At 68.5% G+C, this 114,493-nt stretch carries 103 protein-coding genes, 1 tRNA gene and 1 pseudogene (2 of these 105 cut by a window edge); 50 read left to right on the top strand and 55 right to left on the bottom strand.

What is annotated here, in order from left to right; translation table 11 throughout:
* The 3 genes from E2F49_RS04395 to E2F49_RS04385 form a co-directional block, all read right to left on the bottom strand.
* Positions 1–725, bottom strand: partial view of an efflux RND transporter permease subunit gene (locus tag E2F49_RS04395; protein ID WP_133392765.1) — the 5' portion only. The gene continues 2,455 nt to the left of window position 1, outside the view; the window shows 725 of its 3,180 coding nt (coding positions 1–725); it begins with the start codon at positions 723–725; its stop codon lies off the left edge, out of view.
* A 90-nt stretch (positions 726–815) separates the two neighbouring features.
* A complete protein-coding gene (locus E2F49_RS04390) occupies positions 816–2,009 on the bottom strand; it encodes an efflux RND transporter periplasmic adaptor subunit (protein WP_208004802.1) in 1,194 nt (397 codons plus the stop codon).
* A gap of 12 nt (positions 2,010–2,021) precedes the next feature.
* On the bottom strand, positions 2,022–2,786 hold the full coding sequence (locus tag E2F49_RS04385; RefSeq protein WP_055248374.1) for a TetR/AcrR family transcriptional regulator: 765 nt from the start codon (positions 2,784–2,786) through the stop codon (positions 2,022–2,024).
* A 218-nt stretch (positions 2,787–3,004) separates the two neighbouring features.
* Here E2F49_RS04385 and E2F49_RS04380 point away from each other — a divergent pair, with 218 nt between their 5' ends.
* The 3 genes from E2F49_RS04380 (at position 3,005) to E2F49_RS04370 (ending at position 8,826) form a co-directional block, all read left to right on the top strand.
* Positions 3,005–4,267 (top strand): efflux RND transporter periplasmic adaptor subunit, encoded by a 1,263-nt coding sequence (locus tag E2F49_RS04380; RefSeq protein ID WP_133392763.1) that lies wholly within the window; start codon positions 3,005–3,007, stop codon positions 4,265–4,267.
* A gap of 6 nt (positions 4,268–4,273) precedes the next feature.
* Positions 4,274–7,474: a multidrug efflux RND transporter permease subunit gene (locus E2F49_RS04375; protein ID WP_133392762.1), complete on the top strand. Its 3,201-nt coding sequence runs from the start codon at positions 4,274–4,276 to the stop codon at positions 7,472–7,474.
* Between the two features lie 119 nt (positions 7,475–7,593).
* Complete coding sequence (locus E2F49_RS04370; RefSeq protein WP_133392761.1) at positions 7,594–8,826, top strand: FAD-dependent oxidoreductase; 1,233 nt, start codon at positions 7,594–7,596, stop codon at positions 8,824–8,826.
* Between the two features lie 120 nt (positions 8,827–8,946).
* Here E2F49_RS04370 and E2F49_RS04365 read toward each other — a convergent pair whose 3' ends face one another.
* The 4 genes from E2F49_RS04365 to E2F49_RS04350 are packed head-to-tail and all read right to left on the bottom strand — an operon-like array spanning position 8,947 to position 12,906.
* Positions 8,947–10,725 (bottom strand): ABC transporter transmembrane domain-containing protein, encoded by a 1,779-nt coding sequence (locus E2F49_RS04365; protein WP_055248368.1) that lies wholly within the window; start codon positions 10,723–10,725, stop codon positions 8,947–8,949.
* On the bottom strand, positions 10,725–11,315 hold the full coding sequence (locus E2F49_RS04360; RefSeq protein WP_133392760.1) for an IMPACT family protein: 591 nt from the start codon (positions 11,313–11,315) through the stop codon (positions 10,725–10,727). The genes E2F49_RS04365 and E2F49_RS04360 overlap by 1 nt, the downstream gene beginning before the upstream one ends.
* Positions 11,315–12,343 (bottom strand): hypothetical protein, encoded by a 1,029-nt coding sequence (locus tag E2F49_RS04355; RefSeq protein WP_133392759.1) that lies wholly within the window; start codon positions 12,341–12,343, stop codon positions 11,315–11,317. The genes E2F49_RS04360 and E2F49_RS04355 overlap by 1 nt, the downstream gene beginning before the upstream one ends.
* The gene (locus tag E2F49_RS04350; protein ID WP_133393449.1) at positions 12,340–12,906 is read right to left on the bottom strand and encodes an RNA polymerase sigma factor; all 567 of its coding nucleotides are present in this window, start codon (positions 12,904–12,906) and stop codon (positions 12,340–12,342) included. Before E2F49_RS04350 ends, E2F49_RS04355 begins: the two co-directional genes overlap by 4 nt.
* 178 nt (positions 12,907–13,084) lie before the next feature.
* On the opposite strand from E2F49_RS04350, the gene E2F49_RS04345 reads away from it, so the two are divergent.
* Positions 13,085–15,940, top strand: a complete 2,856-nt coding sequence (locus E2F49_RS04345; RefSeq protein ID WP_243713425.1) for a GGDEF and EAL domain-containing protein — start codon at positions 13,085–13,087, stop codon at positions 15,938–15,940.
* Positions 15,941–15,994: 54 nt separating this feature from the next.
* Positions 15,995–16,915, top strand: coding sequence for a DUF2817 domain-containing protein (locus E2F49_RS04340; RefSeq protein WP_133392757.1), 921 nt, complete (start codon positions 15,995–15,997; stop codon positions 16,913–16,915).
* A 368-nt stretch (positions 16,916–17,283) separates the two neighbouring features.
* Here E2F49_RS04340 and E2F49_RS04335 read toward each other — a convergent pair whose 3' ends face one another.
* Positions 17,284–20,079, bottom strand: coding sequence for a TonB-dependent receptor (locus E2F49_RS04335; RefSeq protein WP_133392756.1), 2,796 nt, complete (start codon positions 20,077–20,079; stop codon positions 17,284–17,286).
* Positions 20,080–20,277: 198 nt separating this feature from the next.
* On the opposite strand from E2F49_RS04335, the gene E2F49_RS04330 reads away from it, so the two are divergent.
* Together E2F49_RS04330 and gloA2 are read left to right on the top strand one after the other, a co-directional pair.
* A complete protein-coding gene (locus E2F49_RS04330; protein ID WP_133392755.1) occupies positions 20,278–21,180 on the top strand; it encodes a dienelactone hydrolase family protein in 903 nt (300 codons plus the stop codon).
* A complete protein-coding gene (gloA2, locus tag E2F49_RS04325; protein WP_133393448.1) occupies positions 21,177–21,566 on the top strand; it encodes an SMU1112c/YaeR family gloxylase I-like metalloprotein in 390 nt (129 codons plus the stop codon). The genes E2F49_RS04330 and gloA2 overlap by 4 nt, the downstream gene beginning before the upstream one ends.
* Positions 21,567–21,575: 9 nt before the next feature.
* Here the strand turns inward: gloA2 and E2F49_RS04320 are convergent, their stop codons facing one another.
* Complete coding sequence (locus E2F49_RS04320; protein WP_133392754.1) at positions 21,576–22,538, bottom strand: glutathione S-transferase family protein; 963 nt, start codon at positions 22,536–22,538, stop codon at positions 21,576–21,578.
* Between the two features lie 254 nt (positions 22,539–22,792).
* Here E2F49_RS04320 and E2F49_RS04315 point away from each other — a divergent pair, with 254 nt between their 5' ends.
* Both E2F49_RS04315 and E2F49_RS04310 read left to right on the top strand, forming a co-directional pair.
* Entirely contained in the window at positions 22,793–25,912 is a 3,120-nt protein-coding gene (locus E2F49_RS04315; RefSeq protein ID WP_133392753.1) for a discoidin domain-containing protein, read from the top strand.
* 84 nt (positions 25,913–25,996) lie between these two features.
* A complete protein-coding gene (locus E2F49_RS04310) occupies positions 25,997–26,956 on the top strand; it encodes a glutaminase (RefSeq protein ID WP_133392752.1) in 960 nt (319 codons plus the stop codon).
* A gap of 35 nt (positions 26,957–26,991) precedes the next feature.
* On the opposite strand, the gene E2F49_RS04305 is transcribed toward E2F49_RS04310, so the two are convergent.
* Both E2F49_RS04305 and E2F49_RS04300 read right to left on the bottom strand, forming a co-directional pair.
* The gene (locus tag E2F49_RS04305) at positions 26,992–28,296 is read right to left on the bottom strand and encodes a glycoside hydrolase family 16 protein (protein WP_341777512.1); all 1,305 of its coding nucleotides are present in this window, start codon (positions 28,294–28,296) and stop codon (positions 26,992–26,994) included.
* Positions 28,297–28,600: 304 nt separating this feature from the next.
* Positions 28,601–29,302, bottom strand: a complete 702-nt coding sequence (locus tag E2F49_RS04300; RefSeq protein WP_133392750.1) for a pirin family protein — start codon at positions 29,300–29,302, stop codon at positions 28,601–28,603.
* 101 nt (positions 29,303–29,403) lie between these two features.
* On the opposite strand from E2F49_RS04300, the gene E2F49_RS04295 reads away from it, so the two are divergent.
* The 3 genes from E2F49_RS04295 (at position 29,404) to E2F49_RS04285 (ending at position 33,711) form a co-directional block, all read left to right on the top strand.
* Complete coding sequence (locus E2F49_RS04295) at positions 29,404–30,318, top strand: LysR family transcriptional regulator (protein ID WP_133392749.1); 915 nt, start codon at positions 29,404–29,406, stop codon at positions 30,316–30,318.
* A gap of 158 nt (positions 30,319–30,476) precedes the next feature.
* Positions 30,477–31,445, top strand: coding sequence for a D-hexose-6-phosphate mutarotase (locus E2F49_RS04290; protein WP_243713424.1), 969 nt, complete (start codon positions 30,477–30,479; stop codon positions 31,443–31,445).
* A 136-nt stretch (positions 31,446–31,581) separates the two neighbouring features.
* Positions 31,582–33,711, top strand: coding sequence for a M13 family metallopeptidase (locus E2F49_RS04285; RefSeq protein ID WP_243713423.1), 2,130 nt, complete (start codon positions 31,582–31,584; stop codon positions 33,709–33,711).
* A 79-nt stretch (positions 33,712–33,790) separates the two neighbouring features.
* Here E2F49_RS04285 and E2F49_RS04280 read toward each other — a convergent pair whose 3' ends face one another.
* The 4 genes from E2F49_RS04280 to E2F49_RS04265 all read right to left on the bottom strand — a co-directional run bounded on the left by E2F49_RS04280 (position 33,791) and on the right by E2F49_RS04265 (position 38,584).
* Entirely contained in the window at positions 33,791–35,392 is a 1,602-nt protein-coding gene (locus E2F49_RS04280) for an AbgT family transporter (RefSeq protein WP_133392748.1), read from the bottom strand.
* 58 nt (positions 35,393–35,450) lie between these two features.
* The gene (locus E2F49_RS04275; protein ID WP_133392747.1) at positions 35,451–37,274 is read right to left on the bottom strand and encodes a DUF885 domain-containing protein; all 1,824 of its coding nucleotides are present in this window, start codon (positions 37,272–37,274) and stop codon (positions 35,451–35,453) included.
* A 70-nt stretch (positions 37,275–37,344) separates the two neighbouring features.
* Complete coding sequence (locus E2F49_RS04270) at positions 37,345–37,944, bottom strand: nitroreductase family protein (protein WP_055248336.1); 600 nt, start codon at positions 37,942–37,944, stop codon at positions 37,345–37,347.
* 133 nt (positions 37,945–38,077) lie between these two features.
* A complete protein-coding gene (locus E2F49_RS04265) occupies positions 38,078–38,584 on the bottom strand; it encodes a YgjP-like metallopeptidase domain-containing protein (RefSeq protein WP_133392746.1) in 507 nt (168 codons plus the stop codon).
* Positions 38,585–38,659: 75 nt separating this feature from the next.
* Here E2F49_RS04265 and E2F49_RS04260 point away from each other — a divergent pair, with 75 nt between their 5' ends.
* Entirely contained in the window at positions 38,660–39,193 is a 534-nt protein-coding gene (locus E2F49_RS04260; RefSeq protein WP_133392745.1) for a DUF2058 domain-containing protein, read from the top strand.
* 100 nt (positions 39,194–39,293) lie between these two features.
* Here the strand turns inward: E2F49_RS04260 and E2F49_RS04255 are convergent, their stop codons facing one another.
* The 5 genes from E2F49_RS04255 to E2F49_RS04235 form a co-directional block, all read right to left on the bottom strand.
* Positions 39,294–39,659 (bottom strand): glycine zipper 2TM domain-containing protein, encoded by a 366-nt coding sequence (locus E2F49_RS04255; RefSeq protein WP_133392744.1) that lies wholly within the window; start codon positions 39,657–39,659, stop codon positions 39,294–39,296.
* A 125-nt stretch (positions 39,660–39,784) separates the two neighbouring features.
* The gene (locus E2F49_RS04250) at positions 39,785–40,585 is read right to left on the bottom strand and encodes an SDR family oxidoreductase (protein ID WP_133392743.1); all 801 of its coding nucleotides are present in this window, start codon (positions 40,583–40,585) and stop codon (positions 39,785–39,787) included.
* 81 nt (positions 40,586–40,666) lie between these two features.
* A complete protein-coding gene (locus tag E2F49_RS04245) occupies positions 40,667–40,912 on the bottom strand; it encodes a hypothetical protein (RefSeq protein WP_055248327.1) in 246 nt (81 codons plus the stop codon).
* 12 nt (positions 40,913–40,924) lie between these two features.
* The gene (locus E2F49_RS04240) at positions 40,925–41,230 is read right to left on the bottom strand and encodes a YkgJ family cysteine cluster protein (protein WP_133392742.1); all 306 of its coding nucleotides are present in this window, start codon (positions 41,228–41,230) and stop codon (positions 40,925–40,927) included.
* A gap of 240 nt (positions 41,231–41,470) precedes the next feature.
* A complete protein-coding gene (locus E2F49_RS04235) occupies positions 41,471–42,517 on the bottom strand; it encodes an ROK family protein (RefSeq protein ID WP_133392741.1) in 1,047 nt (348 codons plus the stop codon).
* A gap of 102 nt (positions 42,518–42,619) precedes the next feature.
* Between E2F49_RS04235 and E2F49_RS04230 the strand changes: the two genes are divergently transcribed.
* The 4 genes from E2F49_RS04230 (at position 42,620) to E2F49_RS04215 (ending at position 45,256) form a co-directional block, all read left to right on the top strand.
* Positions 42,620–43,240 (top strand): DUF998 domain-containing protein, encoded by a 621-nt coding sequence (locus tag E2F49_RS04230; RefSeq protein WP_165971116.1) that lies wholly within the window; start codon positions 42,620–42,622, stop codon positions 43,238–43,240.
* 90 nt (positions 43,241–43,330) lie between these two features.
* Positions 43,331–43,507, top strand: a complete 177-nt coding sequence (locus E2F49_RS04225) for a DUF1328 domain-containing protein (RefSeq protein ID WP_082387449.1) — start codon at positions 43,331–43,333, stop codon at positions 43,505–43,507.
* A 133-nt stretch (positions 43,508–43,640) separates the two neighbouring features.
* On the top strand, positions 43,641–43,886 hold the full coding sequence (locus tag E2F49_RS04220) for a DUF2789 domain-containing protein (protein ID WP_055248319.1): 246 nt from the start codon (positions 43,641–43,643) through the stop codon (positions 43,884–43,886).
* On the top strand, positions 43,883–45,256 hold the full coding sequence (locus E2F49_RS04215; RefSeq protein WP_133392739.1) for an amidohydrolase family protein: 1,374 nt from the start codon (positions 43,883–43,885) through the stop codon (positions 45,254–45,256). Before E2F49_RS04220 ends, E2F49_RS04215 begins: the two co-directional genes overlap by 4 nt.
* Positions 45,257–45,298: 42 nt before the next feature.
* Here the strand turns inward: E2F49_RS04215 and E2F49_RS04210 are convergent, their stop codons facing one another.
* The 5 genes from E2F49_RS04210 to E2F49_RS04190 form a co-directional block, all read right to left on the bottom strand.
* On the bottom strand, positions 45,299–46,603 hold the full coding sequence (locus E2F49_RS04210; protein ID WP_133392738.1) for a short-chain fatty acid transporter: 1,305 nt from the start codon (positions 46,601–46,603) through the stop codon (positions 45,299–45,301).
* 174 nt (positions 46,604–46,777) lie between these two features.
* Positions 46,778–47,185, bottom strand: a complete 408-nt coding sequence (locus E2F49_RS04205) for an MliC family protein (RefSeq protein WP_165971115.1) — start codon at positions 47,183–47,185, stop codon at positions 46,778–46,780.
* A 97-nt stretch (positions 47,186–47,282) separates the two neighbouring features.
* A complete protein-coding gene (locus E2F49_RS04200) occupies positions 47,283–47,699 on the bottom strand; it encodes an MliC family protein (protein ID WP_133392736.1) in 417 nt (138 codons plus the stop codon).
* 347 nt (positions 47,700–48,046) lie between these two features.
* Complete coding sequence (gene ggpS / locus E2F49_RS04195; protein WP_243713421.1) at positions 48,047–50,392, bottom strand: glucosylglycerol-phosphate synthase; 2,346 nt, start codon at positions 50,390–50,392, stop codon at positions 48,047–48,049.
* Positions 50,389–51,648: an MFS transporter gene (locus E2F49_RS04190; protein ID WP_133392735.1), complete on the bottom strand. Its 1,260-nt coding sequence runs from the start codon at positions 51,646–51,648 to the stop codon at positions 50,389–50,391. The genes ggpS and E2F49_RS04190 overlap by 4 nt, the downstream gene beginning before the upstream one ends.
* Before the next feature lie 375 nt (positions 51,649–52,023).
* On the opposite strand from E2F49_RS04190, the gene E2F49_RS04185 reads away from it, so the two are divergent.
* On the top strand, positions 52,024–52,644 hold the full coding sequence (locus E2F49_RS04185; RefSeq protein WP_133392734.1) for a hypothetical protein: 621 nt from the start codon (positions 52,024–52,026) through the stop codon (positions 52,642–52,644).
* Between the two features lie 33 nt (positions 52,645–52,677).
* On the opposite strand, the gene E2F49_RS04180 is transcribed toward E2F49_RS04185, so the two are convergent.
* Positions 52,678–52,965: a DUF3247 family protein gene (locus tag E2F49_RS04180; RefSeq protein WP_133392733.1), complete on the bottom strand. Its 288-nt coding sequence runs from the start codon at positions 52,963–52,965 to the stop codon at positions 52,678–52,680.
* Between the two features lie 68 nt (positions 52,966–53,033).
* Entirely contained in the window at positions 53,034–53,774 is a 741-nt protein-coding gene (locus tag E2F49_RS04175; protein WP_243713419.1) for a Crp/Fnr family transcriptional regulator, read from the bottom strand.
* A gap of 177 nt (positions 53,775–53,951) precedes the next feature.
* Here E2F49_RS04175 and E2F49_RS04170 point away from each other — a divergent pair, with 177 nt between their 5' ends.
* Complete coding sequence (locus E2F49_RS04170) at positions 53,952–54,158, top strand: hypothetical protein (protein ID WP_133392732.1); 207 nt, start codon at positions 53,952–53,954, stop codon at positions 54,156–54,158.
* A gap of 16 nt (positions 54,159–54,174) precedes the next feature.
* Here E2F49_RS04170 and E2F49_RS04165 read toward each other — a convergent pair whose 3' ends face one another.
* A complete protein-coding gene (locus E2F49_RS04165) occupies positions 54,175–54,369 on the bottom strand; it encodes a CPXCG motif-containing cysteine-rich protein (RefSeq protein ID WP_425481330.1) in 195 nt (64 codons plus the stop codon).
* A 103-nt stretch (positions 54,370–54,472) separates the two neighbouring features.
* Here E2F49_RS04165 and E2F49_RS04160 point away from each other — a divergent pair, with 103 nt between their 5' ends.
* Positions 54,473–55,702: an MFS transporter gene (locus E2F49_RS04160; RefSeq protein WP_133392731.1), complete on the top strand. Its 1,230-nt coding sequence runs from the start codon at positions 54,473–54,475 to the stop codon at positions 55,700–55,702.
* Positions 55,703–55,768: 66 nt separating this feature from the next.
* Here E2F49_RS04160 and E2F49_RS04155 read toward each other — a convergent pair whose 3' ends face one another.
* From E2F49_RS04155 to E2F49_RS04145, 3 genes are read right to left on the bottom strand one after another with little or no spacing between them, the layout of a single operon-like run.
* The gene (locus E2F49_RS04155) at positions 55,769–56,833 is read right to left on the bottom strand and encodes an ATP-grasp domain-containing protein (protein WP_208004800.1); all 1,065 of its coding nucleotides are present in this window, start codon (positions 56,831–56,833) and stop codon (positions 55,769–55,771) included.
* Positions 56,830–58,044 carry a peptidase MATCAP family protein gene (locus E2F49_RS04150; RefSeq protein ID WP_055248299.1) on the bottom strand — a complete coding sequence of 405 codons (1,215 nt, stop codon included), beginning with the start codon at positions 58,042–58,044 and terminating at the stop codon, positions 56,830–56,832. The genes E2F49_RS04155 and E2F49_RS04150 overlap by 4 nt, the downstream gene beginning before the upstream one ends.
* Positions 58,041–58,889, bottom strand: a complete 849-nt coding sequence (locus tag E2F49_RS04145; RefSeq protein ID WP_165971114.1) for an N-formylglutamate amidohydrolase — start codon at positions 58,887–58,889, stop codon at positions 58,041–58,043. Before E2F49_RS04145 ends, E2F49_RS04150 begins: the two co-directional genes overlap by 4 nt.
* A gap of 108 nt (positions 58,890–58,997) precedes the next feature.
* Between E2F49_RS04145 and E2F49_RS04140 the strand changes: the two genes are divergently transcribed.
* From E2F49_RS04140 to E2F49_RS04125, 4 genes are all read left to right on the top strand, one after another.
* On the top strand, positions 58,998–59,549 hold the full coding sequence (locus E2F49_RS04140; RefSeq protein WP_055248295.1) for a YaeQ family protein: 552 nt from the start codon (positions 58,998–59,000) through the stop codon (positions 59,547–59,549).
* Positions 59,550–59,861: 312 nt separating this feature from the next.
* Complete coding sequence (locus tag E2F49_RS04135) at positions 59,862–62,021, top strand: S46 family peptidase (RefSeq protein WP_243713417.1); 2,160 nt, start codon at positions 59,862–59,864, stop codon at positions 62,019–62,021.
* An 85-nt stretch (positions 62,022–62,106) separates the two neighbouring features.
* Positions 62,107–62,964, top strand: coding sequence for a PA4780 family RIO1-like protein kinase (locus E2F49_RS04130; protein ID WP_133392729.1), 858 nt, complete (start codon positions 62,107–62,109; stop codon positions 62,962–62,964).
* Positions 62,965–62,991: 27 nt separating this feature from the next.
* Positions 62,992–63,858 (top strand): pseudouridine synthase, encoded by an 867-nt coding sequence (locus E2F49_RS04125; protein WP_208004798.1) that lies wholly within the window; start codon positions 62,992–62,994, stop codon positions 63,856–63,858.
* Between the two features lie 42 nt (positions 63,859–63,900).
* Here the strand turns inward: E2F49_RS04125 and E2F49_RS04120 are convergent, their stop codons facing one another.
* Together E2F49_RS04120 and E2F49_RS04115 are read right to left on the bottom strand one after the other, a co-directional pair.
* Entirely contained in the window at positions 63,901–65,148 is a 1,248-nt protein-coding gene (locus E2F49_RS04120; protein ID WP_133392727.1) for a TIGR03862 family flavoprotein, read from the bottom strand.
* Positions 65,149–65,487 carry a VOC family protein gene (locus E2F49_RS04115; protein WP_133392726.1) on the bottom strand — a complete coding sequence of 113 codons (339 nt, stop codon included), beginning with the start codon at positions 65,485–65,487 and terminating at the stop codon, positions 65,149–65,151.
* 116 nt (positions 65,488–65,603) lie between these two features.
* Here E2F49_RS04115 and E2F49_RS04110 point away from each other — a divergent pair, with 116 nt between their 5' ends.
* From E2F49_RS04110 to E2F49_RS04100, 3 genes are all read left to right on the top strand, one after another.
* A complete protein-coding gene (locus E2F49_RS04110) occupies positions 65,604–65,867 on the top strand; it encodes a DksA/TraR family C4-type zinc finger protein (protein WP_133392725.1) in 264 nt (87 codons plus the stop codon).
* A gap of 78 nt (positions 65,868–65,945) precedes the next feature.
* A complete protein-coding gene (locus tag E2F49_RS04105; protein WP_133392724.1) occupies positions 65,946–66,986 on the top strand; it encodes an AI-2E family transporter in 1,041 nt (346 codons plus the stop codon).
* A 64-nt stretch (positions 66,987–67,050) separates the two neighbouring features.
* Positions 67,051–67,398, top strand: a complete 348-nt coding sequence (locus E2F49_RS04100) for a RidA family protein (RefSeq protein WP_055248279.1) — start codon at positions 67,051–67,053, stop codon at positions 67,396–67,398.
* A gap of 15 nt (positions 67,399–67,413) precedes the next feature.
* Here E2F49_RS04100 and E2F49_RS04095 read toward each other — a convergent pair whose 3' ends face one another.
* Positions 67,414–68,025, bottom strand: coding sequence for a mechanosensitive ion channel domain-containing protein (locus tag E2F49_RS04095; RefSeq protein ID WP_425481329.1), 612 nt, complete (start codon positions 68,023–68,025; stop codon positions 67,414–67,416).
* Positions 68,026–68,179: 154 nt separating this feature from the next.
* Here E2F49_RS04095 and E2F49_RS04090 point away from each other — a divergent pair, with 154 nt between their 5' ends.
* Together E2F49_RS04090 and E2F49_RS04085 are read left to right on the top strand one after the other, a co-directional pair.
* Positions 68,180–68,563 carry a DUF6165 family protein gene (locus E2F49_RS04090; protein ID WP_133392722.1) on the top strand — a complete coding sequence of 128 codons (384 nt, stop codon included), beginning with the start codon at positions 68,180–68,182 and terminating at the stop codon, positions 68,561–68,563.
* A gap of 154 nt (positions 68,564–68,717) precedes the next feature.
* The gene (locus E2F49_RS04085; RefSeq protein WP_133392721.1) at positions 68,718–69,194 is read left to right on the top strand and encodes a hypothetical protein; all 477 of its coding nucleotides are present in this window, start codon (positions 68,718–68,720) and stop codon (positions 69,192–69,194) included.
* Positions 69,195–69,325: 131 nt separating this feature from the next.
* Here the strand turns inward: E2F49_RS04085 and E2F49_RS04080 are convergent.
* Positions 69,326–69,401 (bottom strand) — tRNA-Ala (locus tag E2F49_RS04080).
* Between the two features lie 16 nt (positions 69,402–69,417).
* A complete protein-coding gene (gene rnd, locus E2F49_RS04075; RefSeq protein WP_133392720.1) occupies positions 69,418–70,545 on the bottom strand; it encodes a ribonuclease D in 1,128 nt (375 codons plus the stop codon).
* Positions 70,546–70,653: 108 nt separating this feature from the next.
* On the opposite strand from rnd, the gene E2F49_RS04070 reads away from it, so the two are divergent.
* Both E2F49_RS04070 and E2F49_RS04065 read left to right on the top strand, forming a co-directional pair.
* Positions 70,654–72,480, top strand: coding sequence for a formylglycine-generating enzyme family protein (locus E2F49_RS04070; protein ID WP_243713416.1), 1,827 nt, complete (start codon positions 70,654–70,656; stop codon positions 72,478–72,480).
* 30 nt (positions 72,481–72,510) lie between these two features.
* Entirely contained in the window at positions 72,511–73,446 is a 936-nt protein-coding gene (locus E2F49_RS04065; protein WP_133392719.1) for a M48 family metallopeptidase, read from the top strand.
* On the opposite strand, the gene phbB (E2F49_RS04060) is transcribed toward E2F49_RS04065, so the two are convergent.
* From phbB (E2F49_RS04060) to gluQRS, 4 genes are all read right to left on the bottom strand, one after another.
* The gene (phbB, locus tag E2F49_RS04060; RefSeq protein WP_133392718.1) at positions 73,433–74,179 is read right to left on the bottom strand and encodes an acetoacetyl-CoA reductase; all 747 of its coding nucleotides are present in this window, start codon (positions 74,177–74,179) and stop codon (positions 73,433–73,435) included. The genes E2F49_RS04065 and phbB (E2F49_RS04060) overlap by 14 nt on opposite strands.
* A gap of 299 nt (positions 74,180–74,478) precedes the next feature.
* On the bottom strand, positions 74,479–75,006 hold the full coding sequence (phaR, locus tag E2F49_RS04055; protein ID WP_208004797.1) for a polyhydroxyalkanoate synthesis repressor PhaR: 528 nt from the start codon (positions 75,004–75,006) through the stop codon (positions 74,479–74,481).
* A gap of 116 nt (positions 75,007–75,122) precedes the next feature.
* The gene (gene phbB, locus E2F49_RS04050) at positions 75,123–75,863 is read right to left on the bottom strand and encodes an acetoacetyl-CoA reductase (RefSeq protein WP_133392717.1); all 741 of its coding nucleotides are present in this window, start codon (positions 75,861–75,863) and stop codon (positions 75,123–75,125) included.
* Positions 75,864–75,916: 53 nt separating this feature from the next.
* On the bottom strand, positions 75,917–76,840 hold the full coding sequence (gene gluQRS, locus E2F49_RS04045) for a tRNA glutamyl-Q(34) synthetase GluQRS (RefSeq protein ID WP_243713412.1): 924 nt from the start codon (positions 76,838–76,840) through the stop codon (positions 75,917–75,919).
* Positions 76,841–76,976: 136 nt separating this feature from the next.
* On the opposite strand from gluQRS, the gene htpX reads away from it, so the two are divergent.
* Positions 76,977–77,882: a protease HtpX gene (gene htpX, locus E2F49_RS04040; RefSeq protein WP_133392715.1), complete on the top strand. Its 906-nt coding sequence runs from the start codon at positions 76,977–76,979 to the stop codon at positions 77,880–77,882.
* Positions 77,883–78,172: 290 nt separating this feature from the next.
* On the opposite strand, the gene E2F49_RS04035 is transcribed toward htpX, so the two are convergent.
* Positions 78,173–78,499, bottom strand: a complete 327-nt coding sequence (locus E2F49_RS04035) for a DUF1244 domain-containing protein (protein ID WP_133392714.1) — start codon at positions 78,497–78,499, stop codon at positions 78,173–78,175.
* Positions 78,500–78,795: 296 nt separating this feature from the next.
* Here E2F49_RS04035 and folD point away from each other — a divergent pair, with 296 nt between their 5' ends.
* From folD to guaA, 3 genes are all read left to right on the top strand, one after another.
* On the top strand, positions 78,796–79,671 hold the full coding sequence (folD, locus tag E2F49_RS04030; protein ID WP_133392713.1) for a bifunctional methylenetetrahydrofolate dehydrogenase/methenyltetrahydrofolate cyclohydrolase FolD: 876 nt from the start codon (positions 78,796–78,798) through the stop codon (positions 79,669–79,671).
* Positions 79,672–79,766: 95 nt separating this feature from the next.
* Positions 79,767–81,224: an IMP dehydrogenase gene (gene guaB / locus E2F49_RS04025; RefSeq protein WP_133392712.1), complete on the top strand. Its 1,458-nt coding sequence runs from the start codon at positions 79,767–79,769 to the stop codon at positions 81,222–81,224.
* A gap of 68 nt (positions 81,225–81,292) precedes the next feature.
* A complete protein-coding gene (guaA, locus tag E2F49_RS04020) occupies positions 81,293–82,909 on the top strand; it encodes a glutamine-hydrolyzing GMP synthase (protein ID WP_133392711.1) in 1,617 nt (538 codons plus the stop codon).
* 55 nt (positions 82,910–82,964) lie between these two features.
* Here guaA and E2F49_RS04015 read toward each other — a convergent pair whose 3' ends face one another.
* Together E2F49_RS04015 and ilvE are read right to left on the bottom strand one after the other, a co-directional pair.
* A complete protein-coding gene (locus tag E2F49_RS04015) occupies positions 82,965–83,777 on the bottom strand; it encodes an HNH endonuclease (protein ID WP_133392710.1) in 813 nt (270 codons plus the stop codon).
* A gap of 432 nt (positions 83,778–84,209) precedes the next feature.
* Positions 84,210–84,904, bottom strand: a pseudogene (ilvE, locus tag E2F49_RS04010) (branched-chain-amino-acid transaminase); the annotation flags it as partial.
* Here ilvE and E2F49_RS04005 point away from each other — a divergent pair.
* Both E2F49_RS04005 and E2F49_RS04000 read left to right on the top strand, forming a co-directional pair.
* Positions 84,873–85,211 (top strand): hypothetical protein, encoded by a 339-nt coding sequence (locus E2F49_RS04005; protein WP_133392709.1) that lies wholly within the window; start codon positions 84,873–84,875, stop codon positions 85,209–85,211. The pseudogene ilvE and the gene E2F49_RS04005 sit on opposite strands and share 32 nt — an antisense overlap.
* A 173-nt stretch (positions 85,212–85,384) precedes the next feature.
* The gene (locus tag E2F49_RS04000; protein ID WP_133392708.1) at positions 85,385–85,681 is read left to right on the top strand and encodes a hypothetical protein; all 297 of its coding nucleotides are present in this window, start codon (positions 85,385–85,387) and stop codon (positions 85,679–85,681) included.
* Here E2F49_RS04000 and E2F49_RS03995 read toward each other — a convergent pair.
* Positions 85,636–85,977, bottom strand: a complete 342-nt coding sequence (locus E2F49_RS03995; protein WP_133392707.1) for a hypothetical protein — start codon at positions 85,975–85,977, stop codon at positions 85,636–85,638. The genes E2F49_RS04000 and E2F49_RS03995 overlap by 46 nt on opposite strands.
* On the bottom strand, positions 85,974–86,834 hold the full coding sequence (cho, locus tag E2F49_RS03990; protein WP_133392706.1) for an excinuclease Cho: 861 nt from the start codon (positions 86,832–86,834) through the stop codon (positions 85,974–85,976). The genes E2F49_RS03995 and cho overlap by 4 nt, the downstream gene beginning before the upstream one ends.
* Before the next feature lie 383 nt (positions 86,835–87,217).
* Here cho and E2F49_RS03985 point away from each other — a divergent pair, with 383 nt between their 5' ends.
* Positions 87,218–89,002 (top strand): YbhB/YbcL family Raf kinase inhibitor-like protein, encoded by a 1,785-nt coding sequence (locus E2F49_RS03985; protein WP_208004795.1) that lies wholly within the window; start codon positions 87,218–87,220, stop codon positions 89,000–89,002.
* A 210-nt stretch (positions 89,003–89,212) separates the two neighbouring features.
* Here E2F49_RS03985 and E2F49_RS03980 read toward each other — a convergent pair whose 3' ends face one another.
* Positions 89,213–91,348: a catalase gene (locus tag E2F49_RS03980; RefSeq protein WP_133392704.1), complete on the bottom strand. Its 2,136-nt coding sequence runs from the start codon at positions 91,346–91,348 to the stop codon at positions 89,213–89,215.
* Positions 91,349–91,511: 163 nt separating this feature from the next.
* Positions 91,512–92,126, bottom strand: coding sequence for a TetR/AcrR family transcriptional regulator (locus E2F49_RS03975; RefSeq protein ID WP_133392703.1), 615 nt, complete (start codon positions 92,124–92,126; stop codon positions 91,512–91,514).
* A 132-nt stretch (positions 92,127–92,258) separates the two neighbouring features.
* Here E2F49_RS03975 and E2F49_RS03970 point away from each other — a divergent pair, with 132 nt between their 5' ends.
* The 5 genes from E2F49_RS03970 to E2F49_RS03950 are packed head-to-tail and all read left to right on the top strand — an operon-like array spanning position 92,259 to position 98,765.
* Positions 92,259–93,422 (top strand): isovaleryl-CoA dehydrogenase, encoded by a 1,164-nt coding sequence (locus tag E2F49_RS03970; protein ID WP_133392702.1) that lies wholly within the window; start codon positions 92,259–92,261, stop codon positions 93,420–93,422.
* A gap of 10 nt (positions 93,423–93,432) precedes the next feature.
* A complete protein-coding gene (locus tag E2F49_RS03965; protein WP_133392701.1) occupies positions 93,433–95,040 on the top strand; it encodes a carboxyl transferase domain-containing protein in 1,608 nt (535 codons plus the stop codon).
* Positions 95,041–95,062: 22 nt separating this feature from the next.
* A complete protein-coding gene (locus tag E2F49_RS03960) occupies positions 95,063–95,851 on the top strand; it encodes an enoyl-CoA hydratase-related protein (protein ID WP_133392700.1) in 789 nt (262 codons plus the stop codon).
* Positions 95,848–97,872 (top strand): acetyl/propionyl/methylcrotonyl-CoA carboxylase subunit alpha, encoded by a 2,025-nt coding sequence (locus E2F49_RS03955; RefSeq protein ID WP_243713410.1) that lies wholly within the window; start codon positions 95,848–95,850, stop codon positions 97,870–97,872. Before E2F49_RS03960 ends, E2F49_RS03955 begins: the two co-directional genes overlap by 4 nt.
* Entirely contained in the window at positions 97,869–98,765 is an 897-nt protein-coding gene (locus E2F49_RS03950; protein ID WP_133392699.1) for a hydroxymethylglutaryl-CoA lyase, read from the top strand. The genes E2F49_RS03955 and E2F49_RS03950 overlap by 4 nt, the downstream gene beginning before the upstream one ends.
* 57 nt (positions 98,766–98,822) lie before the next feature.
* Here E2F49_RS03950 and E2F49_RS03945 read toward each other — a convergent pair whose 3' ends face one another.
* From E2F49_RS03945 to E2F49_RS03925, 5 genes are read right to left on the bottom strand one after another with little or no spacing between them, the layout of a single operon-like run.
* Positions 98,823–99,920: a branched-chain amino acid aminotransferase gene (locus tag E2F49_RS03945; protein ID WP_133392698.1), complete on the bottom strand. Its 1,098-nt coding sequence runs from the start codon at positions 99,918–99,920 to the stop codon at positions 98,823–98,825.
* A gap of 9 nt (positions 99,921–99,929) precedes the next feature.
* Positions 99,930–101,336, bottom strand: a complete 1,407-nt coding sequence (gene lpdA / locus E2F49_RS03940) for a dihydrolipoyl dehydrogenase (protein WP_133392697.1) — start codon at positions 101,334–101,336, stop codon at positions 99,930–99,932.
* Between the two features lie 4 nt (positions 101,337–101,340).
* Positions 101,341–102,681 carry a dihydrolipoamide acetyltransferase family protein gene (locus E2F49_RS03935; RefSeq protein ID WP_133392696.1) on the bottom strand — a complete coding sequence of 447 codons (1,341 nt, stop codon included), beginning with the start codon at positions 102,679–102,681 and terminating at the stop codon, positions 101,341–101,343.
* 3 nt (positions 102,682–102,684) lie between these two features.
* Positions 102,685–103,728, bottom strand: a complete 1,044-nt coding sequence (locus E2F49_RS03930) for an alpha-ketoacid dehydrogenase subunit beta (RefSeq protein WP_133392695.1) — start codon at positions 103,726–103,728, stop codon at positions 102,685–102,687.
* A 4-nt stretch (positions 103,729–103,732) separates the two neighbouring features.
* Complete coding sequence (locus E2F49_RS03925) at positions 103,733–104,983, bottom strand: thiamine pyrophosphate-dependent enzyme (protein ID WP_133392694.1); 1,251 nt, start codon at positions 104,981–104,983, stop codon at positions 103,733–103,735.
* Positions 104,984–105,273: 290 nt separating this feature from the next.
* Here E2F49_RS03925 and E2F49_RS03920 point away from each other — a divergent pair, with 290 nt between their 5' ends.
* From E2F49_RS03920 to tadA, 5 genes are all read left to right on the top strand, one after another.
* A complete protein-coding gene (locus E2F49_RS03920; RefSeq protein WP_243713402.1) occupies positions 105,274–106,221 on the top strand; it encodes a LysR family transcriptional regulator in 948 nt (315 codons plus the stop codon).
* 12 nt (positions 106,222–106,233) lie between these two features.
* Positions 106,234–106,425 carry a DUF2256 domain-containing protein gene (locus E2F49_RS03915; protein WP_133392693.1) on the top strand — a complete coding sequence of 64 codons (192 nt, stop codon included), beginning with the start codon at positions 106,234–106,236 and terminating at the stop codon, positions 106,423–106,425.
* Positions 106,418–107,968 (top strand): cryptochrome/photolyase family protein, encoded by a 1,551-nt coding sequence (locus E2F49_RS03910; RefSeq protein WP_133392692.1) that lies wholly within the window; start codon positions 106,418–106,420, stop codon positions 107,966–107,968. The genes E2F49_RS03915 and E2F49_RS03910 overlap by 8 nt, the downstream gene beginning before the upstream one ends.
* Positions 107,969–108,037: 69 nt before the next feature.
* Positions 108,038–108,592 (top strand): NADPH-dependent FMN reductase, encoded by a 555-nt coding sequence (locus tag E2F49_RS03905; protein ID WP_133392691.1) that lies wholly within the window; start codon positions 108,038–108,040, stop codon positions 108,590–108,592.
* 3 nt (positions 108,593–108,595) lie between these two features.
* Entirely contained in the window at positions 108,596–109,081 is a 486-nt protein-coding gene (gene tadA, locus E2F49_RS03900) for a tRNA adenosine(34) deaminase TadA (RefSeq protein WP_133392690.1), read from the top strand.
* Positions 109,082–109,260: 179 nt separating this feature from the next.
* On the opposite strand, the gene E2F49_RS03895 is transcribed toward tadA, so the two are convergent.
* The gene (locus E2F49_RS03895; protein WP_243713398.1) at positions 109,261–109,728 is read right to left on the bottom strand and encodes a DUF2721 domain-containing protein; all 468 of its coding nucleotides are present in this window, start codon (positions 109,726–109,728) and stop codon (positions 109,261–109,263) included.
* A gap of 98 nt (positions 109,729–109,826) precedes the next feature.
* Here E2F49_RS03895 and orn point away from each other — a divergent pair, with 98 nt between their 5' ends.
* On the top strand, positions 109,827–110,390 hold the full coding sequence (gene orn, locus E2F49_RS03890) for an oligoribonuclease (protein ID WP_133392688.1): 564 nt from the start codon (positions 109,827–109,829) through the stop codon (positions 110,388–110,390).
* A 20-nt stretch (positions 110,391–110,410) separates the two neighbouring features.
* Here orn and E2F49_RS03885 read toward each other — a convergent pair whose 3' ends face one another.
* Both E2F49_RS03885 and ppsA read right to left on the bottom strand, forming a co-directional pair.
* Entirely contained in the window at positions 110,411–111,298 is an 888-nt protein-coding gene (locus tag E2F49_RS03885; protein WP_165971113.1) for a mechanosensitive ion channel family protein, read from the bottom strand.
* A gap of 271 nt (positions 111,299–111,569) precedes the next feature.
* The gene (gene ppsA / locus E2F49_RS03880) at positions 111,570–113,945 is read right to left on the bottom strand and encodes a phosphoenolpyruvate synthase (protein ID WP_133392686.1); all 2,376 of its coding nucleotides are present in this window, start codon (positions 113,943–113,945) and stop codon (positions 111,570–111,572) included.
* A 111-nt stretch (positions 113,946–114,056) separates the two neighbouring features.
* Here ppsA and ppsR point away from each other — a divergent pair, with 111 nt between their 5' ends.
* On the top strand, positions 114,057–114,493 hold the 5' portion of the coding sequence (gene ppsR, locus E2F49_RS03875; protein ID WP_055248122.1) for a posphoenolpyruvate synthetase regulatory kinase/phosphorylase PpsR. The gene runs 385 nt beyond the window's last position; only the first 437 of its 822 coding nucleotides appear in the window; the start codon lies at positions 114,057–114,059; its stop codon lies off the right edge, out of view.

Raw genomic sequence — 114,493 nt, 5'->3', positions numbered from 1 at the left:
GCACGGAATTCCTCGGGCGTGCGCAGGTCGGTGCGCGCGGTCAGGTCCACCGACACCATCTGGCCCTTGGTCGAACCCAGCGCGGACAGCACATTGTTGGACTGCAGTGCGGTGTAGACGTCGCTGGCGGTCACGCCGAGCGCGGTCATGCGGTCGGGCTTGAGCCACACGCGCATCGCGAACGAACCCGGGCCCATGATCTCGGCGCGCTGCACGCCCGGAATCGTGGCGATCTTCGGCTCGACCGCGCGCGTGAGGTAGTCGGTGATCTGGTTGTCGTTGAGCTGGTCACTGGCGAAGGACACGTACATCGCCGCCACCTGCTGGCCCTGCTGCAGGTCGATGACCGGGTCCTCCGACTCGGCCGGCAGTTCGCTGCGCAGCTTGTTGACCTTGGCCGCGATCTGCGTGAGCGCCTCGTTCGGGTCGTAGTCCAGGCGGATGTAGGCCTGGATCACGCTGACACCGGCGGAGCTGGTCGATGTCAGATAGTCGATGCCCTCGGCGCTGGCGACCTCGCGTTCCAGCGGCGTGGTGATGAAGCCCTGGATCAGGTCGGCGTCGGCGCCGAAATAGGTCGTGCTGATGTTGACGACCGCATTCTGCAGCTCGGGGTACTGGCGCACGTTGAGCTCGGAGAACGCGCGCAGGCCGAACAGCAGGATGAAGAGGCTGACGACCATCGCCAGCACCGGTTTGCGGATGAAGATGTCGGTGAATTTCATCTCGGTCTCCCCCGCGCGGTGTCGCGCGGGTCAGGGAGCGGGGCGGGCGCGGGACGCCCGGACACGTCGATCAGGTGGCGGGGCGCGCGATCAGCGGTTCTCGGGCGTCGGCGCGGCGTCCGCGCTCGGCTGCACGCGATTGTTGATCGTCACCACCGCGTCGTTGCGCAGCTTCAGCAGGCCGCTGGTCGCGACGCGCTCGCCGGGCTTGAGACCGTCGGTGACCGCGATCAGGTCGCCGCGGGTCGCGCCGGTGGTCACGAAGCGCTGGCGCACGATCAGCGTCGGGCCCTGCTGCGCCGCATCGCCTTCGGCCTTGGGCGCGTCGGGATCGGCAGGCTTCTCGGACACCACGTAGACCGCGTTGCCGTAGGGATTGAAGGTCACCGCGGTCTGCGGAATCACCACCACGTTCTGCTCGCCGCCGACGGCCAGGCCCACGCGCGCGAATGCGCCTGGGCGCAGCTTGCCGTCGGGGTTGGACAGCGTCGCCTGGACCATGAAGTTGCGCGTGCCGGCGTCGACCGACGGCTCGATCGCGGTGATCGTGCCCTCGAACCGCTCGCCCGGCAGCGCATCGACGACGGCCTGTAGCGTGGCGCCTTCGCGGACCAGCGGCAGCTGCTGCTCGGGCAGGGCGAAGTCGACGAAGATCGGATCGAGCTGCTGCAGGCCCACGATCGCCGTACCCGGCGACACGTACTGGCCCAGATTGACCTTGCGGATGCCCAGCACACCGTCGAACGGTGCGCGGATGGTCTTCTGCGCGATCAGCGCACGCTGCGCTTCGACCTCGGCCAGCGACGTCGCCGCCTGCGTCGCGCGTTCCTCGACCTCGGCCTTCGACACCAGCTGGGTCTCGCCCAGTTCGCGCCAGCGGTCGCGCTGCACAACCGCGAGCTTGGCCGCGGCCTCGCTGGCGCGCAGCACCGCGAGTTCGTTGTCGGTATTGAGTTCCACCAGCACCGTGCCAGCCTTGACCGGCTGGCCCGGTTCGAACGACAGCCTGCGCACCACGCCACCGGCTTCGGTGGTGACGTCAGTGCCGTTGACGGCGACCAGCGTGCCCACCGCCTCGAGCGGTGTCGACCACGACTGCTGCACGGCATCGAAGGTGGTGATCGCGACCGGCGGCTGCGGCATGTTGTCGAAGAAATCGTTCATGCCCTTGCCCATCAGGGCCTTGGCCAGGAACACGCCGCCGAAGACGACGGCAACGGCGATCAGCATGAGGATCATGCGCAAGCGCGGACGTGGTTTGCGCGGGGCTTCTGTGCGGGACATGGGTCGGTTCCGTCAGGAGATGGGAAGGGAGGGCGGCAGGTCGGGCACGATGCTGGACCAGTCGGTATCGAACACATCGCGGCTCACGCGGGCGATCAGCGCGTCGAGCACGGCGTCGTCGCCGGCATCGACCAGCGGCTGCCAGCCGTAGCCGTTGAACAGGTACTGCAGCTGCCGGATCAGCAGCCGGTAGGGATCGCCGGTCAGCGCGGTGTCGATCAGGCCCTGCTGCTGCACCAGCGAATGCATGCCCACTGTCATCGCCCACGGCCCCATCGTCAGCGCCTCGATCGTCAGCGCGTTGCCCGGCAGTTCGCCGCGTGCGCGGCCCTCGGCGACGATGCCGTCGATCAGGCCTGCCAAGGGTTCGCACGCGGCCAGCGCACGGCGCCGGCTCTCGTCCGACGCCGCGCCCCAGACCACGTCGGTCCAGACGAACTGCGCCAGACGGAAGTGCTCGGGCTGCTCGCGCAGGATCAGCAGATCGGCCAGCACCACGGCGAGCATGCGCTCGCGGGTCGGGCCGTTCCACTTCGCGGCGCGTTCGAACAGTTCGACACGGCTGAAGCTGTTGCGCGTGGCCAGCGCGACCAGCAGGTCTTCCTTGCTGGCGAAGTGCTTGTACAGCGTGCCGATCGCGTAGCCGCATTCCTCGGCCACGCGCGCCATCTGCAGCGACAGCAGGCCGTCGCGCTGGATCTGCGCCTGCGCCGTGTCGAGAAACACGCCCTCGCGCGCGGCGACTTCGCGCTGGCGACGGGCGAGGGCGGTGGGCATCGGAGGCATGGCTGAACGCGGGGTGTCGGGCGGCGCGGAGTATGAACCCGGTTCACGACGTGAGCAAGATTCGTTTTCACCGGCCACGCACCGGATGCAACGCAGCATCGCGCGCGGTCACCCGCCAATGACTTCCGTCACGGTGCGAAGCGCAAGCTGAATTAGCTATACTGGCCGGTATAGTAAATCCCGTCCCACCTCTCCCCCAGGTCCTCCCCATGCGCCGACTCCTCTCCATTGCCGTGCTCGCCGCGGCGCTTTCCGCCTGCGGTCAACAAGAGGAGCAGGCGCCGCCTCCGCCGCCCGAGGTGGGCGTGCTGACCGTCCAGCCGACCAGCGTCGCGCTGGAGCAGGAGCTCGTGGGCCGCCTCGCACCGTTCCGCAGCGCCGACGTGCGCGCCCGCGTGCCGGGCGTGCTCGAGCGCCGCGTCTACCAGGAGGGCAGCGACGTCCAGGAAGGCGACGTGCTGTTCCGCATCGATCCGGCCCAGCTGCAGGCCGCGCTGGGCACCGCCCAGGGCGCACAGGCGCAGGCGCAGGCCAATTACGCGAACTCCAAGACCGCAGCCGATCGCGCGCGGCAGCTGGCGCCGACCAACTTCATCTCCAAGTCCGATCTGGACAACGCGATCGCCGCCGAGCGCAGCGCCGAGGCCGCCCTGCAGGCTGCGCGCGCGTCCACCCAGACCGCGCAGATCAATCTCGGCTACGCCACCGTGCGTGCGCCGATCTCCGGCCGCGCCGGCAAGCAGCAGGTCACCGAGGGCGCGCTGGTCGGCCAGGGTGATTCCACGCTGCTGACCACGGTCGACCAGATCGACCCGCTGTACATCAACTTCTCGATGAGCGCCGGCGACTTCAACCGCATCCGTTCGATGCCGCTCGACCGCGGCGCGGGCAGCGGCCAGGTCGAGATCGTGCTGGCCGACGGCACGGTGCACGACCAGCTGGCGACGCTCGATTTCTCGGGCGACGTCGTCGATCCGTCCTCCGGCGCGGTCCAGCTGCGCGCGACGCTGCCCAATCCCGATCGCCGCCTGCTGCCCGGTGTTTACGTGACCCTGCGCGCCAACATGGGCCAGCAGAACGGCGTGTTCCTGGTGCCGCAGGCCGCGGTGCTGCGCGACGCCAACACCGCCTACGTGCTGGTGGCCGGCGAGGGCGACAAGGTGGTCCGCAAGCCGGTCCGCACCGATCGCGCGCAGGATGGCCAGTGGGTGATCACCGAAGGCCTCGCAGCCGGCGACCGCGTCATCGTGAGCGGCGTGCCGAAGGCGCGTCCCGACGCGGTGGTCTCGCCCAAGCCCTGGTCGCCGGAACAGGCCCAGGCCGCACCGGGTGCCGCCCCGGGTGCAGCGCCCGCCGGCACTGGCAGCGCGCCCGCAGGTGACGCGGCCGCGCCGGCAACGACCGAAGACGCGCCCGCGGCGCCGCAGGATGCCGCCGGCCAGGCGCCCGCTGCGAACGACGCGCAGGACTGATCCGCCATGCCCAAGTTCTTCATCAACCACCCGGTCTTCGCCTGGGTCGTCTCCATCCTCATTTCGCTGGCGGGCGTGATCTCGCTGCTGAACATGGGCGTGGAGTCGTATCCGAGCGTCGCACCGCCGCAGGTCACCGTCTCGGCGACCTATCCCGGCGCCAGCGCCGACACCACCGAACGCGCGGTCACACAGGTCATCGAGCAGCAGCTGACCGGTATCGACAACCTGCTGTACTTCAGTTCGACCTCGAGTTCGTCCGGTCGCGCCAGTGTCACGCTGACCTTCGAGACCGGCACTGATGCCGACATCGCCCAGGTGCAGGTGCAGAACAAGGTCTCGCTCGCGACGCCGCGCCTGCCCAGTGAAGTGGTCCAGCAGGGCGTCGTCGTGGCCAAGGCCAACGCCGGCTTCCTGATGGTCGTGGGCCTGCGTTCGAGCGACCCGACGGTCACCCGCAACCAGCTCAACGACCTCATCGGTTCGCGCGTGCTCGAGCAGATTGCCCGCGTGCCGGGCGTTGGCAGCACCCAGCAGTTCGGTTCCGAGTACGCCATGAACATCTGGCTCAACCCGGACCAGCTGCAGGGTTATGGCATGTCGGCCACCCAGGTCATGGCCGCGGTGCGCGGGCAGAACGTGCAGTTCGCCGCGGGTTCGGTCGGCTCCGATCCCGCGCCGGAAGGCCAGGGCTTCACCGCCACGGTCTCGGCGGAAGGCCGCTTCAGCACGCCCGAGCAGTTCGAGAACATCATCCTGCGTGCCGACAACGACGGCGCCACGGTGCGCCTGAAGGATGTCGCCCGCGTGGCGATCGGCGCCTCGGGCTACGGTTTCGACACCAAGTACAACGGTCAGCCGACCGGTGCGTTTGCGATCCAGCTGCTGCCCGGCGCCAACGCGCTGACGGTGGCCAGCGCGGTCGAGGCGCGCATGGACGAACTGCAGCCCTCGTTCCCGCAGGGCATCGAGTGGTTCAAGCCCTACGACACCACCACCTTCGTGACGCTGTCGATCAAGGAGGTCATCAAGACCCTGATCGAGGCGGTGATCCTCGTGTTTCTGGTGATGCTGCTGTTCCTGCAGAACCTGCGCGCGACGATCATCCCGACGCTGGTGATTCCGATCGCACTGCTGGGCACCTTCCTGGGCCTGAGCATGCTCGGCTACACGATCAACCAGCTGACCTTGTTTGCGATGGTGCTGGCGATCGGCATCGTGGTCGACGATGCGATCGTGGTGATCGAGAACGTCGAACGCATCATGGCCGAGGAGCATCTGCCGCCGCGCGAGGCGACGATGAAGGCGATGGACCAGATCACCGGCGCCGTCGTCGCGATCACCGTCGTGCTGGCCGCGGTGTTCATCCCCAGCGCGCTGCAGGGCGGCGCCTCGGGCGAGATCTACAAGCAGTTCGCGATCACGATCGCGGTCGCGATGGGCTTCTCGGCGTTCCTCGCGCTGGGCTTCACGCCGGCGCTGTGCGCGACCTTCCTCAAGCAGCACGCACCGCCGGGCGAGCGCAAGGACAACGTCGTCGTCCGCACGTTCAACAAGTACTACGACCGCGTCAACCGCACCTACGTCGGCCACATCGGCAGCGCCGTGCGTCATGCGCCGCGCTGGATGGCGGTGTTCGTGGTGCTGTGCGTGGTCTGCGCCTTCCTCTACATCCGTCTGCCGTCGAGCTTCGTGCCCGAGGAGGACCAGGGATATGCGCTGGCGATCGTGCAGCTGCCGCCGGGCTCGACCCTGCAGCGCACCAACGCGGTGTTCGAGGACGTGCGCGCACGCCTGGAGCAGAACCCGTCCTATGAGGCGATGCTGCAGGTCGCGGGCTTCAGCTTCGTCGGCCAGGGCGAGAACGTCGGCATGGGCTTCATCAAGCTCAAGGACTGGGACGAGCGCGACGTCGACATCAACGGCTTCCTCGGCGAGGCCAACGGCGCATTGCAGGGCGTCAAGGACGCAACGATCTTCGTCGTGAACCTGCCCACGGTGCAGGGTCTGGGCCAGTTCGGCGGCTTCGACATGTACCTGCAGGACCGCACCGGTGCCGGCAACGCGGCTCTGCAGCAGGCGCGCAACCAGCTGCTGGGCGCGGCGGCGCAGCGGACCGACGTGCTGCAGGGCGTGCGTCCGAACACTCTTGAAGACGCGCCGCAGCTGCGCCTGAACGTGGATCGCATCCAGGCGCAGTCGATGGGCCTGTCGGTGAACGACATCTACGGCGCCATCCAGCTGATGCTGGCACCGGTCTACGTCAACGACTACGTGTCCGACGGCCGCATCAAGCGCGTCAACATGCAGGCCGATGCGCAGTACCGCACCGACCCGGGGTCGATCGGCCGCTTCTACACGCCGAGCACCATGTCGACCAATGCCGACGGCACGCCGACGATGATTCCGCTGAGCACGGTGGTCAAGCCGGAGTGGGGCGCCAGCACGCCGTCGCTGACGCGCTACAACGGCTATTCGGCGATCAACATTGTCGGCTCGCAGGCGCCCGGTCGCAGTACCGGTGAAGCGATGGCCGCAATGGAGGAGATCGTCGAGAACGAGCTGCCCGAAGGCTTCGGCTACGACTGGGCGGGCATGTCCTACCAGGAGATCATCGCGGGCAACACGGCGACGCTGCTGTTGCTGCTGTCGGTGGTGGTGGTGTTCCTGTGTCTGGCCGCGCTCTACGAGAGCTGGTCGATTCCGGTCGCTGTGTTGCTGGTGGTGCCGCTGGGCATCCTCGGCGCGGTGGTCTTCACGATGCTGCGTCCGGGCCTGTCGAACGACATCTTCTTCAAGATCGGCATGGTCACGGTGATTGGCCTGGCCGCGAAGAACGCGATCCTGATCGTCGAGTTCGCCGTGCAGCAGTACCGGGAAGGCAAGACGCTGCGCGATGCGACGGTGGAAGCGGCGAACCTGCGTTTCCGCCCGATCCTGATGACCTCGTTCGCCTTCATCATGGGCGTCACGCCGATGGCGCTGTCGAGCGGCGCCGGTTCCAGTGCCCGTCACGCGCTGGCCACCGGCGTGATCGGCGGCATGCTGTTCGCGACCTTCCTCGGCCTGCTGATGATCCCGGTGTTCTTCATCATCGTGCGCCGCGTACTGGGCGACAAACTCGACCAGCCCGATCCGCGCCTGGAGGCATCGCGCGAACGCGAACGTCCGCTGGACGACGCGGACGACACACGCCCGGCGCACTGACGCCCGTCGCGTGTCGAACCGACGAAGGCCGCCCCGCAAGGGCGGCCTTCGTCTTTGCAGGCGCGCCCGCGGCTGTGCGGCGAGGGCCGGATATGCTGTCGGCCCGCCACGGAGTTCCCATGACGTCACTGCGTATCGCCATCGTCGGCTACGGCACGGCCGGACAGGCCGCCGCGGTCCTGCTGGCACGCGATGGCCACCGCATCGACGTCTTCGAGCGCGCGCCCGAGCCCGGCCCGGTCGGCGCGGGTTTCCTGCTGCAGCCCAGCGGCCTGCAGGTGCTGTGGCGCATGGGCCTGCTCGCGCAGGTGCTGGCGCATGGCGCGCGCGTCGATCGCCTGTACGGCGAAACGCCGTGCGGTCGCGCGGTCATGGACATGCGCTATGCCGGACTCGACGCGCGCCTGTACGGCGTCGGCCTGCAGCGCGGCGCGCTGTTCTCGATCCTCGATGCGGCGCGGGATGCGGGCGTGCGTCTGCGGGCCGGCATCACGATCGAAGGACCCGACGATGCCGACGATCGCTGGCTGCGCGACGCCGACGGTGGACGCCACGGCCCCTACGATCTGGTCCTGGCCGCCGATGGCGCGGCGTCCCGTCTGCGCGGGCGGCTCGGCGGCGTGCGGCGCGATGCGGTGTATCCCTGGGGCGCGCTGTGGTGCCTGCTCGACGCGGGCGACTGGCGGCATGTTCGCGAGCTGCGCCAACGATACGTCGCCGCGCGCCGCATGATCGGGCTGCTGCCGGTGGGCACGCGTCCGGGCGACGACACGCGGCGGCTGAGTTTCTTCTGGAGTCTGCCGATCGCCGCCTTCGACGGCTGGCAGTCCACCGCGCTCGACGACTGGCGCGACACGGTCACCGCGATCTGGCCCGAGGCCGCGCGTCTGCTCGGCGCGACGACCACCCACGCGCAACTTGCGCGCGCAACCTACCGCGACGTGACGCTGACGCAGTGGCACCGCGGCCGCTGGGTGCTGCTGGGCGATGCTGCGCATGCGATGAGTCCGCAGCTGGGGCAGGGCGTCAACATGGCGCTGCTCGATGCCGAGGCGCTCCGCGATGCGCTGCGGACCGGTGACGTGTCCGAAGCGCTGGCCACGTATGCGCGCGTGCGTCGCACCCACGTGGCGGTGTACCAGTTCTGGAGCCGCTGGCTGACGCCGGTGTTCCAGTCCGATCGCGATCTCGTCGCGCGTGCACGTGACATCGCTTTCCAGCCGATGGGCCGGTTGCCCGGTGGCCGCGGACACATGCTGCGGGTGTTGAGCGGGACGCAGCTCGGGATGTTCGGGACCTTGGCCTTGGAAGACGCGTTCGTGACGGCGATGGAGACCCACGCGCGGCACTGAAGAGTGGAGGCGCGATTGCGCGCAGTCTGTGTTCGCTCCGACTGCCTGCGATCGCGCGCAAGCGCTCCCGCACGCGATGGCATGCAGCGGGCCATCGCAGACAATTTGGCTGGCGACGCCTCAGTCGATGAACTGCAAGCGCGCGAGTTCCGCGTACAACCCGCCCTGCGCGAGCAGATCGGCGTGCGTGCCCTGGGCGACGATGCGGCCGCGGTCCATGACCACGATGCGATCGGCCTTGAGGATGGTCGCCAGCCGGTGCGCGATGACCAGCGTGGTGCGGCCTTCCATCAGACGCGCCAACGCTTCCTGCACCGCATATTCGCTCTGCGCGTCGAGCGCGGACGTCGCCTCGTCGAGCAGAAGAACTGGGGCGTCGCGCAGCAGGGCGCGGGCGATCGCGATGCGCTGCTGCTGACCGCCGGACAGGCGCGCGCCACGCTCGCCAAGCTGAGCGTCGTAGCCATCGGGCAGCTCGCGGATGAAGGCATCGGCCTCGGCGGCGCGTGCGGCGGCTTCGATCTCGGCATCGCTCGCCTCGAGCCGTCCGTAGCGGATGTTCTCGCGCGCGCTCGTGGCGAAGATCGTCGGCGCCTGCGGCACGAGCGCGAGCTGCGCGCGCAGCGTGGCCGGGTCGAGGGCGCGGATGTCGACGCCGTCGAGCGAGACCGCGCCTGCAGACGGGTCGTGGAAGCGCAGCAGCAGCGACAGCACGGTGCTCTTGCCGGCGCCGGACGGACCGACCAGCGCCACGGTCTCACCGGGCGCGACGTGCAGATTGAAATGGTCCAGCGCGGGGACGTCCGGGCGCGACGGGTAGTGGAAGCGCACATCCTCGAAACGCAGCTCGCCCCGGACCGGCGCCGGCAATGCGGCGGGCGCGTCCGGCACGCGGATGCCGGCGCGTTCGACCAGCAGTTCGCCGATCCGGCCCATGCCCCCGGCGGCGCGCTGCAGCTCGTTCCACACTTCGGCCAGCGCACCGACAGAGCCCGCGCCGAACAGCGCGTACAGCACGAACTGGCCCAGCGTGCCGGCGGTCATGCGACCGTCGATGACATCGTGCGCACCCGACCACAGCACCACAGTCACCGCGCCGAAGATCAGCGTGATCGCGACCGCGGTGATGATCGACTGCAGGCCGATGCGGCGGCGCGCGGTGGCGACCGACTGCGCGACGGCGTCGGTGAAGCGGCCGCGCTCCCAGGGCTCTCGCGCGTGCGCCTGCACGGTGCGGATCGCGCCCAGCGTCTCGTTGGCGAGCGCATTGGCATCGGCCACGCGGTCCTGGCTCTGTCGCGCGATCTTCGTCAGCTTGCGTCCGCCCAGCACCAGCGGCAGCACGAACAGCGGGATGCCGATCAGGGTGAAGGCCGCCAGCCGCGGGCTGGTCACGACCAGCATCGCCACGCTGCCGATCACCATGACCGTGCTGCGCAGGGCGACGGACATCGTGGAGCCGACGACCGAACGCAGCAGCTCGGTATCCGCGCTCAGGCGCGAGACGAGATCGCCGCTGCGGGTCTGTTCGAAGAACGGCTGGTCGAGATCGAGCAGATGACCGTACAGACGCGTGCGCAGATCGGCCACGACGCGCTCGCCGAGCAGCGAGACGAAGTAGAAGCGCGCGGCGGTGAAGATCGCCAGCGCCACCGCGACCACCAGCAGCAGCGCGAACGCGCGATCGATCTGCTCGCCGCCGGTGAAACCGTGGTCGATCATCTGCTTGACCGCTGCCGGCAGGCTCAACGTGGCGGCCGACGACAGCGCCAGCGCGACCAGCCAGGCCGCAAACAGGCCACGCTGGCGCATCACGAACGGCCACAAGGTCTTGAGCGCGCCGATGCGCGCTTTCGGTTGGCCGTCGTCAGGCGCGGCGCGGGGAGATCGGAATGCCATCAGCCATTGTCGTCGAAGCGGACCCGGTCACGGGTGGCATCGCGCAGACGGGTTTTCAAGTCGTCGACGCGGTCGGCCGGCAGCTCCAGCAGCAGCCGCACGCCTGACGCGTCGAAGGTTTCGTCGCGCTTGATCGCGAGCGCCGCCGGCAGCGCCGCATGCACACTGCCCAGTGCATCGAAAGGCGCATGCAGCGCAACGGTGGCCATTTCGACCAGCGGCAGGCGCGGCGCGGTGCGCAGGCATTCGGCCGCACAGCCGCCATAGGCCCGTACGAGACCACCGGCACCGAGCTTGATGCCGCCGTACCAGCGCACCACGACCACGGCGACGCGGTCGAAGCCCTGGCCGTCGATCGCCGCGAGGATCGGGCGGCCGGCCGTCCCGGCCGGCTCACCGTCGTCGCTGGAGCGGTAGGCATCGCCGATGCGCCAGGCCCAGCAGTTGTGGGTGGCGTCGGCCACGTGGACCCGCTGCATGAAGGCGGCCGCCGCATCCGCGTCGTCGACGGGCGCGGCATGCGCGATGAAGCGGCTGTGCTTGACCTCGAGCGTGTGATCGACCGGCCCGGCCAACGTGTCGAGCGGCATCAGTCCAGCAACGCGCGCAGATCGGGCGGCAGTTCGGCCTTGGGATGGCGACGATGGAACTCGGTCAGACTCGCCCGGGCTTCGGCGATCCGGCCCGCATCCAGCAGCTCACGCACGCGGGCCAGCCAGGCCGCCCGCACTTCCGGTGCATCGACGGTGGCCGGCGGTTCGATGTCGTCGGGAACGTCCTCGATGGATTCGATCAGCAGCGCCTGCGATTCGGCGCGCTGGGCACGGGCGTGCGGTGTCGTGGCCACGCGCGAGCCGGTGTCCGCCAACGCGGCCGGCGGCGAGGGCGGCGAGGGCGGTGCCGGCGGCGGTGCGGGAGGCGCCGGCGGTGGCGCGGACGAAGCGGGCGACCTTGCAGCCGCCGTCGCAGGCGCGGGTGCAGGCACGGGGAAGGCCTGGGTGCCGAGCGCGGTGCGGCGCTCGGCCGACACGGCGCCTGCAGATGCGGGTGTCGCCGACGTGGGGGCCGGCGCGGGCACGGCGTCGCGTGCAAGGGACTCGCGTGCGTCCTGCGATCGCGTCGTCAAGGCGGCCTCTTCGGCATCCATCGCTGTGGCAGGTGCGGCGACCGGCGCCTCGCTGGCGGGCACGGCGGGCGATGCGATCTGCTCCGGCTGCGACGGCGCCGGCGCCTTCAGCGGCGTCGACGCCGGGTGTGGCGACGGTGCGGGCGCGGCCTCGTCCATCATGCGTGCCGCTGCGGGTGCGGCCATGTCCGCCTCCGAGCGCGCGCGCGGCGCCTCGTCGCCGGGACCCGGCCGCAACTGCCAGGCGATGCCGACCGCCAGTGCCAGCGATGCGGCGATGCCGACCGCCAACGGCCAGCGGCGGCGCGTGGGCGGTGCCTGCAGTGCAGACACCCGCGGCGCGGGCGCGGCCGGCGTCGCCGCCTCGCGCGCCGCAGCGAGGATCGCCGCATCGAGCGCCGCAGACGGCGACGACTGCCCGCCGTCGCGCGCCAGCAGATCGGCCAGTGCGCGCTCGTCGGGCGTCAGCGGTTCGCGGTCGGTTCGGTTCATGGGTTCAACAGCACGCGCAGTTTGTCCATCGCGTAGCGCAGGCGCGACTTCACGGTTTCACGGCCGACACCGGTGATCTCGCCGATCTCCTCCAGTGTCAGTTCCTGCTCCAGCCGCAGCAGCACGACCTCGCGCTGTTCGGGCGGCAGCGTCTCCAGCGCAAGCTGCAACTGGCGACGCTGTTCGAACTCGGAGAGCCGGCGTTCCGGCGAGTCAGGATCGACGATCCGCGCTGTGCGCAGGTCGGCGTCTTCCGGCGGTGGCGGCCGATGCTGCGCGGCGCGCCAGTGGTCGGCCAGGCGATTGTGGGCGATGCGGTAGAGCCAGGTCGTGAACAGTGCATCCGGCGTCCAGCCGGCGCGCGCGGCGATCACCCGCTGCCAGATGTCCTGGAACACCTCGTCGGCGAGCGCGCCATTGCGCAGCTGCCGGACGAGAAAGCGGTAGAGCCGGTCGCGGTGACGCCGGTAGAGCGTTTCGAACGCCGCGGCATCGCCCGCGACCCATGCCTGCATCAGGGCATCGTCGCCGGGCGGCTCCTGCTGGCTGGCGATGTCGGGCATGCCCGGCAGGGTACGTGCTGCAGGCGTGACCGGGAAGACCGGGCAGGGCGGTGACGCGGGGACGCGCTGTGCGTGCATGCCGGCTTCCAACGTCCGGATGCGCCGGATGGGGCTTGGCGCACGGGTTGCATGTGAGGTTTTGGTTATCCTCCCGTCAGTCACGGACCGCCAAAACCACGTGCCCCATCGTCAGCGCCCCGACGCCCATGCCCAGCCGCCCGCCGATGCGGCGGCGCGTGCGTGGGAAATCCTCTCCACCGCGCCGGTGAAGCTGGCGGTGGCGATCGCGTGGCGCAGCGCGCGCGGCGGCACCGGCGCGATCCTGACCCAGGACGCGCCTGCCACGCTTCTGGATCTGGCGACTGCGGCCCGCGACGACGATACGGCAGCGTGCACGTCGGACGCCCGCGTGTTCCGCACCTTGCGCGGCGACGCCTGCGCAGCGGTCGCCATCGCCAGCGGACCCGACGATGCGATCCGCTCGGCCTGGGCGCGCCTCGCGGCGAACGGCCTGCTCGCCGCGCTCGACGCGATGGCCGCCGAGCACGATGTGGCCATGCTGCAACGTTCCGAACGCCTGCAGCAGGCGCTGTACGAGATCGCCGACCTTGCCGGGTCCTCGCTGGAGATGGGCGAGGTGCTGGCGCGTATCCACGGCGTCGTCGGCGGGCTGATGACCGCCGAGAATTTCTACATCGTGCTGTACGACGATCTGCGCGAGACCTTGCGCTTCCTTTACTTCGTCGACGCGCTCGACCCCTGGGTCGCCGATCCGGAGCAGGAGCTGCACGTCAACGACATGCCCAACAGCCTGACCATCGCGCTGCTGCGCGAAGGCCAGCCGATGCTCGGCCCGTCGGCGCAGCTGCGCCGCGCACACGGCGTGGCCGACAGCGAACTGCTGCACGGCCCCGACAGTGCCGACTGGCTCGGCGTGCCGCTGCGCCGCGACGGCCGCGTCTGCGGTGCGATCGTGGTGCAGAGCTACGACCGCCCGGACCGCTACAGCCACGAGGACCGGGCGCTGCTGGAGTTCGTGGCCCAGCACATCCTCACCGCGCTCGACCGCAAGCAGGCCCAGGCCGAACTCGAGCGGCGCGTGGATTCGCGCACGCTGGAGTTGCAGGAGGCCAACCTCGTGCTGCAGGCGCAGATCGCCGAACGCGGTCGCGCCGAACGTCTCCAGCGCGCCCTCTACCGCATCAGCGAACTCTCGGTCACGGCCGGCAGCGTGGAACGCTTCTACGCGGATCTGCACGCGATCGTCGGCGAACTGCTGTACGCGCGGAACTTCTACATCGCGATGCTCAGCCAGGACGGCCAGCGCCTCGAGTTTCCGTACTCGGTCGACGAACGCGATGCCGCACGCCGCCCGCGCCAACGCGCGAACGGACTGACCGAATACGTCATCGACAGCGGCGAACCGCTGCTCGCACGACGCGAGAGCATCGTGCTGCTCGAGGCCACCGGCGAACTGCAGAGCCGCGGTACGCACGCGCAGTGCTGGCTGGGCGTGCCGCTGAGCCGCGACGGGCGCCCGGTCGGCGCGATCGCGGTGCAGAGCTACGATCCGGAGATCAGTTTCGCCCAGAGCGACCAGGCCCTGCTGACCTTCGTCGCCCACCACATCGACAGCGCGCTGGAGCGCAAGCGCGCGCAGGAAGCGCTCAAGGCCGCGCACACGGATCTGGAATTCCGGGTCGACGCGCGCACCCGCGAGCTGGAAGAAGCCAACCGCGAACTGCGCGCCCAGATCGGCGAGCGCGTGCGCGCGCAGCAGCGCCTGGTGCACCAGGCGCGGCACGACCCGCTGACCGGGCTGCCGAACCGCGTGCAGCTGCTGGAACGGCTCAATGCCGCGCTGGCGTCGTCGGAAAGCCGGCAGGAACCGTTCGCGGTGCTGTTCCTCGATCTCGACCGTTTCAAGCTCGTCAACGACAGTGTCGGCCACGCGGCGGGCGACGCGATGCTGGTCGAGATCGCGCAGCGCGTGTCCGCGCTGCTGGGGCCACAGGACATGGCCGCGCGGCTGGGCGGCGACGAATTCGCACTGGTGCTCGGCGGAGTGGATGATGCCTCGGTCGCCGACACCATGGCCGCCGCATTGCTGGCGACGCTCGCCCGGCCGATGTGGGTCGCGGGACGGGAGTTGTATCCCTCGGCCAGCATCGGTATCGCGATGTCGCATCCGGGCGCCGACGGTGATGGCCTGCTGCGCGACGCCGACGCGGCGATGTATCGCGCCAAGGCCCGCGGCCGCGACCGCAGCGAGCGGTTCGACGAGGCCATGCGTGCCGAGGCGACGCGACTGCTGGATCTGGAAGCCGACCTGCGGCGCGCGATCCTGCAGGACGCGTTCGAGCCGTACTACCAGCCGATCGTGCGCCTATCGGACGGCGCGGTCATCGGCCACGAGGCGCTGCTGCGCTGGCGGCACGAACTGCACGGAATGCTGACGCCGGGCGATTTCATCGGCGTCGGCGAAGACACCGGTCTGATCGAGCAGGTCGACTGGCTGATGTATCGCCGCGTGATCCGTGATCTGCATGTGCTCGAGCGCGGCTACGTGTCGATCAACGTCTCGCCGCGGCACTTCCGCTCCGACGATTTCGTCGAGCGTCTGATGCAGCTGGTCGACGAGGCCGGGGCCGATCCGTCGCGACTGCGCATCGAGATCACCGAGGTGGCACTGCTCGACGATGCGCCACGCGCCCTGCGCATGCTCAATCTGCTGCGCGAACGCGGCGTGCTGGCGCTGCTCGACGACTTCGGTACGGGCTTCTCGGCGCTGTCCTATCTGCACCGGTTCCCGATCCAGTCGCTGAAGATCGACCAGAGTTTCGTGCAGGGTCTGGGCAGCGATCTGCATGCCGAGAGCCTGGCGCTGGTGCGCGCGATCCTCGCGCTGGCCGGCACGCTGGGCATCGACACCATCGCCGAAGGTGTCGAAACGCAGGCACAGCGCGACCTGCTCAACGAACTCGGCTGCCTCTACGGACAGGGCTACCTGTACGGACGTCCGGCGCCGCTCTGAGAGGCCGGCGGCACGGTGCTAGAGTGCCGCGCACGTTTCAATGGAGTGCGCGACATGCAGCAGACCCGCTTCTATCCGATCGGCACACCCGGCACGCCCTGGGGCGAGGCCGAACGCGCCGACTGGCGTGCGCGCCAGGTGCGCCAGCGCAGCCACGCCGACGATGTCGTCGCCCGCGTCGATGCGCTGCGCGCGCGTTTCGACGTCGAGACCTACGGGACGCTGTCGGCCGACGGTCGTACGTATCCGCTGCTCGCGATCCGCAGCCGCGACTGGAATCCGGACCTGCCGGTCGGCGTGGTCAGCGGCGGCGTGCACGGTTACGAGACCAGTGGCGTCGTCGGCGCATTCGAGTTCGTCGAGCGGTCCGCCGAGGCATACGCGGGCCGCATCAATCTGTTGGTCGTGCCCTGCGTGAGTCCCTGGGGCTACGAGCACATCCAGCGTTGGAATTTCGACGCGATCGATCCGAACCGTTCGTTCCGCGCAGGCAGTCCCGCACAGGAATCCGCCGCGCTGGTCGCGCTGCTCGCGCCGTTGCGCGGACAGGTGCTGGTGCACGTGGACCTGCACGAGACGACCGACACCGACGAGTCGGAGTTCCGCCCGGCCAAGGCCGCGCGCGACGGCGAGGCGTTCGAGCCCGGCGGCATTCCCGACGGCTTCTATCTGGTCGACGACAGCGTGCAGCCGCAGCCCGCGTTCCAGCAGGCGATCATCGCGGCGGTGGAGCAGGTGACCCACATCGCGCCGGCGGACGCAAATGGCGAGATGATCGGATCGCCGGTCGTCGGCCATGGCGTCATCGAGTATCCGGTCGAGGCGCTCGGCCTGTGCGCCGGCATCACCGGTGCGCGCTACGTGACGACCACCGAGGTCTACCCCGACAGCCCGCGCACGTCGCCGGAAGAATGCAATGCGGCGCAGGTTGCGTCGGTGGTGGCGGCATTGGACTACGCGCTGGCGCACCGCTGAGCGGCGCATGCGTACTTGAATCTCCAGGCCGGATCCGGGGATGTCGAAACCTGAAGCCCTCCCCCGCGCGGCGGGGAGGGTTGGGTGGGGGCAAACGGCCAGATCCTCAGGATTTTGGAATCAAGCACCTGCACTACGGGCAATCTGTTGATGCTGCGACCGGATCGTTTGCCCCCATCCCGACCTTCCCCCGCTGGCGGGGGAAGGGGCTGATTTCCGCCAGCGTGGGCTCTGCCAATGGCTCGCCGATCAGCTCGTGACAGCGGACGAGGGTCCTGAAGGCGGACCGTGCATGAATCAGGATTTCATCCCGAAAAGAATAAGGCCACCGCATGCGGTGGCCTTTTCAATTCCAGCGAATGCGCGGATCAGAAATCCGCCCGAAGTCCCAGCGAAACACGACGACCCGACAGCTCGTACATCGTCGGGAACGACGGATCCATGGTGTAGCCGGTCGTCGCCTCGTCGGTCAGGTTGATGCCCTTGAGGCTCAGCTTGATGTTGTCGGTGAGGCGATATCCGATCGACACGTCGAGCTGGCCGTAGGCGTCGCGGTAGATCGGATACATGTTGTAGCCGATCGATTCCACATACTCGCTCTTGTGGTTGTAAGACACGCGCGCGTCGAAGCTGTCGTTCTCGTAGTACGCGGTCAGGTTCCAGGTCTTCTCGGCCAGGCCCGGCATCGGCGTCTGGATGCCGAGGTCGGATTCGCCGGCCAGCGAACTGTCGAGCATCGTGTAGTTGGCGTTGATGCCGAAGCCTTCGAGCACCGGATGGAAGGTCGCCAGCGGCAGCTGTGCGATCAGTTCGATGCCGTCGACCTCGTAGGCGCCGTCGGCATTGACCGGCTGGTAGACGTCGAAATCGTAGATGCCGTTGAGCGTGCCGTTGGCGTTGTAGACCGGTACGTCCTCGACGATGCCCGTCAGCGCGTTGATCACCACGCCGTCGATCTTCTTGCGGAAATACGACGCGGCCAGCAGACCGCCGTTGGAGAGGTACTTCTCCAGGCCGACTTCCCACTGGTCGGCGTACGTCGGCTGCAGCGCCGGGTTGCCGTCGGTGAACCGGTAGGAGCTCCAGCTTGCCGTGCGCTTGTAGGCGATATCGGTCATCGCCGGGCGGATCAGCGTTTCCGACGCGGCCGCGCGCAGCAGCAGGCCCTCGGCCAGTTCCGCGGTGATGTTCAGGCTCGGCAGCACGTCGCTGTAGTCGCCGTCCATCGACACCGGCGCGTCGGTATAGCCGGTGGTGCCGTCCGGATTCTGCACCGGGTGGTAGCCGAACGAGGTCACCGAAGTGTCGATGTAGCGCGCCCCCGCGTTGATGTCGACCGGCACCCGGCCGATGTCGAACGCGAAGTCGGCCATCGCGTACAGCGCGGTCGCCTGTTCGTCGACGCGGTAGTACTGGGCATCGTCGAAGGGCGTGGAGAACCCGGCGTAGCGGAAGGTGCTGCGGGCGTAGTCGTTGCCGACCATCTGCCAGTCCAGATCGCGCGCGGTGTAGGCGCCGCCGGGCACGATGTTGCCGATCGGCTGCAGCTGGCTGTCGGCCAGCGTGCGTGTGTTGACCCAGCTGTTGTTGCCCGCCGAAGGTCCGCCAATCTTGGCTTCGCCGTACCGGCGTTCTTTTGACTTGTCGGTGTGGCGCACGCCGAACTGCACGGCCTGCAGCGCCGGCAGGAAACCGAGATCGAAAGTCCTGCGCAGGTTGACCTCGCCGGCGTACTTGTCGTCGTCGATGTGCTCGAGCGTGGTTTCGTAGGCCTCGAACAGATAGCGCGAGGGCGAGGCGTACATGTCGAAACCGTTCGACGTGGCGCTCGGGATGGTCTCGCCACTGTGGCCGGTCCAGCGCGTGCGCGAGGGCGCGTAGGCGACGTGCTTGAGGTTGGCGTAGTCCAGCGTCTTCTTCGCGCCTGACCAGCCGAGCAGGGCGTCGACGGTCCAGCTGTCGCCGCGCCAGTCGAGCGCGGCGCTGTACTGGCGGAAGTCGGTCTCGTTGCGACGCTCCTTGCTCAGGAACTCGTGCTGGGTCGCGGTGTAGGACACGTCGCGCAGCACCAGGATGCCCTGCTGCGCCAGCGTGGTGTCGTCGTATGCGTGGATCGTCTCCAGCGTGCTGCGGCTGGAGGCCGAGTAGGCCGCCGCGTCGTACTCGTCCTCGGTGGTGTCGTAGCCGCCGATCAGCGCGTCGAAGGTCAGGCTGAAATCGTTGCCGGGCTTGAACTGCAGCGACGCGGTGGCGCCCCATTTGTCCTGCTCGTTGAGGAACACGCGGTCGCCGACCTTGTCCTGGAACACGATCAGGTTGGACTCCGCGGTGCTCGCGCGGTTGCCGATCTGCCGGCCGGTGTCGCGCTCGATGACCGCTTCGGCCTGCGCGCCGCGCACGCCGGAGGCACCGAGGAAGCGCGACATTGGCCGGAAATTGATGCCCGAGGTCGCGTCGGTGCGGTTGGTGCGCCTGGCCTTGGAGAACGAGACCAGCGCGCCCCAGTCGCCCCAGGTGTCGGAGGCCAGAAACGAGATCTTCGGATCGGTCTCTTCGGAGATCGAGTTGTGCGCGCCTTCGACCGAGCCGACCAGCTGCCGCGAGCCGTAGTCGAAGGGGCGCGCGGTGGAGATGTCCACCGAACCGGCGATGCCGCCTTCCTCGTCCGCGGCGGTTGGCGACTTCTGCACCGTGACCTGCTGGATGATCTCGGACGCGAAGATGTCGAACTCGACCTCGCGGCCGCCGCTGCCCGAGGCCGTGGCGAGATCGTTGATCGAGACGTGCGTGTAGTCGGAGGGCAGGCCGCGCACGTTGACGCGCGAACCCAGGCCCTTGTTGCGTTCGATGGTCACGCCGGGCATGCGCTGCAGCGCTTCGGCGAGATTCTGTTCCGGGAAATCGGCCACGTCGGTGGCGACGATCGAATCGGAAAAGCCCACGTTGTCGCGCTTGAGGTCCACTGCCTGCTCGAGGCTGCGGCTGTAGCTGCCGGTGACGGAAACGGCGTCCAGCGCCTGGATCTCGTCGTTGGCCGGCGCGTCCTGTGCGATGGCGAATGTCGGCATGGCGACCATGCCGCCGACGAGAAGGATGTGGATGCTCCGGCTCAGACAGCGCGGACGCAGCCCGGACGCGCGACGCGCCGGGTAGTTGGACTTCATGCCAGGTGTTCCCCTTGGATTGGACGAGCGATGCGCCGTGCACGGGCACGCGACGCGACAGGCCTGTCAGGGCCGGGGCGGAGGCTAACGACGCTTCATTGAAGTTTTGTTGCGATGCAGCGCATCGGATGCACACGGTGCGCCGTCGCGACGCGCGCGCATTACGATGGCGCTTCCGGACCGCTGCAGGACTTCGCCATGGTTACGCCGCCCAAGCTCACCGCACGCGATTTCGATCCCGACGTGCTCGACCTGTTCGACCAGTACGTGCACGGCGCGATCGACCGGCGCGGATTTCTCACGCGCGCAAGCCGCATCGCGGGCGCTGCCGGCGCGGCCGGCATCCTCGCCGCGCTGACGCCGCAGTTCGCCAGCGCGCAGCAGATCGCGCCCGACGATGCGCGCCTGCAGGCGAGCTACCGCGAGTTCGATTCGCCCGAAGGCAACGGGCGCGGCCGCGGCTATCTGGTGCGACCGGACGGCGCGACCGGCCCCTTGCCGCTGGTGCTGGTGGTGCACGAGAACCGCGGTCTCAACCCGCACATCGAGGATGTCGCCCGGCGCGTCGCACTCGAGGGCTACATCGCATTCGCGCCCGACGCGTTGTTTCCGAAGGGCGGGTATCCGGGCGAGGAGGACGCGGCACGCGCCCTGTTCGCCACGCTCGACCAGGACAAGGCGCGCGCGGATTTCGTCGCGGCGGCCGCATTCCTGCGAACCGTCGACGGCGGCAACGGCCGGCTCGGCGTCGTCGGCTTCTGCTACGGCGGCGGCATGGCGAACTGGCTCGCCACGCGCCTGCCGGATCTGAAAGCCGCGGTGCCGTTCTACGGTCCGGCGGCGCCGCTCGAGGACGTGCCGAAGATCACCGCCGAGCTCCTCGTCGTGCTCGCGTCCAACGATGTCCGCGTCAATGCCGGATGGCCCGATTACGAAGCTGCCCTGAAGGCTGCCGGCAAGACGTACACGCTGTTCCAGCCGGCAGATACCGAGCATGGCTTCAACAACGACACCACGCCGCGCTACGACGAAGCCGCCGCGAGGGACGCCTGGGCGCGCATGCTCGCGCTGTTCGCGCGCACCCTGCACGCACCGGCCTGATGCTGCGCGGCATCCACCACGCGGCGGTGATCTGCGGCGACTACGCGGTGTCGAAGGCGTTCTACGTCCACACGCTGGGCCTGCGCATCGTGGCCGAGCATTACCGCGAGGCGCGGCAGTCCTGGAAGCTCGATCTGGCGCTGCCCGATGGCGGTCAGATCGAGCTGTTCTCGTTTCCCGACGCGCCGCCGCGCGCCTCGTGGCCGGAGGCGCGCGGCCTGCGCCATCTCGCGTTTGCCGTCGACGATCTCGACGCCGCGTGCGCACGACTGGCCGGGCAGGGCGTGGCATTGGAGCCGGTGCGCATCGATGCGTACACGGGCGCGCGCTTCGTATTCTTCAGCGATCCCGACGGTCTGCCGCTGGAGTTGTACGAGACCGCCTGACCCGAAGCGTCAGAAGGCTTCGGCGAACGCCAGCTCCGGCCCGATCGGCACGATGCCGCTGGGGTTGATCTGGCGGTGGCTCTGGTAGTAGTGCCGGCGGATGTGGTCGAAATTGACCGTCGGCGCGACCGCCGGCTCCGCGTACAGGCGCTGCGTGTAAGCCGATAGCACGGGATAGTCGGACAACCGCCGCAGATTGCACTTGAAGTGGCCGTGGTAGACGGCATCGAAACGGAGCAGGGTGGTGAACAGACGCCAGTCGGCCTCGGTCTGCACGTCGCCGCACAGCCACCGGCGATCGGCGAGGTGGGATTCGAGCCAGTCCAGCGTCTCGAACACGCCCCGCGCGGCGTCCTCGTAGGCCTGCTGGTCGGTCGCGAAGCCGGCCTTGTACACGCCGTTGTTGAGACCGTCGTAGATGCGCGTATTGAGTGCGTCGATCTCGCCGAGCAGCGCCGCCGGCGCGTAGTCGCCGGGCGTCGCGCCGACGCCGTCGAAGGCGCTGTTGAACATGCGGATGATGTCGGCCGATTCGTTGCTGACGATGGTCTCGCGCCGCGTGTCCCACAACACCGGTACCGTGACGCGTCCGGTGTAGCTGGAATCCGCCTTGGCGTAGAGCTGCCACAGCGTGTCCACGCCATGCAGCGGATCGGCGATCACGCCCGGGCCGGTCGCGAAGGTCCAGCCATCGTCGGCCATCAGCCAGTGCGTGACCGACAGGCCGATCATCGCCTGCAGGCCCTTGAGCTCCCGGAAGATCGTCGCGCGGTGCGCCCAGGGGCAGGCACGTGCGATGTAGAGGTGGTAGCGGCCCGGCTCCGCCTCGAAGCCGCCTGCGCCGGTCGGGCCGGGCGCGCCGTCGGCGGTGACCCAGTTGCGGAACACGGACTGCGGGCGTTGCAGCCTGCCGTCGTCGTCGACGAGCGAGTCGTCGTCGGATTCCCAGCGGCCTTCGATCAGCATGCCCATGTGTCCGGTGTCCTGTGCGGGTGCGCGAGGACGCCAAGCCTGGCCGATGCAGGGTCAAGGCGACGTCCCCAGGCGCCGATTCAGCCGGGCTGGAGGCGGATTCCGGACGCGCGTGCGCGGTGATCGGGCGTGTGGGAGGCCGCCGCGGGTGCCGCGCCGGCGACGCTTGAAAACGGTTACGCTCGCGGTCGCGGCGGCCCACGTGCCGGCGTCGCGACCCTGGGGAGGGCGTGCGAAGACAGGACAGGCGCGCGATGCGGAAGCGGATGCGGTGGCTGTGCGGGTCGATGTGTGCGCTGGTCGGCGTGGCTGCATTCGCACAGGAAGGACTGCCGCCGCGCGCGTCCTGGACGGCGACGAGTTCCTCGACCCAGGTGCAGGCCGAGGCGATTGGACATTTGATCGACGGCGATCCCACCACGAAGACCGGTGGCGCGTTCAGTGCCGGGCACTGGTTCCAGGTCGATCTGGGCCGCGCGGCCGACATCGGCGGCGTGCGCATCCGCTGGGATCTCGCCAACCCCGAAGGGTTCGTGCTGCAGGCCGCCGAGCGCGCAGGTGACTGGCGCGACGTGCACGTGCAGGCGGATTCGCTGGGTGGGGTGGAGACGCTGTTCTTCGCGCCGGTGCGTGCGCGCTGGCTGCGGCTGGCGGCGTTGCCGAAGACCTCGGACTGGGGCGTGTCGATCTTCGAGTTCGAACCGCTGCCGGTCGCCGAGGCGCCGCGGATCGACGGGCTGGACGATGCGGGCAACGCGCGCGTCTGGCGCAGGGGCGATACGCCGGTGCCGGTCGGAATGGACGGCGATTCGGGACGCGTCGCGTTGGCGTTCGCATCGCCGCAGCCCACCGCCGGCCTGCGCGTCGAATGGGCCGGCACGCGCAGCGGCGCGACCCTGGAAGCACGCGACGCTGAAGGCGACTGGCAGGTCGTGGCGCGCGATCCGTTCCCCGGCGATGGCGGCGTGTCGGCGCTGGCGAGTCCGGTCGCACTGGAGACGCGCGGACTGCGCGTCAGTGTGACGCGTGGTGACGGTGCGCCGCCTGCGGTCGCACGTCTGCGGTTGCTCGGGCCCGGCGAGGTGATGACGCCGATGCGCGCCTACCAGTCGGCCGCCGCGCGTGGCACCGCGGCGCTGTTCCCGCCGTCGCTGCGCATGCAGCAGACCTACTGGACCGTCGTCGGCGTGCACGGCGGCCTGCAGAAATCGATCTTCGACGAGTGGGGCAATCTCGAAGCCTGGAAGGACGCGCCCTTGGTGCAGGCGATCTGGCGCGATGCACGTGGCGCCGCCAGCGCGGCCACCGGAACGCCGGTGCACACGCTGCGCGATCGCTGGATGCCGATGCCGGCGGTCGACTGGACCGCGACACCGGACATCGCCGTGCGCAGCGAGACCTTCACCACGACACTCGACGGCCAGCCGGTGACCTTGCTGCGACATCGCGTCACCAACCGCGGCGCGACCGCGATCGACGGCACGCTGTCGCTGCTGGTACGTCCGATGCAGATGAATCCGCCGTGGCAGAACGGCGGGCTGTCGCCGATCCGCGAGATCGCGATCGCCGCCGATCCGCTCGGCACCGCGGTCCGCGTCAACGACCGCACGCTGCTGACATCGCTGACGCCGCCGACGCACCAGGGCGCGGCGGCGTTCGGCGAAGACGGCGCGACCGAGCTCACGCCGCATGCCGCGGCCGGCACGGCGCCCGCTGCGCAGTCCGCGCACGACGATGCCGGTCTGGCGGCGTCGCTGCTCGGCTATCGCATGCGGCTCGCACCGGGTGCCAGCGAATCGGTCGTCGTCGCGTTTCCGCTCGGCCTCACGCGCACGGACCGCAACCACGGCCCGCTGCCCGAAGCGCCGGCACTCGTGCCGGCCTCGCTGCGTGTCGCCGCGACACCGGACGCGAGTTTCGATGCGCTGGCCGCCGCGGTCGCCGACGACTGGCGGGCGCGCTTCGGCAATGTGCACATCACCTTGCCGGATGCCGACATGGTCGATGCGCTGCGCACGCAGGCGGCCTACATGCTGATCAACCGCACCGGCCAGGCGATGCAGCCGGGCCCGCGCAACTACGACCGCTCCTTCATCCGCGACGGCGCCGCGACCGCCGCGGTGCTGCTGCGCCTGGGCCAGGCGGATGTCGCCCGGGATTTTCTGCGCTGGTACAGCGATCACGCGGTGCGCGAGTCGGGTCTGGTCTCGCCGATCATCAACGACGACGGCACGCTGTTCACCGGCTTCGGGTCCGACATCGAGTTCGACGCGCAGGGCCAGTACATCGCCCTGGTGGCCGATGTCGCGCGCCTCGACGGCGGGCCGGAGACCGTGCGCGACTACCTGCCGCAGGTGACCGCGGCGATGCGCTTTCTGCAGACGCTGCGCGAGCGCACGCTGGTGCCGGGCTACATGGCCGATGCTCCGGCGCCGGAGCGGTTCCGCGGCATCATCGCGCCGTCGATCAGCCACGAAGGCTATTCCAGTCCGACGCACAGCTACTGGGACGACTACTGGGCGCTCAAGGGTTGGCACGACGGTGCCTGGCTCGCCGGGCAGCTGGGCGATGCGGACACCGCCGCGTGGGCGCGTGCGCAGTACGACGCGCTGCGCACCGACGTCGCCGCATCGATCCGCGCGACGATGGCCTGGAGTGGGCAGGACACGGTGCCCCCGGCCGCCGATCTGGGGGGCAACGATCCCACCAGTGTCTCGATCGCGCTCGACCCGACCGGACAGCAGGACCTGCTGCCGCCCGACGCGCTGCGCACCACCTTCGACCGCTATCTGGCCGACTTCCGTCGCAACTCGGCGCCCGATGCGCTGTATGCGTATTCGCCCTACGAACTGCGCAACGTGCTGACCTTCGTGCATCTCGACCAGCCCGACGCCGCGTGGGAGATGCTGTCGCGGATGTTCGCCGACCGGCGGCCGCGCCCCTGGCACGTCTGGGGCGAGGTGGTGCATTCGCGCCTGCGCTTTCCGCGCTATCTCGGCGACATGCCGCATACCTGGATCGGCGCCGAATACGCGCGGGCGCTGTTCGGCATGCTGATGCGCGAGGAGGACGCGATGCTGCGGCTGCTGCCCGGTACCCCGATCGACTGGCTGACGGGCGAGGGCCTGCGACTCGATGCGCTGCCGACGGCCTACGGACCGCTGACCCTCCGGGCGCGTGGCGATGCCGCGCGCCTCGAGGTCGCACTCGGCGACGGATTGCGTGCGGGCAGCACCGTGCATCTCGCGTGGCCACAGCGCGCACGGCCGCGGCACGTGCGCGTCGACGGCGCGGAGATGCAGACGTTCGACGCGCAGGGCATCACGCTGCCGGCGACGTTCCGCATACTCGAAGCGGACTGGTCCACCGACTGACACCGTCGTGGCGTGACCGGATGGTCACGGCCGCGACGCCATCCTGCGCAGCCGGCACTTACGCCGCCCTCCAGCCGAGGCGCCATGCGCAGTCCCCCGCAGAACCCGCACGACCTGAGCCGTCACGACCTGCAGGACATCGTCTCGACGATCCACGCCGAAGTGCGCGAGCGCTTCGGCGAGCAGAAGGGCAAGGTAGCCGACTACATTCCCGCGCTCGCCGACGTGCCGCGCGACACCTTCGGCATGGCGGTGGTCACGCTCGATGGCGACGTGTACACGGCCGGCGAGGCGCACCGGCCGTTCTCGATCCAGAGCATGTCCAAGGTCCACACGCTCACCCTCGCGCTCGACAAGGCCGGCGACGATCTGTGGAAGCGGGTCGGGCGCGAGCCCTCGGGTGATCCGTTCAATTCGCTGATCCAGCTCGAGCACGAGGCCGGCATTCCGCGCAATCCCTTCATCAACGCCGGCGCGATCGTCGTCGCCGACGTGCTGCTGTCGCACTACGACGATCCCGAAGCCGCGCTGCTGGAATTCATGCGCGAGCGTGCCGGCAACCCGGACATCGGACGCGACGACGACATCTGGGAATCGGAGCGCAAGAGCGGCTACCGCAACGTGGCGCTGGCCAACTTCATCCGCAGCTTCGGCAACATCAGGAACGACGTGCAGGCGGTGCTGGACCTGTACTACTTCCAGTGCGCGCTGAAGATGAACTGCATCGACCTCGCGCGCAGCCTGCAGTTTCTGGCCTGCCGCGGGAAATGCCCGTCCTCGGGCGAGCAGGTGACCAGCATCGAACGCGCCAAGCGCATCAACGCCGTCATGATGACCTGCGGCACCTACGACGCGGCAGGCGAGTTCGCGTTCCACGTGGGCCTGCCGGCCAAGAGCGGCGTCGGCGGCGGCATCGTCGCGGTGGTGCCGCACGTGCTGAACCTGTGCGTGTGGTCACCGGCGCTGGACGAGAAGGGCAACTCGCTGCTCGGCGGTTACGCCCTGCACCGGTTCACGCGCATGACTGGCCTGTCGGTGTTCTGAGGCCGGGCGCGGCGTGCCACGCCCGGCCTGCGTGATCACGGGCTCTGGTAGTAGACGTTGTCGATGACCAGTTCGACATCCTGCGCCGGCGGGTCGGCGACCACCATGAACATCTGTTTCACCGCGTGCAGATCGAGGTCGTAGAAGGCACTGAAGGGAATCGTCACCTGGTGCCAGTTGCCGTCGCGCACCAGTCCGTAGTTCGGCCCGCTGGCGGTGAAGTCGACCCAGCTGTCGCCGAACGAGGTGTTGATGCCGATCTTGAACGTCGACTGCGTGGTGGTGCGCATGTGGAACTTCAGCGCACCGCCCGCGTAGGCGCTCATGTTGCGGTAGTCGGTGACGATGCCCAGCCCGAACCACTGGCCGGCACTGGCGCGGAACGCCATGACCTCACCGCCTTCGAACGGCGCGGCGGCGATCGGCGCGAGGTTGTTCCAGACGAACAGATCCGCATCGCTGCCGAAATCGAGCGCGCCCGCCAGGCCGCTCTGCTCGGAGTACACGCCGAAGCGACCGGCCGGTACCGCATTGCTGCCACCGACCTGCAGCTCGCTGTCGGGGTGGTCCTGGTACAGGCGGATCCAGTCGACCAGCATCTTGCCGGGCAGCGGCGCGCTGATCGCGTTCGGGTCGAACACGCCGGTGTAGGTGCCGCCGACCGCGAGGTTGAGCAGCAGGTAGTGCGGCTGGTGGAATTCGTGCAGCGAGGCGCCTTCGATGTCGGAGATCGCCATCTCGAAGTACTGCACGCCGTCGACGGTGACGCGGATGAACTGCGGGTCCCAGGTCATGCGGTAGATGCGGTAGTCGTCGTGCAGGTTGGACGGAAAATCCGTGTAGTCGGCATGACTGGCGTGACCGCCGCCATAGTTCCAGTGCACCGCGCCGCCGACCCGGCGATTGGCCATGCCCGCGGCGATGCCGTCGACGTGACCGATCTCCATGATGTCGATCTCCCCGCGGTCCGGCCACACGCCGATCGCGCCGAGCATCCAGTACGCGGGCCACAGGCCGTTGCCTACTTCCGGTGTCTTGATGCGCGCTTCCAGCGTGCCGTATTTGAAGTGCACGCGACCCTCGGTCTTCAGGCGCGCGGAGGTGAAGGGGCTGCCTTCGAAATTTTCGCGTCGCGCCTCGATGACCAGGTTGCCGTTCTCGACGCGTGCGTTCTCCGGGCGAGAGGTGTAGTACTGCAGCTCGCTGTTGCCCCAGCCGCAGATGCCGATCTGGCAGCCGGTGCCAACGTCGTAGGTCCAGGTGTTGCCGTCGATCGAGTTGCCGTTGAAGTTCTCCTGCCAGACCGGTGTCTGTGCCTGCGCGACGGGCGCAACGGTCATGGCGGCGAGGCCGAAGCAGGCGGCTGCAGGCAGTGCGAGCAGTGTCGTGCGATCCATGTGGGCTCCTTGCGTGATGGCGGGTCGGCCCACCCCTGTTCTGGACCGGGCTCGAACCTGCCCGCCATTGACAACGCTGTCAAAGCCAGCGCACCCCGATGTCGCATTCGGGGCACGGAGTCACGGAATCGCGTTCGGATCCCGTGAAAACCCGCACACGAAAACGCCGGCGATGCTGCGAGCGCAACATCGACGGCGCACGTTTGCGGCGCGATGCGATGGCTGCATCGCACCGGGTCGAAACGGCTCAGGGCGCGGTGTCGACAAGCACCAGCTCCGCATCTTCGAGCGCGGTCACGCGGATCGTCGACTCGTCGCGGATCGCCGCGCCGTCGCGGGCGTCGATGCGCACGCCGTTGATCTCCACCGCGCCGGTTGCCGGCACCAGATAGCCCAGGCGTCCGTCACCGAATGCGTACTCCGCGCTGTCGCCGGCCTTCAGCGTCGCGCCGAGCACGCGGGCGTTCGCGCGGATCGGCAAAGCGTCCTCGTCGCCCTCGATGCCGCTGGCCAATGCGACGAAATCACCGCTGCGCGCATCCTTCGGGAACGGCTTGGTGCCCCAGGTCGGCGCACCGCCGCGGGCGTCGGGAATGATCCAGATCTGGAAGATCCGGCTCTGCTCGCCTTCCATGTTGTATTCGGCGTGCTGGATGCCGGTGCCGGCGCTCATCACCTGCACGTCGCCGGCGGCGGTGCGGCCCGCATTGCCGAGGTTGTCCTTGTGGCTGATCGCACCTTCGCGGACGTAGGTGATGATCTCCATGTCCGAATGCGGGTGCGGCGGAAAGCCGGTGCGCGGCGCGATGACGTCGTCGTTCCAGACCCGCAGCGCGCCCCAGCCCATGCGCGCCGGCTCGTGATAGTTCGCGAACGAGAAGTGGTGGTGTGCATCCAGCCAGCCGTGGTTGGCGGCGCCGAGGGTGTCGAAGGGGCGGCGTTCGATCATGTCGTTCTCCAGCAGGTGTTCGGGAATGGCGCCACGTTACGCCTTGCTCCGCGCACAAGGAACGGAAAGAATGGAACTCCATCCATTCCATCTGTGATGTCATGCAGCTTCCCGACCTCGAAGCCTGGGCGATCTTCGCGCGTGTCGCCGAGCTGGGCTCGTTCGCGGCGACCGCCGAATCGCTGGGCATCACCCAGCCGACCGTGTCCAAGGCCATCGCGCGCCTGGAGAAGCGCATCGGTACGCCGCTGCTGCACCGCACGTCGCGACGCATGACGCTGACCGCCGCCGGCCAGGCCGCGGTGGACCGCGCGGCGCGGCTGCTGGCCGAGGGCGAGGCCGTGGAGGCCGCGGTCACCGCGCAGGCGGTCAGTCCGCGCGGCCACGTGCGCATGGCCGCGCCGATGTCCTTCGGCGTCGCCCACCTGGCCCCGCTGCTGCCCGCGTTCATGGCGAGGTTCCCGGACGTCACCATCGAGCTGGTCCTCGGCGACGAGACCGTCGACATCGTCGGCGGCGGCTTCGATCTGGCGCTGCGCATCGGCAACCTCGACGATTCCAGCCTGCTGGCACGTCGGCTGTGCGGCGTGCGCATCCTGCTGGTCGGCGCGCCGGCCTACTTCGAACGCGCAGGCCGGCCGAAGCATCCGCGCGATCTCGCCACGCATCGCGGCCTGACCTACGCGTACGCGCGCTCCGGCACGGCCTGGCGCTTCCACCATGCGCGTCATGGCGACTACTCGGTCGGCATCCCGTCGGTGCTGCGCGCCAACAACGCGGAAGCGCTGACCCCGGCGTTGCTGGCCGGGCAGGGACTGGCCCTGCAGCCGGAATTCCTGGTCTGGCGCGAGCTCAAGCGCGGCGCACTCGAAGTCGCGTTGCCGGGCTGGCAGCCGCCCGAGATCGCCGTGCACGTGGTCATGCCGCCGGGGCGCAGCCGCCCCGCGCGCGTGCAGGCACTGATCGATCACCTCGCCAGGCGCCTGTCGCAGGCGCCGTGGGCGGCCGCCGACTGAGCGGGATGGGCAGGCACGCGCACCGCCGCTACCCTGCGATGTCCGCCGCGTCAGCGACCCCTATGCGATCGAACCTCCTGCTGTCCTGTCTGCTGCTGGCACTGTCCGGTTGTGTCAGCCCGCCCACCAACTCGCCTGCATCCACGTCCCCCGGAACCATGACCGAACACGCCGCCGAAACCCGCTTCACCACGCCTGCCGACTTCGCTGCGACCCAAGCCGCGGCCGGCACCGCCTTCGACGCGGCGGGCTATCGCATTCCCGACGTGCAGGGCCTGCGCCTGGGCACGTTCGCCGGCATGCCGGCACTGCTGCTCGAAGCCCAGGGCGCGCGTGCGGCCATCGCCGTGCATGGTGGGCATCTGCTGTCCTGGGCGCCGGACGGACACGAGGACGTTCTGTGGCTGTCGCCCGCACTGGCGCCCGCGCCAGCGGCGATCCGCGGCGGCGTGCCGGTGATCTGGCCGTACTTCGGCCGGCAGGGGCAGGGCGACGACGTGCCGTCGCACGGCTTCGCGCGCACCGTGCGCTGGCAGGTGGCGTCGGCCCGGCGCGACGCCGACGGCAGCCTGCGCCTGACGCTGGCCCCGCCCGCGCTGGACGGTCTGCCGCTGACGCTGCGCATGGAACTGCACGTCGGCGCGACGCTCGAGCAGCGCCTGGTGACCACCAACACCGGTGACGCGCCGGTCGTGTTCACCCAGGCGCTGCACAGCTACTTCCGCGTCTCCGACGTGCACCGCGTGCGGGTGCAGGGCCTCGACGGTCTGCGCTTCCTCGACAAGAACGACGGGTATGCCGAGCATCCGCAGCGTGGCGACTGGCAACTCGACGATGCTCGCGATCCGGGCCGCAGCGACTACATCTATCGCGACGCGCCCGGCCGCTACGTGCTCGACGATGCCGGCCTCGACCGCCGCATCGAGCTGGTGACCGGCGGCAGCCGCTCGCTGGTGGTGTGGAACCCGGGCGAGGCCTCGGCCGAGCGCAGCAGCGACATGGGCCACGGCGCCTGGCGTGGCTTCCTGTGTCTGGAAGCGGCCAATGCGGGCCCCGATCGCATCGCGCTTGCACCGGGCGCCACGCATACGCTGATGCAGCAGGTCCGCGTGCTGCCGCGGGACTGAAGGCCGCGGCCGCCGGCGCACGTGCCATTGGTTGGGTGCGCCACCGGGCCGACGCGTGGACCCGAGCAGCTATCCTTGGGGTCCGGTTTCGCGCGCAACCGTGCGGCCGGCCCCGTATGCCATCTGGAGATCGACCTTGAAGAAGACCCTGCTGTCCGCAGCCACGGCGCTCGCGCTGACGATGGCGGCCTCGTCCGCCGCCGCCCACGATCACGACCACGCCTGCCTCGACGAGGCCTGCAGCCTGCAGTCGCTGTTCCAGACCGACGCATCGGCCAATGCCGGCGGCGCCGAGGCGACCGTCGCCGCCAAGCGCATGGGTACATGGGGCATCGACACCGCCGGCATGGACACCAGCGTGCGTCCGGGCGAGGACTTCTTCCGCTACGTCAGTGGCACCTGGGCCAAGAACACGCAGATCCCGTCGGACAAGTCGAGCTACGGCGCGTTCCTCGTGCTGCGCGACCTTTCGGAAGCACGCGTGCGCCAGCTCGTCGAAGGCTACCAGACCGGTGACACCGCCAATCCGGACCGCGCCAAGGTCGCCACGCTCTACACCGGTTTCATGGACGAGGCCGCGATCGAAGCGCTGGGCGCCAAGCCGCTCGCGCCCAAGCTCGACGCGATCCGCGCCGCGACCGACAAGGACGCGCTGGCCACGCTGATGGGCAAGAGCCAGGGCGACTTCGGCCGCAGCTTCTTCGGTCTGGGCGTGTCCGACGACCAGCGCGATCCCGACCGCTACACGCTGTACATGAGCCAGTCCGGTCTGGGCCTGGGCGATCGCGAGATGTACCTGCGCGAGAACTTCGCGCCGCAGCGCGAGCGCTACCAGGCCTACATCGCGCAGATGCTCGAGCTGGGCGGCTGGGACAACCCGCAGCAGAACGCCGAGGCCATCCTCGCGCTGGAGACCAAGATCGCCGAGGCGCACTGGACCCGCGCCGAGAGCCGCGACCGCGACAAGACCTACAACCCCGTCGAGCTGTCGGCATTCGCGACCACCGCGCCGGGCTTCCCGTGGGCGACGTACTTCGCCGCTGCTGGTCTGCCGCAGGCACCGCGCGCGGTCGTGCGCCAGAGCACCGCGATTCCCAAGCTCGCCGCGATCTACGACGAGGCCGACGTCGGCACGCTGCAGGCCTGGCAGGCCTTCCACACCATCGACAACGCGGCGACGCTGCTGTCGAAGGATTTCAGCGATGCGCGCTTCGAATTCCGCAACAAGTTCCTGTCCGGCCAGCCGGAACAGCAGGAGCGTTGGAAGCGCGGCGTCGCGTTCGCCGAAGGCACGATGGGCGAGGCGATCGGCCGCGACTACGTCGAGCTGTATTTCCCGGCCGATTCGAAGGCCAAGATGGACGAGCTGGTCGCCAACGTGAAGGTGGCGATGGGCGCGCGTCTGGACCAGCTCGACTGGATGGGCGCGCAGACCAAGGCCGAAGCGCGGAAGAAGCTCGAAGGCTTCGGTCTGAAGATCGGCCATCCGGACACGTGGCGCGACTACACCGCCTATGACGTCAGGGCCGGCGACGTGTTCGGCAACGCCGAGCGCGCGATGGCCTTCGAATGGGATTACCGCCTTGCGCGCCTGGGCAAGGAGGTCGACAAGGGCGAGTGGGGCATGACCCCGCAGACCGTCAACGCCTACTACAACTCGGTCAAGAACGAGATCGTGTTCCCGGCGGCGATCCTGCAGCCGCCGTTCTTCGATCCCGAGGCCGATCCGGCGGTCAACTACGGCGCCATCGGCGGCGTGATCGGCCACGAGATCATCCATGGTTTCGACGACCAGGGCCGCAAGTCCGATGGCGAAGGCGTGCTGCGCGACTGGTGGACTGCCGACGACGCGGCGAAGTTCGAAGCCCAGGCCGCCAAGCTCGGCGCCCAGTACGAGGCCTACGAGTTCCCGCAGCTGCCGGGCATGCACATCAACGGCAAGGTTGCGATGGGCGAGAACATCGGCGACCTCGGCGGCATCACGATCGCGCTCGAGGCCTATCGTCGTTCGCTCGACGGCAAGCCGGCGCCGGAGCTGGACGGCTTCAGCGGCGAGCAGCGTCTGTTCATGGGCTGGGCGCAGGTCTGGCGCACCCTGTGGCGCGACGACGCGCTGCGTCAGCAGCTCGTCAACGGCACGCACTCGCCCGGTCACATCCGTGCGTTCGCGCCGCTGCGCAACGTCGACGCGTGGTACGACGCGTTCGACGTGACCGAGCAGGACGCGCTGTACATCGCGCCGGAGGATCGCGTCCGGATCTGGTGATCCAGACGCGGCATCGCGCTACGAAAAAGGCCGGGATGTCCCGGCCTTTTTTCTGCGTCCCCGTTTCGCGGCGCGGTCCTCAGCCCGGCGTGTAGTAGGTCGGCGCGCCCGGCCCGACCGGCAGGCCCAGTCCGAACACCCACACGAAAAACAAAAGCGTCCAGCCGACGAAGAACACGATCGAGTAGGGCAGCATCATCGCGATCAGCGTGCCTACGCCGATGTCGCGCTGGTAGCGCGCGGCGAAGGCCATGATCAGACCGAAGTAGCTCATCATCGGCGTGATGATGTTGGTCACCGAATCGCCGATCCGGTACGCGGCCTGGATGACCTCGGGGCTGTAGCCGACCAGCATCAGCATCGGCACGAAGATCGGCGCGGTCACCGCCCACTGCGCCGAGGCCGAACCCAGCGACAGGTTGATGATCGCGCAGATCACGATGAAGGGCAGGAACACCAGCGGGCCGGTCAGGCCGATCGTCTGCAGCAGGTTCGAGCCCAGCACCGCCATCACCTGGCCGAGCTGGCTCCAGTTGAAGAACGCCACGAACTGCGCGGCGAAGAACACCAGCACGATGTACAGGCCCATCGTCGACATCGACTTCGCCATCGCGTCGATGACGTCGCGATCGCTGCGCATCGTGCCCATCAGCCGTCCGTAGACGATGCCCGGCACCGCGAAGAACACCGCGACGAGCACGACGATGCCGGTGAGGAACGGCCGCAGGCTGCCGAGCGTGTCGTCGATGCCGGGCAGGCGCAGCGCGCCGCCTGCCGGCAGGACCAGTACCGCGATCATGGCGCTGACCAGCAACGCCGCCAGGCCGGCCCAGCGCAGGGCGCGTTTTTCCCGCGGATCCAGCGGCGCCATGCTCACCGGCTCGGCGTCGGGATCGAGTTGCGTCGGGTCGTAAGGACCGAGCTTGGGCTCGACGATGCGCGCGGTGACCCACCAGCCCAGGCCCGTCACGACGAAGGTGCTGACGAACATGAAGTACCAGTTCACCGCCGCGTGCACTTCGTAATCCGGATCGATCAGCCGCGCCGCTTCCTGGGTGATGCCGGCCAGCAGCGGATCGACGGTGCCGATCAGCAGGTTCGCGCTGTAGCCACCGGACACGCCGGCGAATGCGGCGGCCAGCCCGGCCAGCGGATTTCGGCCCAGCGCATGGAAGATCGCCGCCGCCAGTGGAATCACCACCACATAGCCCATTTCCGACGCGGTATTGGACATCACCGCGGCGAACACGATGACCACGGTCACCAGATTCTTCGGCGCGCCCAGCACCAGCTGTTTGATCGCCGCCGTCAGCAGCCCCGAACGTTCGGCGATGCCGACGCCGAGCATCGCGACCAGCACCGTGCCCAGCGGTACGAAGCCGGTGAAGTTGGTGACCAGTCCGGTAACGATGCGCCGCAGTCCCTCGGCATCGAGCAGGCTGATCACCCGGATGATGCCGTCCTCGGCGCGCCCGCTGGTGCCGGCGGGGCGCGGATCGGGCACCGACACGCCGAAGTGGGCGAGCACACCCGACAGCAGCACGATCAGCAGCGCCAGCAATGCGAACAGCGTGACCGGATGCGGCAGCAGGTTGCCGAGCCACTCGACGACGTTGAGCAGACGCGTGATCGCGCTGCGCGGAGGCGGGGATGCGGGGCCTGTCGCCTGCGGTCGGGTCATCGGATCTGCCGGTGCAAGTGGCCCGGCAGTCTAGCAATCCGCGCGGGACGTCTCCCGATCAGCCCGCAGTGCGGGCCTCCGCGATGTACGCATCCACCTCGCGTTCCAGCAGTTCGAGCGGGACCACGCCGGTCAGCAGCACGCGGTTGTGGAAAGCGCGCGGGTCGAAGCGGTCACCCAGTGCATCGCGGGCCTTGTCGCGCAGACGCACGATTTCCAGCTGGCCGATCATGTACGACGTGGCCTGTCCCGGCATGACGACGTATCGGTCGACCTCGGAGGCGGGAATGCCGTAGTCGATCGCCTGCTGGCGCGTCCAGCGCATCGCGTGCAGGCCGGTGTCGGCGACGAGGCGGCGGGCGCGGAACAGTTCGGCATCCAGCTGGCCAAGCCGGCCTTCCGGATCGCCCTCGTACCAGCCTTCCTCGGCCGCGAGACGTTCGGCGTACAGCGCCCAGCCTTCGCTGAAGGCCGAGATGCCGCCGAGCGCGCGGGTCTGGCGGAACTTGGGCAGCGCGGTGTTCTCGACCGACAGCGCGACCTGGAAATGATGGCCGGGCACGGTCTCGTGATAGACCAGCGTGCGCAGGCCGAAGCGGGTCAGGCGGTCGGTGCGCAGCGGCATCTGGTAGACGCCCGGACGCGAGCCGTCGAGCGGTGGCGCGGTATAGCTGGCCGCGGCACTGTCCCAGCGGTACTCCGGGTAGGGCTGGGCGATCACCGCCGAGCGCGGACGGATGTCGAACAGCGCATCGCTGCGACGTTCGGCATCGCGCATCATCGTATCGATGTCGGCCATGATCGCGGCGCGGCCGGCGTCGTCATCCGGATACGCGAGGTCGGCACGCAACTGCTTCAGACGCGCTTCCACGCTGCCGTCGGTCCGGCCGATCGACCGCAGGATGGCGTCCATCTCGGTTTCGATGCGTGCGACTTCGCGCAGGCCGATCGCATGGATCTCCTCGGCACTCAGCGCGGTGGACGTGAAACGCCGCAGCTGGAACGCGTAGGCCTCCGCGCCGTCGGGAAAACGCCACAGGCCGGCATCGTCGGTCGTGCGCGGCAACTGGCGTTCGAGCTCGGCGATCGCCCGCGACCACGCAGGGTAGACACCGGTTTCGACGACCTGCGTCGCGCGCGCGACGAGCGCGGCACGCGTGGACGCATCGATCGCGTCGACGGTCTGCAGGCGGGTATCGAACGTGGCCACCAGCGGATTGCGCGCAGGCGCGTCGGCGATGAAGCGTCGCATCTGCGCGATCGTCGCTTCGACGATGAAGCGCGGCGGCAGCACATCGCGCGCGGCGAGCTCGGCGGCGCGCGCCGTGGACTCGTTCATGCGCGCCTCGAACTGCGCCAGGCGTGCGAGATAGCTGTCGGCGTCGGTCGCCGTGCGCAGCGGATGCACGACCGTCATCAGGTTCGGTAGACCGACGTTGGCGCCGCTGAACTGCTGCAGGGGAAAGCTGTAGTCGTCGAAGCGGTCGCCTTCGACGAGGCTGCGCAGCTGCCACGCCATGAGTTCCGCGGACACCCGGTCGGTGTCGCCCATCGAGGCACGGTCGAGCGCGGAGAGCTCGTCGAGCCCGCGCTGCGCGAGCGCGATGGTCTCTGCGCGAAACGCCTGCGTCTGCGGCGTCAGTTCGCGATCCATGCGCGCCTGCTCGGCGTCGCCGAAGTAGCGGCTCGCGGTCGATGCCGACGGCTGACGCCGCATCCACGTATCGGTGAAGCGTTCGAAGAAGATCGAGGCCTGTGTCTGCCCGGACGCCGGCTGCGCATTCGACACGTGGTCCGTGCGCGGCGTGGAACTGCAGGCGCCGATCAGGCAGGCGCCGGCGATGGCCAGCGCGAGGGAGGCGGAACGGAAACGGGTGCGCATCGGAACTCCATGTCGACGGGACCCCGCGATTCTACGCAGGGTCCACACGTCGCTCCGATGCGCGGCCCGATCAGCCGTGCACGCGGAAGCGCGTCGCGTCGTCGATGAAGGTCTTCTCGCCGAAGCCGCCTTCGTGCGAGCCGAACGGCATCTGTGCGCGCAGCGTCCATGTCGAAGGGATGTCCCATTCGGCGGCGACGGCGGCGTCGGGCAGCGGGTTGTAATGCTGCAGGCTGGCGCCGATGTCCGCCTCGGCCAGTGCGGTCCACACCGCGTACTGCGCCATGCCTGTCGAATGCTCCGACCAGATCGGGAAGTTGTCGGCGTACAGCGGGAACTGTTCCTGCAGCGCCTTGACCGGCGCGCTGTCCTCGTAGAACAGCACGGTGCCGGCGCCGGCGGCGAAGCCGTCGAGCTTGGCCTTGGTATCGGAGAACGCATCGGCCGGCACGATCCTGCGCAGCGCGTCCTCGACGAAGCCCCAGAACTTCAGGCTCTCGTCGCCGAACAGGATCACCGCGCGCGAGCTCTGCGAATTGAACGAGGACGGTGCCTGACGCACGGCCTCCTGGATCAGCGCGGTGGTCTCGGCCTGCGACAGCGGAAGATTGCGGCCGAGGGCGTACTGGGAGCGGCGGCGGGTGGCGGCCGCGATGAAGGCATTGGTCATGGCTGGGACTCGTGGTGGGCGGTTCGATGCCGCAGGTGCGGCCCGCCCACAGTCTGGAGTGGCGCCATGGATAGAACGACCCGACGAATCGGGAAGGATCGTTGCATTCCGATCAACAAATCTTGCATGGTGTTCAGGTTTGAGATGCTGATGAAGCGTCCCGGTGCATCAGATACAGCCGCAGATCGAACTCGAGCTGGTGGTAGTCCGGCGCCATGTGCGTGCACAGGTTGTAGAACGCGCGGTTGTGCTCGCTTTCCTTCAGATGCGCCAGTTCGTGCACGACGCTGGTTTCGAGGAACGCCGCCGGCGCGTCGCGGAAGACGCTGGCGATGCGGATCTCGCGACTGGCTTTCAGGCGGCCGCCCTGCACGCGCGAGACTGTGGTGTGGGTGCCCAGCGCGTGCCTGAGCACCTGCAGCTTGCCGTCGTAGATCGCCTTGTGCAGCGGCGTCGACTGGCGCAGGTGACGGTCCTTCAGCGCCTGCACGTACGCGTATAGCTGGCGGTCGTTGCGCACGCCGTGCGCGTCGGGATAGCGGCGCGCGAGATAGTCGCCGAGCCGGCCCGCGTTGCGGAGTTCGCGGGCGCGCATCTGGACATCGACCGGGTAGCCGGCAAGGTAGGGCAGTGGATCCATCGCGGCACGATACCGGCCGAGCGATGCCCATGCAGCCGGTATCATCGGCGTCCGAACACCGTGGGCGATGTACGCATGCGCAATCCGTTGCAGGAACAGCTGTTGAAGGCCGGCCTGGTCAAGAAGAGCAAGGTGGCCGAGGTCGCGCGCGAGCAGGCGAAAGCGCGTCATGGCAAGCAGCCGGTTGCGCCCACCGAATCGCAGCGCGAGGCCGAGCGTGCCCGGCAGGACAAGGCCGATCGTGACCGCGCGCTCGCCCAGGCGCGCAATGCGGAAGCCCGCGCGCGCGAACTGCGGGCGCAGGCGCGTCAGATGATCGTCGACGGACAGATCAAGGCCAGCGGCGAGCGGTCCTACCGGTTCAATGTCGACGGCGGCATCCGCACGCTGTCGGTTGACGATGCGCAGGCCAGGCAGCTGGCTTCCGGCGCGCTGGTCATCGCGCGTCTCGACGCGGGGTTCGTGCTGTTGACGCGCGCGCATCTGGTCAAGGTCCGCGAGCGCGATCCCGACGCGATCGTGCTCGACCACGGCAATGCCGCGCAGGACAAGGACGACGACGGCTACGACGATCCCAGGTACGCCGTGCCGGACGATCTGGTCTGGTAACGCGAAAACGGGCCGGCCCGCAGGCCGACCCGCCGAATCACCGCGGCGTTGTCGTCAGTGACGACGTGCGCCCCGGGTTCAAACGCTTGACCGGGATCGCTCAGCGGTAGACGCGATCGCACTGCGTTTCGACGATGCGATCGCCGTTCGCTTCCTGGCGGTTGCCCTGCACATTGCGGCCGATCGCGCCGCCGGCCACTGCGCCACCCACGGTCGCGAGCTTGCGGCCATTGCCGCTGCCGATCTGGTTACCCACCAGGCCGCCGATGATCGCGCCGGCCGCGGTACCGCCGACGCGGTTCGGGTCGGACGTATTGCGACGCACTTCGACGTCTTTGCACACCACGCGGCTGCCGTCGTCGAAACGGCGACCTTCATCGCGCGGGCCGTACTGCTGCGCGTGGACGAGGCTCGTGCCGGCCAGCGACAGCAGACCGACGGCGGCGAGGGTGCGGATGGACTTCATGGAAATGCTCCCTGTGGAGGACAGGGTTCGATGCTTGCAGCCGGCTTTCGAATCGCGGGTGAAAAGCGCCGTGCGTGCGGTCGGTGATTCAGCACCCGGCGCGCAGCGTGACGCCCATGTCGAGATCAGGCGTACTGCATTTTCCGGGTCATGCCGCCGTCCACCACGATGTTCTGTCCGGTGATGAAGCCCGCCGCGTCCGACAGCAGATGGACCGCGATCGCACCGATGTCGTTCGGCACGCCCGCGCGCCCGACCGGATGCTGGCTGTGGTCACGCTTCGACAGCTTCGGCGTGCGGCGCGCCGAAGGCTTGCGCCAGTCGTCGGTGACGATCCAGCCGGGGCTGATCGCATTGACGCGCACACGCGGACCTTCGCTGATCGCGAGCGCGTGGGTAAACCCGTCGATGCCGCCCTTCGCCGACGCGTAGGCCTCGGTATGCGGTTCGGACTGCAGCACGCGGCTGGAGGCGATGTTGACGATGGCGCCGCGGCTTTCGCGCAGGGCGGGCAGGGCATGCTTGCTGCACAGGAACGTGCCGGTCAGGTGACCGTCGATGAAGCGGCGCCAGTCGGCGAGCGACAGCTGCGGAAGATCATCGACCACCGGATCGGCGGGGCCGGCGTTGTTGACCAGGCCGTCGATCCGCCCGAAGGCACGATGCGCCTTCGACACGAAGCCGCGGACCGACGCTTCGCGCGCGACGTCAAGCAGAAAGAAACGGGCGCGTGCGCCGACATCCCACTCCTGGAGACAGGCCAGACCGGCCTCGCGGTCCAGATCGCCGATGACCACGCGACCGCCGGCACCGAGCACGGCCTGGGCGATGCCGCGGCCGATACCCTGCGCGCCGCCGGTGACCAGCACCACGCGGTCGAGCAGCGGTGTCGCATCGTGGCGGACGATCGGCGGGGTCAGCGACATGCGGGCGGCTCCGGACAGGCGGACCCGCAGTATTCCGCTGCGCGGATCGCGGCGACGTCGTCGCGCGTCCGCGCGCAGGTGTCAGCCGGCGCGACGCTTCTTCGGCGCGGGCACGGGCGTCGCGGGTGCGGCTGGCGGCACGTCGATCTTCGTCAGGGTGCGCGTGTTGCCGAGCACTTCGATCTTGCCACCCGACTTGCGGAACGTGGCCAGATCGTCGGCGATGCGGTCGCTGGTCAGCGACGCGCCACGTTCGTTGGGCTTGCGTCCGCCTGCGAACAGATGGCGGGTGTCGGATTGCGGGGTGGGGCTTTTCGGTGTGGACACATCTGGACTCCGTCAGTACATCACCAGCGGGATGCCGCGACTGCCACGCGCGAGGTAATCGGCGTGGATCTCGCGGCAGTAGGGGCCGTCCATCGCGAATCGGCGACAGACGTCCGGGCGGCTCTCGTAGATCGAACAGCACATGCGTGCCGGATCGGTGGCCACGCACCAGCCTTCCTCGTCGCGCGCCATCACTTCCATGCCGGCCTCGTTGATCGCGACGAAGCGTGCGGGCACGTCGTCACCGGCCTGCAGCACAACCGTCAGACGGCAGCACACGGCATCGCAGCGGGTGCAATCGCAGCGGATGTCGCTCATCGCGTCCCGGGCCGGCACGGCGCACGCCGGCGACCGGTCGCGTCTGCGACGACGCTGCAGCTGACAATGGCGAAACGACGGGGCATGGCGCTTCCGTGGGGAGCGGCCCGGAGGGGCGATCACGCATGAGGGGAAGCGAGGCGGGCGACGGCGGTCGCGCGGAGCGCACGGAGCGGGCGAAACCCGCACGGCCAGCATAGCACCCGTGCGGCGCCGGGCCGGCCGCGGCGCCGTTGCGGTTCAGCTGCGCAGGTTGGTGTAGCTGGCGTTGCCGAGGCCGGTTCCGATCGTCAGCACGCCCCAGCGCGGCACGCGGGTCATGCGCGGGCGTTCGCTCAGACCCTGCACGATGGCGTCGTTGTGCAGCAGCACGCGCGGCGCGCGCCCGCCGATGCGGTCCAGATGTCGGCCCAAGGCCGTCGCCAGCGCGAATCGCGCGTCGGTCCAGTCGCCCGGCAGGTTCTGCGCGCCATGCAGGATGCGGCCGTCGCCATCGATCTCGCCCGGACAGGCGATCCCGATGAACGGCGCCAGCCCCAGACCCAGCGTGCGTGCATGTGCGATCAGCCCGTTGAGCATCGCCGCCATGCGCATGACCGCTTCTTCGCGGTCCGGCGTGTCGTTGGCGTGGCGCCACTGGCTGCGTTCGAGCACCTGCGCGCGACTGCCGTCGGGCCGCTCGTCGAGACGGGGCGCGACGATGCCGCAGCGGATATTGGTGCCGCCGATGTCGACCGCGAGAAAGGCCTTGTGCCGATGCGTCGCCGCGGGCGCCAGCGGCACCCAGCCGAGCAGGCCGGCATCGTCGCCATCGTGGCGCAGCAGCGACAGGTCGACGCCGGCGCGATGCAGTTTGAGCAAGCGGTTTGCACGACGGACCGACAGCGCGCCGACGCGACTGCCCGGAAAGCCGCCACCGATGACGATGCGGCGTACGCCGTGCCAGTCGTCGGTCGAGAGAAACGCGCGGATCACACCTGCCAGCTGGTGCGCATGGTCTTCGACCGCCGCGTGGACCAGATGCGCCGCATCGGCATCGCCCCCGACCAGCACCAGGTCGATCTCGCGCTTGTCGATCCCATCGGTCGGCACGCGGCCGAAGGGGTCGCGACTGCCGGTGAAATGGCGGCGGCGACGCGCATCGAGATAGCGCCGGAATGCGGTCTGGCTGGCGCGATCGCCGAGAAAGCCGTCGCCGTCGGGGTCGCGCAGCGCCAGATTGCAGCTGTCGATGCGCAGGCCCGGCAGGCGGGTCGCGGCGTGTCGGGTGCGAAGATCGCGCGGCATGGCGGTGTGTTCGACGGGTCCGGCTGAATCCTCGCCAATTCCCACGCTGGGCGACGTGACGGCTCCGGTAGCATGGCGGCCCCTCATCGTCGTGCCGCGCGGATGTCCGCATCTCCCGATCGCAGCGTCGCCATCCGTCGCGCCACCGCCGTCGCGGCCGCGTCGCTCGCGCTGTTTCTGATGGCGTGCATTGCGTTGCATCTGTTGCGTCCGGACCTCGATCCGGTCGACAGCCAGATGAGCCTGTACCTGATCGGCGCATGGGGGCCACTGCTGCAGAGCGCCTATGTCGCGCTCGGCATCGGCATGGTCGCGCTGGGGTGGGGGCTGCGTCTGGCACACGCACCGGCCGCGCGCAGTGCCGCAGCGCTGCTGTTGTTCGCGCTTGCCGGTACGTCGTTGTCGATCACCGCGTATGCCTGGATGGACCTGCCCGGCGTCAACCGCTCGATGGAAGGCCTGATCCATGGCGTGTCGGCGCAGGGCGCGTTCCTGTTCGCGACCACGGGCATGGCGGTGCAGGCGCTGAACTTCCTGCGCGATCCCCGTTGGCGCCGCGCGGCGCGCTGGGCCCTGCCGTGGGCGTTGCTGTGTTTCGCATCGGTCTGGGTGCTCGCGCTCTGGCGCGATGCGCCGCGCGGACTCGCGCAGAAGACGGTGATCGTGCTGATTCTCGGCTGGATGGTCTGCACCCTGCGGGCCTTGTGGATGCGTGCCCGCTGAGTCTTCGCTTCACACATCGCGCACCGGACGCGGCAGAGACTCCCGGCCACTGGCGATGCGCGTTGCGTCGCCGCGCAAGGAGTCGACAACATGATTAAGTGGGCCATCATCTTCGCCGTCATCGGTCTGGTCGCCGGTGCCCTGGGCTTCAGCGGCATCGCCGGTGGTGCGATGGGCATCGCCAAGTTCCTGTTCTGGGCCGCGGTCATCATTGCCGTGGTGCTGTTCGTGCTGGGTCTGACGGTCGCCAAGAAAGTCACCAGTTAGTCCTCACCCGCATCGACGCGTTTCGAACCGCCCGCTTGTCGGGCGGTTTTCGTTTGCGGACGTGGCGATCGCGTGGAAACAATGTTGACGAGTCCGGCGGTAGGCTGGGCGCACGATCATTCTGGAGCGCACCGTGGAGCAGACCGTCCATCCGTTTTCCGAACTCTTCGCGCAGCTGGGCCTGCCGAACGATGAAGCCTCGATTCGCGCCTTCATCGCCCGGCACGCGCCGCTGCCCGACGACATGCGTCTGGAAGAGGCGCCGTTCTGGAACGACGCGCAGGCACAGCTACTGCGCGAAGAGCGGCTCGAGGACGCGGACTGGATCGTCGTGATCGACCAGCTCAACGTCGCGTTGCACGCGCATCCGGCGCCATGAGCGTCTGGCTGCGCGCCCTGGCGGCGGCGTCCCTGCTCGCTGCCGGCGCGGTCGGCGCGCAGCCGACATCTGCTGGACAACCCGCCGGCACCTTCGCATTCGTCGATGTCGACGTGCTGCCGATGGATCGCGACGTCCGCCTGGCGTCGCAGACCGTCGTCGTGCGCGATGGACGTATCGTCGCGATCGGCGCGCAGGACGAGGTCGAGGTGCCAGCCGACGCGACGATGATCGCGGGCACCGGCAAGGTGCTGATGCCCGGGCTCGCCGAGTTCCATGGCCACGTGCCCGGCGGGGACGATCCGGCCTATGTCGCCGACACGCTGGCGCTGTATCTCGCCAATGGCGTGACCCTCGTGCGCAACATGTCGGGCGATGCCACGCATCCCGAACTTCGCGCGCGCATCGAGCGTGGCGAGACCGATGGCCCGACGCTGGTCGTGGCCAGCCCGTGGCTGCGGGGCGAAAGCGCCGCAGCCGTCACGGCCGAAGTGTGGGCGCATCATGCGGCTGGCTTCGATCTGCTCAAGCTGGGCAGTATTCCGGCCGATACCTGGCCGGCCATGGTCGCCGCCGCCAATGCAGCGGCCTTGCCCTTCGCCGGCCACATTCCCGAAGGCGTGCCGCTGGAAACGGCGCTCGGTGCGAAGCAGGCATCGATCGACCATCTCGACCGCTATGTGGAGTTTCTGGTGCCGCCCGGCACCGACACGCAGGGACGCGAGGCCGGCTGGTTCGGCAGCGGTTGGGTGCAATGGACCGATCGCGGCCGCATCGACGATGCCGTTAAGCGCACGCGCGCAGCCGGGACCTGGAACGTGCCGACGCTGTCGCTGGTCGAGCACATGGCCTCATCCGAGGCGCCCGAAGCGATGCTGCAGTGGCCGGAGATGCGCTACATGCCGGCCGCCGAGCGCGAGCGCTGGCGCCGCGCCAAGCACGAGTACGCGACGCGCGAGACCTTCCAGCCCGATGCCGCGCAGGCGCTCGTGCAGTTGCGCCGCGACCTGCTCAAGGCGCTGCACGACGGCGGCGCGCCGGTCGTACTGGGGTCCGATGCGCCGCAGTTCTTCAACGTGCCCGGCTTCTCGATCCATCGCGAGATGGCGATGATGCAGGCCGCCGGTCTGACGCCCTACGAAGTGCTGGTCACCGGCACGCGCAATGCGGCGCAGGCACTCGGGACGCCGGAAGCATTCGGTACGGTCGAAGTCGGACGTCGCGCCGACCTGGTGCTGCTGGCCGGCGATCCGCGCGAGGATCTGACGCACGCGCGCACCCCGCTCGGCGTCATGGCACGCGGTCGGTGGTGGCCGCGCGAGGCGCTCGACGCGCGGCTCGCGGACATCGCCGAACGCCACGCGAAGTGAACCGGCGCCCGCCGCGCATCGGGTGCGCGGCGGGCGATCCGCTCAGACGAACAGGAACACCAGTCCGATCAGCACGCCCGATGCGAACAGCAGCATCAGGCAGTAACCCATGATGTCCTTGATCTTCAGCCCGGCGATCGCGAGCAGCGGCAGGGCGAAGAAAGGCTGCAGCATGCTGGTCCACGCATCGCCCCAGGCCACCGCCATCGCCACGCGCGGCAGATCGGCGCCCAGCGCCTGCGCGGCCGGAATCATCACCGGCGCCTGCACCGCCCACTGGCCGCCGCCCGACGGCACGAACATGTTGATCAGGCCGGCCGACAGGAAGGTCCAGAATGGCAGGCTGCCGGTGGTCGCGAACGAGACGAACCACTCGGACATCGTCGTCGCCAGCCCCGAGCCGACGAGGATCGCCATGATGCCGGCGTAGAACGGGAACTGGATGACGATGCCCGCGCCGCCCTTGATCGCTTCCTGCAATGCCGCCAGCAGACGTGCCGGCGTGCGGTGCAGCACGATGCCGAGCATCAGGAAGCCGTAGTTGACGATGTTGAGGTTGAGGCTGCCGCCGCCGATGAAGTGGTCGGCGAGGAAGACCAGACCGGCGACGCCAACCGCGACCGACAGGATCCAGCCGTGCTCCAGGCGTTCGGCCGGGCTTGCGTCGGTGTCGAGCACCGGCGGCTCGGGATCTTCGGGCGGGGTGAACAGCACCGCGTCCTGGTCCGAGGGCGTCATCGCACGGTTGATCAGCGGGATCACGATCACCAGCAGTGCGATGATCAGCAGATTGAACGGCGCGAAGATCGTCTCCGAGGTCGGGACCAGACCGATCGCGTCCTGCATGAAATGACCTTCGGTGGCGATCGTCAGCGGGATCGAACCCGACAGGCCGCCGTGCCAGATGATGAAGCCCGAATAGGCGCTGGCGACGAGCAGGCGGTAGTCCACCCGCACGTGCCGCGCGACCTCGCGCGCGAACAGCGCGCCGATGACCAGGCCGAACCCCCAGTTGATCCAGTTCGCGGCCAGCGCGACCAGCGTCACCATGACGATCGCGTTCTTCGGCGTGCGGCAGCGCGAGGCCAGCCACGTCAGACCGCGTTTGACCGGCGGTGTCTTGGCCAGGATGAAGCCGGTCACCAGCACCAGCAGCATCTGCATCGAGAACCCCAACAGCTCCCAGAAGCCCGTGCCCCAGTAGCGCACCAGGTCGAGCGGGGAGGTCTGTTCGATCGCGAGCGCGGCAATCGCGGCGAGCGCGGTGAAGATCAGGACGAAGACGTAGGCGTCGGGCAGGTACCGTTCGACGAGGCGAACGGACAGGCGCGTGGCGCGCTGGAACATGGGCGGCAACCGTCGTGGGAAACGACCGCCCAGCTTAGCCAGCCCGGCGCCCCATGCCTGCTGGACCATGGTCTACCAGGCATTGTGGGAGCGCGCTTGCGCACGATTCCGGACACGTTGCGAGTCCACGCGACGACCGGATGCGCGCGCAAGCGCGCTCCCACGCTGGATTGCTCAGACCGAAGCGGGATTGCCGGTGCAGGTGCGGTCGGGATGATCGGGGCGCGTCAGCAACGCGTCATTCACACCGCGTGTCCACAGCACGTTGCCGGCCTCGTCGGTGTATTTCGCGCCGGAGGCCGCCTCGTCGCTGCGCAGGACCATCGTCGTCCCGTCGACCGCGACGCTGACCTGGCCATGGCCATCGAAGGACGCATCGACGGGTGTGCCCTCGCAGTCGTAGTGCATGACCTGCGGCTGCGGCGCGGCGTCGGTGCTGGGCGTCTCCGGATCGGGCGGCGTTTCGGCGGTGCTGCCGCCCGCCGGCGGCGCGACGGTGTCGTCGGGCGGTGCCTGGGCCGGCGAACACGCGGCGAGCGAAAGGGCGATCGCCGTGGCGAGCACGGGGGTGAACCAGCGCATGGTCGTCTCCTTGCCTGTGGTGAAGCGGAACGACACGGGGGAGCGGGGAGGCCGGTCCAGCATACGCCTCCGGTGCGGAGGCGTATGCGGCGTTGCGTCAGTACACGCGAGCGCAGTTGCGCTCGTGCTGGCCCTGCAGCGCGAGACGGGCCTCGTCGGTGCCATGGCTCCAGAACGCGTTGCCGTCGGCATCGGCGAAACGATCGCCCTGCGCCGTTTCCGCACGCGGCAGATCCAGCGTCACGCCGTCGACGACGAACTTGACCCGCGCATCGGCGCCTTCGCCTTCCTGCGCCATGGTGATGCGGATGCCTTCGCAGTCGTAGTTCACCGTGTTCGAAGGCTCCGCCTCGGCTTCGCGCGCGGCGATCGAGCCGGTGGGCGGCGCATCCTCGGCGGCCGCGGGCGGCGGTGGCGGCGGCGTATCCGCAGCCGGCGCCGGCGCGGGTGCTTCGCCGCTGCAGGCGGCCAGTGCGAGCGTGAGCAGGAAGGCGGAAGCGGGTGCTGCGCGCATGTGGAATCCTCGTCGTTGCGGGTGCCGACGGCGTCGCCGGCAGGACGGGGCAGGTTAGGAAGCCGGGCGTTAACGCGGAGTTGCGCGTGGCTGGATGGGGTTCCCATCGCAGCGAGGCTGCAGATGGCGGACGGCCTCAGCCCTCTCCCGCATGCGGGGGAGGGTTGGGTGGGAGCAGACGATCAGCTGTCGCAGACGAATGGATCGAGATTCCCACGCGTTGCGCGTCTCCAATTGGCACCACGACCGGAACCTTCGCCCCCATCCCGACCTTGCCCGAAGGCCGGGGAAGGGGAAGGGCGAAACACGCCTGGTTCGAACGCGCATCAACGCGTGGTCCTGATGGCTCAGGCAGCCAGTCCGCGCATCGCGTAGCGATGCTGGTCCGCGCCGCTGCCGGCACCGTCCGCGGCGTCGAGAAAATCGCGCCCCCAGCGTTCGATGTCGTAGTAGCGGACGATATCGAACAGCTGGCGTTGGCGTCCGATGCCTTCGTGCTCGGGCATCGACAAGGCCTGGCGCAGGCCGGCGACGAGGTCGTTCTGGTCGTGCGGATTGGTCAGCACCGCGCCCTTGAGCTCGGCCGCGGCGCCGGCGAACTCCGACAGCACCAGCGTGCCCGACGAGCCCTCGATGCCGTGCGCGGCCACAAACTCCTTGGCGACGAGGTTGAGACCATCGCGCAAGGGCGTGATCCACATGACGTCGGCGGCGGCGTAGTGGGCCAGCACTTCCTCGAACGGCAGCGGCCGCGCGAAGAAGCGCACCGGCGTCCAGTCGAGCATCGCGTACCGGCCGTTGATGCGACCGACTGCCTGTTCGATCTGCGTCTGCAGTTCGCGGTACACCGTCATCTCGCGCGCAGCCGGCACGCAGACCATCAGCAGATTGACCTTGCCGCGCAGGTCGGGCTGTTGCGTCAGCAGCTGTTCGAACGCCAGCAGCTTCTCCAGCGTGCCCTTGGTGTAGTCCAGCCGTTCGACCGAGAGCACCAGCTTGCGCCCCGCGAACTCGCGCCGGATCTGCTCCAGGCGCACGCGCACGCGCGGCTGCGCCAGGCCGGTTTCGATGCGCTTGAGGTCGGTCCCCACCGGATGTGCGCCGAGGCCGACGACGCGATCGCCAACTCGGATCCGCGTGCTGACCTCGTCCAGGCCCACCGCGCAGCCGTAGGTCAGAAAGCGCGGCGCGCAGCCTTCGCGTTCCAGCACTTCGGTCGGCATCGCGCCGCGGACCACGTCGACGAAGTTCTCGACCTGGCGCGGAATGTGGAAGCCGATGTAGTCGCACTGCAGCAGGCTGCCGAGGATCTCGCGGCGCCACGGCACCACGTTGAACACGTCGGCCGACGGGAAATAGGTGTGGTGGAAGAACGCGATGCGCACGTCGGGGCGCAGTTCGCGCAGGTACGCCGGCACCATCCACAGGTTGTAGTCGTGCAGCCACACCGTCGCACCCGGCGCGGCTTCGGCGGCGGTGGCCTCGGCGAACTTGCGGTTCACGCGCAGATAGATGTTCCAGTCGTCCTCGCTGAAACGCGCGCGTTCCCAGAACGTGTGCAGCATCGGCCAGAAGGCTTCCTTCGAGAACCGCTTGTAGAACGCATCGACCTCGGTCTGCGACAGCGGCACGCGGGCGACGGTAAGATCGGGATAGGCGTCCGGGTCGACCGGCGTGCGGGTCTGGAACTTGCCGAGCTTGGGATCGTCGACGCTCCACGCGACCCACGAGCCCTTCTGGCCGCTGCCGAAGAAGCCCAGCAGGCTGGGAATGATGCCGTTGGGGGAGGTCGGTCGGCGGCGCTTGCGCTGGCCGTCTTCGACGTATTCCTCGTAGGGCAGGCGGTGATAGACCATCACCAGATCGGAGGTGCCGGTGCTGCGCTCGACGGTCTCGCGCAGGTGCGGGTCGTCGGCATCGAGCAGATCGAAATGCGTGATCGCCTCGAGGATGCCGCCGCAGCCCGGCGCCTGCGCCTGGAACACGTTCGACAGCTGATCGGTCGCCTTGACCAGCGCGGGTTCGGATTCGCCCACGCACACGCCCTGGAAGCCGGAGGTGTACATCGACAGGTCGTTGAGCGTGTCGCCGGCGACCAGCACGCGGTCACGCGGCAGTTGCAGATGTTCGGCAAGCGCGGCGAGCGTGCGGCCCTTGTCGGTGTCGGGCGGCAGGATGTCGAGATAGCGGTCGGCCGAATACAGCACCGAGCAGCCCAGTTTGCGTGCGGTCGCCTCGATCTCGCCGCGCACGCCGGCCAGCGCTTCGGGCTCGCAGAAATACGAACAGCGGCGCTCCTGCGGCACGTCCTGGCGCACCAGGCCGGCGAAACCGGACATCGCATCGGCGACGGCGTGCTCGCCCGGCCAGCGCCGGTCGATGCGCGTCTGCAGCGGCTGGATCGGTTGCAGGGTGCGGCCGTCGACGACGGTGCCGCCGACATCGCAGATCACGTAATCGGGGCGCGGCAGGCTGGGGTCGGACAGCAGCGGCATGACGGCTTCGAGGCCGCGGCCGGTGACGAAGGTCAGGCGGATCTCGGGATGGCGGTCGACCAGCCGGTAGAGCTGCTGGCGGTGCGCGGGCGATCCGGCGAGGAAGGTGCCGTCGAGGTCGGTCGCGAGCATCAGTCGCGGCACGAACGGGGTATTGGCAGGGGCGAGGTCGGGGGTCTGGGGGTTCTGCGAAGTCAATTCGGGTCCTTGTGGTGTGGATCGGAAAGATCGGGGCCCTCGGGTGCGGGGCCGGTTTCGGGAAGCAGTTCGAGTGCCGAAGGCGTGGTGCGCAGCATCGGATGGAAGACGGAAGGATGGTCGCGGTCGCGATGACGGACCAGACGACGACCCGCGGCGATCAGGGCCAGTGCACCAAGCACGATCGCGAACGAGGCCGGCAGCGCGGACGGGCCGAACCGCACCATCGCCGCGCCGGCCAGCGCCGGGCCGATCGCCGAGCCCACGCCGTTGAGCAGCAGCAGGCTCGAACAGCCCGACAGCGTGTCCTCGACCGGCAGATGGTCGAGCAGATGCGCCACGCACAGCGGATAGATCGCGAAGGCCACGCCGCCGAACAGGAAGAACAGGCCGAACAGGGCGGCCTGCGATTGCGCCGCGGTGAACATCATCGCCACGCCAATCAGCGCCGCGATCGCGCAGATGATCGCCAGCGTCGTGCGGCGGTCGCCGCGGTCGGAGGCGCGGCCGATCGGCCACTGCAGCAGGGCGCCGCCGAGGATCGTCGCGCTCATCAGCGCGGCGATGCCCTGCAGGTCGAGACCGAGCCCGGTCGCATAGACCGCGCCCATCCCCCAGAACGCGCCCATCGCCAGGCCCGCCAGCAGCGATCCGCTGGCGGCCGCCGGCGCCGCGCGCCACAGCGAGGCAAGCGCGAGCCGCGGCACGGCCGGCAGCGTCGGCTGCACCATGCGGCTGGCGACGACGGGCAGGGCGGCGAGGCAGACGAAGATCGCCACCACGCTGAAGAGCACGAATGACGCCGGATCGAGCCAGCTGATGAACCACTGGCCGGCCGCCAGCGCGAGCAGGTTGACCGCCATGTAGACCGCGAATACCTGGCTGCGCTTATCGGGCGGCGCCTGCACGTTGAGCCAGCTCTCGATGACCGTGTACAGCCCGACCAGGCCGACGCCGGTCAGCACGCGCAAGGCGCCCCAGGCCCAGGGATCGACGAACACCGGGTGCAGCAGGATCGCGGCGGCGACCAGCGCGGCATAGAACGCGAATGCGCGGATGTGGCCGATGCGCTGGATCAGGCCCGGCGCGAGATAGGTGCCCAGGAAGAAGCCGACGAAGTAGCCCGACATGATCAGGCCCATCGTCTGGTCGTCGAAGTTCTCCAGCCGCCCGCGCACCGCCAGCAGGGTGCCGAGCAGGCCACTGCCCATCAGCAGCAGGGCGACGCCCGCCAGCAGGGCGACGAGGGGACGGATGACGGCGATGGGAGACCTCCGGCGAACATCAGCGAAGGTGCGCGATCATAACATCTTGAAAATTATGGACATTTCACGCGAACGGGCCGCCGCCACGCCATGTTGCGATGCAGCGAAAAATCGCAAAGGAATCAGTCGCTTGGCAAGCCGGCCAGGAACGCCACCGGATCTGAACACGCGTTCCGCGATGCTCCGGGCTTATTGGCCCCGGACTGGTACCCCATGTCGACATACCCGTTGTCCGCCGCGCTGGCGATCGCGCTGCTGGCAGGCTGCGCACCCGCCGAAGAAACGACAGAACCTGATAGTGCTGCGTCCGCACCCCCTGCGCACGACGCGTCAGCCGGGACGGCGGAGGCCGCGGAGGATGTCATCGTGTCGACCAACGAGCCCTTCTGGCAGGCGCGCGTCGAGGGCGACACGGTCATCCTGACAGGCATCGACATGGCCGAGCGTCGTTTCAGCGGCGCGCGCAGCGCGATGACCATGGATGGGCGGCGCGTGGATGCGTCCGACGCTGCCGGCAATGTCGTGCTGATCGTGCGGCGCATGCGCTGCGAGGACGACATGTCGGGTGCCCGGTTCCCGATGACCGGCCTGCTGACCATCGACGGCCGCGGCCCGTTCCGCGGCTGCGCGCGGCCGGCCTCGATGCCGCCTCCGCAACCGCCCGGCGACGCCGCAAGCGACCCGGCGTCGACGACGATACCGGCGCGCTTCCTCGGACGCTGGGATGCCGATGCGGCCGCCTGCAAGGGCGAGGGCAGCGATCTCGGGCTGCGCATCGAGCCGACGGCGCTGCGATTCCACGAGAGCGACGCGACGCCGCGGACGGTCGAGATGCTGGACGACGACACGATCCGTATCGAGGCCACGTTCGAGGGCGAGGGCGAGACCTGGCAGGAGACGCGGATCTTGCGCCTCGAAGGCGGGAACACGCTGGTCGTCGAGGACGCGGCGAGCACGCACGCCACGCGTCGCATGCGTTGCGATTGACCGGAGCGGAGCCGCAGTGAACCTAGACGGTCGTCAGGACGTCCCGAGCCGCTCCATTTCGACGATCTCGCCCACCCACACATAGTGCGGTACTGCCGGATCATCGAGATCGTCCAGCCGCAGCAGCGCGTTGTGCCCCTCTTCGCCTTCCGCATCGCGGAAAGTCTCGATGGTCGGGCGCACCGAAACGGTGCCGGCGACCACGCTGCCGTCGCGCAGCGTCAGGCGCATGCGGGCCTCGTCGTGGAGATGGAGGATCCGGTCCTCGATCACGGCGACCTCGTCACGGTCGCGGTGGATGCGGGGCGGCAACTGGCTCATGGGCGTCTCCGGAGGCGGGCGCGCCAGTGTGTGGCGGCCCGTGAAAACGCGGAGTGAGCGCGGCGCGCTCAGCCTTCGAGCGCGGGGCGCAACAGCCGGTCGTACTCGGTGCGCACCACGCCGTAGCACTCGCACGAACGTGCCAGCAGGCAGTCGCGGTCGAGCACCTGGATCACACCGCGGCTGTAGCGGATGCAGCCTTCTTCCTGCAGCTTGCGCGCCGCCTCGGTGATGCCTTCGCGGCGCACGCCCAGCAGGTGGGCGATCTGTTCCTGCGTCATCTTGATCTCGACCGAACCCACGCGGTCGTTGACCAGCAGCAGCCAGCGCGAAAGCTGCTTGTCGACGGTGTGGTGCCGGTTGCAGACACCGGTCATGGCAGTCTGCGTCAGCAACGCCTGGATGTAGCGCAGCAGGATCTGCTGGAACGCGCCGCCACGCTGGAACTCGCGCACGGCGAACTCGCCGCGCATCGCCAGCGCTTCACCGCTGACCTTGACCACCGCCCGCGTCGGCACGCTGCGCGCACCGTTCAACAGACCCACGCCGACCACGCCCTCGTTGCCGACCATCGCGAACTCGCTCGTGTCGCCACTCTCGAGCGCGTACATCAGCGATACGATGCCTTCGCGCGGAAAGTACAGCGTGGTCTGGGCCACATTGGCGTCGTGCAGCACCTTGCCAGCGGGCATGTCGACGAGCTGGAGCTCGTCGTCGAGGCGGTCGCAGACCTCCTCGGGCAGATCCTGCAGCAGTCCATTGAGCGGCGCCCACGGCGCGTTCTTCTTCATGCTGGGCGAAAGATCCATCGGCTGAACGAGCATGAATTCTCCCGACTGAATGCGGTTGCGTATGTGCGGCAGCGCGCATACAGCTGAACAGCTGCGTGCGCCACCGAACAGACCGTGAAGAAGCTGCGTTCCCAAGCTGTCGTCGCGTGCGCACGGATCGCACGCGTCCGATCAGGGCATCGCACAGGGACCGCAGTGAACGCAGACGACGTGGAGTTGTGCCGGGTCTACGGCCAGATGTCCCGTGACTATCTGGGGCACCGGGCGTGGGTCGAGTGCGAGCCGGAATTGCGTGCCGGCTGGCTGCGCTTGCGCCGTAATCCCGCACTGGATTGGGACGACGTCGCGTCGCTGGTGAAAACGTTTTGGGAGCTTGCCCCGGTCGATCCGGACGGCACGTGAATCCGTCGGAACCCGTTCAGCTTTCGCGATCGGCGTCGAGCCGGAAGCCGTCGTCGACCACCGACAGCTGCATTTCGATCGGACGGCAGCACACCTGGCAGTCCTCGACGTAGTCGGCATCGCCCGCACTGGCGTCGACCAGTGTCTCGAAGCGTTCGCCGCACCAGGGGCAGCGCAGTGTCGCCAGATCCTGCATGCCGTCAGGCTGCACCGCACCCGGTCCATGGCCCGTGATCGACAGTGTTCCGCGCCAACGGTTGGCCGCATCGCACGCGCCGCCGATACTGGCGGCCCCGCGTCGTTGTGCCGTTCCGATGTCCACGCTTCCGCCGGCGCCCTTGCGCCCCGGCCGCATCCGGCTGGCGCTGTTCCTCGCCGGTTTCGCCACATTCTCGCTGCTTTACGGCGTGCAACCGCTGCTGCCGGAGTTCGCGCGCGAATTCGGCGTCGGGCCCGCGGAGAGTTCGCTGCCGCTTTCGCTGGCGACATTCGGGTTGGCGGTGTCGATCTTCTGCGCCGGCGCGGTGTCCGATTCGCTGGGACGGCGCGGCCTGATGTTCGGCTCGATGGCGCTGGCCGCTTTGCTGACGCTGTTGGCGGCGATGCTGCCGCAGTGGAACGCGCTGGTCGCAGTGCGCGCGCTCGCGGGCATCGCGCTCGGCGGTGTGCCGGCAGTGGCGATGGTGTACCTCGCCGAAGAACTGCCGCCCCAGCGGCTCGGCGCCGCGGTCGGTCTGTACGTCGCCGGCAACGCCTTCGGCGGCATGACCGGGCGGCTGGGCGTCAGCCTGCTGGGCGAGTGGATGACATGGCGGCATGCGCTGATGACCTTGGGGCTCTTCGATCTGTTGCTCGCGCTGGCCTTTCTTTGGCTGCTGCCGCCGTCGCGACATTTCGTGCGTCGTCGCGGCGTCTCGCTCGCCTTTCATCTGCGGGCCTGGCGCGACCAGCTGCGCGATCCGCACCTGCCGTGGCTGTTCTCGGTGCCGTTCTTGGTGATGGGCGTGTTCGTCAGCGTCTACAACTATCTGGGCTTCCGGCTCGGCGGTCCGGAATTCGGGCTGGGCCCCTCGCAGATCGGCTGGATCTTCAGCGCCTACGTGTTCGGCATCGCCAGTTCGTCGATCGCCGGCGGCGCCTCGGACCGGTTCGGTCGTGGCCCGGTGGTGCTCGCGGGCGTGGGGGTGGCGATGATCGGCGTGGCCCTGACGCTGGCACACCATCTGTGGCTGATCGTGTCTGGCGTGGCCGTATTAACCATCGGCTTCTTCGTCGCGCACGCCTCGGCCAGCACCTGGGTGGGCCGGCTCGGCGGCACGCATCGCAGCCATGCCGCGTCGCTGTATCTGCTGTCGTACTACCTCGGCGCCAGCGTGGTGGGCGCATGCAGCGGCTGGTTCTGGGAACACGGCGGCTGGCCGGCGCTGGCGTCGCTCGCACTCGGCCTGCTGGCAGTCGCGTGGTTCGCGGCGCTGCACCTGCGCCGGCATGCGCCGGACGACCGATCGCGCGTCGCGCCCGCGGACCATCCCGCAGGCGATTGAGCGCGAAGGCGCCGATGCGTGGTGCCGGGCGGATCTCCGGCCCGGCACCCTCGCGAAGACGACCCGTCAGAGCATCGCGAGTTCGACGTTGCCGAGCGTCTTGCCGTAATGCCTGCGCAGGCGCAGCTTGCGCTCGAGGTCTTCGAGAATGCGACCGGAGAAATCCAGGCCCGTCAGTTCCTCGAGCATGTTGATGCCGCCGGGCGTGTCGACGTTCACTTCCATCAGCTTGTCGCCCACGATGTCGAGGCCGACGAAGTACATGCCGTCGCGGATCAGCTTCGGTGCGACGAGTTCGGCCAGTCGCAGCGCATCGGCATCCGGCACGGCCATCTCGTACTTGCCACCGGCGCTGATGTTGCTGCGGGCATCGCCACTGTCGTTGTAGCGACGGATGCAGGCGTAGGTGCCGTCGACTTCGAGCGGGCGGCCGTTGAGCATCAGCAGGCGCAGGTCGCCGTCCTTGGCCTTGGGCAGGTACTCCTGCGCGATCGCGTAACCGTCGCGCAGCACCGCGTCGATCATCTGGTTGAGGTTGCCGCCGCTTTCGGGCGTCACCACGAATACGCCCTGGCCGCCGGACCCCTGCAACGGTTTGATGACGCCGTAGCCCTCGCGTGCGGTGATGAAGGCCTTGATCTCCTCGGGATCCCGGCTGATGCAGGTCACCGGACGGACGATCTCGGGGAAATGCTGGAAATAGGTCTTGTTCGACGCATCGGTGAGATGGGTTGGATCGTTGACCACGAGCGCGCGCTTGAGCGCGCTGAGCTGGGCGAACAGCAGGCCGCTGCCGGGTGCCCACGGCCGCTCGACCATCTCGTCTGCGGGATCGCTGCGCAGCATCAGCACGTCGAGGTCGTCCACCGAGATGCGCTCGGTCGGGCATTCTTCCGACTGCAGATCCGCCAGCAGCGCCGCATCGTCCGCGTAGTCGGTCTCGCAGGGCATGTGCGCGCAGGCGCGCACGGTACCGTCGGCGTCGTAGGTGAAGTCGGCCAGACCGATCAGTGCGACCTCATGGCCACGTGCCAACGCGCGCCGTGCGAGACGGATGGTGGTGTAGTTGTCCTGCTCGGTGGCGACGTCGTTGACGACGAAGCCGATACGCAGGGAAGAGCCATCGGTCATGCACAGTGCTCCGGGGGGCGGTGGGTCTGGTAGAGGCGCTCGACCGGCGTGCGCCGGCATGCATCGAGTCGCGTGTGGAAATCGGGGGCGCAGGCATAGCGCGGCAGCAGGTCCGGCGGCACGATCCAGCCGTCGTCGACCAGCGCATCCAGCAGTTCGAGTTGCGGCAGCGCGAACTTGCCGAGGAACAGTGCGTCGAACTCGCCGCCCGCCGCGAGATAGGCCAGCAGATCGCGGATGCCGCGCAGGTAGACCGCATCCTTGGTCAGGCCACCGCCGCGCCGCGCGCGCACCGCGACATCGAAGGCGTCGTCGGTGGCCAACTCATGCGCTTCGTGCAGACAGGCGAAGATTTCAGGCAGGCACTCGCCGCGCGCCGCCATTTCGGTGGCGACCACACGCGCGGCGAGGATGCGCAGGCGCTCGCCGGGCAGATAGCCCGACAGGTACTCGCCGAGCACGCCCAGACCTTCCTGCATCGGGTCGTAGTGCGCCAGTCCGACTTCCAGCTGGCGCAGCGCCTGCTGCCGGCCGTTGTGGCGGGTGACGACGTGCGTGCCGATCTCGTGCTGGATCAGCGGCTGCACGCGCGCGGCGGGCAGGCGGATGTTGCCGTCGATGTAGAACGTGCCGTGCGAGACCATCAGCATCGAACTGATGTCGGTATCGACGACCACGTCGATGTGGAAATCGGGCGCCTGCGCGCGATACCACTCGATTTCCGCATCGACCGCCTGGCGCACCACCTCGATGCCGCAGTCCGCGGGCAACGGCTCGCTGACGCCGACGGTGCCGAGGATGCGCTCGGCCAGTGCGAGCAGCTCGGGCTCGATCGCGCCGAACAGCGCCACGCTGGCATCGACGAAACCGGGGCGGTCGCGCTGTTCGACCAGGTCGATCATGCGGCCGAGCTCGCGCTGTTTTTCGGCGAGTAGGGCCTGCAGCGCGGGCGACTCGATGTCCGCGATCGGCAGGGCGTCGAGCGCGGCGCGCGTGGCCGGCAGATCCGCGTCGAGATCGACGTAGCGCAGGACCGGTTCGTCGCGCCGGCCCGACGCATCGAAAGCTTTCCACAGTCCCACACCGTCGACCGGCGACAGGGCCAGCAGCCAGTCCAGACGCGCGTCCAGCGCGGCCAGGCTCGCATCGACCCGTTCGGCGACCGGGGGCAGTGGCTTGGCGACCGGGCGTTCGCGCACGGCGGCGCTCAACGCAGGAACTCCGGACGGACCGCATCCACCGCGTGCTGCAGGCCATCGCGCAATGCGTACAGCGCGGGAATATCCGCCCGCCCGCTCCATTCGTCCATGAAGATCTTCTTGTACTCGGGCGAGATCGTGCAGACCTTGTCGCCCCAGTGCGCATAGACCCACTCGGGGAAATGTCCGCCGCTCGGGAAGCGCACGTTGCAGCGCACGTCGGGCAGGGCGCCACGCACGGGATGCCGGCGCAGCACATTGGCGAAACGCTTCGCGGTGTCGCCCCACCGGTCCGGATCCAGCGTGGTAATGCCCAGCTCGATGTCGGGATTGTCGTCCTGCGACGAGGGTGCCGCGTCCGCGCCGTCGCGGCGGTGGTTGTAGCTGTGGATGTCGACCAGCAGCACGCTGCCCCAGCGCGCCACGGTCCGGTCGATCAGTTCTCCGACCATGTCGTAGAAGCGGTCGTAGAGTTCGAGCGAGATCGCACGTTCCGCATCGTCGAGCGGCGTCTTCCAGACATCCAGACCCCAGCAGGCCTCCGGGCCGGTGTAGATCGCCTCGGCACGCGGGCGGTTGAGATCGACTTCGAACCGGGACTGCCGCACCCGCAGGCGTGCATCACCCACTTGGGCGAGCAGGCTGGTCAGCGGGTCTTCCTCGCGGAAGCGCGCGTCGTCGTCGAGCTTCACGCGTTCGCGCAGAGACGGACGCAGCGCATGTCCGTCGTGGATGGCGGTGGCGATCACCGGGCCATCGGAGACGGCCAGGTCCCATGCGTCGACACGCGCGAGGAGCGTGGGCGGATGGGTATCGGAGAGGAGGGCGGCAGGGGCGGGACGTCGTGGATCTGGCATGGCGCACATGCTTGCAGCGGCCGAATGATGCGGCTGTGACCGCCGCGGCGCAGTGCGTTGACGCATGGTTAACCTACAATCGCCGCCTTTCCCGCGCCGGCTCCCGCCATGTCGCCCAAGGCCACCATCTACAAAGCCGAACTGCAGGTCAGCGATCTCGACCGGCACTACTACGCCACCCACGATCTGGTGCTGGCCCAGCATCCGTCCGAAACCGAGAACCGGTTGATGGCGCGGCTGATCGCATTCGCGCTGTTCGCGCAGGAACGCCTGGAGTTCGGCCGCGGCCTGAGCAACGAGGACGAGCCGGACCTGTGCCTGCGCGACTACACCGGCGACATCGAACTGTGGATCGATCTCGGCCAGCCCGACGAGAGCCGCATCCGCAAGGCCAGCAGCCGTGCGCGCCAGGTCGTGGTGGTGAACTACAGCGGCAACGCGGCGGCGATCTGGTGGGACAAGAACGCCAATGCGCTCGGCCGCCTCAAGAACCTGACCGTCGTGGATCTCGATCCCGATTCGATCGAAGCGGCGGTCACGCTGCTGCAGCGAAGCATGCGCCTGACCGCGATGATCCAGGACGGCGAACTGCAGCTGATGAGCGAGTCGGCGACGATCGCGATGACGCCAGGCTGGCGGATGCGACCGGCGCAGAGTTGAAGCGCGCTGTGAGTTTGCCGTCGCGATGAACCGCCCCTTCCCCTGCTTGCGGGGGAAGGCCGGGATGGGGGCCGCGACATGTGGAAAGTCAGGGCAGCAGGCGCAATGCAATCGCGCAGGCGCATCTGCACACATCGGGCGATGCGACGGCCTGCAAAGTTCGCCCCCACTCAACTCTCCCCCGCAAGCGGGGGAGGGCTTCAAGCCCACGGATGCGCGAAGGACGGCGTGGACCCGCGTGACCTGTGGCCGTTGCCCCGACTGCGCTTGCCGGCTAGGGTCGCGGGCTGTTCCCGTCGCACCGGTTGCCGCATGTCCACCCGAACGTTCCGCCGTCCCGTCGTCGCCGCGCTCGCGGCCGGTCTCGCCCTGTCCGCCACCACGCATGCCGACGAGGGCATGTGGATGCCGACCCAGCTGCCCGACATCGCCAAGCCAATGCGCGAGGCGGGGTTCCGTGGACGGGCAGAGGCCCTGGCCGATGTCACCGCGCCGCCGCTCAGTGCGGTGGTCAAGGTCGGCGGCGGCACCGGCGCCTTCGTCAGCCCGGACGGCCTGCTGCTGACCAACCACCACGTCGCCTACGGCGTGATCCAGTACAACAGCAGCGCCGAACGCAACATCATCGACGGTGGTTTCATCGCCGATGGCCGTGGCGACGAGCGCCCGTCGAATCCCGACTTCCGCGTGCTGGTGACCGTCGGCTTCGACAAGGTGACCGACGAGGTGCTGTCCGATGCGCGCGGCAAGACCGGGCGCGCGTACTTCGATGCGGTCGATGCCGCGTCCAAGCGCATCGTCGCCGAGTGCGAGCAGGGCGGCGACGTGCGCTGCAGCGTCGCCAACATGTACTACGGCACCGACTTCTATCGCATCCGCCAGCTGGAGCTGCGCGACGTCCGTCTGGTCTACGCGCCGCCGCGCGCGATCGGCAACTACGGCGACGAGATCGACAACTTCATGTGGCCCCGCCACACCGGCGATTTCACCCTGCTGCGCGCCTACGTCGGCCGCGACGGCAAGCCCGCCGATTACAGCACCGACAACGTGCCGTACGCCCCGCCGGCGCATCTGCAGGTCGCGCGCAGCGGTCTGCATGCGGGCGACTACGCGATGCTGGCCGGCTATCCCGGCACCACCTTCCGCCATCGCACCGCCGCCGAGTTCGACGCCCAAGTCAATCGCGTGCTGCCGCAACGTGTCGCGGTGTTCGATGCGCTGATCGACGCGGTCGAGTCCGCGGGCGCGGACGATGCCGACATCCGCACGCGCTACGCCTCGCAGCTGCAGTCGCTGAAGAACAACCGCAAGCGTGCCGCCGGCGAGCTCGAAGGCCTGCTGCGCAGCGACGCGCTACGCCTGCGCGGCGAGGACGAGGCCGCGATGCTCGCCGCCACGACCGGCGAGGATGCCGCCGGCATCGCCGAACTGCGGGCCATCCTCGGCCAGGCCGACGCAGCCGCCGTGCGCGACCAGCTGCTGACGCTGGTTGCCAGCCAGACCCAGCTGCTGCGCTCGGCACTGCTCCTCGAGCGGCTGCGCATCGAATCGGCCAAGCCCGACGACGCCCTGCGCGAAACCGGGTATCAGCGGCGTGACCACGCACTGATCGAGGGCGTGCTGCGTCAGGTGCAGCGCCGCTACGCGCCGGCTGCCGAACAGGCGCTGCTGCAGGTGCTGGTTTCGCGTTACCAGCAGCTGCCCGACGCCCAGCGCCTGCCGGCCTTCGACGCCGCGTTCGGCCGCACGCCCGATTCGCTGGCCAAGGCGCTGCAGACCGTCTATTCCGGCACCCGGCTGGGCACTGAAGCCGAACGGCTGTCGCGCTTCGCGCAGGCACGCGAAGGCCAACCGCTCGCAAGCGACCCGCTCCTCGCGCTGGCCGCGCAGATCGTCGCCGCCCAGCTCGACGCCGAAGATGCCCGCAAGACCCGCGAAGGCGAGCAGCTGCGCCTGCGCCCGGCCTACATGCGCGCCCTGTTCGCGTGGCGCGCGCAGCAGGGACGGGCGGTGTATCCGGACGCCAACGGCACGCTGCGCGTGAGCTACGGCAAGGTCGAGGCGCTGGCGCCGCGCGACGCGGTGGCCTACGCGCCGGTGACGACCGTGGCCGGCATCGTCGAGAAGCACACCGGGCAGGTGCCGTTCGACGCGCCGCAGCCGCTGCTCGACGCGATCGCGCGTGGCGATTTCGCCGGCACCGACGAAGCCTCGCTGAAGACCCAGCCGGTGAACTTCCTGACCAATCTCGACACGACCGGCGGCAATTCCGGCTCGCCCGTGCTCAACGCGCGCGGCGAGCTGGTGGGCCTGAACTTCGACAGCAACTGGGAGTCGGTCAGCGCCAGCTGGTGGTTCGACCCGCGCTACAAGCGCGCCATCCACGTCGACATGCGCTACATGCGCTGGCTGATGGACAAGGTCTATCCGGCGCCGGCGCTGCTGGAGGAAATGGGCGTTCCGGCGCGCTGATCGTCCCGCCGGTCGGGCGCCGTTCGGACGCCTGGCCGGTCAAGGCCGCACAATGCGCGGCCCCGACCAACGCGCATCACCACGCATGAAGATCCCGCAGGGACTGCAGCCACTGATCGAGGACGGCATCGTCGATGCCGTCCTGCGTCCGCTCAAGAGCGGCAAGGAAGCCTCGGTCTACGTCGTGCGCTGCGGCGAGGCGGTGCGCTGCGCCAAGGTCTACAAGGACATGGCCCAGCGCAGCTTCCAGGCGCGCGTGCAGTACCAGGAGGGGCGCAAGGTCCGCGGCAGCCGCGAGCAGCGGGCGATGGGCAAGGCCACGAAGTTCGGCCGCCGCGAGCAGGAAGCCGCGTGGAAGACCACCGAGGTCGACGCGCTCTACGCCCTGTTCGACGCGGGCGTGCGCGTGCCGCGTCCCTACGGCTTCTTCCACGGCGTGCTGCTGATGGATCTGGTCACCGACGCCGAGGGCTTCAGCGCGCCGCGCCTGGGCGAAGTGGAACTCGAACCGGACAAGGCGCGCGCGTGGCACGCGATGCTGGTGCGCGACGTTGCGCGGATGCTGGTGCTGGGCATGGTCCACGGCGACCTGTCCGAATACAACGTGCTGGCGGCGCCCGATGGCCCGGTGCTCATCGACTTTCCGCAGGTCGTCAGCGCCGCCGGCAACAACAACGCGCGCGACATGCTGCTGCGTGACGTGCACAACATCCGCGACACGCTGGCGCGCTTCGCGCCCGAGCTCGCCGACACGCATTACGGCGAGGAGATGTGGAAGCTCTACGAGGCCGGTGACCTGCAGGCCGACACGCCGCTGAGCGGCCGCTTCATGTTCGACACGCGCAAGGCCGACACACGCGGTGTGCTGTGGTCGATCGAGGACGCGCGGCAGACTGCGATCATCCGCCAGCAGGGCCGCGACGAGGCCGACGCGGCGGACTGACCTGCGATGGCCCGGCCCCGGTTCCCGATGCGCGACGGCGTCGCAGCCAGCAGGCTGCAGTTGCCGCCCGGCCCGTGGGCCACGGTGTTGCAGGCGCTGGTCGCGCACTTCCCGCAGGTACCGGAGGCGATGTGGCGCGACCGGATCGCGCGCGGTCGCGTGCTCGATGCGGGCGGCGTCGCGATCGCGCTGGAGACGCCGTACCGACTCGGCGCGGAGATCGGTTACTACCGCGAGGTGGTCGACGAACCCGTCATCGCGGCCGTCGAGCGCATTCTCCACGTCGACGCGCATCTCGTCGTCGCCGACAAGCCGCATGGTCTGCCGGTCGCGCCGACCGGTGCCTTCGTCACCCAGACCCTGCTGACGCGCCTGGTGGCAACGCTCGGCAACCACGATCTCGTGCCCCTGCACCGCATCGATCGTGGCACTGCCGGACTGGTGCTGTTTTCCGCGCAGCCGGCGACACGCGCGGTCTACCAGGCGCTGTTCCGCGAATCGCGTATCGAAAAGACCTACGAGGCACTGGCACCACCGCTGCCCGACGTGACCTTTCCGCTGGTGCGGCGCAGCCGCATCGAACGCGGCGAGCCATTCTTCCGCATGCGCGAAGTCGAGGGCACGCCGAACAGCGAAACCCACGTAGATGTGCTCGAACGCGGCGCGCAGCGCTGGCGCTACGCGCTTTCCCCGGTCAGCGGCCGCAAGCACCAGCTGCGCGTGCACATGGCCGCCTTGGGCGCGCCGATCCTGCACGATCCGTGGTATCCAGCGCTGCAGGCGCGTTCGGACGAAGCGCCTCTGCAGCTGCTGGCGAAGGCGCTGGCGTTCGACGACCCGCTCGACGGCCGTCGCCGTCGTTTCGAATCGGCGCAGACATTGCCGGAGGTCTGACGTGGCGCCGGCGCGGCGCGGATGCCGAAGCGCCCGGGGACGCTATGTCCCGCGTTGCGCCCGCAGCCATGCGATTGCGCCATCGGCCGCGATCGCCGCGCTCGCATAGCACGCGGTCAGCAGATAGCCGCCGGTCGGCGCTTCCCAGTCGAGCATTTCGCCGGCGACGAAGGTACCGGGCAGGGCACGCAACATCAGCGCATCGTCGGTCGCCTCCAGACGCACGCCGCCCGCGCTGCTGATCGCCTCGGCAATGGGCCTCGGCGCGACCAGGCGCAACGGCAGCCGCTTGATGGCCAGCGCAATGCGCGCCGGTGACGCGAAGGCCTCGCGCGGCAGCACTTCGAACAGCAGCGCGGATTTCGCGGCGTCGAGGCCGGTCGCGCGGCGCAGATGCTCACCGACGCTGCGACGTCCGCGCGGACGCTCGAGTTCGGCCTGCAGGCGGGCACCGTCGCGCCCCGGAGCGAGGTCGAGGTGCAGCAGCACGTGTCCGTCGCGCGCGATGCGGTCGCGCAGGGTGCCGGAGATCGCATAGATCGCGCTGCCTTCGATGCCGGTCGCGGTCAGCACGCATTCGCCCTGCAGCGCATGCGCGCGACCGTCCAGGTCGTCCCAGTGCAGCACGACGGGCTTGAGCGGCGCACCGGCATGTCGCTGCGACAGATGTTCGCTCCAGCCGATGTCGAAGCCGCAGTTGGCCGGCACCAGCGGCGCGACCTCCACGCCGCGCGCGGCGAACGTCGTCTGCCATGCGCCGTCGGAACCGAGCTCCGGCCAGCTGCCGCCGCCCAGCGCGAACAGCGATGCGTCCGGGCGATGCACGACCGCGCCGGCCGGTGTCTCGAACCGCAGCGCGCCGTCCGGCGCCCAGCCGCTCCAGCGATGCTGCACATGGAATCGCACGCCGTCCTCGCGCAAAGCCCGCACCCAGCCGCGCAGCAGCGGCGCGGCCTTGAGATCCTCGGGAAACACGCGGCCCGAACTGCCGACGAAGGTCGGCACACCGCGCGCCGCCGCCCAGTCGCGCAGCGCCTGTGCGTCGAAACCGTCGAGCCAGCGCCCGACCTGCGCGTCGCGCGCGCCGTAGCGCGCGTCGAACGCGGGGCGCGGCTCGGAGTGGGTGAGATTCAGGCCGCCCTTGCCGGCGATCAGGAACTTGCGGCCGACCGAACCCTTCGCATCGAACAGATCCACGTCCACACCGGACGCGCGCGCACGTTCCGCCGCGAACAGGCCGGCCGGCCCGCCACCGATGATGGCGAGCCGCGGCGCATCACCTGCGGGCACTCAGGCGGCCTGCTGGAACGCGAGCACGTAGCCGTCGGGATCGACGATGCCGAACTCGCGGGCGCCATACGGCATATCCTGCAGTGCCCAGGCCTGCGGCACGCGGCCCTGCAGCTGCGCGAAGCAGGCTTCCACGTCTTCGACGGTGAGATACAGCGTGCCGGTGAGCGTGGGCGCGCGGTGCCACAGGTCGGCCGCGGTGAACACCACGCGTGCGCCATGACCGCTGACGGTGAGCGTTTCGCCCTTCGAGGCGGCGGCGGAAAAACCGGGCAGGGATGCGTAGAACGCGCGGGTCCGTTCGAGATCGGTGCAACGCAGCAGCAGGGTCAGGGCCATCGGGCGCCTCCGGCAGGGGATGGCGGTCATTATGACCAGCGCGTGCGTTGATTCGGCGGCAACGCCGACGTTGCTAGGCTTCGAGCCCGTAGCGAATGCGCATGCAGGAGTCCGTCATGGCGACCGGTTGGGCTGGCGATGGCGCAGTGCAGGACCAGATCGACGCGACGGTCGAGGACGCCATCAAGCGCGCCCGCAGCCAGTTGCGCAAAGGCCCGGGCCTGATGCACTGCGAAGAGTGCGATGCACCGATTCCCGAAGCACGCCGCAAGGCAGTGCCGGGCGTGCGCCTGTGCGTGGAATGCCAGGCGGCGCAGGACTACGACGATGCGCACAGCGGCTACAACCGCCGCGGCAGCAAGGACAGCCAGCTGCGCTGATCGCTCCACCGGACTTGCACGCACGATATGGGACAAGGGGCGCCGCGTTCGCCGCGGCCCGCTCCTTCTGGAATCCGCATGCCCGCGTCGTCGGACCTCGTCCTGTTCACCCGCAAAAGCCTGATCGTCCTCGCCCTGCTGGCGGTGCTGGTGCTGTGCTGGGCGCTCACGCCCGTCTTCATGCTCGTGTTCGGCGCGATCGTCGTGGCGGCGATGCTGCTGTCGCTGTCCGACCTGTTGCGGCGCGTGCTGCCGGTGCCGCACGGCGTTGCACTGGCGATCGTGCTGGTCGGGCTGACCGGCGGCCTGACCTTGCTGCTGTGGATGTTCGGCGCGCAGGCCACGCGCGAGCTGTCGACCCTGAGCGAGTCGCTGCCCGGCGCCTGGGCGCAGTTCCAGCAATGGCTGGGCGAGACCAGCATCGGCAGTTTGGTGCAGGAGCAGTTGAACGCCATCCGCGACAACCTCGGCCGAGTCGTCACCAGCGCCGGCGCGATCGCGATGACCGTCTCCAGCGGCACCGTCGACCTGTTGCTGGTGCTGATCGGTGCGATCTACATCGCCGCGCAGCCGCGCATGTACCGCAACGGCCTGCTGCACCTGGTGCCGCGCTCGGCCAAGCCGGTCGCGGCCGATGCGCTCGACACCAGCGGGCGTGCGCTGCGCCTGTGGCTGGGCGGCCAGCTGGTGGCGATGGTGGTGGTGGGCATCCTCACCGGCATCGGGCTGTGGCTGCTCGGCGTGCCGGCGGCGTTCGCGCTGGCGCTGATCGCGTTCCTGCTCGACTTCGTGCCGATCATCGGGCCGATCGTCGCCGCCATTCCCGGCATCCTGCTCGGTTTCACGGTCAGTCCGCAGGTGGGGTTCGCCACCTTCGCGCTCTACGTCGTGCTGCAGCAGATCGAGAGCAATGTGCTGCAGCCGCTGATCCAGCAGCGTGCGGTCGAACTGCCGCCTGCGCTGCTGTTGTTCTCGCTGGTGGTCTTCGGCAGCCTGCAGGGCGCGGTGGGCCTGCTGCTGGCCGCGCCGCTGACGGTCGTGGTCTACGTGCTGGTCAAGCGTCTGTACGTGCGCGAGCTGCTGGGCGGCGACACCGCCGTGCCGGGCGAGCGCGACTGAGGCCGGCGTTGTCTTCGCGCGCGGCACTGCCTATGGTCGGCAACCCCGTCCGGAGTTCCGCCCCATGATCCAGCGCATCGAAGCCGGCCCGCGCATGTCCGAGGCCACCGTCCACAACGGCGTCGTCTACTGCGCGGGGCAGGTGCCCGAAACCACGGGCGCCGACATCGGCGTGCAGACGCGCGAAGTGCTCGACGCCATCGACGCGCTGCTCGCGCAGGCCGGGACCGACAAGACCCGCATCCTGCAGGCGCAGGTGGTGCTGGCGGACATCGCCGACTTCGCCGGCATGAATGCCGAATGGGACCGCTGGGTGGTGCCGGGGCAGGGACCGGCACGGGCCACCATCGAGGGACGCCTGGCCGATCCGGGCTGGCGCATCGAGATCATCGTTACCGCCGCGCTGCCCTGAGCGCGGCGCTGCGGATTACACGTCCAGCGGATCGCCGGGGCTGCTGCCGCCACCGCGCGGCGCCGGCAATGCGCCGCCCCGCCAGCGACGCAGGGCGCGCTGGAAGAACAGGCTGTTGGGAATCTGGAGGCAGGTGCCGGCGCCATCACCGTCGTCGCTCTCGCGCAGCGTGGTGTAGACGAGGTTGATGTCGACGACCTGGCCGCGGAGGCCGGGCTTCTCGCCGTTCTCCAGCAGTTCGACGTGGTCGTAGAGCCGGAACGGCCGCGTGGTGAGGATCAGCATCGTGCAGAAGATGTTCGACAGCACGCTCCACGCGGCGAAGAACGCCACTGCGGCGACCGCCGCGAAGCCGGTGAACGCGGTCCACAGCACCGTGCCGGACACGCCCATGCGTTCGAGCACCAGCAGCAGCGCGGCGGCGTAGATCAGGAACGAGGCGATCCGCCGCCCGCCGACGACGGCTTCGGGCGGCAAGGTGTAGCGGTGACCGATGCGTTCGATCAGCCGGCGGACCAGCAACCGCAGCAGCCACGCGGCCGCGAAGATCAGCAGGATCTGGCCGATGGGCACGACGATGTCGAGCCAGTCGTGCAGCCAGACGGGCAGGCGGTCCTTGAAACGCACTTGCGACTCCACGCACGGCACCGATCGCGCCGGTGCACAGTCTACGCGGCACGTCGCGGCGCTCGCGTCGTCGACAGTCGCAAGCCTGCAGCCCGAAGCGTCGTCCATGGCCACCGCGCTAAGATGGCCGCCCCCGAACGCGCGAGCCTGTCCCTTGAGCACGATCCTCGCCCCGGTCTCGATCGGCGAACTCGCCGACAAGATCACGATCCTCGAGATCAAGTCCGAACGCATCGCCGATCCGCAGAAGCTGCAGAACGTGCGCACCGAGCTCGACGGCCTGCTGCCGCTGTGGACCCCGCTGGCCGAGGCGCAGCCGGAGATGGCGACGCTGAAGATCGCCCTGCGCGAGGCCAACGCACTGATGTGGGACGTCCAGGACGCCCTGCGCGCCAAGGAGGCCGCGCAGGTGTTCGACGACGCATTCGTCACGCTGGCCCGCGCGGTCGCGAAGCACAACGGCGACCGCGTCGCGGTCAAGAACCAGATCAACCGGCTCGCCGGCTCGCGGTTCGTCGAAGAGAAGCAGTACCGCTGAACATCCCGGGTACGCGCGTCGCGATGTGGCTTCGATGACGCGCCTCTGAATCGACGACGCGATCTCGGGAAAACCCCAGCATCGCCTTGCGCGCGCTTGCTGCAGGATTGCACGCGAAGCGCGCGCCCCCGCCGCGCAACGACAGGACGCAGACATGAGCGACGGCACTTCGGGCGTCGGTGGTACCGACAGCAGCAACGCCAGCGACAGCGCGACCGGCGCGCGCGACGCCGCGGCCGCGAACGCGGCGATGGATGGCGTGGAAGACACGGCTTCCGCCTACAGCGATGCGGTGAGCGCGGCCGACGCGGCAAAGGCCGGCGTCGAGGCGCAGGACGCGTGCGCGGTCGAAGCGGCGGCCACGCGCTCGCAGGCAGCGGCCGACGAAGCCCAGGCGGCTGCCGATGCCCTGGCCGATCTTGCCGCCAGCATTTCCACGCCCGACACCCAGCGCGCCGCCGAGGTCGCACAGGGTCTGGCCAACGATGCGGCCGCCGCGGCGGCAGCGGCGCGCGAATCGCTGGCCGGCATGCGCGCCGACCAGGGCGTGGGTGCGTGCATCTCCGACGCCCGTCCAACCGATCCGACCCAAGGCCTGGCGCTTGGACAGATCAGCCAGCTGTTCGGCTGAGCGGTCGTCAAAAAGTGGGATGGAACGGGGCGCTGCGGCGCCCCGTTCCGGTTGCGGCACCGGCGTGGGCGATGTGCATCACCGCCTCCCGGATACGCAAAAACCCGCCTCGCGGCGGGTTCTGCGGAATATGGTGGAGCCAGGGAGGATCGAACTCCCGACCTCGTCATTGCGAACGACGCGCTCTCCCAGCTGAGCTATGGCCCCATGAGGTGCCGGCCGATTATACGGAGCCCGTCGCGGGCTCGCCAGCCCTGTCGAGCAGGGGCGCGAGCACCGGCTCCAGCTGGCCGCGACGCCACCCGCCGAGCGCGCCCGGCCAGTCCGCGCCTTCGACCATCGCTTCGAGCCACTTGCGCGACGCCAGGACGCCGTCTGGCAGGCCGAGTGCGGCGCTACGTTCGGCCACGGCCTGCTGCAGTCGTTTGAGCTGCTTGCGGTCAGGTTCCTCGCCGCGCGAGATCGGCATTTCAGACTCGTCGGGCAGCGCGGTCGTCAGCGCCTGCCAGATCACCTGCTGCAACTTGCGCGGCGCCTTGGGGTGGGCGTCGAGGCGACGCTGCAGCGCGTCGATGTCGGCGGGCGGGTCGCGGGCGAGCAGGGTGGCCAGTTCGTTGTCGAGGATCCAGCTGCGCGGGCGGTCCTGCTGGCGTGCGTACTTTTCGCGCCAGCGCAGCAGCCGCGCCAGTCGGCGTTGCGCTTCGGCATCGAGGAACAGCCCCGCGCGGCCCCCGAGTTGCGGCCAGCGGTCGCCTTCCATATTGCCGGCAGTCGCGACCAGGCGCGCGCAGTCCTCTTCGAGCCATGCAGTGCGGCCCTGCGTGTCGAGCTTTCCGGCCAGCGTGTCGTGCAGCGCGAACAGATGCACGACGTCGTCGACCGCGTATTCCAGCTGGGTGGCCGACAGCGGACGGCGCAGCCAGTCCGAACGCGTCTCGCCCTTCGGCAGCGCGACCCTCAGCGTTTCCTGCACCAGCCGCTGATAGCCCATGCCGCCGCCCACGCCGGCCAGCGATGCGGCGATCTGCGTGTCGAACAACGGTGCGGGCACCATGCCGCAAGCATGGCCGAAGGCCACGAGATCCTCGCTGGCGCTGTGCATGATCTTGAGGATTGCGGGATCGGCCAGCAGTGGGCGCAAGGCTTCGGCGATGCCGGGCGCGAGCGGGTCGACCAGCAGCACCTCGATGCCGTCGTCGCGTTCGACCGCGATCTGCACCAGCGCCAGTTGCGGCCAGAACGTGCGCTCGCGAATGAACTCGGTATCCAGACCGACGCGGGCGGGGGCAGTGGGCAGGCGGTCGCGCAGGACCGCGGGATCGTCGATCCAGAAAGATTGGGGAGATGACATCGCGGCAGCCTAAACGCGCGTGCCGGTCGCGGCAATCGGCGCGGCTGTCGCATCGCCGCCACGCCGCCGATGGCTTAATCTGGCGCGATGCGGTCCAGGGAGCCCGGTTTGCGCAGCATCTTCGTCGTCGGACTGCTCGCGGTGTGCGTGCTCGCGGGCTGCAAACGCGATGCCGTCGACGACACCGCGGCCCTCGGCGACGGCACGGTGACCATCAGCGGCGACGATGCCGTGGTGGCCCAGCTCAACTGGGCGCCACCCCTGGTGACGATTCCCGACGACGGGCGCGACGCGGCACTCGAGACCGCCGATGCGGCCCTCGCGGCGGACGATCTCTACGCCACGCCGACGTCCGCGATTCCGCTCTACCTCGCGCTGGCGCGCATGCCCGAACACGAGACGGCCGCGCGGCGCGGGCTGCGCGAGGCGCAGGCACGCCTGCTGGCACTCGGCGCGCAGGCACTGGTCGAGGCCGACGAGCAGGATTCGATCGCCGGGATGCGCGCCGCGCACGATTTCGCTGCCGTCGCGCGTTTCCTCGCGCCCGGCGACGATGCGGTGGTGCGCTATCTCGAACGCGTCGACGACAGCGACCGCCTGTGGGAACTCAATCGCGCCGCCGAGCGCGACCTGCAGGCCGGCGAACTGGGAGAAAGCGGTGGCGGGGCGCTGGCGAAGTTCCGCGAGGCTGCCGCGCAACGGCCCGGCCAGCCGCGGGCGCTGCAGGGCATGGCCGCGGTGGAGAGCGAGATGATCCGCCGCGCCGAACTGGCCGCCGACGCGGCCGACTACAACGGCGCCTCGCGCTGGCTCGCGCACGCGACGACCATCCGGCCGGGTTTCCCCACCGTCGCCGACGCCGAGCAACGCCTGGAGCGGCGCCGAGCCGCGCACATCCGCCGGTTGCGCGACGAAGGCCTCGACGCGTTGCCGAAGATCCGCGGCGTCGACATCGCCCGCGAACGCCTGGCGCAGATCATCGGCATCGCCGATCCCGGCGACCCGGTCGCCAACGACTTGCGCCAGCGCATCGACCAGGCCGTGCACTACGGCGACTTCCGGCCCGGCCAGGTATTCACCGACGCCCTCGAAGGCGGCGCACGGGGTCCACAGGTCGTGGTGCTGCCGCACGGCGGTTTCATGATGGGCGCGCTGCCCGGCGACCGCGATGCCGAGGACAACGAGAAGCCGCGCCACCCGGTGCGCTTCGAGCGCGGCTTCGCGATGGGCGTGCGCGAGGTGTCGGTGGGCGAGTTCCGCCGGTTCGTCGATGCCACCGGCTACCAGTCGCGCGCGGTGCGTCGCGGCTTCTCGCTGGCCTATGACGAGCGCACCGGCAACTTCCTCCGCCGCAGCAATGTCGACTGGCGCTCGGACTACGTCGGCCGCCCGGCCGGCGACACGCTGCCGGTCGTCCACGTCAGTGCCAAGGACGCGCAGGCCTACGTCGACTGGCTGTCGGCCCAGAGCGGTCGCCGCTACCGGCTGCCGAGCGAGGCGGAATTCGAGTACGCGTTCCGCAACGGCAGCAGCGAACGCTATCCGTGGGGCGAGGGCACGCCACCCGACGGCGCTGGCAACATGACCGGCGCGCTGGACCGTTCACCGGGCGGCCGCAGCTGGGGCAATGCCTTTCCCGATTACGAAGACGGCTACTGGGGCCCGGCGCCGGTCGGCAGCTTCGAACCCAACACCTGGGGCGTGCACGACCTCGCCGGCAACGTCAGCGAATGGATGGCCGACTGCTGGCATGCGACCTACCGGCGCGCGCCCGACGACGGCTCGGCCTGGGTCAATCCCGGCTGCCGCGACCAGGTGATCCGCGGCGGCTCGTGGGCGAGTTCACCCGCGCAGACGCGGGCGAGCTGGCGGGCACTTGCGCAGGTGGACACCACCAATGCGAGACTCGGCTTCCGCGTCGTACGCGAACTTTGACCGGCCACAGGCCATCTACCGGAGCGTGACATGAGACAGGATCCCTTCGGTCGTGGCGACCGCCGCCAGCAGCCCGACCGCCCGCGGCGCGGCCTCAACCTGCGCTTCGTGATCCTGCTGCTGTTCGCGGGCTATGGCGCCTACTACTGGTTCTCCAACCGCAGCGTCGATCCGGTGACCGGCGAGACCGTGCTGATCGATCGCTCGCTCGACGTCAGCCAGGAGAAGGCGCTGGGCCTGGAGGCCTACCAGGAGATCCTCGGCCAGGAGCGGCCGCTCGATCCCGACGACCCGCTGTCGAAGGACGTGCGCCTGATCGCCGAACGCCTGATCGCCAAGGTCGACGTCGTCGAAGCCGAACTCGCGCGCGAACACGGTCTGGAACCGACGCGCTTTTCGGAGAGCTTCGACTGGGAAGTCAACGTGCTGCAGTCCGACCAGGCCAATGCGTTCTGCCTGCCGGGCGGCAAGATGGCGGTCTACACCGGCCTGATTCCGGTGGCGAAGAACGCCGACGCGCTGGCGGTCGTGATGGGCCACGAGATCGCCCACGCACTGCTGCGCCACGGCGCCCAGCGCATGGCCCAGCAGAAACTCACCCAGGTCGGCCAGATGGCCGGCGCGATGAGCGGCATGGACCCGCAGCAGCAACAGATGGTCATGGCCGCGATGGGCTACGGCTATCTGCTGCCGTACGCGCGCAAACACGAGACCGAGGCCGACAACATCGGCCTGATGCTCGCCGCGGCCGCCTGCTTCGACCCGCGCGAAGCGGTGCCGCTGTGGGAGCGCATGTCCGAAGCGAGCGGCGGCCAGGCGCCGCCGGAGTTCTCGTCCACGCACCCCAATCCCGGTACCCGCATCCAGACGCTGGAATCGCTGATGCCCAAGGCCCTCGAGTACCGCGCGAAATTCTGCGAGGACGCGCAGGGCGGCGCGACGACCGCCGCGCTCAGAACCCCATGAGCATTCCGCCGTTGACCGGCAGGTTGATGCCGGTGATGTAACCGGCATCGTCTGCGGTCAGGAACACCACGCCGCGTGCGATGTCGTCGGGCTGGCCGACGCGACCCACCGGAACAGTGGCCACAGTGCGGGCCAGCACTTCGGGCGGCATCGCCGCGGTCATCGGCGTTTCCACGTAGCCCGGCGACAGGCTGTTGACGGTCACGCCCTTGGCCGCGACCTCGCGCGCCAGCGACATCGTGAAGCCATGCAGGCCGGCCTTGGCCGCGGCGTAGTTGGTCTGGCCGAAATTGCCGATCTGGCCGCTGACCGAGCTGATGTTGACGATGCGCCCGAAGCCGCGCGCGACCATGCCGTCGACTGCGGCGCGGCAGAGATGGAAGGCACTGTCGAGGTTGATGCGCAGCACGTCGTCCCACTGCTCGGTCGACATCTTGCGCAGCGTCGAATCGCGCGTGATACCGGCGGCGTTGACGAGGATGTCGAGACGACCGTAGCGCGCTTCGACATCCGCAATCGCGGCGGCGCACGACGCGGCGTCGCCGACATCGAGCGCCAGCGTTTCGACGTGCAGGCCGTCCATCGCGTTGTTGAATGCCGCAAGACGCGCGGCGTCGGCGGGCAGGTCGGCGGCGATGACATGCGCGCCCTGCGCGGCGAGCTGGCGGCAGATGGCGCGGCCGATGCCGCCGAGGCCGCCAGTGACGAGGGCGATGCGGGGAGTGTTGTGCATGGGATGTGTCCTGGCAGATCCGCTAGGTTTGGCGATGCGCCACCCATCAGATCGCTGAAAATTGAAGTCGTCATTCCGGCGAACGCCGGAAGCGACTTTCAACAGCCGAATGGCTGGTCATCCAGCGACTTGCGTGCAGGTCGGCAGCATCGACTGCGACCACCGGACATTGCACGTCGCTCGCGTCAGGAAGTGCGAGAGCGACGGGGTCAATGTCGAAGTCACTGGATTCCGGCGTTCGCCGGAATGACGGAAATAGGGACGGAGATTAGGAGACTGCGAAAGCGGCCCGGAAAGCCTCAGCGACCCCGCTTGGGCGGATCGCGCTCGGCCGTCTTGGCCGTCGGCGCAGCGCCACCGATCATCGTCTTCTGGAACTCCTTCCACATCTCCAGATTCCGCTCGGTGAGCTGGTTCATCATCGTCCACGGGGTCTGGCCGAGGAGGCCGCCCATCTGCGAACGGAACTGCTGTTGCTGGTCGAGGAACACCTGCATCGAGCGCTCGAGGTAGTTGCCCATGAAGCCCTGCATCGAGTCACCGTAGAACCGGATGATCTGGCTCAGCAGCTGGGTCGAGAGCACCGGCTCGCCGTCGGATTCGTGCTCGGAAATGATCTGCAGCAGGACCGAACGGGTGATGTCGGTGCCGCTCTTGGCATCGCGGACTTCGAAGTCCTCACCGTCGACGATCAGCTGGCGGACGTCTTCGATGGTGATGTAGCTGGAAATTTCCGTGTCGTAGAGGCGACGGTTCGGGTACTTCTTGATGATGCGCACGGCACTGCTCATGAAGCCAACACTCTGATCCTTGATGCTGCGCAGCATGGCGCAGCGGGGCAGGCGGGCGCAACTGGACCAATGGCCTGAATGCGGCAGGACCGCGCCGCGCCGCCGACCATCCGCACACGCATGGCGCGGCGGCCGGAAGCGCGGTGCGCGGACTACCAGCCCATGTGGTGGCCGCCGTTGATGTCGAGGTTGGAGCCGGTGATCCAGGCCGCTTCATCGGCCACCAGGAAGTTCACCGCGTAGGCGATCTCCTCCGGACGACCCAGGCGGCCGGTCGGGATATCGGCGGCGATCTTCGCGCGCACTTCCTCGGGCACCGCCATCACCATGTCGGTCGCCACGTAACCGGGCGAGACCGTGTTGACGGTGATGCCGAGCTTGGCGTTTTCGCGCGCCAGCGAAATCGTGAAGCCGTGCATGCCGGCCTTGGCCGCGGCGTAGTTCGCCTGGCCGTACTGGCCCTTCAGACCGTTGATCGAGCTGATCTGGATGATCCGGCCCCACTTGCGCTCGCGCATGCCCTCGATCACCGGGCGCGTGACGTTGTAGACCGAATTGAGATTGGTGTTGATGACGTCCTGCCATTGCAGCGCGTGCATCTTGTGGAAGGTGCCGTCGCGGGTGATGCCGGCGTTGTTGACGAGGATGTCGATCGGGCCGAGCTGCGACTCGACCTCACGCACCATCTTCTCGGCTTCCTCGTGATCGGACACGTCGCCGGACGCGATCGCGACGTCGTAGCCGGCCTCGCGCATCTGCGCCTGCCAGGCCTGCGCCTTCTCGGCATTGCGGTAATTGGTGGCGACGCGATAGCCGTTGTCGGCCAGCCGCCTGACGATTGCCGTGCCGATGCCGCCGGTACCGCCCGTAACCAGTGCCACGCGTCCGCTCATGTCGTCCTCTTTGCGTTGGGGGTGTCGCCAGCATGGCGACCGTCGATTGCAGTCTATGCATCGCCCGCGTGCGATGGGTAGTGCATTGCAGCAATTCCCACGTCGTGCCGCGGCACGCGGTCCAACCGGAAGCGATCGACTGCATGGGCGAGAAATTCGCCGGGCGTTCCCACGGCGATCGGCTGCTGGCCGAGCACACGCCAGGCGAAGTGCAGGCCCGGCATCGGATCACGCGCATCCACGGCCGGCGCATCGGCGGATTTCGACAGCTTGCGACCGTCCGCATCGAGCAGCAGTGGCAGATGGGCGTACTTCGGCGTCGGAAGCCGGAGCATCCGCTGCAGCAGGATCTGCCGCGCGGTCGAGTCCAGCAGGTCGGCGCCACGCACGACGTCGGTGATGCCTTGGTCGCCATCGTCGACGACCACCGCCAACTGGTAGGCCCAGAAGCCATCGGCACGCTTGAGCACGAAGTCGCCGACCTCGGTATCGACCTGCTGCACCTGCGGGCCGCGGATCGCATCGACGAATTCGATACGCGTGTCCGGCGGCACGCGCAGGCGGATCGCAGGATCAAGGCGCGGTGCACGCGCGCGGCACGCGCCGAGATGCCGGCCGTCCGTCGCCGCGAGATCGGCGCGGCTGCAATGACAGACGAAGGCATCGCCGCGCGCCAGCAGACCGTCGAGTACGGCCGCGTAGCGCGCATCGCGCGTGCTCTGCACCAGCACGTCGCCATCGCGGTCGAACCCGAAGGCCTGCAGCGTGTCGAGTTGCGAGGTCGCAGCGCCGCCGACCTCCCGTAAGCGGTCGACATCCTCGATCCGCACGCGCCATTCGCCATGCGCCTGCCGCGCGAGCACCCAGCTGCCGAGCGCGGCAATCAGCGAACCGGCGTGCAACGCACCGGTGGGCGAGGGCGCGAAGCGGCCTCGATAAGGCGCCTCGGGTGACGCGCGTTCCAAACTGTCTGGCACATGAACTGTCACGGCTTCGCCACTGCGCCTTCCGCGATGCTGAATTGAAATCGTGCGTCGCTGCACGCAAATTGGCGCGACACGTTCTTGTTTCCCACTTCCGCCTGACGCAGGCGTCATCCGGACAAGGTACCCAATGCTCAAGCGTTTCGGTCTTCTCATCGCCACCAATTTCGCCATCCTGCTGCTCGTCAGCATCGTCATGGCGATCTTCGGCATCAACCCGGGCACCAATGCCGGCCTGCTGGTATTCGCGGCGCTGTTCGGCTTCGGCGGCGCGTTCTTCTCGCTGGCGATTTCCAAGTGGTCGGCCAAGCGCTCCACCGGCGCCTACGTGATCGAGCAGCCGCGTGACGAGGCCGAGCGTTGGCTCGTCGACACCGTGCGCCGCCAGGCCCAGCAGGCTGGCATCGGCATGCCGGAAGTCGCGATTTACGACGCACCCGAGATCAACGCCTTCGCCACCGGCATGAACCGCAACAACGCGCTGGTCGCCGTGTCGACCGGTCTGCTGCGTTCGATGACGCGCGACGAGGCAGAGGCGGTGCTGGGCCATGAAGTCGCCCACGTCGCCAACGGCGACATGGTGACCATGACCCTGCTGCAGGGCGTGCTCAACACCTTCGTGATCTTCCTGGCCCGCGTGGTCGGCCGCGCGATCGACGGTTACCTCAATGGTGGCCGCGACAACGGCGGTGGCGGCATCGCGTACTTCGCCATCGTGTTCGTGCTGGACATGATCTTCGGCCTGTTCGCCTCGATGATCGCGATGTGGTTCTCGCGCTACCGCGAGTTCCGCGCCGACGAAGGCGGTGCCGCATTGGCCGGCCGCGCGAAGATGATCGCCGCGCTCGAGCGCCTGGCCCAGACCTATGGCCAGAGCACGATGCCCAAGACCATCGCCGCATTCGGCATCAGCGGTGGCGTCGGCCACGGCTTCAAGAAGCTGCTGATGAGCCATCCCCCGCTCGACGAGCGCATCTCGGCCCTGCGCAACGCACCGCCGAGCCGCGACTCGATCCGGCAGGGTGTGGTGGCCTGATCGATCGGCCTGCCGATGCAGGCATTCTGAGTTCAGAGACGAGAAGCCCGCCGAAAGGCGGGCTTTTTGTTTTAAGCCCTCCCCCGCGCGCGGGGGAGGGTTGGGTGGGGGCAAACCGCCGCCGGATCCACCTACCGTCATTCCGGCGAAAGCCGGAATCCATTTGGCTCTTGAGGCCTGCGCAGCGTTCCAACACCCCGCCAAAATCAAAATGGATTCCGGCTTTCGCCGGAATGACGGAGCTTGGGGATTCAAGGTCCTTGGAAGGCTCGATGCACCCGGCGCTCGAATCAGCCGCCGTGCTTCTTCTGCGCCGCCTCGAACGCCGCCAGCTGCTTGGGCGTGGCGTCCTTCTGGTGCATCGCCTTCCACTGCGCGAACGGCATGCCGTAGACGGCGGCCCGGGCGGTGTCCTTGTCCATCGGCACGCCTTCGGCGGCTGCGGCGTCGCGGTACCAGTCGCCCAGGCAGTTGCGGCAGAAGCCGGCGAGGATCATCAGATCGATGTTCTGCACGTCCGGGCGCGTCTCGTTGAGGTGCGACAGCAGGCGGCGGAAAGCGGCGGCCTCGACGCGGGTGCGGGCGTCATCGGACAGGGGAGGGGGGGCGTCGGCCATCGGAGGTCTCCAGCGGAAAGTTCGGTCGACAGGATCGGGGCGCTGCAGTCGAGTCGCAAGCCGCCACCGATCATCCCAACCACACCGTCATTCCCGCGGCGCTCAACAGACGATGTCCGAGTAAGCGGGAATCCAGCGACTCCAAGGCATCGAACGCAAAGGCACTGGATTCCCGCCTTCGCGGGAATGACGAGCCGGGGCGGGTCGCCGATGCCCCGGCCCCAAATCGAAGCAAGCGAGCCGTCCCACCAAAATCGGGGACAATACCCGCCCCCACGCCGCCGACACCGCCCCGCATGACCGCCGCTGATTCCGCCCCGGCCCGCATCCTCGACGGCAAGCGCATTGCCGACACCCTGCTCGACGAATTGCGCGTCCGCGTGGATGCGCGCGTCGCCGCAGGCGGTTCGCGTCCGGGCCTGGCGGTGGTGCTCGTCGGTGGCGATCCGGCCTCGCAGTCCTACGTGCGCAACAAGCGCCGGGCGGCGGAGAAGGTCGGCATCCAGGCCTTCGACTACGACCTGCCGGTGGGCACCACCGAAGCCGAACTCATCGCGCTGATCGACACGCTCAATGCCGACCCCGCCGTGCACGGCATCCTCGTGCAGCTGCCGCTGCCGGGTATTCCGGACGCGACCGACGTCATCCATCGCATCGATCCACGCAAGGACGTCGACGGCTTCCATCCCGAGAACGTCGGCCGCCTCGCACTGCGCCAGTTCGGCCTGCGCCCGTGCACGCCGCGCGGCGTGACCACGCTGCTGGCCTACACCGATCGCCCGGTGCGCGGTGCCAGCGCGACGATCGTCGGCGTCAGCAACCACGTCGGCCGGCCGATGGCGCTTGAACTGATGATCGCCGGCTGCACCGTCACCACCTGCCACCGCTTCACGCCGCCGGACGTGCTGCGCCGGCACGTGGGCGAGGCCGACATCCTCGTCGTCGCCGTCGGTCGCCCGTCGCTGATTCCCGGCGAATGGGTCAAGCCGGGCGCTGTGGTGATCGACGTCGGCATCAACCGCATCGAGGACGGCCGCCTGGTCGGTGACGTCGGCTTCGAGGCCGCCGCGCAGCGCGCCAGCTGGATCACGCCGGTGCCGGGCGGGGTGGGGCCGATGACCGTCGCCACGCTCATGCAGAACACCATCGAGGCCGCCGAAGCGGGCGTCTGAACCCGCCAGGAGGCACGCCGGCGGACCGCTGCGTTGCCTGCGTGAACGGGCCAAACGCGCTAGAATGGCGCGCTTCCTCCTCCCCGGCACCCCGCATGCTGCGCATCCAGGCCGAAGCACTCACGTACGACGACGTCTCGCTCGTTCCCGCCCACTCCTTGATCCTCCCCAAGGATGTCCGGCTCGCCACCCGCCTGACCCGCGACCTGCGCCTGAACCTGCCGATCGTCTCGGCGGCCATGGACACGGTCACCGAAGCCCGCCTCGCTATCGCGATGGCCCAGCTCGGCGGCATCGGCATCGTGCACAAGAACCTGAGCGCCGAGCGCCAGGCCGCGGAAGTGGCCAAGGTGAAGAACTTCGAAGCCGGCGTGATCCGCGAGCCCTTCACCGTGGGCCCGGACACCACGATCGGTGAAGTCTTGCGCCTGACCCGCGCACGCAACATCTCCGGCGTGCCGGTGGTCGACGGCGGCAAGCTGGTCGGCATCGTCACCGGCCGCGACATGCGCTTCGAGACCAAGCTCGACGATCCGGTCCGCAACGTGATGACCAAGCAGGACCGTCTGGTCACCGTGCGCGAAGGCGCCAGCGACACCGAAGTGCTGGCCCTGCTGCACAAGCACCGCATCGAGAAGGTGCTGGTGGTCAACGATGCGTTCGAACTGCGCGGCCTGATCACCGTCAAGGACATCCAGAAGGCCGTCGACAACCCCAATGCCGCCAAGGATGCCGACGAGCAGCTGCTGGTCGGCGCCGCGGTGGGCGTGGGCGGCGACACCGAAAAGCGCGTCGAACTGCTCGTCGCTGCCGGCGTGGACGTGATCATCGTCGACACCGCGCATGGCCATTCGCAGGGCGTGCTGGACCGGGTGAACTGGGTCAAGAAGACCTATCCGCAGGTGCAGGTGATCGGCGGCAACATCGTCACCGGCGACGCGGCCAAGGCACTCGAAGACGCCGGCGCGGACGCGGTGAAGGTGGGCGTGGGCCCGGGCTCGATCTGCACCACGCGCGTCGTCGCGGGTGTGGGCGTGCCGCAGGTCACCGCGATCGACATGGTCGCCGAGGCGCTGCAGGACCGCATCCCGCTGATCGCCGACGGTGGCATCCGCTACTCGGGCGATATCGGCAAGGCGCTGGTCGCCGGCGCATCGACGGTGATGATCGGCGGCCTGTTCGCCGGCACCGAGGAAGCCCCGGGCGAAGTCGAACTGTTCCAGGGCCGCAGCTACAAGAGCTACCGCGGCATGGGCTCGCTGGGCGCGATGGAGCAGGGCTCCAAGGACCGCTATTTCCAGGACTCGTCGGACGCCGACAAGCTCGTGCCCGAAGGCATCGAAGGCCGCGTGCCGTACCGCGGCGCGCTGGGCGGCATCATCCACCAGCTCGCCGGCGGCCTGCGCGCCACCATGGGCTACGTGGGCTGCGCGACCATCGAAGACATGCGCACGCAGCCGAAGTTCGTGAGGATCACCGGCGCCGGCCAGCGCGAGAGCCACGTGCACGACGTCACGATCACCAAGCAGCCGCCGAACTACCAGGCGGGCTGAGGCCGCCGGACGTGATTGGTCATTCGTAATTCGTGATTCGAAACAGCAGATTGCAGCGAGACTTGGAAATGACGGGCTTCAACGAATCACCAATCACCCATCACGAATCACTGCTCCACCGCGACAAGATCCTGATCCTCGACTTCGGCGCGCAGTACACGCAGCTGATCGCCCGCCGCATCCGCGAGCTGGGCGTCTACTGCGAAATCTGGGCCTGGGACCACGATCCGGCCGAGATCGCCGCGTTCGCGCCCAAGGGCATCATCCTGTCGGGCGGCCCGGAATCGACCACCGAACACGGCTCGCCGCGCGCACCGCAGGAAGTCTTCGACTGCGGCCTGCCGCTGCTGGGCATCTGCTACGGCATGCAGACGATGGCCAAGCAGCTGGGCGGCGAGACCGAAGCCGCCGACGCGCGCGAGTACGGCCACGCCGAAGTCGCCATCGTCGCCAAGGACAGCCTGTTCGAAGGCCTCAGCGATCACGCCGGCGCCCAGCGCCTCGACGTGTGGATGAGCCATGGTGATCACGTCAGCGCCGCGCCGCCCGAGTTCACCGTCACCGCCAGCACCGAGCGCGTGCCGGTGGCCGCGTTCGCGAACGAGGCCAAGCGCTGGTACGGCGTGCAGTTCCACCCCGAAGTCACGCACACCAAGCAGGGCCAGGCGTTGCTGCGCCGCTTCGTCGTCGACATCTGCGGCTGCGCCACGCTGTGGACCGCGGCCAACATCATCGAGGACCAGATCGCGCGCGTGCGCGAGCAGGTGGGCAGCGACGAGGTGATCCTCGGCCTGTCGGGCGGCGTGGATTCGTCCGTCGTCGCCGCGCTGCTGCACAAGGCCATCGGCCCGCAGCTGACCTGCGTGTTCGTCGACACCGGCCTGCTGCGGCAGGGCGAGGGCGACCAGGTCATGGCGACCTTCGCCGATGCGTCCAGTGCGCATGGCCTCGGCGTGCGTGTGATCCGCGTCGACGCGCGCGACCGCTACTTCAGCGCGCTCGCCGGCGTGAGCGATCCGGAAGCCAAGCGCAAGATCATCGGCAACCTGTTCGTCGAGATCTTCGACGAAGAGGCGGGCAAGCTGACCAACGCCAAGTGGCTGGCGCAGGGCACCATCTATCCCGACGTCATTGAGTCGGCCGGCAGCAAGACCGGCAAGGCCCACGTCATCAAGAGCCACCACAACGTCGGCGGCCTGCCCGAGCACATGAAGATGGGCCTGGTCGAACCGCTGCGCGAGCTGTTCAAGGATGAAGTGCGGCGCCTCGGCGTCGAACTCGGCCTGCCGCGCGAGATGGTCTACCGCCACCCGTTCCCGGGCCCGGGACTGGGCGTGCGCATCCTCGGCGAGGTCAAAGCCGAGTACGCCGAGATCCTGGCCAAGGCCGACCACATCTTCATCGAAGAACTGCGCCGCGCCGACCTCTACGACAAGACCAGCCAGGCCTTCGCCGTGTTCCTGCCGGTCAAGTCCGTCGGCGTGGTCGGCGACGCCCGCGCCTACGAATGGGTGATCTCGCTGCGCGCCGTGGAGACCATCGACTTCATGACCGCCCATTGGGCGCACCTGCCGTACGACTTCCTCGGCCGCGTCTCGAACCGGATCATCAACGAAGTGCGTGGGGTGTCGCGCGTGGTGTACGACATCAGTGGGAAGCCGCCGGCGACGATTGAGTGGGAGTGAGGGGCCAACCTCATGAGTCGGCCCGCCGTGCGCGTCGAGCAAGAGCCTGGGTATCTCAAGACTTATAAATCTCGCGCCGGTGGTAGTCCAAGAAAATCCTCTCGCTAGCAGTGAGGGCTCGGACGAGTTTCAACCCATCAACCTTAAGTGTGTCGTCCTGCAACCTCGGACTCACCAACAAGTCGCCGTTGTCATTGAAGGTAATGAGGCCCGCATCGAAGAGAGCATCCAACGTTGCAACTAGTGGCAGTCCGTTGGAAGGATCGAGACGTTCTTCATTGGTGCAAGACCGCCAAGGCTTGGAGTGTGATGCACGAATCACATCTAGTGTTGTACTGCCAGTCACAGCACAGGAGCGATGCCAGCGCTCCAAGACTTCAGATCGAAATTTTCCTTGGCCTAGCCGGGCGGAAATAAGTCGCTGCTTCTCAGTGACAGTGATGTCCTGAACGAGCACACTTTCAATGTCTTGATGAATCTCGAGGGCATCGGCCTTTGTCAGGCCCGAGAGAACCTCAGATTCGCTTTGACTTGGCGATCCCTCAGGCGTGATTTTGCTAGGCAAGCCGCGAGCAAACTCATATGTGCTGGTAATCGGGTCCCAGTACGAGAGATGCCAAAATTCAGGATCAAGCATGCGCTTGGCCACTCGAGAAGACTCATCGTCGCTCGATTTTGCACGACTGCCTTCTACGATTCCCACGCGTACCAGACTACCCACTTTCAAATTCGATACATGCTTAAGAAAATTGTCAGCCCTCTTCGCTGTCATGGGTCGTGTCGCCTCTAGCTCGGCGATGACCGCACGCCAATCCTGGCGATAACGGATCAGGCCATCAATTTCAGTCATATCCTCATGCCAGAGCATGAACAAGTTTTGGCTAGTCGCTAGGTCTTTGTAAGACCACGCATAAGCACGGCCATTGACGGCGGGATTCTTGTTCTGGCCCCCTTTTTCGATTAGTCGCCCATTCGGTCAAATCAAAATTGAGCTCTGAGAGAACCTCATATACGGACAGTTTGGAATGAGGGCGCAGCTCTTCAAGCATTTGTGTTGGCCGAAAAGTGGAAGAGATAGTCGAGTTTAACGGCGCAGGGGAGGGGCGCGACACGGTCAGTACAACGTGTCCACTTCCAAGATTGGCAGACGCATGGTCCATGCTGGCAAATTGCTTTAGCGGGCTGGCTAGCATCCGTCTCTGCCGTCTATCGGGTAAGAGTTCTCGGCACACTTCCTAAGTGCGCCCAACAAAAACGGCCCGCAATACGGGCCGTTTTCGTGAGGCATAGAGCCGGCGGCTCACACCAACCGCGTCAGCCGCCCATGCCGGTCCGGCGCGCGGCCGTACTGGATGTCGAGCAGGTCCTTGCGGATCGCCATCGTCACTTCGCCCGGCTGCGCTTCGGCATCGCCGACGCTGAAATCGTGGCCCTTGAGTACGCCGATCGGCGAGATGCTGGCGGCGGTACCGCAGGCGAAGACCTCGGCGATCTCGCCCGAGCGCACGCCTTCGATCCACTCGGCGATCTCGACACGACGCTCGGTCACGGTGTGGCCGCGGTCGCGCAGCAGCTGGATCACGCTGTCGCGGGTGATGCCTTCGAGGATGCTGCCGGTCAGCGATGCCGTGATGATGCTGCGTCCTTCTGCACCAGGAACACGTTCATGCCGCCGAGTTCTTCGACGTAAGTGTTCGTTTCGGCATCGAGGAACAGCACCTGGGCGCAGCCGTTCTCGACGGCTTCGCGCTGCGGCAACAGGGACGAGGCGTAGTTGCCGCCGCACTTGGCCGAACCGGTACCGCCGCGGCCTGCGCGTGCGTAGCCGCGCGAGATCCAGATCGAAATCGGCTTGATGCCGCCGTTGAAGTAGGCGCCGGCGGGGCTGGCGATCACGTAGTAGGCCACGCGAAGGGCAGGGCACACGCGGAGGAAATCCTCGTTGGCGATCATGAAAGGCCGGATGTACAGGCTCGATTCGCCGCCACCCGGCACCAGCAGCCGCTACTTCGAGCTGATCAACGTCAGCCACGACGCGGTGGTGTCGGTCACCGAAGCGCGACCGGGCGGGGCACAGGGTTCGATTGCGCTGTCGCCGCTGCGCGGCGGCCACCACACCGCCATGCTCGAACTGGCCAGTGCGCCCTGCATCCGCGATTTCCGAATCGGCTTGCGCGACGGCCGCACGCTAATCTATCGCGACATCAACGTCTGCCGAAGCCGCGGGTTGTACGTGCGGACTGCGGATATGCAAAGCGAGTCGCGGGATCTGGCGGACGCGGCGGCCGAGGGTGGTGAGTGATCAGGGTACCGATAGACCATCGCCGACCTCGGCGCTCGGACGCCTGCCTCATTCGTGCCGCCGACAGTGCGTCGTACGTGACAGCACGCCTCTCGACACGCGGCCCCGCCATGTGTGGACGCGTTTCACGTCCCAGCGGCCACCATGCGGTGTCCAACCATCGAGCGGCCCGCATGCAACCCACCGACAAGGCCGCGTACGCCGCGGCGCTGAGCGACCTGGAAACGGAGCTGAAACGCATCGAAGGCAAACAGGACGCCAAGTTGCGCAAGATCGCGACGCTGTGCAACGCGGCGCTCGCGCTGCGCGACCAGCTCGAGCAGAGCGGTGACGTGGTGTGGTTGAACCAGCAGCTGCACCGGATTGCCAGCGCGCACGGCTTGCCGGACGAATGCGTGCTGGAGGACGACCAGACCTTCGCCGGTCAGACGCTCGACACCACCGACAACTCCGCCTCTTCGAACACGTAAGGCACGCCCATGAACTGCAGCGGCAGCTGCCCGCTCAGCCGGCTGGAGTGCGAGCGCTTGAGTTCTTCGAGAAACGCACGCCGCTGATGCAGCGGCACGACGATGCGTCGCGGCTGGATGCCCGCGATGAGCATCGTCATGATCCGCGCTTCGATGACCGGAAGAATCGGCGCGCTGGGTGTTCCGTCAGGCATGCCAGCACTGTGAATGGGCGTCGCCGCTGCTTCTGTGCGGCAACGCGCTTTGCAGGCGTCGCCGTCGACGACGTCGGTGCGCGGCACGCGTGCGTCGCTCATGCCGCGAGCGGCACGATGCGATGCAGGCCGCCGAGAATCGGCGCCTGCAGGATGCGGTAGGCATCGCGATCGAACTGGCCCACGCTGCCACGGATGCGGCGCGCGGCGGTGAGGGTGTCGGCGCTGCCGAGGTACTGCCAGTCCAGCACCACGTGGTACTGCCGCATGTCGGTGCCGCGCTCCTCCAGTGCCACCGCGCCGCGCCAAGGCCAGGCGGAGACCTGGCGCTCTTCGAGCGCATCGCGCAGCCGCTGTTCGTGATCTCCCAGCGGCTCGGCACCGTGGCAGGCGCCGGCGCACTGCTTGAGCATCGCGCGGAAGCACGGCCGACCGGCGACGCCACGTTCGATGCCGAGCAGCGTGTAGCAGAGCTGGTGGGTGTCGGCGATGCGGCGCAACGCGGACATCGCCGATCGCGGACTGGAGTACAGCCCGTAGACCATGAGCGCGCGTGCGGGGTCGAGTTCCGCCGAGTTCACCACGGTGACCGCACCGCGGTGCAGCTGCAGCGAGAACTGGCGCGTCGTGCGCCGCAGCTTGCGGTTGTAGAGCGGCTGCTGGGCCTTGATCAGCTGCGCTTCGAGCAGCTGCGCGCCGATGTCGCCGGCCGTGCGCACGTGCGAGATGCGCCGCGACTGCCGCAGCAGCATCGACTCCTCGGGCGTGCGCAGGTGATCCATGACCCGGCCACGGATGTCGACCGACTTGCCGATGTAGAGCGGCAGCACGTCGCCCTCGGGCCCATGGAAGGTGTAGACGCCCGGCGCGCGGGGCAAGGCGTCGATCTCGCCACGCAGGTGCTCGGGATATTCGTAGAGCTTGGCGGCTTCCCGCCGGCGGTCACGCACCGGGCGCATGGCACACCGGCAGGCCGGGCACATGGACGTTGCGGGCGATGCGAAGACCCGGTGATTCCTGCAGGCCCGGGGGCGACCACGCGATTGCCGTACAGCGGGCGCGGATTACCGAGCAGACGAAGACAGGAGGGAAGGATGACGCGAACGGATCGATCAACGGGGCACGACGGGACTGGAAGGCTGCGCACCGTGCACGCAAGCGGTCTCACAGCGTGAGATCACACCGATCGACCGGCACGCGTGGACCGCGCCCGAACCGTCGCGAACGCAGCGAATATCGGCCGGCAGATTCGCGGCTGCACCACATGCGCGCACCTAGCGTCCAGACTCCTGACCGCTTCGAGGCATGCGACATGGCGACCGCTCAACGGATCCACAGGCTTGTGCTGTCCACCGCCGTCCTGGCATCACTGGCGGCCGCGCCGGCCTTCGCGCAGCAGGGCGACGGCACCGATACGGCCGTCCGCCACACGGTGTTCAAACCCGGACCATCGGACCCGACGCCCGAACGTCTGCAGGCCATCCAGCTGCCCGAGGGCTTCGAGATCGGCGTGTTCGCATCCGGCCTGTTGAATCCGCGCATTCTTGCCGTGCACCCGGCCGGGCACATCTACGTCTCCCGGCGCGAGCAGGGCGACGTGCTGCTGATGCACGACGCCGATGGTGACGGCCGCAGCGACGGCGCGCCGGTCCCCGTCCTGCATCGGCCCGATGCGCATGGTCTGGCGGTCCACGGCGACCATCTCTACGTCGTGACGGTCAAGGAGCTGCTGCGCGCGCCGATCCAGGCCGATGGCCGTCTCGGCGAGGCTGAACTGCTGCTCGACGACCTGCCCGACGGCGGACAACACCCGAATCGCACGCTGGCGTTCGGGCCGGACGGCAAGCTCTATCTGAGCGTCGGCTCCACCTGCAACGCGTGCAACGAGACCAATCCCGAACACGCCACGCTGTTGCGGATGGAGCCCGACGGCACCTCGCGCAGCATCTTCGCCTCGGGCCTGCGCAACACGATCGGCCTCGGCTGGCAGCCGCAGACGGGCGAGCTGTGGGGCATGGACCACAACATCGACAGCCTCGGTGACGACGCGCATGCCGAGGAACTCAACCGCATCGAACTGGGCAAGCAGTACGGCTGGCCGCACGTCTTCGCAGACGGCGGCCTGCATCCGCAGACCACGCCGGTCGGCGGCATCACCAAGGCGCAGTGGCGCGACATGAGCGAGCCCATGGTCATGGGCTACACGCCGCACGCCGCGCCGATGCAGATGGCCTTCTATCGCGGCCAGGCGTTCCCGGCGGCCTACCAGGGCGACGCCTTCGTCGCGATGCGCGGCTCGTGGAACCGCAAGCCCGCTGCCGGCTACGAGATCGCCCGCGTGGAATTCGAGAACGGCAAGCCGCGCGCGATCGAGCCCTTCGCCACCGGCTTTCTTGTCGACGATGGCAACGCGCAGATCGCACGGCCGGTCGGCCTGGCCGTCCTGCCGGACGGGTCACTGCTGATGAGCGACGACGGCAACGGCACGATCTATCGCATCGCCTACACCGGCGCACCGGCGCGCAATACGCGTGGCTCACGCGCGGATGCGCCGGTTCCCGCCGGCCCGATGCAGCAGCAGGCCAGCAAGGGACACAGCGTGCCCCTGGCCTTCGATCGACCGGAAACGCGTGTGCGTCGCGACGCGGACATGTCCGTGCAGTCGCAGGCGTTTGCCGACGGCCAGCCGATCCCCTCGCGTCACAGCGAGTACGGCGAAGGCGTGTCGCCGGCGCTGCGCTGGCAGCCGGTCGAAGGTGCGCAGTCCTATGCGCTGATCATGGAAGACCGGGACGCGGCGATGCCGAGACCCTTCGTGCACTGGGTGGCCTGGAACATTCCGGCGGCGATGACGGCGCTGCCCGAAGGTCTGGCGAAATCGCCGCGTCTGACCGATCCGGAAGACCTGCGGCAGGGCCGCAACAGCTACGGCGCGACCGGCTACTACGGTCCCAAGCCGCCGCCGGGCACGGGCGTGCATCACTACCACTTCCAGGTGCTGGCCCTCGACCGCATGCTGGACGTCGCACCGGGATCGGATCGCGACACGGTGCTGGACGCGGCACGCGGCCATGTCATCGGCAAGGCGCGCGTGATCGGGACCTATGCAGCGCCGCCGGCCGAGTAAGTGAGTGTCGGAGATCAAGCGTGACAGCGCGTCTGCGTCCCGCCTACGACGAGCGCCCGGCGGAAACTCGCGGGCGCCGCAGTTCCAGCATTGAAGGACTGGCGTCCTGGAAACGCAAAACGGCGCGATTGACCGCGCCGGCGCCTGTTGCCTCGCAGGGAAAGGCGTCCCGTCTGATCGTGCGCGGATCGAGGACGGGACGCTTCGACGTCAGGCGAGCATCCGCACCTTCGGCTCGCGCGCCCACTGCCGTGTCTTCGCGGCCGCAATGAAGGCCTTGGTGTCCGTAGCCGACAGCACGCCGCCGTCCGGCTTCACGCCGCCGGCCTTGAGGACCGCCTGCGCGCCTTCGTCCGCGGCGATCGCCTTGAGGTGACCGAAGGCGTCGCGCACCCAGTCGACGGCCGCGGCTTCGCGGGTGAGCTGCCTGCCGCCATCGGCCGAAAGCACCAGCGCGACCGCGTCGAAGACCGTCGAAGGCGTGCCGGCAAGCTGGCCGTCGGCCGGCAGACGCGTGCCGTCCGACAGCTTCGCGCCGCCAAGCTTCGGCGCGACGATCTTCACCGTCGCGCCGTCGGCCTCGGCGGCCTTGCGCAATGCCTTGACCGTCCCCGCGTCCGAACCGTCGTGCACCAGGATGCCGACGCAGCGGCCCTGCAGCGTGTCGCGCATGCGGTCGATGATGCGCAGGGCAGGCGAGAGCGGCATGTCCTTCGCCTCGACACGGGCCTCGGGCGCGGGCGGCAGCGCGTCCATGCCGAGGCCATCGGCGACGCGCTGCGCAAGGTCCGCATCGACATGGCGCAGATGGCCGACCACGGCCTCGCGCACGTGCGCAGTCTCGACCTTGGACAGTTCGAACACCAGCGCGCTCGCCATGTGCGCCTGCTCGATCTCGCTCTGGCTGCGGAAGAACAGGCGCGCCTGGCTGTAATGGTCGGCGAAGCTGTCCGGACGCACACGGCCCTTGGCGCCGTCGTCGACGGTCGCATGATGGCGATAACCGGCCTCGCGCGAGGCGCGCGGGCTGTCGGCCTGCAGCGAACTGGGCTCGTAGTTCACCCGGCCCTTGGGAATCTGCATCTGCATGTGGCCGTCGCGCTGGTTGTTGGCGAACGGGCACTTGGGCGCATTGACCGGAATCTGGTGGAAGTTCGGTCCGCCCAGACGTGAGAGCTGCGTGTCGAGATACGAGAACAGACGGCCCTGCAGCAGCGGATCGTTGCTGAAGTCGATGCCCGGCACGATGTTGGCCGGGCAGTAGGCCACCTGTTCGGTCTCGGCGAAGAAGTTGTCCGGCCAGCGGTCCAGCGTCATCCGGCCAATGACCTGCAGGGGCACGAGTTCCTCGGGAATCAGCTTGGTCGCATCGAGATGATCGAACGGGAACGCATCGGCCTCGTCTTCGGTGAACAGCTGCACCGCGAGATCCCAGGCGGGGAAGTCGCCGTTCTGGATGGCCTCGAACAGGTCGCGCCGATGGAAGTCGTTGTCGGCGGCCTGCAGCTTGAGGGCCTCGTCCCACACCGTGGACTGGATGCCCAGCACGGGCCGCCAGTGGAACTTCACGAAGGTGCTGTTGCCGTCGGCATCGAGCAAGCGGAACGTGTGCACGCCGAAGCCTTCGATGGTGCGCAGCGAGCGCGGGATCGTGCGGTCGCTCATCGCCCACATGATCATGTGCATGGTTTCGGGCGTCAGCGACACGAAGTCCCAGAACGTGTCGTGCGCACTGGCCGCCTGCGGAAATGCGCGGTCGGGCTCCATCTTCACCGAGTGCACGAGGTCCGGAAACTTCATCGCGTCCTGGATGAAGAACACCGGGATGTTGTTGCCCACCAGATCCCAGTTGCCTTCGGGCGTGTAGAACTTCACCGCGAAGCCGCGCACGTCGCGCGGCGTGTCGACCGAACCGGCGCCGCCGGCGACGGTGGAGAAGCGGGTGAACACCGGCGTCTTGACGCCGACCTCGGTGAGGATGCGCGCAGTGGTGTACTGCGACAGCGACTGCGTGAGTTCGAACGTGCCGTGCGCCGCGCTGCCGCGTGCGTGGACAATGCGCTCGGGAATGCGCTCGTGATCGAAGTGGGTGATCTTCTCGCGGAGGATGAAATCCTCCAGCAGCGTCGGCCCGCGCGGCCCGCCGGACTTGAGCGAGTTCTGGTTGTCGGCGACCGGAATGCCCTGGTTGGTCGTCAGCTGCGGATGCGAGCCACCGGCCTGCTGCTGCAGCTCGTCACCGTTGCCGCGCAGGTCGGCGGTGGCGGGCGCAGCCTTCGATATGCGGGTGTCGGGCTGCCGGGCAGACACGCGGGACGACTTGGGGGCTGGCGACTTGCTGGCCATGACGGGCTCCGACGAAAGGTCGGGCGAGCGTGGTGTCCTGCCTGTGAGGTGCGTGTGCACTTCGCGCATTCCGTCACTACCGCGTGGCGCGGAGTCGAACGGGGCGCACATGCGATGCGGCCGCGTGCGCCGGCCGCCAGCGCCATCGAAGACACGTGACCGATCAGCGCACCGAACCGGCCGCGCGCAGGCAGACCTCGCGGATCGAATCGACGAGCTGCGCAGGCACCGGAATCTTTTCCTTGAGGATCGGCGCGACCGGTCCGACCAGCGCTTCGGTGAACGCACCGACGATGCAGGCCGCGGTGACATCGGCATCCTGCGCCGGGAATTCCCTGCGTTCGATACCGGCCAGCAGGATGTCGCGGAACACGTCGCCGAAGCGGCGACGGCCGCGGATACGTTCGGCGTCCACTTCCGGGTCCACCGGCTCGGCGATGAAGGCATAGGCCAGCGCCGGACCGGCGAGGGCGCGACGCACGAAGGCTTCGATTGCGGCGCCCAGTTGTTCGCGGGCATCGGTGTGCGCGGCGGCCGCGCCCCGCAGGATCACGATCTCCGCATCGATGGCCGCGGTCAGCACTTCGACGAACAGCTCGGTCTTGGACGGGAAGTAGCGATAGATCAGCCCGGTCGACACGCCGGCCTCGGCGGCGACGGCGGCCACCTGCGCCTCGCGGAAGCCGCCCACGGACACCAGCGTGCGCGCGGCCTGGACGATCCGCTCGCGGTTGCGGGTCAGCCGCGCTTCCATCAGGTCCGAACGCCGGTAGCTCAAAATCCTGATCCTCGGTTCAATTCTTGAATTCTAGTTCAATTCTTCCCCGGAACCCGCTAGCCTGTGCGCATCGGACCACCGCGCAGGCGCGCTGCCGTGCGGGTCGTCGTCCCCGGGAACCTGGAGTCCAGCATGCGTATTCCGTCCATCGATTTCCAACTCGGCGAAGAGATCGAGATGATCCGCGAGTCCGTGCAGGACTTCGCCGCGCAGGAGATCGCGCCGCTCGCCACGCATGCCGACGAGGCCAACCAGTTCCCGCCGGCGCTGTGGACCAAACTCGGCGCGCAGGGCCTGCTGGGCATCACCGTCGAAGAGGAGTACGGCGGCACGGGCCTGGGCTATCTGGCCCATGTGGTCGCGATGGAGGAGATCTCGCGCGCCTCGGGCGGCATCGGCCTGTCCTACGGCGCGCATTCGAACCTGTGCCTCAACCAGCTGCGCAAGAACGCCACCGAGGCGCAGAAGCAGCATTACTTGCCGAAGCTGTGCAGCGGCGAACACGTCGGCGCGCTGGCGATGAGCGAGCCCGGCGCAGGCTCGGACGTGGTCGGCATGAAGCTGCGCGCCGAGCTGCGCGGCGACCGCTACGTGCTCAACGGCAACAAGATGTGGATCACCAACGGCCCCGCCGCCGATGTGCTGGTGGTCTATGCGAAGACCGATCCGGACGCCGGCCCGAAGGGCATCACCACCTTCATCATCGAGAAGGGCTTCAAGGGCTTTTCGACCGCGCAGAAGCTCGACAAGCTCGGCATGCGCTCGTCGGACACCTGCGAGCTGGTGTTCGAGGATTGCGAGGTGCCGGTCGAGAACGTGCTCGGCGAGGTCGGCGGCGGCGTCAAGGTGCTGATGTCGGGTCTGGACTACGAGCGGCTGGTGCTGTCGGGGGGTCCGCTGGGCCTGATGGCCGCGGGCCTCGATGCGGTGCTGCCGTACGTGCACGAGCGCCACCAGTTCGGCGAGGCCATCGGCAACTTCCAGCTGATGCAGGGCAAGGTCGCCGACATGTACGTCGCCTACAACGCCTGCCGCGCCTACGTGTACGCCGTGGCGAAGGCGGCCGACGCCGGCAGGATCACCCGCCAGGACGCCGCGGGCGTGATCCTCTACGCCGCCGAGAAGGCGACGTGGCTGGCCGGGCAGGCGATCCAGGCGCTGGGCGGCAACGGCTACATCAACGAGTATCCGGTGGGCCGCCTGTGGCGCGACGCCAAGCTCTACGAGATCGGCGCGGGCACGTCGGAGATCCGGCGCATGCTGATCGGCCGCGAACTGTTGCGCCAGACCAGCTGAAGGATCATTGATGGCCATCCTGCAGAGCCGGATCGACCCGGCCGGTGAGAGTTTCCAGACCAATGCCGCGGCGATGCAGGCGGCGGTCGACGATCTGCGCGCCACGCATGCGCGCATCGCCCAGGGCGGCAGCGAGGCCGCGCGCGAGAAGCACCGCAAGCGCGGCAAGCTGCTGGCGCGTGATCGCATCGATGCCTTGATCGATCCCGGCGCGCCGTTCCTCGAGGTCGCGCCGATGGCGGCGCACGGCATGTACGGCGGCGAGGTGCCCAGTGCGGGCGTCGTCGCCGGCATCGGCCTGGTCAGCGGCGTCGAATGCATGATCGTCGCCAACGATGCGACGGTGAAGGGCGGCACCTACTACCCGATGACGGTAAAGAAGCATCTGCGTGCGCAGGAGATCGCGCAGCAGAACCGCCTGCCGTGCATCTATCTGGTCGATTCCGGCGGCGCCTTCCTGCCGATGCAGGACGAGGTGTTCCCCGATCGCGACCATTTCGGCCGCATCTTCTACAACCAGGCCAATCTGTCCGCGCAGGGCATTCCGCAGATCGCCTGCGTGATGGGCTCGTGCACCGCCGGTGGCGCCTACGTGCCGGCGATGAGCGACGAGACGGTGATCGTCAAGGAGGAGGGCACGATCTTCCTCGGCGGCCCGCCGCTGGTAAAGGCGGCGACGGGCGAGGAGGTCGATGCCGAATCGCTGGGCGGTGCCGATGTGCATACGCGCATCTCCGGCGTGGCCGATCACTTCGCCGAAGACGATCTCGATGCGCTGGCGCGCGTGCGCGACATCGTCGCCTCGCTCAACTGGCGCAAGCTGGGCGAGCTGCAGATGCGGCCGTCCGAAGAGCCGCTGTATCCGGCCGAGGAACTCTACGGCGTGATTCCGGCCGATACGCGCAAGCCGTATGACGTGCGCGAAGTGATCGCGCGTCTCGTCGACGGCTCGCGCTTCGAGGAATTCAAGGCGCGCTACGGCACCACGCTGGTCACGGGCTTTGCGCATCTGCATGGCCATCCGATCGGCATCGTCGCCAACAACGGCATCCTGTTTTCCGAGAGTGCGCTCAAGGGCGCGCACTTCGTCGAGCTGTGCGCCAAGCGCGGCATCCCGTTGCTGTTCCTGCAGAACATCACCGGCTTCATGGTCGGCAAGAAATACGAGAACGGCGGCATCGCGCGTGATGGCGCGAAACTCGTGACAGCGGTCGCCTGCGCGAAGGTGCCGAAATTCACCGTCGTCATCGGCGGCAGTTTCGGTGCCGGCAACTACGGCATGAACGGCCGCGCGTACTCGCCGCGTTTCCTGTGGATGTGGCCCAACGCCCGCATCGGCGTGATGGGCGGCGAACAGGCGGCCGGCGTGCTGGCCACCGTGCGCCGCGACAGCATCGAGGCCAAGGGCGGCACGTGGTCGGCGGAAGACGAGGACGCGTTCAAGGCGCCGATCCGCGAGCAGTTCGAACAGCAGGGTCATCCGTACTACGCCAGCGCACGCCTGTGGGACGACGGCATCATCGACCCGGCCAAGACCCGGCGCGCACTGGGGCTGGCGCTGTCGGCGGCGTTGAACGCACCGAACGAAGAGACGACGTTCGGCATCTTCCGGATGTGACCGGGCGCGACGAGGACACGCAATGACCGACACACCGAACATCGCGATCGAGCGCAAGGGCGCCGTGGCGACCCTGTGGATGGATCGCCCCGAGCGACACAACGCGTTCGACGAGCACCTGATCGATGCGATCGATCGCGGCCTGCAGACGCTGGGCGCGGACGACAGCGTGCGCGTCGTCGTGCTCGCCGGTCGCGGCCGCAGCTTCTCCGCCGGCGCCGATCTCGACTGGATGCGCCGCGCGGCCGACTACGACGTGGTGCGCAACCGCGACGAAGCCGAAGCCCTTGCGCGCATGCTGCGCCGCCTGGCGGAACTGCCCAAGCCGACGATCGCGCGCGTGCATGGCGCGGCGATCGGTGGCGGGCTGGGCCTGGTCGCGGCTTGCGACATCGCGGTGGCCAGCGACAAGGCGATGTTCGCGACGTCCGAGGTCAAGTTCGGCCTGATTCCCGCGACGATCGGCCCGTACGTGCTGCGCGCGATCGGCCCGCGCCAGGCCGCGCGCTACTTCCTGACGGCCGAACTGATCCAGCCGGCGAAGGCACTCGAGATCGGGCTGTTGCATGAAGTCGTCGCCGACGACGCGCTCGACGCCACCGTCGACACGCTGGTGCAGGCGCTGGCGCAGGGCGGCCCGAATGCGCAGGCCGAATCCAAGCGGCTGATCCGCGATCTCGATGGCCAGACCATCGGCGATGCGCTGATTGCCGACACGGCCGCGCGCATCGCCGGCATCCGCGCCACCGACGAAGCACGCACGCGGCTGGACGCCTTCCTGTCCGCACGCCGCGCAAAGGACGCCCGATGAGCCCTGCAATGACCGGAGGCGCGCTGTTCGACACGGTGCTGATCGCCAATCGCGGCGAGATCGCGTGCCGCATCATCGCGACCTGTCGCCGGCTCGGCATCCGCACCGTCGCGGTGTATTCCGACGCCGACCGCAACGCGCGCCATGTGCGTCTGGCGGACGAGGCCGTGCACATCGGCCCATCGGCGGCGCGCGAGAGTTACCTGCGCGCCGACAAGCTGCTGGATGCCGCACGCCGCACCGGTGCACAGGCGATCCACCCCGGCTACGGCTTCCTGTCCGAGAACGCCGCGTTCGCGCAAGCCTGCGCCGATGCCGGCGTGGTCTTCATCGGTCCGAAGCCGTCCTCGATCCAGGCGATGGGCGACAAGCGCGAGGCCAAGGCGCTGATGCAGGCCGCGGGCGTGCCGGTGACGCCGGGCTATCACGGCGACAACCAGGAGCCCGCGTTCCTGCAGCAGCAGGCCGATGACATCCGCTACCCGGTGCTGATCAAGGCCAGCGCCGGCGGCGGCGGCAAGGGCATGCGTCTGGTCGAGAAACGCGAGGACTTCGCGGCGGCACTGCTGTCGTGCCAGCGCGAGGCCGAAAGTTCGTTCGGCGACGCGCGCGTGCTGATCGAGCGCTACATCGTGCGGCCGCGCCATGTGGAGATGCAGGTCTTCGGCGACCGCCACGGCAACGTGGTGCATCTGTTCGAGCGCGACTGCTCGGTGCAGCGGCGTCACCAGAAGGTGCTGGAAGAAGCGCCCGCGCCCGAGTTGAGTGACGCGCAGCGCGAGGCGATGGCGCAGGCTGCCGTCGCCGCAGCGCGCGCGGTCGATTACGTCGGCGCCGGCACGATCGAGTTCATCGTCGGCGAAGCAGGCGACTTCCATTTCATGGAAATGAACACCCGGCTGCAGGTTGAACATCCGGTCACCGAACTGGTCACCGGCATCGACCTCGTCGAATGGCAGTTGCGCGTCGCGGCCGGCCAGCCGCTGCCGCTGCGTCAGGATCAGATCCACCATCGCGGCCATGCGATCGAAGCGCGCCTGTACGCCGAAGACGCGCTCAAGGGTTTCCTGCCGTCAACCGGCACGCTGCAGGTCATGCAGTTCCCCGAAGCGACCGCGCACGTGCGTATCGACACCGGCGTGGAGCAGGGCGACGCGATCAGCCCGTGGTACGACCCGATGATCGCCAAGCTGATCGTCTGGGACGAGGACCGTCCGCATGCGCTGCAGCGTCTGCGGCAGACCATCGATGCGGTGCGCGTCGTCGGGGTCACGACCAACGCGGTGTTCCTCGGCCGCCTCGCGCGCCAGGCGGATTTCGCCGCGGCGCGTCTGGATACCGGACTGGTCGCGCGCGAGATCGACACACTGCTGGCGCCGCTGCCGGAAGCCGACGATGCGGTGTGGATGCTGGCAGCGCTCGGGTTGTGGGCACGGACGCGTGCATCGCCGACCGATGCGAATGCCTCGCCCTGGGCGCTGCGCGACGGTTGGCGCATCGGTGCCAGCGCGCCGCGCTACATCGAGCTGTCCGCCGGCGGCGAAACGCGCAGGCTCGCCCTGCAGCCGCATGCCGATCATGTGGAGATCGGTTTCGATGGCGCGCCGTTGCATGTGGCGACCGTTGCATGGTCGGCGCCGACGCTGACCGCCGCCCTCGACGGCGTGCGTCGCAACGTCGACGTGCTGGTGCAGGGCACGCAGGTGGTGCTGTATCGCGGCGAAGACCGCTACGTATTCGAGCATGTCGATCCGCTGCATCGCCACGCCGGTGCCGAAGCGCACGCCGGCGCGGTCGTCGCACCGATGCCCGGACGCATCGTCGAGCTGCTGGCACCGCTCGGGACGAAGATCGCCAAGGGCACGCCGCTGCTGGTGATGGAAGCGATGAAGATGGAGCACACGCTGCAGGCGCCGCACGATGGCGTGGTCAAGGCGTTCCTCGCACGCCAGGGCGATCTGGTCGCCGACGGCGCGGTGCTGGTCGATTTCGTCGACGGCGATGCGGAGACTGCGGCATGAGCGACTTCGTCCGCGTCGTCGAAGTCGGCCCGCGCGACGGCCTGCAGAACGAGCATGCGCTCGTGCCGGCCGCGACCAAGATCGCGCTGATCGACCGGCTGTCGGCCTGCGGCTTCCAGGTCGTCGAAGCCACCAGCTTCGTCAGCCCCAAGTGGGTGCCGCAGCTCGCGGATGCCGAGGACGTCCTCGCCGGCATCCAGCCGCGCGAAGGCGTGGCCTATCCGGTGCTGGTGCCCAACGCGAAAGGACTGGAGCGTGCGCTGGCCGCCGGCGTGCGTCACATCGCGGTGTTCACCGCCGCGTCGGATGCGTTCAACCTCAAGAACACCAACATTGATGTCAACGGCTCGCTGGAACGGCTGACGCCCGTCGTCGAGCAGGCACGCGCTGCCGGCGTGTCGGTACGCGGGTATGTATCGACCGTGCTCGGCTGTCCTTATCAGGGCCACGTGCCGCTGGGCGACGTGGTGCGCGTGGCCGACGCGCTGCATGCGATGGGCTGCGAGGAAATCTCGCTCGGCGACACCATCGGTGTCGGCACGCCGGCCAAGGCGCGCGAGATGCTGCTGGCCTGCGCACAGGCCGTGCCGATGGCGCAGCTCGCCGTACATTTCCATGACACCTACGGCCAGGCGCTGGCCAACGTGCTGGCGTGTCTGGAAGCCGGCGTACGCGTGGTCGACAGTGCCGTCGGCGGACTCGGCGGCTGCCCGTATGCGAAGGGCGCGAGCGGCAACCTCGCGACCGAGGATCTGCTGTACATGCTCGAAGGCCTGGGCCTGCGGACCGGCATCGATCTGCAGGCGGTGACCGACACGGCGGTGTGGATCAGCGGCGAGCTGGGACGCAAGCCGGCCAGCAAGCTCGCGACCGTGGCCCTGGCGAACGCTTGACGCACACGAAAACGGCCCGCGCTGCGGGCCGTTCCGATGCCACCTGCGCGCGGTCGATCAGACCAGACGCGTCAGCCAGCCGTGCCGATCCGGCGCGCGGCCGTACTGGATGTCGAGCAGGTCCTTGCGGATCGCCATCGTGACCTCGCCCGGCTGCGCATCCGCATCGCCCACGCTGAAGTCGTGGCCCTTGAGCACACCGATCGGCGAGATGCTGGCCGCGGTGCCGCAGGCGAAGACCTCGGCGATCTCGCCCGAACGGACGCCCTCGATCCACTCGGCGATCCCGACGCGACGCTCGGTCACGGTGTGGCCGCGATCGCGCAGCAGCTGAATCACGCTGTCGCGGGTGATGCCTTCGAGGATGCTGCCGGTCAGCGACGGGGTGATGACGCTGCCGTCCTTCTGCACCAAGAAGACGTTCATGCCGCCGAGTTCTTCGACGTAGGTGTTGGTCTCGGCATCGAGGAACAGCACCTGCGCGCAGCCGTTCTCGACCGCCTCGCGCTGCGGCAGCAGGGACGAGGCGTAGTTGCCGCCGCACTTGGCCGAACCGGTGCCGCCGCGGCCTGCGCGTGCGTAATCGCGCGACAGCCAGATCGAGACCGGCTTGATGCCGCCCTTGAAGTAGGCGCCCGCGGGGCTGGCGATCACGTAGTAGGCCACGCGACGCGCCGGACGCACGCCGAGGAAATCCTCGTTTGCGATCATGAAGGGGCGGATGTACAGGCTCGATTCGCCGCCGCCCGGCACCCAGGCTTCATCCGTCTGCACGAGCTGCTTGATCGATTCGACGAACAGGTCCACCGGCAGTTCCGGCAGCGCCATGCGGCGCGCCGAATGCTGCAGGCGACGGCCGTTTGATTCGGGACGGAAGGTCCACACCGAACCGTCGGCATGCCGGAACGCCTTCATGCCCTCAAAGATTTCCTGGCCGTAGTGCAGCACCGCGGCCGCCGGCGAGAACGTCAGCGGGCCGTAGGGGCGCACGTGTGCGTCGTGCCAGCCGTCTTCGACGGTCCAGTCGATCGCGACCATGTGGTCGGTGAAGTGGGTGCCGAAGCCCGGATCGGCGAGGATCTTCTCGCGGTCGGCCTGCGCGCGCGCCGCCTGCGACGGCACGATGCGGAAGGTGGGGAACGTGGTGTCGGTCATGCGCGGAACTCAGATGTGCAAGGCGTGGCCGAGTGCGCGCAGCGCGGCTTCCTGCACGGCTTCGCCCAGCGTCGGGTGGGGATGGATGGTACCGGCGATGTCCTCGAGCGTGGCGCCCATCTCGATGGACTGCACGAAGGCGATCGACAGTTCCGAGACCTGCACGCCGACGGCCTGCCAGCCGAGGATGCGGTGGTCACCCGCACGCGCGACCACGCGCACGAAGCCGTCGGTCGACTCCAGCGACATCGCACGGCCGTTGGCGGCGAAGGGGAACATCGAGGTCTTGATCTCGATGCCTTGCGCCTTGGCTTCGTCCGGCGACAGGCCGACGACGACGACTTCGGGATCGGTGAAGCACACCGCCGGGATTGCGGCCGGCATGAAGTGGCGCTTCTTGCCGCTGACGATCTCGGCGACGAGTTCGCCCTGCGCCATCGCGCGGTGCGCGAGCATCGGCTCGCCGGCAACGTCGCCGATCGCCCAGACGTTGCGCATCGAGGTCCTGCACTGGTCGTCGATCTTGATCGCCTTGCCGGCGAGATCGAGGCCCAGCGATTCGAGGTTGAAACCGTCGGTCTTCGGGCGACGGCCCACCGCGACCAGGATCTGGTCGGCGTCGAGCGTGAGCTCGGTGCCGTCGGGATCGCGCACGCGCAGCGCGCCGCCATCGGTCAGGCCCAGCACGCTGTGTTTGACCAGCACCTTGACGCCCGACTTCTGCAGGTGCGTGGCGACCGGCTTGGTCAGTTCGTTGTCGTAAGCCGGCAGGATGCGGTCCTGTGCTTCGACCACGGTCACCTCGCAACCGAGCTTGCGGTACACGGTGCCGAGTTCCAGACCGATGTAACCGCCACCGACGACGATCAGGTGCTTGGGCAGCGCGGTCGGCGACAGCGCTTCGGTCGACGAGATGACCTTGCCGCCGAAGGGCAGGAAGGGCAGTTCCACCGGCTCCGAACCCGTAGCCAGCAGCAGGTGCTCGCACTTGATGCGCAGGTTGCCGCCGTCTTCGCCGGCGCCCGCGACATCGACGGTCTTGCCGTCGACGATCGTGGCCCAGCCCTTGACCAGCTGCGCGCCGTTCTTCTTCAGCAGCGCACTGACGCCGCTGGTGAGCTTCTTGACGATGCCGGCCTTCCACTCGACGGTCTTGGCGATGTCGAGCGCAGGCGCCTGCACGGTGATGCCGAGCGGCGAAGTGCCGGCCGCGAAGGCTGCGGTCTTGGCGAATTCCTCGGCGGCATGGATCAGCGCTTTGGACGGAATGCAGCCGATGTTGAGGCAGGTACCGCCCGGGTTCACGCCTTCGACGACGATGGTCTTGACGCCGAGCTGGCCGGCGCGGATACCGGCGATGTAGCCGCCGGGGCCGCCGCCGATGACCAGCAGCTGGGTTTCGATCGTTTGAGTCATTCGGTCACTCCACGAACAGCAATGCAGGGGTCTCGATGCGACGACGGATCGCCTGCACGAATTCGGCCGCGTCCATGCCGTCGACGATGCGATGGTCGAACGAGGACGAGAGGTTCATCAGCTTGCGTGCGACCACCTGGCCGTCCTTGAACATCGGACGTTCGATGATGCGGTTGACGCCGACGATCGCGACTTCCGGATGGTTGATGATCGGCGTTGTGACGATGCCGCCGACCGGGCCGAGGCTGCTGATGGTGATGGTCGAACCCGACAGTTCCTCGCGCGTGGCCTTGCCGTCGCGCACCGCGGCCGCGAGGCGCGCGATCTCGCCGGCGGTCTGCCACAGGTCCAGCGATTCGGCATGTGCGATCACCGGCACCGACAGGCCCACCGCGCTCTGCGTGGCGATGCCGAGCTGCACGCCTTCGTAGCGGGTGACGATGTTGGCCTCGTCGTCGAACCGGGCGTTCATCTGCGGGAAGTCGCGCGCGGCGAGGATCACCGCGCGTGCCAGCAACGGCAGCAGGGTCAGCTTGCCGCGCGTCTTGCCCCAGCGCTCGTTGAGCTTCGCGCGCAGGACTTCGACTTCGGTGACGTCGATCTCTTCCACATAGGTGATGTGCGGAATGTTCGACCACGACTGCTGCATCTTCTGCGCGATCTTGCGGCGCAGGCCCATGATCTGGATCTGCTGCTCACCGGTGCGACGCGCATAGCCGCCGCCCGAAGCGCTACCGCCACTCGCCTGCGCCTTGCCACCCGCTTCGGCATAGGCGTCCAGATCGGCCTGCAGGATACGACCGCCCGGACCGGTAGCCGGCACGTAACGCAGTTCGATGCCCATGTCCCAGGCGCGGCGACGCACGGCCGGCGAGGCCAGCGGCTGCTCACCGGCAGCGAGCACGCTGTTGGTGATCGCGCCACGCGCTTCGGACTTCGCAGCCGGTGCGGGCGCGGCGCTCTTCGCGGGCGCGGCGGCAGGCGTGGGCTCGGCGGCCGGTGCCGGCTTCGGTGCTTCGACCTTCGGCGCTTCCGCCTTCGGTTCGGCGGGCTTGGCGGCAGCCGGTTCCGGCTCGGCCGCGCCGGCCTTCAGATTGCCGGCGCCTTCGACTTCCAGGCGGATCAGCTCGCTGCCGACGGCCATCATCTCGCCGGGCTTGCCGCCCAGCGAGACGACCGTGCCGGCGACGGGCGAGGGGATCTCGACCATGGCCTTGTCGGTCATGACCTCGGCCACGACCTGGTCTTCGGCGACGGTGCCGCCGACCTCGACCTTCCAGGCGATGACTTCGACTTCGGCGATGCCTTCGCCGATGTCCGGCATCTTGATGACGTGGTGTCCCATGGCTCAGTCCTCCAGCACGCGGTGCATCGCGTCGATGACCCGGGCCGGGCCCGGGAAGTAGTCCCATTCCTGCGCGTGCGGGTAGGGCGTGTCCCAACCGGTAACGCGTTCGACAGGCGCTTGCAGGTGATAGAAGCAGTGCTCCTGCACCAGCGCGACGAGTTCGGCGCCGAAGCCGCAGGTGCGCGTGGCCTCGTGCAGCACGATGCAGCGGCCGGTCTTCTTGACCGAGGCGACGATGGCGTCGAGATCCAGCGGCCACAGGCTGCGCAGGTCGATGACTTCGGCATCGATGCCGGCGTCTTCTGCCGCCGCCTGCGCCACCCACACCGTGGTGCCGTAGGTCAGGATGGTCACGGCCTGGCCTTCGCGGACGACGGCGGCCTTGTCCAGCGGCACCGAGTAGTAGCCTTCCGGCACCACGTTGTCGGCGTGCTTGGACCACGCGGTGACCGGGCGGTCGTGGTGACCGTCGAACGGACCGTTGTAGAGGCGCTTGGGCTCCAGGAAGATCACCGGATCGTCGTTCTCGATCGAGGCGATCAGCAGCCCCTTGGCGTCGTACGGATTCGACGGCATGACCGTGCGCAGGCCGGCCACGTGGGCGAAGATCGCCTCCGGGCTCTGACTGTGGGTCTGGCCGCCGTAGATGCCGCCGCCGCAGGGCGTGCGGAACACCAGCGGCGAGGTGAACATGCCGCCAGAGCGATACCGCAGGCGCGCGGCCTCGGACACGATCTGGTCGTAGGCCGGATAGATGTAGTCGGCGAACTGGATCTCCGCGACCGGGCGCAGACCGTAGGCGGCCATGCCGATCGCCGCGCCGGCGATGCCGCTTTCGGAAATCGGCGCGTCGAACACGCGCTGCTTGCCGTACTTGGCCTGCAGGCCGTCGGTGCAGCGGAACACGCCGCCGAAGTAGCCGACGTCCTCGCCGAAGATCACGACGTTGTCGTCGCGCTCCAGCATCACGTCCATCGCCGACCGCAGGGCCTGGATCATCGTCATCGGCGCGCTGCCGGTGGTCTGTACTGCTTGATCGCTCATGTGATCAGACTCCCAACTGCTGGCGCTGGAGGCGGAGGTGTTCGGGCATGTCCTTGTAGACGTCGTTGAACATGTCGGCCGCGCCGGGGCGGTTGTCGCTGCCGAGCAAGCCGTGGGTCTCGGCTTCCTTCAGTGCGCGCGAGATCTCGGCGTCGTACTCGCTGCGCGCGGTCTCGTGCTGTTCGTCGCTCCACAGGCCGCGCTTGATCATGTGCGCCTTGAGGCGCTCGATCGGATCGCCGAGCGGGAAGTGCTGGGCGTCGTCGGCGGGGCGGTACTTGGACGGATCGTCCGAGGTCGAGTGCGGACCGGCGCGGTAGGTGACCCACTCGATCATCGTCGCGCCGAGGTTGCTGCGCGCACGCTCGGCGGCCCAGCGCGAAGCGGCATAGACGGCCAGCAGATCGTTGCCGTCCACGCGCAGCGACGGAATGCCGTAGGCCGCGCCGCGTGCGGCGAAGGTGGTGTTCTCGCCACCGGCGATCGCCTGGAAGGTCGAGATCGCCCACTGGTTGTTGACGACGTTGAGGATCACCGGCGCGCGGTACACGTGACCGAACACCAGCGCGGCGTGGAAGTCGCCCTCGGCGGTGGCGCCGTCGCCGACCCACGCGGTCGCGATCTTGGTGTCGCCCTTGATCGCCGAGGCCATCGCCCAGCCCACGGCCTGGATGTACTGGGTGGTCAGGTTGCCGGAGATCGAGAAGAAGCCGGCGTCCTTGTACGAGTACATGATCGGCAGCTGTCGGCCCTTGAGCGGGTCGGCGGCGTTCGACAGGATCTGGCACATCATGCTGACCAGCGGCACGTCGCGCACGATCACGATGCCCTGCTGGCGATATGTCGGGAACTGCATGTCGCCATCGCGCAGCGCCAGCGTCTGGCCGACCGCGATGGCTTCCTCGCCGGTGCACTGGATGTAGAACGAGGTCTTCTTCTGGCGCTGCGCGATCAGCATGCGCGCGTCGAACGCACGCGTCTTGAGCATCGCGTGCATCGCGCGGGTCAGCACCTCGTCGGGGATGTCGGCGGCCCAGGGACCGACGGCGTCGCCGTTGTCGTCGAGCACGCGGATCAGCTGCCGGGTCAGCGGCATGGTCTGCTGGGCGGTCACGTCCAGCGCGGGCTTTTCGACCGCGCCGGCCGGGCTGAGCTGCAGATAGGAGAAGTCGGTGGCCTGGCCCGGGCGGGCGCTGGGCTCGGGCACGTACAGGCGCAGGGGCGCGCTGCCGGACGGATTCGGAGCGGTGGACATGTCAGAAGCCTCGCTGGACATGGAACATGGCGCTGGGGGCATGCCGGCGGCGGGGGGCGCTGGCGATGGCGGCGTGGCGGGCATCGGCGGGCGATGGCGTCACGGCGGCGGGCGCGTGGGGCGCACGCCGGAATGGTCGGGACGGTGCACAGTGCAAGAACGCTTCTCCCGGTCGGGCGGACGTCGGTCCGCGGTGTGCAAGGCGGTCCGCGACACGCGCATTCCGCCAGACGTGAAGTCTAAGGGCGGCACTGTTTATCGTAAATTTGTTTAATTGACTATGAGGTATCGTGAAATCCGATACCCGCCGGTCGCCGGAGCAGGCAGTGCAGATTCCCGCCAATATGTCGCTGCGCCAGTTGCGCTATTTCGCCGAGGCCGCCGAGTTGGGGCAGTTCTCGCAGGCCGCGCGCAAGCTGCACGTGTCCCAGTCGGTCATCACGACGGCCGTCGCCCAGCTCGAGACGCTGCTGGGGCTGCGCCTGTTCGACCGCATGCCGCACGGCGTGGTGCTGACCGCCGAGGGCCATCGCTTCCACCAGCACGTGCGCCACATCCTCGACACCTTGCAGGACGCATTGAGCGAGCCGATGTTCCTGGCCAACACGCTGGCCGGCACGGTACGCGTGGGGGCGTCCTACACGGTGCTGGGCTACTTCCTGCCGAGCCTGCTGGCGCGGTTCAAGCGCTCGTACCCGCAGGTGGAGATCGACCTGATCGACATGGACCGCACCGAGATCGAGAGGGGCGTGGCGGAAGGTGCACTCGATTTCGGCCTGTGCGTCATCTCCAACATGGTCCCGCCCTACGTGCTCAAGCGGCAGGTGCTGATCCAGTCGCGCCGCCAGTTGTGGCTGGCCGAGTCGCATCCGCTGGCGCAGCTGCCCGTGGTCGGACTGGCCGACGTGGCGCCGTATCCCTACATCATGCTCAAGGTGGAGGAGGGCGAGTCGTCGGCGATGCGCTTCTGGCAGTCGGCCGAGCACACGCCCAATGTCGCGTTCCGCACCTCGTCGCTGGAAGCGCTGCGCGGCCTGGTGGGCTACGGCTTCGGGGTGAGCATCCTGTCGGACATGGTCTACCGGCCGTGGTCGCTGGACGGGCGCCGGATCGATGTGCGCACGCTGTCGGACGCGATTCCGCCGATGGATGTCGGCCTGGTGCAGCGTCCGGACGCGGAACTGCCGGCGCCGGCGCATGCGCTGCAGCAGTTCCTGGTGCTGGCCTGTGGCGCCTGACGGACGATCGCCGTGAGTTCCAGGCGCAGCGGTTTCGCAGGCAACAAGGCCTACCTGCCGAGCAAGCCCTGCGCGGTCTGCGGCCGCACGATGACCTGGCGCAAGGCCTGGGCGAAGACCTGGGACGAGGTGCGCTACTGCTCGGAACGCTGCCGGCGCCAGAAGCATGCGCCGACGTCGGCCGATGGACCGGCCCATGGCTGATCAGGCGGTCCGCACGCTCGTTCTGGTGCTTGGCGACCAGCTCGATGCCGCCGCGGCCGCGTTCGACGGCTGCGATCCGGCGCGCGACGCGATCTGGATGGCCGAGGTCGCCGAGGAATCGACGCACGTGTGGTCGACGAAGATGCGCACCGCGCTGTTTCTCAGCGCGATGCGACATTTCGCCGCCGAACGCCGCGCGGCGGGTTGGACGGTGCACTACCGTGCGCTCGACGATGCGGAGAACCGCGGCACGCTCGCGAACGAACTGGCGCATGCGATCACGGCCTTGCGTCCCGCGGGCCTGCGCCTGACCGCGCCGGGCGACTGGCGCGTGCTGCAGGCCATCCGCGGCGCGGCGGGCGCGGCAGGCGTGCCGCTCCACATCGCGCCGGATCGGCATTTCTATTGCGACGTCCGCGACTTCGCACACTGGGCACGCGGCCAGTCCGAACTGCGGCTGGAAACCTTCTACCGCAACCTGCGCCAGCGCCACGGCGTGCTGATGGAGGCCGACGGGCCTGCAGGCGGCCGCTGGAATTTCGATACCGAGAACCGCGCGCCGTTCGGCCCGCAGGGCCCGGGCGCGACGCCGCTCCCACTGCAGATCGAACCCGATGCGATCACGCGCGAGGTGCTGGCGCTCGTGCGCACGCGCCTTGCCGATCATCCCGGCGCGCTCAACGGTTTCGCCTGGCCGGTGACGCGCACACAGGCGCTGGATGCGCTGACGCGTTTCATCGACGAACGTCTTCCGGCGTTCGGCCAGTGGCAGGACGCGCTGTGGCCGCAGGCGCCGTGGCTTTGGCACTCGCAGCTCGCGTCCGCGCTGAACCTCAAGCTGCTGTCGCCGCGCGAGGTGGTCGACGCCGCCGAGACCGCGTGGCGCGCAGGCCGGGCGCCGATCGCGGCGGTCGAGGGCTTCATCCGCCAGATCCTGGGCTGGCGCGAATACGTGCGCGGCGTGTACTGGACGCAGATGCCGCGCTATGCGGGATCCAATGCGCTGGACGCGCACGAGGATCTGCCCGCGTTCTTCTGGACTGGTGACGCGCCGATGCCGTGCCTGGCCGACGCCCTCCGGCAGACGCTCGACCTCGGCTATGCGCATCACATCCAGCGACTGATGGTCATCGGTCTGTACGCGCAACTGCTCGGCGTGGAACCGGCGCAGGTGCATCGCTGGTATCTGGCGGTCTACGTCGACGCGGTGGAATGGGTGGAGATGCCGAACGTGCTGGGCATGAGCCAGTACGCCGACGGCGGGCTGATGAGCAGCAAGCCCTACATCGCCAGCGGTCGTTACATCGAACGCATGAGCGCAGGCAGCTACTGCAGCCGCTGCGCCTTCGATCCAGGCCAGCGCACCGGACCGACCGCCTGCCCGTACACGCGGCTGTACTGGGATTTCATGCTCCGGCACGAAACGCTGCTGGCCGACAACTCGCGCACCCGCCAGCAGGTCCGCAGTCTGGAGCGGCTGGAGGCCGGCGAGCGTGCGGCGATCCGCGCCGAATCCGAGGCCTGGCGACGTACGCAGAGCTGAAGCGGCGCGCAGGCGCTTGCGTTAAAGTCGCCGCCCGGCTGCCTTGCAGCGCCCGCCTGCGACGACGACATGGTCAGGATTCTCGGCATTTCCGGCAGCCTGCGCGCCGGCTCGTTCAACACCGCGTTGCTGCATGCGGCCCGCGACGTGGCGGGCGAGGGCATCGAACTGGAAATCGCCACGCTGCACGGCATTCCGCTCTACGACGGCGACGCCGAAGCGGCCGACGGCATTCCGGCAGCGGTCGAGGCGTTAAAGGCGCAGATCCGCGCCGCCGACGGCCTGCTGCTGTCGACGCCGGAATACAACAACGGCATCCCCGGTGTGTTCAAGAACGCCATCGACTGGCTGTCGCGACCGGCCAGCGGCATCGGCGAACTGTTCGGCGGCCGCCCGGTCGCGTTGATCGGCGCCTCGGCCGGTGGCTTCGGCACCGTGCTTTCGCAGGCCGCGTGGCTGCCGGTGCTGCACACGCTGGGCGTCGACCACTGGTCGGGCGCCAGGCTGCTGGTTTCGCGCGCAGGCCAGACCTTTGCCGATGGCGTGCTGGTCGACGAAAAGGTGCGCCAGCAGCTGGCCGCGTTCGTGCAGGGCTTCGCCGCCGACATCGCCGCGCGGCGCTGATCGATGGACGCGATGCCGCCACCCGACGAAGCGACCTGGATGCGCCAGGCGCTCGCGCTTGCCGAACGCGCATCGCGCGAGGACGACGAGATTCCGGTCGGCGCACTGGTCGTCGGCCCGGATGGCGTGGTGATCGGCGAGGGCTGGAACCGCAACATCGCCGAACACGATCCCAGCGCGCATGCGGAGATCGTCGCGATGCGGCGGGCAGGGCAGGCGCTGGGCAATCACCGGCTGGTCGGCTGCACGCTCTACGTGACGCTGGAACCCTGCGCGATGTGCGCGATGGCGATGGTGCATGCGCGCGTATCGCGCGTGGTCTTCGGCGCCTTCGATCCGAAGACCGGCGCCGCCGGCAGTGTGTTCGACATGCTGGCCGACCCGCGGCACAACCATCGCATCGAGGTCACCGGCGGTGTGCTGGCGGATGTGGCCGGGCCGATGCTGACCAACTATTTTCGCGCCAAGCGCGGCTTGGCGCCGCGCTGAACTGAAAGCCCTCCCCCGCGAGCGGGGGAGGGTTGGGTGGGGGCGAAGCGTCCGACGATGCTGGAAACGAGATCGAGCGAAGAACATCTGGAGCCCTGCGAGCTCGGGACTTCTGCAACCTGAGCGTTTGCCTCCATCCCGACCTTCCCCCGCAGGCGGGGGAAGGTGCAAAGCGCACCTCAGATCAACGGACTGCGCCGATTGGCCTTGCGGTGCGCGTCGTCCATTTCCTCGTTGACCGCATGCACGGCCATCGAGGCTTCGCGCGCCAGCAGCAGGCTGGCGGCGAACATCGCCAGCACGCCGAGCGCGGCGAGGATGGTCGGCGCCTGGCCAAAGCGATGGTCGAAGAACGAGTCGCCGGCAACCGTCAGGCTGGTGCCGACGAAGCAGCTGATCGCCACGTACAGCAGCTGGCTGCCGCGCAGGATGATGCGGCTGCGGCGCCGCTGCAGCGCGATGCGCGCTTCGAGGATGCGACGGTCCTCGGTGTCGTGGCCGTCGTCGTCGGCGAGATCGCGCAGCAAGGATCGGGTGCGATCGATCACGCGCGCGAGCCGCGCGTTGGCGGTGCCGAGCAGGGACGCGGTGGCGGTCAGGAAGAACGCCGGCGCGAGCATCGCGGTGAGGATGGCGTAATGCGTCACGGAAGGATTCGACAGGATCTGGGAAGGGAACACGCAGGCGGCTCGTCGAGACGGCTGGGATATCATGCGCCGTCACTACGTGGAAGGCGAACGCACGCATGAATGCCGACAGGGCCAGCGAGGGCCGGTTGATCTGGATCGACCTGGAGATGACCGGACTGGATACCGATCACGACCAGATCCTCGAGATCGCCACCATCGTCACCGATGGCGAACTCAACATCCTCGCCGAAGGTCCGGAACTCGCGATCGTGCAGTCGCTGGACACGCTCGAAGCGATGGACGACTGGAACCGCGGCCAGCACCGGCGCTCGGGCCTGTGGCAGCGGTCGCTCGAACAGGGCGTCGGTCTGGCAGAAGCGCAGGCACGCACGCTGGAGTTCCTCAGGCTCTGGGTCGAGCCGGGCAAGTCGCCGATGTGCGGCAATTCGATCTGCCAGGACCGGCGCTTCCTGCACCGGCAGATGCCCGAGCTGGAGAAGTTCTTCCACTACCGCAATCTGGACGTCAGCACGCTCAAGGAACTCGCGCGTCGCTGGGCGCCGCAGGTGCTGGCGGGTTTCACCAAGCATTCGGCGCACACCGCGCTGAGCGACGTGCGCGATTCGATCGACGAACTGCGCCACTACCGGCGGCACTTGGCCGCGCTCGCGAGCCCCTGAGCGCCGGCAGCGGCGCGAATTCAGTCGCGTCGCAACTGCGGCGCGCCCGCCAGGGCATCGTTGGGCACGGCCTGCGTGCCCGGCGGCAGGTGGTGGTACATGTGCACGTCGCGCTGCGGGAACGGAATTGAGATGCCGCCCGCGTCGAAGCGCTTCTTGATCTGCTCGGTCAGCATGCACTTCACGCCCCACCAGTCGGCATTGGCGACGTGACAGGTCGCGCCAAGATTGACGCTGTTGTCGCCCAGCGAATAGACCACGACCGCCGGCGCCGGCTCGGCGAGCACGCGCGGGTCTTCCTGCATGATGCCGAGGATCACCGCGCGCGCGGTATCGATGTCGTCGGCGTAGCCGATGCCCACGACGACTTCTACGCGGCGGCGCGTGTCGGGCGTGAGGTTGATGATCGAATCGGCGGTGATCAGGCTGTTGGGCAGCACGATGAGCTGGTTGTCGGCGCCGCGCAGCTTGGTCTGGAAGATGCTCACGTCTTCCACCGTGCCGGTGACGCCGTTGATCGTCACCACGTTGCCCGCGCGGAACGGCTTGAGCGTCACCAGCATCACGCCTGAGGCGATGTTGGACAGCGAATCCTTGAGCGCCAGGCCGATCGCCAGGCCCGCGGCGCCGAGCACCGCGACCATCGAGGTCATCGGCACGCCAATCACCTGCAGCGAGGCGAGCACCAGCACCACCAATAGGATCACGTAGGCGACCTTGCGCAGGAAATGTGTCGCGGTGGGCTCCACGTGCGCGCGCGTGAGCCCGCGCTCGGCGAGGCCGGCAATCCACTTGGCGATGCGCAGTCCGATCAGGAACAGCAGCAGCGCGCCCGCCACGCGCAGACCCCAGGCCAACGCGATGTCTTCCCAGCCCGACGCCTGCAGGCGAGTCCACCAACGCTCCATCATGATTTTCCTCGAATCGCCCGGCGTCGCGGGCAGCGACGGCAGCTTAGGCGGCGCGGTGTTCCCAAAAGGTCAAACGGATCGGGGCATCTTTCTGCGAGGCGGATGCGTGCCGGCGAAGGAAGTGGGATGGGGACGGGCGACAGTCGTCGCGCTCCACCTGCCGACGGCGCGGTTCCAGAACGCAGTGCAATCCGCGTGCACCTGCGCGGTGCCATAAAAAAGAACGCCCAGGAGGTCCCGGGCGTTCCGATGACGCATGACGCAGTGATCAGCCGGCGTTCGCCTTCGACTTGGCCAGCTTGAGCCAGGTGTCGACGACCGTGTCGGGATTGAGCGACACCGACTCGATGCCTTCTTCCATCAGCCACTGGGCGAGGTCCGGGTGGTCGCTCGGGCCCTGACCGCAGATGCCGACGTACTTGCCCTTGGCGCGGGCGGCCTTGATGGCCATCGACAACAGCTTCTTGACCGCCGGGTCGCGCTCGTCGAACAGGTGCGCGACGATCGACGAGTCGCGGTCCAGACCGAGCGACAGCTGGGTGAGATCGTTCGAGCCGATCGAGAAGCCGTCGAAGATGTCGAGGAACTCGTCGGCCATCAGTGCGTTCGACGGCACTTCGCACATCATGATGATCTTCAAGCCGTCCTGGCCCTGCCTGAGACCGTTCTGCTCCAGCACCTCGACGACCTTGCGGCCTTCATCGAGCGTGCGCACGAACGGAATCATCACCCAGAGGTTCTCCAGGCCCATCTCGTTGCGGACCTTGAGCACGGCCTTGCACTCGAGCGCGAACGCATCGGTGAAGCTCGGATCGACGTAACGGCTGGCACCGCGGAAGCCGATCATCGGATTCTCTTCGTGCGGTTCGAAGTGCTTGCCGCCGATCAGGTTCGCGTACTCGTTGGACTTGAAGTCCGACAGGCGCACGATCACCGGGTTCGGCGCCACCGACGCGGTCAGCGTGGCGATGCCTTCGGCCAGGCGGTTGACGTAGAAGTCGACCGGATTGCCGTAACCGACGATCTTCTCGTCGATCTTCTTCTTCGTCTCGGCGTCCTGCTTCTCGTACTGCAGCAGCGCGTTCGGGTGGATGCCGATGTGCGCGGCGATAATCATTTCCAGACGCGCCAGGCCGATGCCGGCGTTGGGCAGCTGGCCGAAGTCGAACGCGCGCTCGGGGTTGGCGACGTTCATCATGATCTTCAGCGGCGCCTCGGGCATCGAGGTCAGATCGGTGGTGATGCGCTCGAAGGGCAGGATGCCGCTGTAGATGAAGCCGGTGTCGCCCTCGGAACAGCTGATCGTGACTTCCTGGCCGTCCTCGATCGTGTCCAGCGCATTGCCGGTGCCGACGACGGCCGGCACGCCCAGCTCACGCGCGATGATCGCCGCGTGGCAGGTGCGGCCGCCGCGGTTGGTGACGATGGCGGCGGCGCGCTTCATCACCGGCTCCCAGTCGGGATCGGTCATGTCGGCGACCAGCACGTCGCCGGGCTGCACGCGGCTCATGTCGTCGAGCGAACGCACCACGCGCGCCACGCCGGCGCCGATCTTCTGGCCGATCGCGCGACCTTCGCAGATCACATCGCCGCGCTTCTCCAGCGAGAAACGCTCGATCTGGGTGTTCTTGGCGCGCGACTTCACCGTCTCCGGGCGCGCCTGCACGATGAAGAGCTTGCCGCTGGCGCCGTCCTTCGCCCACTCGATGTCCATCGGGCGCTTGTAGTGCTCCTCGATGATCAGCGCCTGGCGCGAGAGCTCGTGCACGTCTTCATCGGTGATGGAGAACGCATTGCGCAACTCGACCGGCGTGTCCTCGACCTTGACGCGCTCGCCCGGCACGTCCGAATAGACCATGCGCAGCTGCTTGCTGCCGATGCCGCGACGCAGGATCGCCGGCTTGCCGGCCTTGAGCGTGGGCTTGTAGACGTAGAACTCGTCCGGGTTCACCGCGCCCTGCACGACCATCTCGCCCAGGCCCAGGCTCGAGGTCACGAAGACCACGTCGCGGAAACCGGATTCGGTGTCGAGGGTGAACAGCACGCCGGAGGCGCCGATGTCCGAACGCACCATCAGCTGCACGCCCGACGACAGGAACACGTCCTCGTGCTTGAAGCCGTGATGCACGCGGTAGGCGATCGCGCGGTCGTTGTAGAGCGACGCGAAGACTTCCTTGACCTTGTGCAGGACGTCGTCGGCGCCGGTGACGTTGAGGAAGGTCTCCTGCTGGCCCGCGAACGACGCGTCGGGCAGATCCTCGGCGGTCGCCGACGAACGCACCGCGACGGCGATCTCGCCGCCACCATTCTCGGCCGCCAGCTTTTCGTAAGCGGCGCGGATGTCGGCATCCAGATCGGGCTGCAGCGGAGCGTCGATGACCCAGCCACGGATCTCCTTGCCGGCTGCGGTCAGTGCGGCGACGTCCTCGACGTCCAGCGGCGCCAGGCGGTCGAAGATGCGCTGGTGCAGATCGTTGTGGGCGATGAAGGCCTTGAACGCGTCGGCCGTCGTGGCGAAACCACCGGGCACCGAAACGCCGAGCTTGGCGAGGTTGCCGATCATCTCGCCGAGGGACGAGTTCTTGCCGCCGACCTGCGCAAGGTCGGACAGGCGCAGGTCATGCAGCCACAGGATGTTGCTCAAGGGGAGACTCCGTGTCGCGGATAACGAGAGTGAGACCGGGCAGGCCCGGCGCGGAACCGCTATTTTAGCCACCCCGGGCGCGAAGACGCTCGTGAACGATCCGGTGTCGCGATGTCCAGCCCCCGTCCCGTGTTCTATGTCTCCGATGGCACCGGTATCACCGCCGAGACCATCGGACACAGCCTGCTGACCCAGTTCACCGGCACGCAGTTCAGCACCAACCGCATTCCCTTCGTCGATTCGCTCGAACGCGCCGCCGAGGTCGCCACCCTGATCCGCGCACGCGGCGAGGCCATGGGCGTGCGCCCGATCGTCGTCAGTTCCTGCGTCGATCCGGCACTGGCGATGGTGCTGGGCGAGAGCGGGGCGCTGGTGCTCGACGTCTTCGCACCGTTCATCGAGCCGCTGGAGCGTGAGCTGCTGGAAACCCGCGAGTCGCGCGTGGGCCGCGCGCACGGCATGGTCGATTTCGAGACCTACCACCGGCGCATCAACGCGATGAACTTCGCGCTGAGTCACGACGACGGCATGGCGACGAACTACGACGA

The organism is Luteimonas terrae, assembly GCF_004358165.1.
Lineage (GTDB): Bacteria > Pseudomonadota > Gammaproteobacteria > Xanthomonadales > Xanthomonadaceae > Luteimonas > Luteimonas terrae.
Note: the sequence above shows the minus strand (reverse complement) of the source record. Positions and strands in the feature narration are given on the sequence as shown.

Coding starts and splice junctions, on each gene's coding strand:
- E2F49_RS04065 (WP_133392719.1), top strand. CDS start 72,511: ATGAGACAGGATCCCTTCGGTCGTGGCGACCGCCGCCAGCAGCCCGAC.
- E2F49_RS04155 (WP_208004800.1), bottom strand. CDS start 56,833: ATGACCGATGGCTCTTCCCTGCGTATCGGCTTCGTCGTCAACGACGTC.
- E2F49_RS04350 (WP_133393449.1), bottom strand. CDS start 12,906: ATGCCCGACATCGCCAGCCAGCAGGAGCCGCCCGGCGACGATGCCCTG.
- E2F49_RS04015 (WP_133392710.1), bottom strand. CDS start 83,777: ATGCTCTGGCATGAGGATATGACTGAAATTGATGGCCTGATCCGTTAT.
- E2F49_RS04230 (WP_165971116.1), top strand. CDS start 42,620: ATGTCCGCATCTCCCGATCGCAGCGTCGCCATCCGTCGCGCCACCGCC.
- E2F49_RS03925 (WP_133392694.1), bottom strand. CDS start 104,983: ATGTCCACCGCTCCGAATCCGTCCGGCAGCGCGCCCCTGCGCCTGTAC.
- E2F49_RS04225 (WP_082387449.1), top strand. CDS start 43,331: ATGATTAAGTGGGCCATCATCTTCGCCGTCATCGGTCTGGTCGCCGGT.
- E2F49_RS04140 (WP_055248295.1), top strand. CDS start 58,998: ATGTCGCCCAAGGCCACCATCTACAAAGCCGAACTGCAGGTCAGCGAT.
- E2F49_RS04110 (WP_133392725.1), top strand. CDS start 65,604: ATGGCGACCGGTTGGGCTGGCGATGGCGCAGTGCAGGACCAGATCGAC.
- E2F49_RS04380 (WP_133392763.1), top strand. CDS start 3,005: ATGCGCCGACTCCTCTCCATTGCCGTGCTCGCCGCGGCGCTTTCCGCC.
- E2F49_RS04200 (WP_133392736.1), bottom strand. CDS start 47,699: ATGCGCGCAGCACCCGCTTCCGCCTTCCTGCTCACGCTCGCACTGGCC.
- E2F49_RS04390 (WP_208004802.1), bottom strand. CDS start 2,009: ATGTCCCGCACAGAAGCCCCGCGCAAACCACGTCCGCGCTTGCGCATG.
- E2F49_RS04175 (WP_243713419.1), bottom strand. CDS start 53,774: ATGGATCTTTCGCCCAGCATGAAGAAGAACGCGCCGTGGGCGCCGCTC.
- E2F49_RS04235 (WP_133392741.1), bottom strand. CDS start 42,517: ATGCCGCGCGATCTTCGCACCCGACACGCCGCGACCCGCCTGCCGGGC.
- E2F49_RS04265 (WP_133392746.1), bottom strand. CDS start 38,584: ATGGATCCACTGCCCTACCTTGCCGGCTACCCGGTCGATGTCCAGATG.
- cho (WP_133392706.1), bottom strand. CDS start 86,834: ATGCGCCCGGTGCGTGACCGCCGGCGGGAAGCCGCCAAGCTCTACGAA.
- E2F49_RS03970 (WP_133392702.1), top strand. CDS start 92,259: ATGCGTATTCCGTCCATCGATTTCCAACTCGGCGAAGAGATCGAGATG.
- E2F49_RS04375 (WP_133392762.1), top strand. CDS start 4,274: ATGCCCAAGTTCTTCATCAACCACCCGGTCTTCGCCTGGGTCGTCTCC.
- E2F49_RS04085 (WP_133392721.1), top strand. CDS start 68,718: ATGAGCGACGGCACTTCGGGCGTCGGTGGTACCGACAGCAGCAACGCC.
- E2F49_RS03945 (WP_133392698.1), bottom strand. CDS start 99,920: ATGACCGACACCACGTTCCCCACCTTCCGCATCGTGCCGTCGCAGGCG.
- E2F49_RS04385 (WP_055248374.1), bottom strand. CDS start 2,786: ATGCCCACCGCCCTCGCCCGTCGCCAGCGCGAAGTCGCCGCGCGCGAG.
- E2F49_RS04250 (WP_133392743.1), bottom strand. CDS start 40,585: ATGTCGCTGACCCCGCCGATCGTCCGCCACGATGCGACACCGCTGCTC.
- E2F49_RS03955 (WP_243713410.1), top strand. CDS start 95,848: ATGAGCCCTGCAATGACCGGAGGCGCGCTGTTCGACACGGTGCTGATC.
- E2F49_RS04205 (WP_165971115.1), bottom strand. CDS start 47,185: ATGCGCTGGTTCACCCCCGTGCTCGCCACGGCGATCGCCCTTTCGCTC.
- E2F49_RS03960 (WP_133392700.1), top strand. CDS start 95,063: ATGACCGACACACCGAACATCGCGATCGAGCGCAAGGGCGCCGTGGCG.
- E2F49_RS04290 (WP_243713424.1), top strand. CDS start 30,477: ATGACCGAACACGCCGCCGAAACCCGCTTCACCACGCCTGCCGACTTC.
- E2F49_RS04320 (WP_133392754.1), bottom strand. CDS start 22,538: ATGGGCATGCTGATCGAAGGCCGCTGGGAATCCGACGACGACTCGCTC.
- E2F49_RS04000 (WP_133392708.1), top strand. CDS start 85,385: ATGCAACCCACCGACAAGGCCGCGTACGCCGCGGCGCTGAGCGACCTG.
- E2F49_RS03885 (WP_165971113.1), bottom strand. CDS start 111,298: ATGGAGCGTTGGTGGACTCGCCTGCAGGCGTCGGGCTGGGAAGACATC.
- E2F49_RS03995 (WP_133392707.1), bottom strand. CDS start 85,977: ATGAGCGACGCACGCGTGCCGCGCACCGACGTCGTCGACGGCGACGCC.
- E2F49_RS03950 (WP_133392699.1), top strand. CDS start 97,869: ATGAGCGACTTCGTCCGCGTCGTCGAAGTCGGCCCGCGCGACGGCCTG.
- E2F49_RS04280 (WP_133392748.1), bottom strand. CDS start 35,392: ATGACCCGACCGCAGGCGACAGGCCCCGCATCCCCGCCTCCGCGCAGC.
- E2F49_RS04005 (WP_133392709.1), top strand. CDS start 84,873: ATGTACAGGCTCGATTCGCCGCCACCCGGCACCAGCAGCCGCTACTTC.
- E2F49_RS03930 (WP_133392695.1), bottom strand. CDS start 103,728: ATGAGCGATCAAGCAGTACAGACCACCGGCAGCGCGCCGATGACGATG.
- E2F49_RS04270 (WP_055248336.1), bottom strand. CDS start 37,944: ATGACCAATGCCTTCATCGCGGCCGCCACCCGCCGCCGCTCCCAGTAC.
- E2F49_RS04180 (WP_133392733.1), bottom strand. CDS start 52,965: ATGAGCCAGTTGCCGCCCCGCATCCACCGCGACCGTGACGAGGTCGCC.
- folD (WP_133392713.1), top strand. CDS start 78,796: ATGACCGCCGCTGATTCCGCCCCGGCCCGCATCCTCGACGGCAAGCGC.
- E2F49_RS04315 (WP_133392753.1), top strand. CDS start 22,793: ATGCGGAAGCGGATGCGGTGGCTGTGCGGGTCGATGTGTGCGCTGGTC.
- E2F49_RS04275 (WP_133392747.1), bottom strand. CDS start 37,274: ATGCGCACCCGTTTCCGTTCCGCCTCCCTCGCGCTGGCCATCGCCGGC.
- phbB (WP_133392717.1), bottom strand. CDS start 75,863: ATGAGCGGACGCGTGGCACTGGTTACGGGCGGTACCGGCGGCATCGGC.
- tadA (WP_133392690.1), top strand. CDS start 108,596: ATGGACGCGATGCCGCCACCCGACGAAGCGACCTGGATGCGCCAGGCG.
- E2F49_RS04100 (WP_055248279.1), top strand. CDS start 67,051: ATGATCCAGCGCATCGAAGCCGGCCCGCGCATGTCCGAGGCCACCGTC.
- E2F49_RS04260 (WP_133392745.1), top strand. CDS start 38,660: ATGCGCAATCCGTTGCAGGAACAGCTGTTGAAGGCCGGCCTGGTCAAG.
- E2F49_RS03965 (WP_133392701.1), top strand. CDS start 93,433: ATGGCCATCCTGCAGAGCCGGATCGACCCGGCCGGTGAGAGTTTCCAG.
- E2F49_RS03905 (WP_133392691.1), top strand. CDS start 108,038: ATGGTCAGGATTCTCGGCATTTCCGGCAGCCTGCGCGCCGGCTCGTTC.
- guaA (WP_133392711.1), top strand. CDS start 81,293: ATGACGGGCTTCAACGAATCACCAATCACCCATCACGAATCACTGCTC.
- E2F49_RS04160 (WP_133392731.1), top strand. CDS start 54,473: ATGTCCACGCTTCCGCCGGCGCCCTTGCGCCCCGGCCGCATCCGGCTG.
- rnd (WP_133392720.1), bottom strand. CDS start 70,545: ATGTCATCTCCCCAATCTTTCTGGATCGACGATCCCGCGGTCCTGCGC.
- htpX (WP_133392715.1), top strand. CDS start 76,977: ATGCTCAAGCGTTTCGGTCTTCTCATCGCCACCAATTTCGCCATCCTG.
- E2F49_RS04135 (WP_243713417.1), top strand. CDS start 59,862: ATGTCCACCCGAACGTTCCGCCGTCCCGTCGTCGCCGCGCTCGCGGCC.
- E2F49_RS04295 (WP_133392749.1), top strand. CDS start 29,404: ATGCAGCTTCCCGACCTCGAAGCCTGGGCGATCTTCGCGCGTGTCGCC.
- E2F49_RS04210 (WP_133392738.1), bottom strand. CDS start 46,603: ATGTTCCAGCGCGCCACGCGCCTGTCCGTTCGCCTCGTCGAACGGTAC.
- E2F49_RS04105 (WP_133392724.1), top strand. CDS start 65,946: ATGCCCGCGTCGTCGGACCTCGTCCTGTTCACCCGCAAAAGCCTGATC.
- E2F49_RS04215 (WP_133392739.1), top strand. CDS start 43,883: ATGAGCGTCTGGCTGCGCGCCCTGGCGGCGGCGTCCCTGCTCGCTGCC.
- E2F49_RS04125 (WP_208004798.1), top strand. CDS start 62,992: ATGCGCGACGGCGTCGCAGCCAGCAGGCTGCAGTTGCCGCCCGGCCCG.
- E2F49_RS04310 (WP_133392752.1), top strand. CDS start 25,997: ATGCGCAGTCCCCCGCAGAACCCGCACGACCTGAGCCGTCACGACCTG.
- E2F49_RS04115 (WP_133392726.1), bottom strand. CDS start 65,487: ATGGCCCTGACCCTGCTGCTGCGTTGCACCGATCTCGAACGGACCCGC.
- E2F49_RS04340 (WP_133392757.1), top strand. CDS start 15,995: ATGCAGCAGACCCGCTTCTATCCGATCGGCACACCCGGCACGCCCTGG.
- E2F49_RS04370 (WP_133392761.1), top strand. CDS start 7,594: ATGACGTCACTGCGTATCGCCATCGTCGGCTACGGCACGGCCGGACAG.
- phaR (WP_208004797.1), bottom strand. CDS start 75,006: ATGCTGCGCAGCATCAAGGATCAGAGTGTTGGCTTCATGAGCAGTGCC.
- E2F49_RS04360 (WP_133392760.1), bottom strand. CDS start 11,315: ATGCCGCTCGACACGTTGGCCGGGCCGGTCGATCACACGCTCGAGGTC.
- orn (WP_133392688.1), top strand. CDS start 109,827: ATGAATGCCGACAGGGCCAGCGAGGGCCGGTTGATCTGGATCGACCTG.
- E2F49_RS03935 (WP_133392696.1), bottom strand. CDS start 102,681: ATGGGACACCACGTCATCAAGATGCCGGACATCGGCGAAGGCATCGCC.
- guaB (WP_133392712.1), top strand. CDS start 79,767: ATGCTGCGCATCCAGGCCGAAGCACTCACGTACGACGACGTCTCGCTC.
- E2F49_RS04240 (WP_133392742.1), bottom strand. CDS start 41,230: ATGAGCGACATCCGCTGCGATTGCACCCGCTGCGATGCCGTGTGCTGC.
- E2F49_RS03980 (WP_133392704.1), bottom strand. CDS start 91,348: ATGGCCAGCAAGTCGCCAGCCCCCAAGTCGTCCCGCGTGTCTGCCCGG.
- E2F49_RS04130 (WP_133392729.1), top strand. CDS start 62,107: ATGAAGATCCCGCAGGGACTGCAGCCACTGATCGAGGACGGCATCGTC.
- E2F49_RS04145 (WP_165971114.1), bottom strand. CDS start 58,889: ATGCCAGATCCACGACGTCCCGCCCCTGCCGCCCTCCTCTCCGATACC.
- lpdA (WP_133392697.1), bottom strand. CDS start 101,336: ATGACTCAAACGATCGAAACCCAGCTGCTGGTCATCGGCGGCGGCCCC.
- E2F49_RS04305 (WP_341777512.1), bottom strand. CDS start 28,296: ATGACCGTTGCGCCCGTCGCGCAGGCACAGACACCGGTCTGGCAGGAG.
- E2F49_RS04330 (WP_133392755.1), top strand. CDS start 20,278: ATGGTTACGCCGCCCAAGCTCACCGCACGCGATTTCGATCCCGACGTG.
- E2F49_RS04355 (WP_133392759.1), bottom strand. CDS start 12,343: ATGAACCGAACCGACCGCGAACCGCTGACGCCCGACGAGCGCGCACTG.
- E2F49_RS04035 (WP_133392714.1), bottom strand. CDS start 78,499: ATGGCCGACGCCCCCCCTCCCCTGTCCGATGACGCCCGCACCCGCGTC.
- E2F49_RS04300 (WP_133392750.1), bottom strand. CDS start 29,302: ATGATCGAACGCCGCCCCTTCGACACCCTCGGCGCCGCCAACCACGGC.
- E2F49_RS04335 (WP_133392756.1), bottom strand. CDS start 20,079: ATGAAGTCCAACTACCCGGCGCGTCGCGCGTCCGGGCTGCGTCCGCGC.
- phbB (WP_133392718.1), bottom strand. CDS start 74,179: ATGCACAACACTCCCCGCATCGCCCTCGTCACTGGCGGCCTCGGCGGC.
- E2F49_RS04365 (WP_055248368.1), bottom strand. CDS start 10,725: ATGGCATTCCGATCTCCCCGCGCCGCGCCTGACGACGGCCAACCGAAA.
- E2F49_RS04255 (WP_133392744.1), bottom strand. CDS start 39,659: ATGAAGTCCATCCGCACCCTCGCCGCCGTCGGTCTGCTGTCGCTGGCC.
- E2F49_RS03910 (WP_133392692.1), top strand. CDS start 106,418: ATGGCTGATCAGGCGGTCCGCACGCTCGTTCTGGTGCTTGGCGACCAG.